The following is a 115,343-nucleotide window of genomic DNA, read 5'->3' on the forward strand; positions in this document are numbered from 1 at the left end:
AACACCGTCACAGACACGAGTTTCGACCTCTACAATCAGTCTTTTTCCCTCTTTGGCTTCGCCAAGCTGGCAGCGGATCTTCCCGCCTGTAAAACCAGCGCAAGCGAACACGCCGACAAGCTGCTGGACCATCTGATGACGGCCTATCGTCATCCGGAAGCAGGATTTCAAGAAGCCTCTCCCGCGAAGAAACCGCTTTGCTCCAATCCGCACATGCACATGTTCGAAGCGTGCCTCGCATGGGAAAAAGTCTCTTCGGATACGGCCTGGGCAGACCTTGCTGATGAAATCGCCGAACTTGCCCTGACGCGTTTCATCGACCCGGTTTCAGGCGGGCTTCGAGAATTCTTCAACAGCGACTGGACCCCGTTTGACGGTGACAAGGGCCGTGTCATGGAGCCCGGTCACCAGTTCGAATGGGCCTGGCTCCTGACAAGATGGGGGCAATCGAGAATGGATGCGGGCGCCCTGATTGCAGCGCGGCGCCTCTATGACATTGCATGGACCTACGGCATAGATGAAAGCCGCGGTGTCGCCTTCATGGCCTTGAACGACGATTTTTCCGTCCGTGACCCCATGGCACGCCTGTGGGGACAGACGGAATGGATCAAGGCCGCCGTCGCTCTGGCAGAAGTTTCAACCGGCGCGGAAAGGGATGCCTACCTGTCGGATATTCCGGAAGCCGTCCAGGCACTGAAGGTCTATTTTGCAGATGTCCCCGCCGGCTTGTGGCGAGACAAGCTTTCTCCCAACGGAACCTTTGTCGATGAACCCGCACCGGCAAGTTCGCTCTATCACATCGTTTGCGCCATCTCGGAACTTCACGATTTCGCAGAATCACTTTGACCGGGCAGTCCGCGTCAAAAAGGCGTGCATGGCGAAACCAGAGCAGTAAAAGACGCATTCGGCCTTTTTCATTTCGATACAGAGCTCTATAGCTTGTCGCCGGTTAAAGAAGACGTGCGACCAATGAGGAGGCCGAATGCCCAAGGCTCAGATCATCGATGGCAAGGCTATCGCGGAAAGTGTCAGGCAAGAAATCACCAACCGGGCAGCCAAGCTGCTGGAAACCAGCGGCAAACGCCCCGGTCTGGCGGTCGTCCTGGTGGGTGAGGATCCTGCCAGCCAGGTCTACGTACGCAACAAGGACAAGGCCGCCGAAGCTTGCGGTTTTCACTCCGTGAAACACACGCTCGCTGCCGACACCAGCGAGGACGCTGTGCTGGCACTTGTCGACCAGCTCAACAACGACCCTGATATTCACGGAATTCTGGTGCAGCTGCCTTTGCCGGGACATATCGACGAGAGCAAGGTGCTGCGCCTCATCCGTCCGGAAAAGGATGTCGACGGTTTCCATCCTGTCAATGTTGGACTGCTGACTGCCGGAGAACGGGACAGTGCGCTGGTGCCCTGCACACCTGCCGGTAGTCTGGTGCTGTTGAAGCGCACACTCGGCGACACGCTCTCGGGTCTCAACGCAGTCGTGGTGGGCCGATCCAACATCGTCGGCAAACCCATGGCGAGCCTTCTGCTTCAGGAAAGCTGCACTGTCACGATCGCTCACAGCCGCACCAGAGACCTGCCGGACGTCGTGCGTTCCGCAGACATCGTCGTCGCGGCGGTCGGTCGGCCGCAGATGATCAAGGGCGATTGGATCAAACCGGGCGCGACCGTTATCGATGTCGGCATCAACCGAATCCCGGCTCCGGACCTGGGTGAAGGCAAGGCTCGCCTGGTTGGCGATGTGAACTTTGCAGAAGCAGCAGAGGTTGCAGGTGCCATAACACCGGTTCCCGGCGGCGTTGGTCCAATGACGATTGCCATGCTGATGGTCAACACCTTGACGGCTGCTCGCCGTCTGCTTGACCTTCCGGAGGAAGAAGCGCTTTTTTGAGTAATAACCGGCCGGCACGAAAGCGCGCGCAAGAATATTTTCGCGCGTTCTTGCGGCACATTCACTAAAGTCTTGTGCCACCTTCTCTCTTGAACTCGTTCCGGCGCCATGGTCTATCGTGTTTGTATTCGCTTAACCATGGCCCTTTAAGGTGCGTAACGTAGGGGCTGCAAACGCAGATGGTTGAATTGCGCTGTTATCAGATGCAATTCGGCTGACCAATTAAACAGGCGGCAGTGAGTGAAGGGTCTACCGTCTTGCAAGTCCGGCAGGTTCGCCGGCAAGCGTTTCAACGCATTTTCCTCATTGGCAGCCTGGTTGGCTGGCGGTGTTTCTTTTGTTGCCTTGCGCCCGGCTGGTGCTGGGTTGGCCTGTGCCCTTCTTCTTGCTGCTCCCCTTCCCGCAAATTCCTTTGAAATATTCGGCTGGAAGTTTTTCGAATCGGCGGAAGACGAAGCCAACGCTGTTCCCGATCCCCTGCCCTACGAGGCAGACCTGACAATCTCCAATGGTGCGGATGATCTCACCAAGGAATTGAAAGACGCCTCGCTGCTGGTACAGCAACAGGAAAAGCCTCCCTCCGGCGAGGCAGGCCTGCTCGCACGCTCTCTTTCTGATCGTGAACGGCTGATCGCCCAGCTTTATGCCGATGGCCGCTACGGTGGAACTGTCGATATCACGCTTGCGGGCATTCCGCTTGAAACCGCTCTTGAACAAAGTGATTTGCCTGACGCTCGGCCGGTGAAGGTTGAGATTCTGGTCAATCCGGGGCCGGTCTTCACCTTCAGCAATATCGACGTTTCGTCCCAGGACGGCGATCTGTCCACCGACCCGTCCTTCTGGGGCCTCGCGAAAGGCGAGGTCGCTGCTTCCGGCAAGATCCTGACGGCGGAAAAGCGCATGATCGCGGTTCTGCGCGATCGCGGGTATCCGAAGGCGCGGATTGCTGAACGCCGGATAACGGCGGACCATAGCACCAACACCCTCGCCGTGGCGCTGATCGCCGATGCGGGCCATCAGGCACGTTTCGGCCCGGTCTCGGTCAAAGGTACGGAAGTCACTGACCCGGATTTCGTCGTCCAGCAGGCAATGCTTCCGGTCGGAGGCGTCTATTCGCCTGAAGACCTGGCCCGTGCACGCAAACGGCTCAACGAACTCGGCATCTTCTCGTCCATCCGGCTCGTGGAAGGGGAAATCGAAGGCCCAGACGGCACCATGCCGGTCACCATCGAGGTGAGCGAGCGCAAGCGCCACGTGATCGGTGCCGGTGCTTCCTGGTCCAGTACCGAGGGCTTTGGTGTCGAATCCTATTGGCGCAGAAGAAATCTCTTCGGCCGGGGCGAATTGCTCTCTGTTGAAGGGTCCGTTGGCAGGATCGGCAACGAGAGCGTCCTCGACATGGAGTACTCGGCGCGGATTGCCTTTGAAAAGCCAGGCGTTTTCGGCCCGCTTACCAGCTTTTCGACCAGCCTGCAGGCACGCCAGGAACATCCCGACGCCTACAAGAGCCGGTCGATTACCTATGACGCCTATCTCAACAGGGAATTTTCCGAGCAGCTGAAAGGCCGCGCGGGCGCCGAGGTCTTTTACGCCAATGAAGAAGACGCCTTCGGCGATGGCGACTATCTGCTGGTTGGACTGCCGGCGGACCTGACCTTCGACAACCGTGATGACAAGCTCAATCCGTCCAAGGGGATTTTCGCAGCCCTGTTTGCGGAGCCCGCTTACGATACCCTGAACAGCAACGCGATGGGTTTCATCAAAGGCACTGTTTCCAGTTACTATGCGCTCGATCAGGCCAAGCGTTTCATTCTTGCGGGCCGCGTCTCCACAGGGTCGATCCTGGCGCCGTCCGTGGAATCGGTTCCCGCCAGCCGGCGGTTCATCGCCGGTGGTGGCGGGTCCATCCGTGGCTACGCCTATCGCAACGTCGGTCCACGCAAGGATGGTGAAGTTACCGGTGGACGCTCAATTATCGAGCTTTCCGGTGAAGTTCGCGTCATGGTAACCGAAACCATTGGAATCGTTGGATTTGTTGATGCAGGTAATGCATACGAAGACAGCATTCCCGATTTTTCCGAGAGCCTGAAGGTGGGCGTTGGCGCTGGTCTGCGCTACTTTACTCCAATAGGCCCGCTGCGAGTCGATGCTGCGGTGCCGCTGGATCCGGGACAGGATGACCCGGACTTCGCCCTTTATGTAGGTTTGAGCCAGGCGTTCTAACGCAGATGCGTTTTCTGAAACTTTCCTTGCGAATCTTCGGATTCCTGATCGCGGTTGCGATTGCTATTCCCGTCCTCGCGCTTTGTGCCCTGCAAGTGCCGGCGGGCCGCACCTTTGTGTCCAGCGTCGTCAGCACGCTTGCCTCGTCCGACAATCAGACCATCACGATTGAAGAATTGTACATCAGCTTTGGGCTGAAGGCTGAAGTCGGCAAGGTCTCCCTGGCCGACAAGGAAGGAACCTGGCTGAACGTCGAGAACGTTGCCGCCGACTGGCATCCCATGCGGCTCCTTGCCGGCAATCTCGATATTTCTTCTCTCACCGCATCCCGGATAGATCTGGAAAGAACACCTGTCCAGCCACCGGCTGAAGAGGTGGCAGTGACCGAGGAGAGCAACTCATCGGGCGGTGTATCGCTGCCATTTAACGTCACTCTCGAACGTCTGGGCTTTGACGAAATCAACCTCGGTGCTCCCCTGCTGGGAGTACCTGTCTCCCTGACGGCCGCAGGATCAGGCTCTTTCGCGCTCGACCCGGCACTTGTCACTGCCGATCTCGACCTGCACCGGATCGACGGCATAGAAGCCGGTCTTGTGGCCAAGGCACAGTTTGAACCCGCCGCCGAAACGCTTGCCTTCGATATTGAAGTGTCCGAACCGCGCGGGGGCCTTGCCGCACGGCTTCTTGAAGTTCCCGACCTGCCCGCGCTGGATCTGTCCCTCAAAGGTGATGGTCCCCTGACCGACTGGGCAGCCAACCTAAGTGTGGCTCTCGATGGCAGGACCACCGTCACCGGTTCGGCAAAAATCGAGGAAAATGCATCCGAACGACATCTGGCCTTCGATCTGGACGGTGATCTCGCGCCGCTTGCACCTCCCGCGGCACAAGCCTTTCTGCTCGGAACGACAAATGCCAAAGGAGCTGCCAGGTTCTCTACGGAGTTCGCCCCTCTTTCGGCCAACCTGACTTTGAAAACACAAACACTTTCCCTGGAAGCAAAGGCCGATCTTGAGAACGATGCCGTCAACGCCGCGGCGGATCTTGCCGTAAGTGCCGGGAATGACGCGCTGATTGCGCTCGACCTTGGCGAGAGGCGCATTGCCTTCGGTCCGCTGACCGGAACGGTACGTGTTTTCGGTCAACGCTCCGCGGTCGACTGGCAAACCAAGATTGACCTGAAGTCACTGCAGACAACGGAAGCCAGGACTGGAGCCATCACGCTGTCGTCCTTCGGAAATGGAGCAGATCTCTCCGAAGGAACGCTGACGTCACCCTTCTCGCTGTCGCTCGCCATTGACAGGCTGGAAGGCATTACGCCGCAAACAGAGCCTTTGACCGGTTCACTTGAATTGAAGGCCACGGGCGCCGTGAACGGCTCAACCCAATCGGCCGAGATCAAGGATCTGACCCTTTCAACCGCTGTCGCCTCGCTTGCTCTGTCGGACACGAACCTGTCAGCCGACGCTGTCAACGGATCGGGCAGGCTTTCGCTCGCCGACCTTTCCCGTCTGTCGGGCCTGGCAGGCCGCGATCTGGCCGGTGCTTTGAACGGAACATTTTCGCTGGATCTTGATCCAAGCCAACTGTCGGGCACGATCACCAGCGCTCTCGTCACCAGGGATGTCGGGACGGCAGTTCCTCAGGCCGACGCGCTTCTTGAAGGTGAAACACGCATCGACGTGTCTGTCGATCTTCAAGGAGTGGACGATATTTCCGTCACCAGTCTCGCGGTTACGAACAAGGCGCTGGATGCGAAAGGGAATGCCCGTTACCGGCAGAACGAACTCAGTTCCAGCCTGACGACCAGCCTTACCGATCTCGCAAAGGTCGATCCGCAACTTGCCGGCTCGCTGGAACTCGAAGCGAGCACGGAAGGTCCGATCGACGCGCTTGAAGTGCAGGCGGTTGCCTCTTCAAAGCAGATCATGCTTGCAGGCACACCACTGGATGACTTGAAACTTTCTGCAGAGGCAACGGCCAATCCCGCCGCGCCTACAGCCAAGATTACCAGCAGCGCCAGCCTGAACGGCCAACCCATTGCCGTTGATGTCGAGCTTACCAGCAAGGACGGTGGGGCAAGTGTCAGCCCGCTTTCCGTCAAACTGGCGGGCAACACCGTGACCGGTGAACTTTCTCTGACAGATCTCGACAAGCCTGTTGAAACGCTCAAGGGCACGTTGAACATCGATGCTCCGGACCTTGCCTCGCTCTCTCCTCTCCTTCTGACGGAAATCGCCGGACGTATTCAAGGCACCGTGACAGCCAATCCGGAAACGCGGCAACTCGCACTTGACGTTACCGGAAGCGATATCAGCGTGCCCGCAGTCAGTCTCGGCAGCGTGAAGCTTAAGGCCAATCTTACTGCCCCATACGAGCCAGAGACCGTTACTGCGGACATTCAGCTTTCAGACATCCTGACAGATGCGACCCCGGTTCATGCGGTGAGCCTTCAGGCCCAGCCTCAAAATGGCGGCACCGCAATCACGGCGGACGTCAAGCTGGACAAGAACGGCAAGGATGGCGTGACGCTTGCAGCGCAGGTGAACGAACCGGAAGCTGGCTCCTACGTCGTCGCCCTGTCCGAGCTTGCCATGCGATATCAGGGTATCGCCAGCCAGTTGAAGCAGCCGACAACCATTTCCTATGCGGCCGGTGAAGCGACGATCGAACCACTGGAGCTTCAGCTTGGCAATGGCTCGCTTGCGGTGTCCGGCAAGGCCGGCGAGACGCTTGACCTGAACGCCAACCTGACATCCATTCCGCTCAATCTTGCCAACGCCTTTGTCCCCTCGCTTGGTCTCGGTGGTGCTCTTTCCGGGAAAGTGTCTGCCACAGGTAGCTCATCGGCTCCCGAAGCGACCTGGTCGATCTCCGGAACAGGTCTGACGGCTAACGAATTGCGAAACAACGGTCTGGCCGCGCTCAGTCTGTCGACCTCAGGTACATTGAAGGACAACCGGATCGACCAGACGACCAAGGTCAGCGATCCGAATGGACTGAACCTCACGGCTGCGGGAACGGTCGGGCTGCAGAAACCCAATCCGATTGCTCTAACCCTGAATGGCAACGTGCCGACGGCAGCTCTCAGACGCCCCATGATCGAGGCAGGTTTGCGCGGTGAAGGCACAATCGCCCTGAGCGGCAATGTCGGCGGTTCGGCGGCAGCCCCCACTTACCAGATCACAGCCACGCCCAACGGTTTGAAGATCACCAGCCTGTCGACAGGTATCACTGTTCAGAACATTCGCGGCACGGCTTCGGTCAGCCAGAACGAAGCGTCGCTGAACGGCATTGCCGGTGACCTTGCGACGGGCGGCTCCATGTCTGCGTCAGGCACTGTTGGTATGAAGGACGGATTTCCGGCGGATCTCAGCCTGAAACTGGACAATGGGCGCTACGTCGATCCTGGCCTGGTGACTGCGGAAGTGGATGCGGATCTCAAGGTTTCCGGTCCGCTTGCTTCTACCAGCGCATCTGCCCTTATCAGCGGTCAGGTATCGATCAACAAGGCGGACGTCTCAATTCCCGAGTATCTGCCCGGTGCGATACCTCCCGTTGATGTTCGGCATATCAATGCTTCCAAGGCGATTCAGCAGCAGGTTGCAGAACTTGGTGGCGAAGTCTCCCAAACACAGACCCAGCAAAAGACCTTCCCGCCGCGTCTGGACATCGTCCTGTCCGCACCGGGACGGATCTTCATTCGCGGTCGTGGTCTTGATGCGGAACTACAGGGCAATCTCAAGATCGTCGGCACAACGGCCTCGCCGCAGGCAATCGGTGCTTTCGGACTGAAGCGTGGCCAGCTCGACATTCTCACACGCCGCCTGATCTTCTCTCGCGGCAACGCCACTTTCGAGGGCTCACTGACGCCTGTCCTCGACTTTGCGGCGACGACAGTCGTGAGCGACACCACCATCACCGTTACCGTGAGCGGCGAGGCAGACGATCCCCAGATCGCGTTCTCCTCGTCCCCCGAACTTCCGCAAGATGAAGTTCTGGCACTGCTTCTGTTCGGCAAGAGCGTCGGCAACCTGTCGCCCACACAGGTGGCACGGCTTGCGGCGGCCATAGCCACCCTCACCGGGGGCAGCGACAACGGACCGCTTGCCACGATCCGGAAGTCTCTGGGCCTGGATGCCATCGACATCAACACGGACGGGGACAACGGCCCTTCTGTCGCTGTCGGCAAATACATCAATGACAACATCTACGTCGGCGTTGAACAAGGCACGGGTACCGGTTCCAGCCGGGTGAAGGTCGACATTGACCTGGACCGCGGCCTGAAGGTCCGTGGTGAAGTCGGTGCGGACGGATCTTCTAAGGCCGGTATCTTTTTTGAACGCGAGTATTGAGCCCACTCCCGTTCCCGGCAAATCTGACAGGGGCGAAGCGTGTAGCCGCCGCTGGAAACCGCGATTGCGACAAATTGCCCGCCAACGGTTGCAGTGCACTTGTGTCTCGTGCGAGTGTGCCCGCCATGACCAAACAATTTATGAGAAATACTCCGTCCCATCCGGAGGAAACCGTTTTTTCGGTGACGGAGACAGCCGTGAATGACGGGGGTGCAATCATGTCGGTGAACAGCAGTGACTACACTCTGGGTGAACGGATCTGCAAGGCGCGCGATGCCTCCAATCTTTCGACCGCCCAGCTTGCACGTCGGCTGGGCATCAAGACATCCACCCTGCAGAGCTGGGAAAGTGACCGGTCCGAGCCGCGTTCCAACAAACTCGTTTTGCTTGCCGGTATCTTGAATGTAAGCCCGACGTGGCTGCTGGTTGGCCGGGGTACACCGCCGGTTTCGGAAAGCAGCACGACCTCCGATCTCGACAGCATGCGTGTTGCCCTCGACAGGGTTCAACGCCAGGCTCAGGCACTTGCCGACGAGATTGCCACGCTACAGGATCGTCTTGAAGGCTGATCCATTTCGCTGACTGACCAATCTTCTTGTGACGGCCGCCAATAAAAAAGTGGCCGTTTTCAAGCGCTTGATTTGCTTGGCTCAAAATTCTGCAAAGCAAGGGGACTGGCGTCCTTCGGCGCAGGCGTTAAGTGGATTATCCGCATCCCCGCCCCTCTTGGGTCGCCAGACCGTGGCCTGACTGCTTGTTTGTCTGCCTACTATTTTCCGGCACAGTACGCTTGGCCGGGAAAAGCGCTTGCCAGACCTCGCGCCTCCCCCCTATCTCTAGGTCAACGATTTCCTGGCCGGAATCGAGCGAAGGCCCGAAAGCTGGACCCTCCAGCCTTTCTGGCTCCGCTCCTCGCGTTCAACAGAATGCACTCTCTGCCGGGCGATCCGTCAGACCACCAGCGTCTGCCCCTCTCACGGTTCAGGAAACTACCCATGTCATTGAATGCTGCACTCTTGAAGGAAAAAGTGTTTATCGGCGGAGCATGGAGCGACGCGGACAGCGGACAGACCGTCGCCGTAACCAACCCTGCGACCGGAGAGACGATCGGAACCGTTCCCTTCTGCGGGCGTCCTGAAACCGCAAGGGCGATTGCGGCTGCCGAGGCCGCGCTTCCCGCCTGGAAAGCGTTGACGGCAGAGGCGCGGGCCAACCACATGCACGCTCTCTGCGATGCCATCATGGCCGACCTTGACGACCTGGCCGCCCTCCTGACCACGGAAATGGGCAAGCCGCTTGCAGAAGCCAAAGGCGAGATCGCGCTTGGAGTGAAATATATCCGTTTCTTTGCCGAGGAAGGCAAACGGGTTTATGGCGACACCATCCCCTCGCCGTGGGCAGACCGCCGCATTCTGGTGACCAAAGAACCTGTCGGGGTCGTCGGCTCGATCACTCCCTGGAATTTTCCGAATTCGATGATTGCCCGCAAGCTCGGCGCAGCCCTGGCCTCTGGTTGCACGATGGTGATGAAGCCTGCAGAATTCACCCCTTATTCAGCGCTGGTCTACGGCGTGATGGCGGAAAAGGCCGGTCTTCCCAAGGGCGTGATCAACATCATCACAGGTGACGCTCCGGCGATTGGCGAGGAGATGTGCGAGAACCCCGTCCTGCGGAAACTGACGTTCACCGGTTCAACCCGAGTCGGCAAGCTGCTGGCCGGGAATGCTGGCCGCAACATGAAGAAGATCTCCATGGAGCTCGGCGGCAACGCACCCTTTATCGTTTTCGACGATGCCGACCTCGACAAGGCCGTCGAAGGGGCAATCGCCAGCAAGTTCCGCAACTCCGGACAGACCTGTGTCTGTGCCAACAGGCTCTATGTGCAGGCAGGCGTCTACGACGCTTTTGCCCAGAAGCTTAAGGACGCGATGGCAGCGCAGCTGAAGGTCGGCAACGGTCTTGAAGCCGGAACGACCCAAGGCCCGCTGATCAACGAAGCTGCTGTCGAAAAGGTCGCCGATCACGTGCAGGATGCGCTGTCCAAGGGTGGTGAATTGATTGCAGGCGGACACCGCCCCAACGGCCCGGGAACGTTTTTCGAGCCGACACTGATCACCAAGGCGACGTCCGAGATGAAAGTGGCACGCGAAGAAACCTTTGGCCCGCTTGCCGTTCTGTTCAAGTTCGACACCGAAGAAGAAGCGGTGCGACTTGCCAATGACACCGAATTCGGCCTCGCCTGTTACTTCTATACCAAGGATCTTGGTCGCACCTTCCGCGTCATGGAACAGCTTCAGTATGGTCTTGTCGGGGTCAACGAAGGTGTCATCACGACAGAGGTTGCCCCCTTTGGCGGCATCAAGGACAGCGGCATGGGCAACGAAGGCTCGAAGTACGGTCTGGATGATTATCTGAACGTGAAATATAGCTGCATCGGCGGCCTCGGCATGTAATTGCCTTGCGTCCCGGCCCGACGCCGGGACGCATTACGCTGCGTTGAGCAGTGTCGACTGGAGATTGGCGGAACTCATGGGGCGCCCGAAAAGGTAGCCCTGACCGCACTTGCAGCCCAGTTCGCGAAGCCGCTCAGCCTGTTCAACGGTTTCGATACCCTCGACGATGACGGACATTCCATAGCCCTTCGCCATATGCAGAACTGCCTCGATTACGGAGATGTCCTGTTTGCTGGCGATCGACTGGCGAACAAATGTCTTGTCGAGCTTGATCTTCGAGAACGGATATTTGGGCAGGTAGCCGAGTGAAGAATAGCCGGTCCCGAAGTCGTCCAGTGAGAAGCTGCAGCCGAACGCCCGCATTTCTTCCATGGCAAACTTCAGGTCGAGCGTTTCATCGATGAACAGGGATTCCGTGATCTCGAGATCCAGGCGGTCCGAAGGGAAGCCGGTTCGTTGCAGCGCCTCGCCGACAGTGGCAACAAGATTGCCGCGGCTGAACTGTATGGCTGACACATTGATGGACAGACGAAGGTGGCTCGACCAGGTCAGCGCTTCCTTCATTCCCCTGTTCAATGCCCAGGCCCCCAATTCAACGATATAACCGTTCTCCTCGGCAATCGGGACAAACTCGGCGGGCGAGATCGGCCCCAGTTCCCGATGGTCCCATCGCAGCAACGCTTCAACGCCGAAGATCGACCGGTCGGCCAGATTGGTGAGTGGCTGATAGACCATGTGCAGCTCGTCACGGACGATTGCCTTGAAGAGTTCCGTCTCCAGTTGGCGCCGGCGCTGTAGCGCTGCGTCCATCTCCGGCAGAAAACGCAGGACCGGCGACCGGTTGTTTCGCCGGACCTTGGCAAGGGCATTGCCGGATTTCTTCAAAAGATGCTCGGGTGTCATGTCTCCGCTGGTAACGATGTACCCGAACTTGAGCTGCACCGAGATTCTGGCGCCTTCGATCTTGTAGTCCTCGCCGATCACTTCCTGGAGCGACTCGATCAGCGCCAGATCCTGATCCGGCTCACAGCGAAATACGCCTGCAAAAACATCTGCTGTAATGGCTGCCCATGTCGTGCGAGCGGAAAGATGGCTTTTCAGACGCATCGCGACCGTTTCACGAAGCTGGTCACCGTAGGAAAATCCGAGCGAAGCAACGATCTGATCGAAATTGGCAATCGCGAATTGAACCAGGCATACTTCCTGGCCCGTGCCGCGAGCCAGCTTAAGCGTTGCGGCAACTTCTTCTTCAAAACCGTTCCGGTTGAAAAGCCCGGTGCTTGGATCGAACCGTGCGAGATAAGCAAGGCGTTCCGCGGATTCCTTTTCTTCCGTCACATCCCGACATGTCAGACAGGCGACCGCTTCGGTTTCCATATCGCGCAGTTTCTTCGATTTCGCGATCGTGCGTTCAGAGCGCGTGACAACATATTCGATAAACCGGCGTCTTCCGTCATCCAGGCGCATGTCCAGAATCTTGGCCACCGGCTGACGGTTTCCAGGGTCTGCAAGAACTGACAAAGCTTCTTCAACCAGCTCCAGCGGCAGTACATTCCTGGCAGGCTTACCGACAAGAGCATCGCTTTGGAACAATGAGCGGGCCATTTGGCTTGCAGCGGAGACACGACCGTCATTCTGAACGACAACGATTGCATCAAAGCTGTCGTCGAAGACAAGTCCGAGCATACGCTCGCTGTTGCGGCGTCTGACGTTGGCGATGTGTGAGAGAAGCTTGTGAAAGCCCAGTTCCCGCAAGACGATACTTGCGGCTGCCAACAGCAGAATGAGATGCGAGCTTGCGGTCGGCACAAGGACGGGAGCCGACTTCTGGATGGCAATGGCACCAATTTCAAACATGATCGCGCAGAGCGCAAGAATGCTGATCTTGAGGGCCCAGCCTTCAATTTTCGTCAAAAGCAGAGCGAAGAAGACGAGAAGTGCCCACAGGACCGCAATCCCCTCACCCCTGACTTCCATGGCCCTGTTCTGCAACAGCGTTTCGGCCCCGAGTGCCTGAATTATACTTCCCGGCAAGACATCGTAGACGGGAACAGGAAACAGGTCTCGAAGCTCCTGCGCACTTGCACCGACGATCACCTTCTTGTCCAGAAACAGACCTGGGGCCGCTGACTTGTTCAGGACATCAACAAGCGATACCCGCTCCATCTGTTCCAGTGAGATGCTGTAATCAATGCCGAAACTTCCGGCTGCGTCTCCGGTGTACTCGCCCAGGAGAGCCGCGGCAGAGATCTCCGAATTCCCATTGATCTCGAAACCGTACAGATTTCGCCAGATGCGGCTGTCGGTTTCCATCGGAACCATGACGACGACCGGCCAGGCTACATTCAGAAACTGTTCGATCGGCTGGTTGACGACTTGCCCGGCATCCTGTTCAGCCGAAGCAGCTTGCAGGAACGTGGCAAGGCTGACGTTCCCGGCGCGCTCGATCGCGGCTGCAAACAGCGTGTCATCTTCAGGATTGGAAGTTGAGCTGAAATCGATGTCGAATACGATGTCGCGGGCGCCCGCTTCAGCCAGATGATCTGTCAGGTCGGCATAAAGACGGCGCGGCAATGGCCATACGCCAAGTTCATTCAGGCTTCTGGCATCGATATCCACGACCACGATGTCGCCGGAGACCGGTCTTTCGATCGTATGGAAACGAAACTCCCAGAGAAACCGATCGAACGCCGTGGTCAGGGCAACCGTGCGCAGAACAGCCACGGCGGCGATCACGCCGACCACGATCAAGACCGCGCTCGCTATCCGTTTCCGCTGTTCAGAGCTTCCGATCAGCACACCCACCGCCCACTTTCTCAGTCCGCACTTCAGGTGTCAGAGGCAAAGCCTTGCACCTGCGGTATCCTGATTACCGTCAGTTCTTGTTTTTTCCGTTTCCGTTTCCGGAATTGCCTTTGCCGTTTCCGCCGGCATTGTTGTTGCCGCTCCCGGAATTGCCATTGCCTGAGTTTCCGTTGCCGGAATTCCCGTTACCATTGCCACCGGAATTGCCGTTACCGTTGCCGCCGGAATTGTTGTTACCGCTTCCGGAATTACCATTTCCGTTGCCACCGGAATTCCCGTTGCCGTTACCACCGGAATTGCCGTTACCGTTACCACCGGAATTCCCGTTGCCATTGCCTCCGGAATTGCCGTTGCCATTGCCGCCGGAATTGTTGTTGCCTTTGCCGGCATTCCCGTTCGAGTTCGCCGATTTCGCTTCTGCTGCATTTGATGGCACGTTTTTCACGGCCGGTGTTTCAAATGCAGGCGCGCGCTTGGCTCCAGGTTTTACGGTCGGTTTGGTACGACCGCTCACAGACAAGCCAACCCGGTTTGACGGTGCACTGGCTGCAGCCTGACCGGCTGTCAGGTCCACCCTGTCGCCGGAGGCGAAATCTTCCACAGCGACAACGCCTCGTTCGACGGAAACGCGAGCCTGCTTGCCCTGGACATTGACCTCAAATCGCGTACCTTTCACCACAGCGGCAAAAAACGGGGTTTCGACGGTGAAATGCGGCTGCTGCCGTTTTTCAACATCGACCTCGATCGTCCCCTTTCTCTGCAGCAGTGTGGTCTTTGCTCCATTGCTGCGAAATGCCGACATGGCAAAGGTGGTGTTCGGCCCAACGGCGATGGTTTCGCTGCCTCTGCCTATGAGAGCGCGGGCACCTGCCCTGGTTCCGATGGTGTAGCCTTTTTCAAACACCATGCCCTTTTTGACACGGAAAGCTTCCACGCCAGGCGCAACGAAATAAACGATGCCGGACACACGTTTGACAACCCAGTCCGAAGCATTCGCAGTAGCAGGAAGCAGAACCAGAGCTGCAAGCAAGAGGACCCGCAGAAGTGATCCTGCTTTCCGCTCGACTGAATACATAGCGTCTTTTTTCATCTTGCTCTTCAACACGTTACGACTGACTGTCAATGCCGTGCGCAGAACCCACGGACAGGTTTATTGAGTTCTACACATCCTGTGTAGCATTTCAGCGTTTAACCCAACGTGAAGACAGGCGGAAAATATTGCCTATGCTCGTCACTAGTTGCGATAAACGACTACTTCAAAACAGAAAGGAGCTAGGTAATCTTCCGTAAAATACGGAGTTACCCAGCCCGACCTCCACGACTTGTATCCGCCAATACGGATTGCTTGTCGTCATATTCCTGGAACGTCTTCAGCAGCAGCGAGACTTAATATCCCGAGCGATACCTTTTCGCAGACGGAGTGGCGTTACCGACCCTTGCCATTTCCGTTGCCACCGGAATTGCCATTGCCGTTGCCACCGGAATTGCCATTGCCGTTGCCGCCGGAATTGCCGTTGCCGTTGCCACCGGAATTGCCGTTGCCATTGCCGCCGGAATTGCCGTTTCCGTTGCCACCGGAATTACCGTTTCCGTTGCCGCCGGAATTACCGTTTCCGTTGCCACCGGAGTTGCCATTCCCGTTGCCACCGGAGTTGCCGTTGCCATTGCCACCGGAGTTGCCATTGCCGTTGTTCCCCGAGCGGGAATCTCCAGCATTGCCCCGGTTGCCGCCATTGGCAGCTCTTGCTTCAGCTTTGGTAGCTGGCACGTTCTTCACGACGCGTGTTTCGAATGAAGGAGCCCGTTTGGGGCCAGAACGCACCGCAGGCTTGTTCTTTCCGCTGACGGATAAACCGACGCGGCGCGAAGGGTTGGTGGCGGCCGCCTGACCGGCGCCTACGTCGGCACGATCTCCGGATGCAAAGTCATGAACACCGACAACGCCCCGCCCCACATTGACCGACGCAGTCCTGTTGCCGACCTTGACCCTGAACTGAGTTCCTTTGACAACAGCGGCAAGGAAAGGGGTTTCCACTTTGAAATGCCGATACCACCGGCGCTTTACGTCCACATCTACCTGACCAAGGTCCTGGTAGACGACCATTCGCTTGATCAGCACGCCCTTCGGCTCAAGCGTCACAACAGAATTTGGAGAAACAACGAATGTTTCTTCACCCCGATTGATGACTACACGCCCACCGCCGGTCTTGATCTTCCATCCCTTGCGCACCGTCATGCCACGCTTGACGGCAAAGGTCTCGCCGGCACGGGTTTGCACCATGACCCGGCCGCTGACGCGTTCGACCGACCAGTGCCACGGCGTGCCACCTGTCTCCGCGTCTTGCGACAATGCCTCTTGAGAAAACCAGAAGGCCATAAGGGCAGCCAGCAGAAGCGACGCTGCCAACCGCATCCGGAGATCCCAGAACTGTCCAACGTCATCAGCTTTTGCTGCCATGCAACTGGCCTGACCTGAGCAATTGACGTTTATTTTGTTGGACATGGGAGCCCTCTCTTGGCCCAGCTTCGGAAGCTCGGCAAGCTATTCCGCCCCCGTTAACAAGACTTGAATTATAATGGGAAACCTTTTTATTTCATTCTTTTAGTAAAAATTGTTCTATCATCTAACGTTTCCAACTTTTTCCCATATTAGATAAAATTTTAATATTAAAACTATTTAAGATTGTGTTTTTGGATAACTAGAGAAAAATCACAATCATAGATACCTGCGATGCCTGATCGAAATGGCGTATGACGCTCAAAATATTTTTTCTATCATTCCAAAACAAAACGGCCAGGAACCCGTAGGTTCCCGGCCACGCCAGTCAATGATTTCCGTCTGAATGCGAGTTGCATCACGCCGAAGCGTCAGACGGTTGCCAAAAGCTCTTTTTCCACGGACTTGAAAATTTCGACCTGGTCGATGTTCATTTGTTCGACGCCGCAGCGCACGGCTTTCTCGAAAACGGCTCGTTCAGACCCGGCGTAGAACATCTGCGTAATCAATCCGGCCTGCTTTGCCTCGTTTATGAGTTTCTCTTCCAGGTCATCCTCATGGAATTCCAGTATATGCGCACCTTGGGCAACGGCGCGCTCGACCGAACCAACGTGAGCGTAAAGAACCATGCGCCGCAGGTCCGGTACCTTTGCACGGGCTTCAGCGCGGATTGCCTGATCGAACGAAAACGTCCAGGCGTCACTCAGCATGCCGCGGACTGCCAGCATGTCGCGAATTTCCGCAGGGTCGCCTTCCTTGATCTCAACATAGGTGCCAATACGGCCCTTGCAGGTATCCAGAAACGTGTCCAGCCTTGGAACACGTTCGCCCTTGAAGGTCTCCTTGAACCAGTTCCCTGCATCAAGAAGGTCAATTTCGTCGGAAGTCATATCCGAAATTCGGCCACTTCCATCCGTCGTCCGGTCAACAGTTGCATCGTGCATCACGTAGAGGATGCCATCCCTGGACGGCCGAACATCCAACTCGACAACTTCGGCGCCAAGCGCAATTGCTCCCTCGAGCGAGGCAATCGTGTTTTCCGGAGCCTGAAGGCTGGCTCCGCGGTGGCACACAACGACGGCTTGTTTCACGGTTAGGTCTCCTGTGTCTCCAGAGTGATATCCGGAGCTTGGATAGGGCTGGCAAACGGCCACTCTAGAGGGAAGTCGATGAAACAGGTGCCTGAAATTCTTGATGAAATGATGACACTGCAACTTCCCTCGAAATTTCAGTTGCTTACCGGTCGCGACAACTCTTAATTGAATGACTGAACAATTCACTTCAGTCTCGGAACTCTATCGCGATTCTTCCCCAATACCGCAGGGTCGACTTTCTATCCCCCTGACGCTTGAAAATCTTTCCAAAGCCACACAGTTAACGGTGAAGAAATCAACTGAATTATTGTTCAGCATTTACGAACAGTCAGTCAAATTGCACCGCACAATTTTCTTCCTATGTTCCAGTCTGCAGCGTTCATGAGCGAACGCTTCTGGTAACATCTATGAGGTTTGATCATGATCCGTCTCGCAGCTTCTGCGCTTGCCCTTTCCCTCGTCGCAGGCACCGCCCTTGCCGAACCGGTGGCCTACGACTTCGACAAGTCCCACGCCAACCTGGCTTTCTCCTATAACCACCTTGGCTACTCCACGACCGAAGGCCGTTTCGGCGAATGGGAAGGCACGTTGCTGATCGACAAGGACACGCCTGCCAATTCCTCCATCGAATTCACGATCGACGTCGGCAGCCTCGACACGTTCTGGGCAGAGCGCAACGCGCACTTCCTGAGCGCGGACTTCTTTGACGCTGAAAAATTCCCGAAGGCGACCTTCAAGAGCACCAAGGTCGAAAAGACCGGCGACAACCAGCTGGAAGTGACCGGTGACCTGACCATCAAGGACATCACCAAGCCGGTGACCCTGACCGTTGATGTCACAGCACTTGGTGAGCACCCGATGGCGAAGAAGGAAGCTGCCGGTTTTGCCGTTTCCACAGTTCTGAAGCGTTCCGACTATGGAATGGACATGTATGTTCCCTATGTAGGTGACGACATTACCGTGACCTTCCATTCCGAAGCGCTCAAGTCCGACGCGACCAACTAAGCGAACACCCTCGGAGGCCGGACAGACCGGCCTCCGTTTTCCAGGAGCCGCCATGCTGCGCAACACTTCAACCGGGTATGGAAGAATCGCCATTGCGTTCCATTGGACGATGGCAGTCTTGATCATCGGCATGCTTGGCCTCGGCCTCTACATGCACCAGCTTCCCCCGACCGAACAGGCAACCTTTGAGCTCTATCAGTTGCACAAGTCGATCGGCTTTGTGGTTCTAACGCTTGCCGTGCTCCGTCTTGTCTGGCGCCTTCTCAACCCTTCGCCGAAACTGCCTGACAACATGCACCCGCTGGAAAAGGTCGGGGCGCATCTGGGGCATGTCGGCCTGTACGCGCTTCTGTTTGCTCTGCCACTGACCGGCTGGTTCATGGTGTCGGCTTCGCCGTGGGGCATTCCGACCATCCTGTTCAACACCTGGCCAGTGCCGCATCTGCCGGTTCCAGGTGTGCTTGGTTCGCAGGAACAGGCGGAAACCTTCTTCAAGCTGCTGCATGAATACGGCGCCTACCTGCTGATCGCGCTGATTGCCGTCCATGTCGCAGCAGCGCTGAAACACCACTTCATCGCCCGCGACGCCACGTTGAAACGCATGATTTCAACCGCACCCGCCAAGGCCGATAGCTGACAACACGAACTGGAAATCCGCAGATGACATTGAAGCATTTTACATATGCCGTTGCAGTCCTGTCGGCGACGACCTTCACCGCACCGGCGTTTGCCGACACCTGGAAAGTCGATCCGGACAAGAGCAAGCTCGGCTTTGAAGTCAAACAGGGCGGCGGCACGCTGACTGGCGTCTTCGCGTCCTGGGAAGCAGACATCGATTTTGATCCTGCGGCCCCTGAAACCGCCAAGATCAGCGCTGAAATCAAACCCATGAGCGCCACCACCGGCAACGCCCAGTTCGACGGCACCCTGCCTGGCAAGGACTGGTTCAACGCCGGGGACTTCCCGACGGCCGAATTCACGTCCGACACTGTCGAGCTTGTCGAAGGCAACAGCTACCGGGCACAGGGCACGCTCTCCATCAAGGGAATTTCCCAGCCGGTCGAGATGGATTTCACCCTGGACATCGCGGGCGACACCGCCACAGCTAAGGGGACGGCCATAGTCAACAGGCTCGACTATCAGCTTGGCAGCGGCGTCGGCACCGATACGGTCGGAGATATCGTCACCGTTACCCTGGATCTTACGGCGATCCGCTGACATCGCGTTCGGCAAACAAGACTTCCGGCTCCGACCATTTGATCAGGCTGCGGCACTTGGCGTCCGCAGCCTTTTTGCCGTATGAGAACAGCACTCAACGTTCCAGCGCTTCCCGATGTGACGGGAAGCAGCCAGATCAGGAAAGCCTCCTATGAACGCTCCGCTCACACCTCCAGCTTATCAGCACAGCGCCCTTTTCCCTCAGGGAGAAGACAAGACCCCGTATCGGAAATTGACGTCGGACCACGTCAAGACAGCCGAGTTCAACGGCGAAGAGGTACTGGTTGTCGAAGCTGAAGGTCTACGCCTTCTTGCCGAAGAGGCCTTCAAGGACATCAACCATTTCCTGCGTCCAGGCCACCTGGAACAGCTGAAGAAGATCCTGGAAGATCCGGAAGCGACCGAGAACGACAAATTCGTTGCGTTTGACCTCCTGAAAAACGCGAATATCGCCTCCCACGGTGTTCTGCCGATGTGCCAGGACACGGGCACCGCAATCATCATGGGCAAGAAGGGCCGCCGGGTCTGGACCGACGGGTCGGACGAAGCCGCACTCGGCGAAGGTTCCCGGGACGCCTATTTCAAAAAGAACCTGCGGTATTCCCAGCTTGCGCCGATTTCCATGTTCGAGGAAAAAAACACGAGCAACAACATGCCGGCACAGATCGAGCTCTATGCCGAAGGTGAAGATGCCTACAAGTTCCTGTTCATGGCCAAGGGTGGCGGTTCGGCCAACAAGACCTTCCTGTTCCAGGGCACGCCATCCCTGCTGACTCATGACCGGCTGGTGGAATTCCTCAAGGAAAAGATCCTCACGCTCGGCACCGCGGCCTGCCCGCCCTATCACCTTGCGATCGTCATCGGCGGCACGTCTGCGGAAATGAACCTCAAGACAGCAAAACTGGCTTCGGCCCGCTATCTTGACGGCCTGCCGACGCAAGGGTCGGAACTCGGACATGCCTTCCGTGACCTTGAGCTGGAAGCCGAGATTCACAAACTGACCCAGGCAACCGGCGTCGGTGCCCAGTTCGGCGGCAAGTATTTCTGCCACGATGTGCGTGTCATCCGCCTGCCGCGTCACGGCGCGTCCTTGCCAATCGGACTCGCCGTGTCCTGCTCTGCAGACCGGCAGGCCGTCGGCAAGATCACGAAAGACGGGATTTTCCTGGAACAGCTCGAGATGCACCCGGAAAAATACCTGCCGGAGGTCACCGACGACCACCTTTCCGACAATGTGGTCAAGGTCGACCTGACCCGGCCGATGTCCGAAATCCTGGGCGAACTTTCCAAACACCCGATCAAGACCCGGTTGTCGCTTTCCGGACCGCTGATCGTTGCCCGCGACCTTGCCCATTCCAAGCTGCGTGACCGGCTGGAAAGCGGCGAGCCCCTGCCCGACTATTTCAAGAACCATCCGATCTATTACGCTGGCCCGGCCAAGACACCGGAGGGAATGCCTTCAGGTTCGTTCGGTCCGACAACCGCAGGACGCATGGACGCTTATGTCGATCAGTTCCAGGCAGCCGGCGGTTCCATGGTCATGCTGGCCAAAGGCAACCGTTCCGCCCAGGTGCGCCGCGCCTGCCAGGCTCATGGCGGGTTTTATCTCGGCTCCATCGGCGGTCCGGCCGCTCGCCTTGCGCAGGATTGTATCAAGAAGGTGGAAGTGGTCGAGTTCGAGGAACTGGGCATGGAAGCCGTCTGGAGAATCGAAGTCGAGGATTTCCCGGCCTTTATCGTCATTGATGACAAGGGCAACGACTTCTTCAAGGAATTGAACCTCGGCTGAACGCGGCTTCAGCTGAAATCACCAGACCCGCGGCTTTTGCCGCGGGTTCTTTTTTGTCTGTCGACACACCAACAACAGTAACCACGCGCCGTTTTGGCGCGATTTGGATCGCGGTCAAACGATTCGGCATCAGGCGCGGAATCGCCCAATTCGGATCAAAGATAGCTGACGATTTATGCCAAGGCGGGCAAAATCCACAATCTCAGCGAGCGAATGCGTCTTCATCGCGTTTTTCACGAAAAATCCGTTGCAATTTCAGCACAGACGCAGGACATGGTCGGTGGTCACATCAACGTGAGATTTTCCCGAACGCCGTTTTGCGACATAATAATTAAGAGTGCGGCAAGGACATTTTCGTAACGTCACTTTGATTGAGAATCGCATCGTTGAGGCACGAGCCCGATGCTGATGGGGGATCGGAATGAAGAAACTTTTATTTGTAATGGTTGCGGTTCTGGCAGGCGCTTTTGCGCTGACCGCTCAGGCAGCTCCGCGATATGGCTACTTTGACCACAGCACGAACACCTGGGTCACTCCGAAATATCACCCGGGCGGCCCGTCCCCGGTCAAACGCAAGCGCGTGAAATATGATGGCCCGTACCCTGCAGGCACGATCGTCATCGATACCTCCGAGCGCCGTCTTTATCATGTCCTGCCTGGTGGCAAGGCCATGAAGTACGGCGTCGGCGTTGGCAAGGATGGCTTTCAGTGGGCCGGCACGCACCGCATCACCCGCAAGGCTGAATGGCCGAGCTGGACCCCGCCTGCACAGATGCGTGCTCGTGAACGTGCGAAAGGCCGTATCCTTCCGGCTTACATGCCGGGTGGACCGAACAACCCGATGGGTGCTCGCGCAATGTACATCGGCTCGACCCTCTACCGCATTCACGGCACGACTGAGCCGTGGACCATCGGTTCGGCTGTCTCTTCCGGCTGTATCCGTCTGGCAAATGAAGACGTGATCCACCTCTACAACAGCGTGACTGTTGGTTCGAAGGTCATCGTGAAGCGCTAAACTGCGGCACCAATTATCAAGAAATAAAGCCGGGCCCTGCCCGGCTTTTTTATTTGATGCTCACTTCTAAATCCCAGCTTGATCAATTTTCCAGGATGTGGGCATCGATCAGTACCGCTGCCGCGTTCTTTGCCGCACCTGACGGATCCGGGTCGAACCCCATCTGAGCGGCAACGATTGCCCCCTCCTTGAGAAGGAGGATCTGACGTGCCAGCAGATCCGGCTCGCGAGCCCCCGCCTTTTCCGCAAGGCTCCTGAGTGCCGACAGAAGCAGACGCTTGTGTTCGGTGGACTGGGCATATGCAGGGTGTACGGGGTCCTGAAACTCAGCCGATGCCTTGATGAACATACATCCCTTGAAACCGGGTTCTTCGAACCACTCTTTCAGAATATCAAAAACTGCGAGCAGCTTTTGCCTTGGCGAAAGATCGCATTCATCCAGCCTGCGCAGGAACCAGTTCCGGAAAGTCTCGTCCCGGTATCTCAACACCGCCAGGATCAGATCATCCTTGGTTCTGAAATGCTTGAACATCGTCGTCTTGGAGATGCCTGTTTCAGCAACAAGCGTATCCATGCCGGTCGCATGGAAACCGTCTCTGTAAAAGACAGCCAGAGACTTGCGTACCAGTTCATCGCGTTTGCTTGGTCGCATGAGCTTCCTTTCTGTACTGACTTGTAAATAGTCAAACGTCAGCAATCGTTCAAGATCTCCAAAATAGATGCTGCCCAAACAGCCAAAACACGACACCCTCACGTTTTAATGATCTCAGGCTCGAAGTTAGCGCCTTGCCATCATGTACAGATCGGTACATATATGACTCGTAACTGAACAGATCGGTACACTTTTATCTGTTTAACACTGCGAGGCAAACCCATGTTCTCACCAAGACCTGCATATCCGCGCGGCTTCTATCTCTTCGGCGCACTTGTTGCCGGGGTACTTGTGATCAAATCAGCCTTGACCCCGGCCCCCCAGCCGCTGGACGCCCGCCTACATGCGGGGTTGGCCTCGTCTCCTCAAATTCAGACTCTGGAGCTAGCGCGATGACAGAACAGCGCCCCCCGCTGCCGCCTTTTACCCTTGAGACCGCCCGCCAGAAGGTGCGTGCTGCGGAAGACGGCTGGAACAGCCGGAACCCGGAGAAGGTCTCGCTAGCCTATACACCGGACACCATTTGGCGGAACCGGTCGGACTTTCCGGTTGGGCGGGAGCAAGTGGTGGAATTCCTCACCAGCAAATGGCAGAGGGAACAGGAGTACCGCCTGATCAAGGAACTGTGGACCTTTGCCGGCAACCGGATTGCGGTTCGCTTTGCCTACGAATGGCACGATGCGGCCGGACAATGGTACCGCTCCTACGGCAACGAGAATTGGGAGTTCGCACCCAATGGCCTGATGCATCGCCGATTTGCCAGCATCAATGATCTCGCCATTTCCGCGAATGATCGCAAGATGCACTGGCCTCAGGGCCCGCGCCCGGCAGACCATCCTGGCCTGAGTGAACTCGGACTTTAAACATCCACAACCCAAAAGCCCGCGAAAGCCCGGAACGTTTCAAGACGTTCAAGCAACCGGTGCCCTGCCTCAGCAGGACACCGGCCGGTGATCCAAAAGACCGGAAGGGCAACTCAATGTCCGGACAGCATCATCTCGCCGTCGTGCAGGAAACAGCCCTTGTCGAAGTGCGATAGATCGACAGGATTGGTTGTGCGGATATCGGAGAACCCTGGCAGTGACCGGATCTCGGGATCAAAGCTTCTGTGGACCTGCGACAGGAAGACGAGCGTGATACGCTGCTTGTTTGCAAATTGTCTCAGCTCCTCGATCTGCGCACCGAGCGGTGGCTGCGAGCGATGCTGGTCCATGACCTGAAGATAATCGATGACGGCTATGGAGCCCGGCACAGCATCAGCCAGCGTCTCTTTAATCTTCTCGGCGCAGACGTTGTCGGAAAGCCTAATCCGGAACGTTCCCGATTTTTCCGGATCGCGGTATCCGCTGGCGGATAGCTTCATACGAACATCGCGATAAGAACATTCTGACGAAAAGAACACGGACGTTCGACCGGCCTTGGCCGCTTCTGCAAGCAACTCGAGCCCCAGCACTGTTTTGCCGTGCCCCGGCCGTGCACCAAGGATGACCATATCGCCGGGTTCAAGCGCTGACAAAAGCCTGACCGAAGGGCCTTGGTCGCGTACCGCAGACGCGAGATGGCTCCAGCTTCTGAAACCTTCGCGCACAGCAATTGCGTCCAATGCGCGGCTCAACGCGATGGATTTGCTGCGGGCGAGTGTTCGGGCTTCACGCTTCAGGCGGAAAACGGGTGCAGTGAGTTTCATGGTGCGACCTCCAGATCGCGTGCATCAGCCGCAGTCCCTCCATATGCGAACGCACGATCGTCTGGTTGCCAGTATGAAACGACCCTGCAGTTCGGCTGCTGCTCCTGATGGAGGGGGATGGCTTGGGTCGAGCCACGCCCTTCATAGCTGATTCCAGCTGGCTTCAGCCAGCCCTGCCTGCTCTCAGTCAACGATCCCGTGTCAGGCCCTTGTCCGCCAGTTCCTGCAGGTAGACACCCCAGTGTGCTTCCGGATCTCTGCCTAGCTCGAGGAAATACGTCCAGGTAAAAATCCCGGAGTTATGCATGTCGTCAAAATGGATACGGACTGCATAGTTGCCGACAGGTTCGATCTTCATGATCTCGACGTTGCGTTTGCCGGGCACGGTCTGCTTCTGGGATGGATTGTGGCCCTTCACTTCCGCCGAAGGTGAACACACCCGGAGATATTCAGCAGACAATTCGTGCCGTTCACCCGTGTTGAAAGCAACAGTCAGGCTCTTCTTGTCTTTCGATACGCGTAGTTCCGTCGGCCAGGGAGCAGTCGGGTCGGTCATCTCCGGGTCCTTTGATTCCACCCGGCACATGTCGCCGGGACTTGCGCGCGGACGATACCGGTAGCACCGGCACCGTCAAGCGGCGTCTTGTCCCGCCTGCTTCACCGCTTCATAGCCGTCAAGCGCTGCCTTGCGTGCCTTGGCATGGTCGACCAGCGGTTTCGGATAGGTCTCGCCAAGCGCGATACCGGCCTTTTTCAGGGTTTCGGCCGGGGCATCAAACGGCGCAAAGAGATAGTGCGTGTCCAGATCGCGCAGCTCTGGAACCCATTTGCGGATGTACACACCGTCCGGATCGAATTTTTCTCCCTGTGTGATCGGGTTGAAGACCCGAAAGTAGGGAGCAGCATCAGCGCCTGATCCTGCGACCCACTGCCAGCTTGCGGAATTGTTGGCAAGGTCCGCATCCACCAACGTGTCCCGAAACCAGGCCTCGCCATGGTGCCAATGAATACGCAGATGCTTGATCAGGAAACTCGCCACGATCATGCGCACCCGGTTGTGCATGTATCCGGTTTGCCAGAGTTCGCGCATGCCGGCGTCGACAATCGGATATCCCGTTTGTCCTTTCTGCCACTTCTCCAACGCGTCGCCCGGCTCCTGCCAGGGATAGGCATCAAAGGTTGAACGCCAGTTATCCGACGGCAATTTCGGGAAATGGTAGAGCAAGTGGTACGCAAATTCCCGCCAGGCAATCTCGGACAGGAATTTCATACCGTCACCGGCAACCGACGATTTCCGGTCCATTACCTTCTGCGTTGCATGCCAGATCTGTCGGGGTGAGATTTCGCCGAAGTGGAGATGCGGCGACAAGCGCGACACATTCGGAAGATCAGGGCGATTGCGCAATGTGCCATAGCCCTTCAAGCCTTCCTCGAAGAAGCCTTCCAGCCGCTCCGCAGCACCGGCTTCACCGGGCTGCCAGCAATCCTCCCATCCCTTTGCCCAGTTAGGCTTCGTGGGCAAGAGGTCAAAGCTCTCAAGCGTTTCACCGCCATCGTAGTCCGCAAATTCCAGCTTCTCCGGTGCTGGCAAGGCGTCATCGATGGTCTTTTGCTGAGCAGCCTTCCAGAACGGTGAATACACCTTGAAGGGGCCGCCGGATTTTGTCTCCAGTTCCCAGGGTTCGAACAAGAGGGACGCCTTGAAGCTTTTGACTTCAAACCCGTCTTCTTTCAGCACCTTCTTGAGATCGGTGTCCCGCTCGATTGCATGTGGTTCGTAGCATCGATTCCAGAATACGGCCTCGGCCTCGACTTCCTTTGCAAGCTGTGGGATCAGATGTCTCGCGCTCCCCCGCAGGAAGATCAGACCCGGCAGATCCGCCTTCAAGGACGCCAGGCTGTGATGCAGCCACCAGAGGCTTGCCCCGCCAAGCGGGTGCGTTTCACCGGCCTGCTCTGATGGTTCAAGGATGAAGACCGGAAGGACACGTCCCTTGCGGGCCGCCTCGAACAGGGCCGGATTGTCCTTGATGCGCAAATCCTGTCGAAACCAAACAAGTGTTGTCATGCTGCTCCTGCCGCTTGCTACAGCTCAGATACGCCGCAAAACACAATCGGATCAATGGTGTGCCGGATTTTTTGGCTCCAATTCCGGGAGAGCGGCAAGTAAAGTGGAGCTCCTAGGATTGTGACCGGACCAAGCACTCGTCAGTGGGCGCTTCGATGCGGGTTCCTGGTCGCGCAGGTGAGCGAATTCCGGCATCTTTCCAATTGATTTGACAAGAGTACACTCACGAGTTTACCTGATGCCGTAAACCGGACATTTGCAGTCCGGTTTCAATTGATCTTGCCCGCATCGACGCCATATGATCTGGATAAGATAAAAATCGAGGGAGAGCGAAACGTGACAGACGGCAAGATTGTGGTCCCGGCACAAGCGGCAATCGGAACAGCGGAATCACATGGTCCGATGATTGACCCGTTCGGCCGCGCCGTCACCTACCTTCGCGTGTCCGTGACCGATCGTTGCGATTTCCGTTGCGTGTATTGCATGGCGGAAGACATGACCTTCCTGCCCAAACGCGAAGTGCTCAGCCTTGAAGAGCTCGACCGCCTGTGCACTGCCTTCATCGAAAAAGGCGTCCGTAAACTGCGCCTGACCGGCGGTGAGCCGCTGGTCCGCAAGAATATCATGAGCCTTATCCGCAGCCTTGGCCGGCATCTGGACAGTGGCGCTCTGGAAGAGTTGACCCTGACCACCAACGGCTCGCAGCTCGCCCGCTACGCGCAGGAACTCTACGATTGCGGCGTGCGCCGGATCAATGTGTCGATCGATACGCTCGATCCGCAGAAATTCAAGGCAGTCACCCGCTGGGGCGACCTTGGCAAGGTCATGGACGGGATCCGCGCAGCGACTGCCGCAGGCCTCCAGATCAAGATCAATATGGTTGCTCTCAAAGACGTCAACGAGCATGAGATCGTGACGATGCTTGAGTGGTGTCATGAGCATGGTCACGACCTGACCCTGATCGAGACCATGCCACTTGGCGAGATCGACGGCGACCGCACGGACCAGTATCTGCCACTTTCGACCGTGCGTGCGCGCCTGGGCGAGCAATTCACATTGACGGACATCCCCTACAAGACCGGCGGACCCGCCCGGTATGTGACTATCGAGGAAACCGGTGGTCGTCTCGGCTTCATCACGCCGATGACGCATAACTTCTGTGAAAGCTGCAACCGGGTGCGCGTCACCTGCACCGGCCAGCTATACATGTGCCTTGGTCAGGAAGACATGTCGGATCTTCGCGCGCCTCTGCGCGCTTCGGAAGGCAACGACCTTCTGAACGATGCGATTGACGAGGCCATCGGACGGAAGCCAAAAGGGCATGATTTCGTGATTGACCGGAACCGCAACCAGCCTGCAGTTTCCCGGCACATGAGCGTCACCGGCGGTTAAACAGCCAAAACTTCAGTTACCCAGGCAACAGCAAGTTCAGCGACCTTGAAAGCCGGCAAAACTATTCTGCCGGAACGAGGTCGGCGCGCGTGGTGTAGAACCTGATGCAGACGGTCGCGATCAGGCTGCACCCGATGCCCAGTCCCATCATCAGGATCATGCCCCAGGGCGAGGAGGCCAGCAGGCCATCGGCATACAGCGAGGCGACAATGGATCCGGCCAGCGCGCCCATGGCGACCTGAAGTGACGCCGTCAGGCCGGAAGCAGCTCCCGTCAACTCAGGCCGTACACTGACAGCACCGGACAATGCACTTGGCAGGCAAACCCCATTGCCGAGACCAAGAAGGAACATCGGCAGGAAGAGGCTGGGTGCGCTCAACGCTCCGAAATAGGCAAACCCGGAGATTATCGCCACGCAGACAACGCCGATGAGAGTGCCGGACAGTATCATCCGAAACAGGCCAACTCGTTCGGCAAACCGGCCGGAGATGAAGTTTCCAGCGATATAACCGAGCGCCACGAACATGAAGTAGAACCCCATTTCCTGCGCACTCAGGGACAGGAGATCGGCGGCGATAAACGGCGCTCCGCCCAGATATGCGAAGTAGGCAAGCGCGTTGGACGCCGCTGTCAGACTGTAGCTCCAGTAGAGCGGCTCACGGCAGAGGGTCGCGTAGGATTTCAGGATCTGCCGCCCACCGGCCGCTTTTCGGTTCAGGTGCGTTTCAGGCAGAAGCGCAATGCTTGCCCACAGAACCGCCACTCCGAACATGAGCAGCAGCACAAACCCGCCCTGCCATCCGTAATATTGATCCAGAATTCCGCCGATTGCTGGTGCCACTGTCGGCATCACCGCCATGCCCATGGTGACATAGCCGATCATGCTGGCCGCCTGCTTAGGGCTGTAGAGATCACGCAGGATCGCACGGCCAAGGACCATTCCCGTACAGCCACCGGCTGCCTGAAGAACCCGGGCGGCGATCAAGGCTTCGATTGTTTGTGCAAACAGACAGAACACGCTGCCGATTACGAACAAAGCCATGCCGAGAATGATTACCGGCCGGCGGCCGAACTGATCCGACAAGGGCCCCCAGAACAACTGGGAAACCGCAACCGCGATGAAATAAGCGGACATCGACAGCTGGATCTCGCCCGCAGTTGCGGAAAAGACCACCATCATTCCTGCCAGGGACGGCAGGTATATCTGCATGGCAAGCGGGCTGACCGATGAAATCGCTACAAGCACCGCCAGGGATGGTTTGGCATCGGTGCTGGAAGTCTGAGTTCGGCTAGTGAGCATGCCCGGGAAGGAACCTTTTGGTTTTCACCCTCGCGGGCGATATATTCATGTTCGAATATATATTGGCCGCGTGATCCGGACGTGAAAACCTGAATTGCTACAGGCCCAACATCGAAAGACGGCAGAAACCGCTAATGTTTCTCCTCATTGGCTTTGAAATTGTTTCAACTTTGCAAGCTTGACCCGAGCCTTCGCAACGGGTGGAAACTGCTGCATTTCACGGATAAATCTGCGATCAACACCGCCAGTCCTGCAGCCAGCTAAACCCGGATGAAAAAAGGCCACAGCTCTCGCCGTGGCCAAAACTTGTCTCGTCGCCTAATCAGGAATTACCCAGGGATCGACCCTGCCCTGTATCAATCGAAGACGATGTTGGGGGCCGCTCGTGTGGGTTCCGCGCTCTCCCGATCAATGCTGTCGAGTACCTTGGCGGCAATGTCCTTGTAGATGCCTGCGACCGAGCCTTCAGGATCGGACACCACCACCGGTGTTCCGGCATCGGAGGTTTCACGGATCTTCATCGTCAAGGGAACTTCGCCCAGGAACGGAACGTTCAGCCGGTCCGCTTCCGCACGCGCTCCGCCATGGCCGAAGATATCATGGCGACCACCGCAATCGGGGCACAGGAAGTAGCTCATGTTCTCGACAATCCCCAGCACGGGAACATCGACACGCTTGAACATGTTGAGGCCCTTGCGGGCATCGATCAGGGCAAGGTCCTGCGGTGTCGACACGATCACGGCTCCGGCCAGCGGCACTTGCTGGGCCATGGTGAGCTGGGCGTCGCCGGTTCCCGGAGGCATGTCGACCACAAGGACGTCAAGTTCGCCCCAGGCCACTTCGCGCAGCATCTGGGTAAGCGCGGAAATCACCATCGGCCCACGCCAGATCATTGGCGTTTCCTCTTCCACCATGAAGCCCATGGACATCACCTTGATGCCATAGCCTTCCATTGGCTTGAGCATTCTGCCCGACAAAGCTTCCGGCCTGCCGGAAACATTGAACAGCCGTGGCACCGAGGGCCCATAGATATCGGCATCCAGGACGCCGACCTTCTTGCCGAGAGAGGCCATCGCCAAGGCAAGGTTCGCCGTGGTGGTGGATTTGCCAACACCGCCCTTGCCGGACGCAACCGCAACAATGTGCTTGATGCCCGGCACGCCCGGTTTTGCAGGCGCCTGCTCTTCCGCAGGTCGCCGAGGCTGTTGAGGGGCTGGTTTGGGAGCTGATTGTGGTGCCGCATTGCGAGCGCCACCCGCCGCGCGTTCGGCAGTTAGCGCGACCATCACGGTTTCGACGCCATCCACTTCCTTGACCACCTTTTCAGCGGCCTGGCGCAGAGGCTCAAGCTCCTTTGCGCGTTCTGCGGGAACTGTGATGGAAAAAACAACACGGCCATCGGACACAAACACGTCCGAGACAAGGCCCAACGAGACGATATCGCCTTCAAGGTCTGGTCCCTTGATCTGCCTCAGTCGTTCCATGACTGCGCTTTTTATGGTGTCGGTCATCTTTCGGTCCTGTTTCGTACACCGGCCACTGTGTTCAACCGGCTATTTCCGGTGCGAACTCTAGTTCGCCGCTCCATTCAGGCAACCTGCCAAAATGAAGCACGGCGCGTTCCGGTTTCAGACCGCGAGTCATAGAAGGGGTGAAAATCCGACACAAGCCCTGCGCAGTTGAAAGCCGCAAGCTTCAGAAGCTTTCATAACCATGGCATTGGCCATGGTTGCTGCTGGATCTCGCAATTGTTACCTCTCCTAAAAGGGAGACAATGTTTTCGTTGAACAGCCAGACGGCTCGGTTAATTTGTTACGGCCCTACACAGCGTCCTTCCCAAAACATTCCAGCTTCAGGAATTTGACATGCCAACCTGCCTCATCACCGCAGCCAATCGCGGGATCGGTTATGAACTTGCCCGCGCCGCACTGGACAGTGGTTGGACCGTTTACGGCTCCGTCCGCACGCAGCAGTCGGCTGACGAGACAGCGGAACGGCTCGGCAAAGATTTTCATCCGCTGGTTTTCGATGTGAGAGACCATGCCGTCGTTCGCGCGGTCGCCGGCGACCTCGCTACCCCGCTGAACCTTTTGATCAACAACGCGGGCATCATCACTCCGGAACGTCAAAGCGCACTCGATATGGATTTCGAGGGTTTTGCCGAAACCCTGGCCGTCAACACCCTTGCACCTTTGGCGGTCTCACAAGCTTTCCTACCTCATTTGCGCCGGTCGGGATCCGGTCGAATCCTGACCATCTCCAGCCAGATGGCCTGGATGGGATACCGGAAGTCGGACACCCTCGCCTACCGAGCCTCCAAGGCGGCAGTGAACAAGGTCATGCAGGGGCTGGCGACCGATCTGGAATCCGAAGGCATTCCGGTCGCGCTGATAGATCCGGGCTGGGTGCGTACAGACATGGGCGGCCAGTTGGCAGACAATGACCCGGTGGATGTGGCGCGGGGCGTTCTGAAGATTGCCGGTTCCCTGTCTGTTACCGATACCGGAAAGTTCTTCAAATGGAGCGGTGAAGAGCGCCCGTTCTGACCTGCCAATTCGACTGGAGACACATGATGGCCTGGCCTCTCCCCGTAACCCTGAAGGGCAGTACCGGCACACTTGCGCCCTTGAGCCTATCCCACGCCGCCGATCTGTCTGAAGCTGCCGCCGACGGCGAACTGTGGAAGCTTTGGTATACCAGCGTCCCGAAGCCGGATGCCGTTCGGGCGGAAATTGAAAGACGGCTGTCGCTTCAGGAAGCCGGCTCGATGCTTCCGTTCGCCGTGTTGACGCCAACCGGCAAGGCCGTCGGCATGACCACCTATATGAACATCGATGCGGCCAACAAGCGCTTCGAAATCGGTTCGACCTGGTATCGCAAGGCCGTGCAGCGCACTCGCCTCAACACGGAATGCAAACGCATGCTGCTGGCACATGCGTTTGAGGAACTGGACTGCATCGCGGTCGAATTCCGAACGCACTTCATGAATCGCCAAAGTCGCGCCGCCATCGAAAGGTTAGGTGCCAAACTGGATGGTGTTCTGCGATCCCACCAGCGCTCGCCCAACGGAGCGCTCAGGGATACGGCAGTTTATTCGATTCTTCCTCACGAGTGGCCTGCCGTAAGAGCCGGTCTGGATTTCAAGCTCGAAGCTGGTGCCTGACCTCCTTATCCACACAAAGATGTGCGCACGTTGTTTTGCACAGTTTTCTTGTTCTGTTCACCGGACCGCAAAGCACACTTTTGCGGAGGACTTGGCAACGCTTCGGTAACACGAAAAGCTCTTCTTCGTATTTGATTCAAATTTTAAGCAAATGTGAGGAATTGAAGCGCAGGCTGGTTTCATCGGCAAAAGGATGGATACGCCATGGAACTTTACCGCGCCTGCTACCGAAGCAAGATCAACTGGGGCAACATGCGTCTGCCCCTGCCCGACGAAATCGACAAGACGTTGCTGCGTATTCGGCGGATCAACAGAAAGGCCGGCGTAACCGGTGCGCTTCTGCTGGTCGATCAGCACATCATCCAGGTTCTGGAAGGCCTGACCGGCCCGGTGCTTGATACCGTCTATTGCGTGATGAACGATCCGCGTCTTGAAGCCATCGAGGGCATCATTCACGAACCGGCGGATTTCCGGCTGTTCCCGAATTCACTGATGTTCTTTCGGGATCTGACCGATGGCCTGGCCGCTTCCAAGCACGACGTGCTGCGCCCTCTGCTTGACCACCCTGCCGACGTAACGCGGGAAGAAGCCTACCGGGCGTTCGGACATTTCGCGCAGGAACTTCAGGAAGGCCGCCTGACCAACGACATGTTGATGATCTGAGCCGCTCCGGGTTTTCTGCCGCGGAGCCCCAGCTCATCACATGTTTCGCAAAATTATCCGGTTCGTGGCCGTAGGGTCCTAGTCCGATTGCCAGGCATGCCGATATTGTGCGCCCTTGTTAACTGGGGGATTGCATCATGTCAGGCAGGTTCGCCGGCCTTCAGCCGGTATCAGCCGGCTTTCTTGCCGCCATTGTCGGCTTTGCAAGTTCATTCGCTATCGTCATTCAAGGACTGACAGCAGCCGGCGCTTCCCCAGCCGAAGCAACCAGCGGCCTGATGGCGCTATCCATTTCCATGGGCCTTTGCGCGATCGTTGCCTCCGTCGCCACGAAGATCCCCGTCAGCATCGCGTGGTCGACACCCGGTGCCGCGCTCCTTGCGACAGCCGGCCCGCTCGAAGGAGGCTTTTCGGCAGCCGTTGGTGCTTTTCTGGTTTGTGGCGCGCTTATCGTACTCGCGGGCCTGATCAAGCCTTTCGGGCGGGCGGTCGCAGCCATTCCGGCACCACTTGCCAACGCGATGCTGGCAGGGGTCCTGTTCGGACTTTGCCTTGCGCCGGTAAGAGCCGTCGCAGAACTGCCTTACAGCGCACTAGCCATCATTGCCGTCTGGGCGATTGCCCTGGGCTTTTTCAGGCTCTTCGCGGTTCCCCTTGCCATGGTCATGACATTCGCGATCGGCCTTTGGAGCAGCGGCCCGATCGACCTGAGCAACGTCCAGCCGATCACCGAACCAGTCTGGATCGCACCCTCGTTTTCTCTGGAAGCATTGATCAGTATCGCGCTGCCGCTCTTCATCGTAACGATGGCGTCCCAGAACATCCCGGGTGTCGCTGTGCTGTCCGCCTATGGCTACCACCCCAAAAGCGGTCCGCTTTTCACTCTCTCCGGCGTCTTCAGTGTGTTGTCCGCCCCATTCGGCGGACATGCGGTCAACCTTGCTGCCATCACGGCAGCAATGTGCGCGGGTGAAGATGCGCACAAGGATCCGGCAAAGCGTTACTGGGCAGCCGTGACCGCAGGTGCGGTCTACATCCTGTTCGGCCTATTCGCAGGGCTGGTGATGGCCTTTGTTGCGGCCACGCCGACTATCCTGATCGAAGCCGTTGCGGGATTGGCCCTGCTGGGTGCTTTTACCTTTTCCATCAGCGAAGCCACAAAGGCTCCCGCGGACAGGGACAGTGCCATCATTACCTTCATGGTGACGGCTTCCGGGGTTAGTTTCCTCGGTGTTTCGGGTGCATTCTGGGGACTGCTGGCCGGCGGTGCCTTCATGGCACTTTCGCGAACCAAAACGGCAAAGTAACACCTTGCCCCGCGGCAATCGCGTCCCATAGTGTTGAGACAATCGAAGCAAATGGAGTCGTTTGCCTGTGTCAGGCTCATATGTGCTGCAACCCGACCCGGAAGATTCGCGTCTTTCGACGTCCGTAACCGGTATCGATCAGAACGGACAGCCGGTCGAAACGCGTGTCGTGACGGAAAAACCCCTGACCCTCTACCTGAATTCTCAGGAAGTGGTCACCATGATGACCATTGGCGATCATCCGGACCTTCTCGCCGTCGGTTATCTGAAAAACCAGAACATGCTGGCCGAAGACGATGTCATCACCGGCATCGACCATGACGACGATCTGGATGTTGTGGTGGTTCGCACCGAGCGCGAAACCAATTTCGAGGAAAAGCTGAAGAAGAAGGTTCGCACCTCCGGCTGCGCCCAGGGCACGGTCTTCGGCGATGTCATGGACGGCTTCGATACCGTTCAACTCGACGAGGACGCCCGTCTAAACACTTCCTGGCTCTATGCGCTGACCAAAACCATCAACACAACACCTTCCCTCTATCTCGAGGCGGGGGCGATCCATGGCTGTGTTCTGTGCCAGGAAGACCGTGCGCTGGTCTACATGGAAGATGTCGGCCGCCACAATGCGGTCGACAAGATCGCAGGCTGGATGGTCCTGAACGACATCCCCGCGCACGACAAGATCTTCTATACCACTGGCAGACTGACCTCCGAAATGGTCATCAAGACCGTGATGATGGGCATTCCGATCCTCGTGTCACGCTCGGGGTTTACCGCCTGGGGCGTCGAACTCGCACGCAAGGCCGGCCTTACGCTGATCGGCCGCGCACGCGGCAAGCGGTTCGTTGCCTTGTCCGGTCACGACAGGATCGTGTTCGACATGTCCGCAAGCGACGTGGAAGACGAGCCGGATACGGCCCGCCGAAAAGGGAGCGTCCCGGCAGAATGACCAGACACAAGAAGACCCTTGAGAGCAGCAAGGTGCTTGGTTGCGTACTTGCCGGCGGCCAATCCCGCAGAATGGGCGGCGGCGACAAGAGCCTGATGGATCTTGGCGGCAAGACGATGCTTGATATGATCCTCGCCCGTCTGAAACCGCAGCTGCACGATATAATCCTGAACGCCAATGGTGACCCTGACCGGTTTGCGCGCTTTCAGCTGCCTGTTGCCGCTGATCCGGTAGGCGATTTCGCAGGACCGCTGGCAGGTGTCCTGGCCGGCATGACTTATGCTCACAACGAACGACCGGATATCACCCATGTGATTTCGGTAGCCGGTGACACGCCGTTTTTCCCTACCAGCCTTGTCAGCCGGTTCTGTGCTGCAGTCCCCGGTGACAGACCGGTCATTGCCCTCGCCTCCTCTGCGGACAAGCTCCACCCTGTCTTCGGCCTCTGGCCTGTCAGCCTGAAAGCGGATCTCGAGGATTGGCTGCAATCCGGCAAGACAGGCAAGGTGCTTGCCTTTGTCGACTGTTACGACAGTGTCGAAGTCGCCTTCGATGCGGATCCCGACAGCGGGTTGGACCCCTTCTTCAATGCCAACAAACCTGATGACCTTTCGACTGTCAGAGACGCGCTGAGCTTACATTCCAGATGACCACCACCCCTGTATTCGGCATCACCGGCTGGAAGAATTCCGGCAAGACACAACTCGTGGCGAGCCTCGTGGCCGAGTTCTCCGCGCGGGGCCTGAAGGTTTCGACCGTAAAGCATGCTCATCACGGCTTCGATATCGACAAGCCGGGCACGGACAGTTTCCGACACCGCGAAGCAGGTGCAGTGGAAGTTGCACTGGTGTCCGGACGCCGCTGGGCCCTGATGCATGAACTGAAAGAGGAAGACGAGCCGCCGTTGGAAGACGTCCTTGAGCGGCTTGCTCCCTGCGACCTGATCCTGATCGAAGGCTACAAGAGCGAACCCCATCCGAAGATCGAGGCACGCAGAACCGAGGCAAGCGAACGCGGCCCTCTTGCCGTTTCCGATCCGAATATTCTGGCCATCGCAACCGATCACGATTTACCGGACGAGGTGTTGCCGGTGTTTCATCTGGACGACATTGCCGCCATGGCGAATTTCATCGAGACCCATCTCGGGCTGAAAAGGTCGACAACATGACCGGCAAACAGCTTCTGGATGACTGCTTCCTGCACGACAAGGACCGCCTGCGCCACCACGAGGCGCTGGAGATCCTGAAACAGCGGCTGCATTGCATTGCCGAGACCGAAACCGTGCCCCTGCAGGATGCCGCCGAACGCATCCTTGCAAGTATGGTAACCGCTCCCCGCAACGTGCCACTGGCCGACAATTCGGCCGTTGACGGTTACGCCTTCCGCATCGCCGATTTCGAGGAAGCCGGAGGTTTCTTCCGTCTGGAACAGAGGATAGCTGCAGGGCACGCGAGCAACGCCGACCTTGGCCCATGGGCTGCAGCCCGGATCTTTACTGGAGCGGTGATGCCACCCGGTGCGGATACGGTCGCCATGCAGGAAGATTGTGAAACGCACCAGCAGGATGGGCAGGACTTCGTGATCGTGCCGCAAGGCCTGAAAACGGGTGCCAACCGCCGCAAGGCGGGAGAAGACGTGGCGGAGGGAACGACGCTGCTGAGCCCCGGTCAGCGCTTGCGCCCGCAAGATATCGCGGCAATCGCGTCCACCGGACAGGCAGACGTTTCCGTTTACCGGAAACTGAAGGTGGCCCTTGTGTCGACAGGCGACGAGCTACGCCGGCCCGGCGACCTTATCACGCTCGGAGACGTTTACGATTCCAACCACTTTCTGCTGCGCAGCCTGTGCGCAACGCTTCCTGTCGAGATCGACGATCTGGGCATTCTGAAAGATGACGCCGACGCCCTTGAAGAGGTGCTTTCGACGGCAGCAGCCAGCCATGACGTGATCCTGACCACCGGCGGAGCAAGCCGCGGCGAGGAAGATCACATGCTCAAGGTTCTGGACAAGATCGGAAAACGCCACATGTGGCAGCTTGCTATCAAGCCTGGCCGCCCGATGATGTTCGGAAATATCGGATCCTGCGTTGTCCTCGGACTGCCGGGAAACCCGGTTGCCGCGATGGTCTGTTTTCTGCTCTATGCACGGCCGGTCTTCAGCGTTCTTGGCGGAGGTGCCTTTCTGGAGCCGCAGGCCTTTCAGGTTCCGGCAGCCTTCGAAGTTCCCAAGAAAAAGCCGGACCGCCGAGAGTTCTACCGTGCCTATCTGAAGCCTCGTCCAGACGGATCACTTGCAGCGCATAAATTCCAGCGCGACGGCTCCGGCCTGATCACTGGCCTGCGCGAGGCCGACGGTCTTATCGAAATACCTGAAGACGTGACCTCGATCCGCAAGGGTGAGCTGGTGTCCTTCCTGCCCTTCTCCGGGTTCGGACTGCGCTGACCCGGCAGCGTTGCCGGGCCAGCGAGAGGTTCTTCGTTAGTAGGCGTAGGGCCAGTTGGCCGGGACGAAGCGATAACCCTCGCCGTCCTTTGCAACGCGGCCCATACCGGGGAACGGAATATGCGCGCCTGCAAAGAACAACTTGTCGGCGGCGGCCTGGTCCAGGAATGTCTTGCGTGTCGACACTGCCTGCCCTGGATCAATGTCGAACCCGATACCCCAGTCCGGCCGGTTGAACTGATAGACGGCCATATGAACGATATCGCCCGCAATCACGAGGGTTTCGCCGTTGCTGTCGAACAGATAGCCGGTATGCCCCGGCGTGTGCCCCGGGAGAGCCATCGGCCGGATGCCGGACAGGATTTCCTTGTCGCCGGAAATCAGGGTCTGGCTGTCCTTGTAGGCATCGGCAGCCTTGCGAGCACCGAGGAAGAACGGTTTGAACTGCTCGGGAGCGCCGTTCATTGCCGCATCATCGTACCAGAAGGCCTTGTCCACCTCCGGGAGGATCAGTTCCGCATTCTTGAACACCTTGTTGCCGTCACCATCGATCACGCCGAAGAGGTGGTCCGGATGCATGTGGGTGATCAACAGCGCGTCCACCTGATCGGGTGATACACCTGCGGCTGCCAAGGCATCCGGCAGACGCCCCATGGTCGGGCCCAGAGCATCCGAAGTGCCGGCATCGACAAGGATCAGCCGATCACCGGTGTTGACGAGGTAGGCATTGACGGGAATACGCAATGCCTCACCTTCAACCATGGCTGCATCTCTCAGGCGCTGCCCTTCTGATGCGTCGTAGCCGATCACCAGTTCCGGCGTGACATCGAGATAGCCGTCGAGCAAGGCGGTGATTTCAAGATCGCCGACCTTGTAGCGGAGTGCACCTGCCATCGGCTTTCCGACCTGATCGACAGCGGCCTCTGCGGGTGCGGAAAGAAAAGTGACACCACCGGCAGCGGCGAGCGCCCCTGCCCCGGCAGCCGCACCAAGCAGCGAACGTCTGGAAACGGAAATCTGTGAAGTGGTCATAATTGGCCTCCCGGCTCGACCTGATGGAAAACTTTGACGCTCGAACCGTTGGATCGGTCCGGCAGTCCTAAAAGTGTTTCATTGGCTTTGTTTTTAAAGCAGCCAATATCTTATATTACTCATAACCCGTGCTTATGTATGAGGTCGCTCTTCACTCGCTCTCCAACTGGGGCCGCCATGGACAAGCTTTCCTCCCTTTCCGGCTTTGTGCAGGCTGTCAATCTCGGCAGCTTCTCGGCAGCTGCAAAGCTTCTCGGCATCTCGCAACCTGCCGTCAGCCAGCAGGTTCGGGCGCTTGAAGACGATCTGGGCATCAGACTGCTGAACCGGACCACACGTCAACTCAGCCTGACGGAAGCCGGGGAACGCTATTATGCCTATGCAAGGGATATTCTGGAGCGCCTCGATGAGGCCGACCGCTCGGTTCAGAGCGAGGAGGCCCAGATGTCCGGCCCGCTATCGGTGGGGCTGCCTCTTGGCTTTGCGGAAACAATCCTTTCGGACTTCCTGATCCGCTTCAAGAAGGATCATCCCGGCATCCTGCTGGATGTGTCGTTGTCCGACCAGTTTGTCGATGTCATCCAGCAACGGCTCGATGTGGCAATCCGCATGGGTGAGATCGAGGATGACCGGCTGATTGTTCGAAGGCTCGGGCTTGCTCAGCGCTGCCTGGTGGCATCACCAGACTATCTGGATAAACGTGGACGCCCTGTCCATCCCGACGAGCTGCCCGATCACGATTACTTGCTTTACAAGAACATTGCGACCGGGAACCGGGTTCCGTTCATCAGTCCGATCGGTGAAAAGTTGTCTATCAAGATCACGCCGACAATGCTGGTCAACAACTCTTCGACCCTGCGCCGTGCGGCACTCGCCGGTCTCGGAATTGCGCTCTCCAATCGCTGGCTTATCGAGCCGTACCTGCGAACGGGAGACCTGGAAGTGGTGCTGCCACAATGGCAATACCCGCCGCATCCGGTCCATGCGGTCTATCCGTCCAATCGGTTCATTCCGCTGAAAGTGCGCCGGTTTGTCGACAGCCTTTATAGCTTTTTCGAAGACGAAGGCGCATTCCAGTACGCCGGCTAGCCTGCTTCAGGCACTAGTGATTTTCAGCAACATGAGGATACTGCCTTGGCCAGCGACGCGGTTACGGCCTGATGGCCGCCCGGCGGCTGGCGCCGGGCTGGCAGGAATCTCACTCGGTATCGACGACCCAGGTTTCCTTGAGTGCAGCCACTTCCCAGACTTTCCAGGCCTCGGTTGCCTTCATGGCTTCGCTGTATTTGCTCACCACAGGGTCGTTGGATAGCTGGTAGGTCTCGAAACGGCTGACGACGGGTGCATACATGGCGTCGGCAATCGTGAAATCGCCAAACAGAAAAGGACCTCCTGACGCTTCCAGGCATTCTTTCCAGACGGTCACGATGCGGTTGACCTCACCCTTAACCGCGTCGCTGACGGCTTTTGCCGCTACGGGGCGCTGCATGTTCATGGAACATTCGCTGCGAAGAGCGGTAAAACCGGAATGCATCTCCGCCGAGATGGACCGTGCCCAGGCGCGTTTGGCCTTGTCCGTTGGCCACAGGCCTTTGTCCGGAAAGCAGTCGGCGACATATTCCAGGATCGCCAGGCTGTCCCACACCGTCAGGGTGCCATCCTTGAGCACCGGTACTTTTCTGCTTGGTGAAAATGCCGCGAATTCCGGATTTCCATTCTCGAAATCGAAAGGAACCAGGGTCTCCCGGAAGGGAATATCCTTGTGCCTGAGAGCGATCCACGGCCTGAAAGACCAGGAGGAGTAGTTCTTGTTTCCGATGAAAAGTTCGTAGTCCGACATTGCTGGGCCCTTTTCCGAAACCCGGCAGAAATAACCATGTGTCACCGGGTAGTCTTTTCCTAGGAAGTTCGGCTTCCAGCTTCAAATTCAATAAGTTCATGAGATTCATCAGGGTTTTTAATATCCCCTCTCGGCACAATTTTTGCTTGCATATTTGACAATGCTTGCAGCCAGAAAGAGGATCCGATGACATCTGCTCTGCCGCCCACGCCTTCCGTGTCGCCGCAATCCGCCAAGGCGCCCCAAAAGCAGCCAAGCGAAACCGAAAGCCGGTTTCTGCAATTCCGCAGCATTCTTGCGGAACAATATGCAGAGTGGCGTGAACTGCCTGAAGAAGAGCGAATTCGGCACAAATATCTTGAAGATCACGGGCTGACCGAACTCGGTCTGGACAACCTTTCCCCCAGAAACAGGGCTGTTCACGAAGAAAAGATCGCCGAATTGACCAAGCAGCCGGTTGTCTCGCCGACACCCTATCGTGGGGCAGATGCAGGGGATGCGCTTTCCCGCCCGGTGATTACCCTGCAATCCGTTCTCGACGTTCACGACGCTTCCCGGGAAGCTGAAGCAGCAGAGGCAACAGCCGACTCAAAGGCCTGATTTCTGCCCTTCGGCCGACATTTGGTTCAGGGTGGCATGTTTCTACAGCACGAAGAAAAGGCCTCAGGGAACAGTCAGGTTTCCACAATGACTTGACGCTTCCCCAACGACATGCCGGAAAAATTGAAAATTCGGCGAAATCACGCTGTGTTTTTTTCGTAGGCATGCTTGAAATTTGAACCGAAGTGTATGGAATAGAGCGCTCGGGCAAGAAGGCGGGACGAACCCGCTTGCGCCGCGAAGAAGATATTAGGGGAACAAAATATGCGTGTATTGCGTATGGCTGCGGCCGCAGTAGCAGTACTGGCTGCCGTGAGTGGCGCTGAGGCGAAAGACTGGTCAAAGGTGCGTATCGGCACCGAAGGCGCTTATCCTCCGTTCAACTCCCTGACCGCAGACGGCCAGCTGATAGGTTTCGACATCGATATTGCCAAGGCACTCTGCGAAGAAATGAAAGTCGAGTGCGAATTCGTTACCCAGGACTGGGACGGCATGATCCCCGCCCTGCAGGCCGGCAAGTTCGACGCCGTGATCGCTTCCATGTCGATCACCGAAGAGCGCAAGGAAAAGGTCGACTTCACCAACAAGTACTACAACACCCCGCCGGCCATTGCCGTGCCGAAGGATTCCGCTCTGACCGGTACGTCGGATGAAGACCTCAAGGGTGTCGCACTTGGTGCACAGTCCTCCACCACCCACTCCAACTATGCTGAAGAAAAGCTGCCGTCCGCAGACCTGAAGCTTTATCCGACGCCGGATGAATACAAGCTCGACGTTGCCAGCGGCCGTGTCGATGCCGTCATTGACGACGTTGTGGTTCTGTCCGATTGGCTGGCGACCGATGACGGTGCCTGCTGCAAGCTGCTGGGCACCCTGACGCCGGACCCGGTGATCAACGGTGAAGGCGCCGGCATTGCCATCCGCAAGGACGACGGCGAGTTGAAGGAAATGTTCAACAAGGCCATCGAAGGCATCCTGGCGAACGGCAAGTACAAGGAAATCAACGACAAGTACTTCACGTTCGACGTTTACGGCGGCTGATTAGCCTCCAGTTGATCGCATTCCGGTGCAGCGCGCCCTGTGCGCTGCACCACCTGCAGGGAAAAATCCCGCAGTACGGCCGGAGGGGCGGCCGGAATAACAACGACAAACAGAAAGAAGCGCCGGCTTATGAATGAAGCTTTGACGCTACTCTCCTTCGGACCAGAGGGTTGGGGAGACGAAATTGCCTGGGGCGTGGTTGTAACCGTCTGCCTGGCAATAGTGACTTTGCCGTTCGGATTGTTTCTGGGATTTCTGATTGCGCTTGCGAAAAAGTCATCGGAACCCAGCTTGCGCCTGGCGGCCAATATCTACACCACTCTTTTCCGGGGCCTGCCGGAACTGCTGACCTTGTTCCTGGTCTACTTCGGCCTACAGATCGCGATACAGGTCTTGCTGAAGATGGCCGGCTTCGACTTCTATTTTGAAGTCAATTCGTTTGTCGCCGGTGTCATCGCACTGTCCTTCGTCTTTTCTTCCTATGCTTCCGAAGCGTTTCTTTCCGCCTTTCGCGGGATCCCGCAGGGACAATACGAAGGCGGATATGCGCTTGGACTGTCGAAAGGCAAAACCCTTCGACTGGTTGTACTGCCGCAATTGATCCGGCTCGCACTGCCCGCACTTGGAAACAGCTGGCTCGTCCTTCTCAAGGACACTTCGCTCGTTTCGGTGGTCGGCTTGTCTGACGTCATGCGCCAGTCCGGGATCGCCGCAAGGGTGACCAAGGAACCCTTCATGTTCTTTGGCATTGCCTGCCTGATCTACCTTGTCCTGGCAATGATATCGTCCACCGGTCTCGTGCGTATTGAGCGCTGGAGCAAACGCGGAGATACGGCACGATGATCTCCGCTAACCCCGCCACAGGCCTGAAACGGCCGCCCGCACCGCCCCGGGGCTGGACCAAGACGCGAATTCTCGGCCATGTCCTCATGGCGCTCTGGATCGTCTCCGGTGCCTGGCTGCTCTACTATCTGGCGATAAACGTCGCCAGTCCGTTCGTGCTGAAGTATTGGCCCGAGTACCTCAGTGGTTTTCTGGTCACCCTTCAGATCGTCGGCCTGTCGTTGCTGATAGGTGCGGTGCTGAGCGTGCCCATCGCAGCTGCACGAGCGTCGAAATGGTGGCTTTTATCGAAGCCTGCCTATTGCTTCGTCTATTTCTTCCGCGGCACACCGCTGCTGGCACAGACCTTCCTCGTCTACTATGGCGCAGGCACCTTCCAGGCACAGCTGGAGGCAGTTGGCCTGTGGGGTCTTTTTCGGGAAGCCTGGTTCTGCGTGATCTTCGCGTTTTCACTGAACACCTCCGCGTATCAGGCCGAGATCCTGCGCGGTGCCATTCAAAACGTGCCCAGAGGTCAGTGGGAAGGGGCTGCTGCTCTCGGCCTCAACAAGCAGATTACCTTCTTCAAGATCATCCTGCCGCAGGCACTGATCGTTGCCCTGCGGCCCTATGGCAACGAGATCATTCTCATGCTCAAGGGTTCCGCTATTGCGGCAATCGTGACGGTGTTCGATCTGTTTGGAGAAACCAGACGGGCCTACTCGAGATCGTATGATTTCCAGGCCTACATCTGGGCAGCGGTGATCTATCTGTTCCTGGTAGAGATGCTGCGCCGCCTGTGGGACAAAATCGAGGCACGCCTGACGCGGCACCTGATACGCTGAGCAGACTTTCAGCGTTCGAAATAATTGGGCCGGGCTTTTCAAGTTCCGGCCCGTTTTTCTGTTACCTGTCCCGCGTTCGTCTTCTCGATATTCCTTTGGAGGCAAGTCGGCGCCGCTCTCCCAAATGGATTGTTTTCATTTGATTATCGAAGCGGACGGCGATAACCCGAAGGGACACCCATTCACGGAGCTCTCCCATGCCGAAAACGCCCTCCATTGCCCATGGCCTTCACCTCGACAGCCTGCTGGCCCATGGCGGCGGCGGTTTTGATGCAGCAACAGGCGCTGTCGTGCCGCCGATACAGACTGCTACCACATTCGTGCGTGACGAAACCTATGAGCTGGTCAACCCGGGTCATATCTACAGCCGTGACGACAATGCGCTTTTCAAGAAGACCGAAAAACTGATCGCCGCTCTTGAAGGGGGAGAAGACAGCCGGCTGTTTGCATCCGGCATGGCTGCAGTCGCGGCCGTCGCCCGCATCGTCAAGCCAGGCGGCACATTGCTTGCCCAGTCCGGCATTTACTGGGGGACCACGTTGTTCCTGCGCAAGATGTGTGCACGCAACAACATTGCCCTCGTAGAAGCTGATGCAAGCGACCTTCAGTCCTTCCAGGACGAGATAGCCGTCACCCGCCCGGATCTTGTCTGGCTCGAAGTGCCCAGCAACCCGTTCTTGAAGGTCGCCGACATCAAGAACATCGCCAACCAGTGCAAACAGGCGGACGCCCTGCTTGCCGTCGATGCGACCGCCGCAACACCGCTGATCCTCAAGCCTTTGTCGCTTGGAGCGGACCTGGTGATGCATTCGGCGACCAAGGCCCTCAACGGTCATTCAGACCTTCTGGGTGGCGTCGTCACGACCGACAATGCCGGCAGCGAAGCCTGGGCGTTTCTGACCGAGGAACGCAAGTTGGCCGGCGCCGTGCTCGGCTCATTCGAAACCTGGCTTTTGCTCCGGGGCCTCAGGACACTTGCCTTGCGTGTGGAGCGCATGAATAGATCGGCACAGGTATTCGCGGAACACTTCGAAAAACATCCGAAAGTGGAAGCCGTGCTTTATCCCGGCGTCAAGAGCCACCCTCATCACGAACTTGCAAAAAGCCAGATGACCGGCGGTTTTGGCTCGCTCATGTCCATTCAGGTCAAGGGCGACAAAACGGCCGCCTTGAATGTCACCGGTGCGCTTGACCTGTTCCAGCGAGCAACCTCCCTCGGCGGCACCGAGAGTCTTGTCGAGCATCGTTTCACCATCGAGGGCGAAGGCTCCGGCATTCCGGAGAACCTGTTGCGGCTGTCCATCGGCATCGAGCATTGCGACGACCTGATTGCGGACATGGAGCAGGCCCTCACTGCAATCTGACGTCTGCCCAGGCTAATCGGCGAGCTGTTCGGCGCGCATGGCCCTGAGCCAGCTCATGAAGGCCTTGAGCGGTGGACGGTTGACACCGGGGCGGGTCACCAGATGGTACCCCGTCCCCGGATAAACGCCGTCTTCAAATAGGACCCTGAGGTTACCCGCCTCGATTTCAGGTTCGACAAAGGTCTTGGCGGTGGCTGAAATACCATCGCCCCGTCGCAACCCTTCCAGCACCATATAGCCTGGCAAATGGGTGATGTTGAGCTTGCCCTTTGGCACGACGCCCTGGCGCTCCAGCCAGATGGTCAATTCGTTGGTGCCGTATTCCTGCAACCAGGGAAACTCAAGAAGATCTTCAGGGCTTTCGATCTTCTTGTCTCCGATCAGGCAATTGGCACCGATCACCGCAAAATTCGTCGGGATGAACAGTTCCGATTCAAGCCCTGTCCAATTGCCCTTGCCGAAACGGATCGCCAGGTCGACGCCGCCAGGTTTGAGCTCAACCACTTCGGCCGTCGGATTGAGCATCAGTTCGATGTCGGGATGCTTGTGCCGGAAATCGCTGATCCGCGGCATCAGCCAACTTATGGCAAAGGACGGCGTCATGGTGATGTTGAGCGGACGGACCAGATCTTCCCGCGTCAATTCATCGACTGTCTCCCTGATGATTTCAAAGCCTTCGCTCAGACCTTCAAAGAGCTGCTTGCCTTCAGGGGTCAATGCAATGCCCCTGCCCTCACGGACAATCAGTTTCAACCCCAGAAACTGCTCCAGTGCCTTGACCTGTTGACTGACAGCCGCGTGTGTGACGTTCAATTCTCTTCCCGCGGCCGAGAGACTGCAGGTCTCGGCAACGGCAGTAAAGGTTCTCAGACTGTTCAGGGATGGGAGAGATCGCCAATCCATATGTAATTTCACCTTACATTTTGAAAATCTTCCTGACTGGCATTAGCAGCCGTAAACAGCCACATTACTCTCACACAACGCAGCGAGAGGATGTAAGCATATGTTTGATATTTACGCACGTAGCTTCCTGGAAGCAACCCGGTTCTCCAGCAACACTCGTCCGGATCCGCGCACCCAGCGGCACCTGGACGCACAGTCGGCGAAGCGGGAACGTCATTTGCGGCTCTGGCAGCGCGGGCCCTATTGGATCTAAGCTGACAGCACGAGGCAAATGGCCTAAAACCATGATGAACCAGTTCAATTAAAGGCCCGGCTCGTACCGGGCCTTCGCATGCGAAGGGAGCGTCGTCATGGCAAAGGTTGCATTTATCGGTCTGGGCGTCATGGGATATCCGATGGCCGGATACCTGAAAACCAAGGGTGGGCACGACGTCACGGTCTATAACCGCACGACTGCGAAGGCCGAGAAATGGGCTGCCGAATATGGCGGCAACTTCGCCAAGACCCCGAAGGAAGCAGCTGAAGGTTGCGACTTCGTCTTTTCCTGCGTCGGAAACGACGACGATCTGCGCTCCGTCACGACCGGCGAAGATGGTGCCTTTCATGGATTGAAGGAAGGCGCGATTTTTGTCGACAACACCACCGCATCTGCCGAAGTTGCCCGTGAACTTTATGCGGCGGCCAAGGACAAGGGCTGCGGCTTCATCGATGCTCCGGTTTCCGGTGGCCAGGCAGGTGCCGAAAACGGTGTCCTGACAGTGATGTGCGGCGGAGATCAGGATGCTTTCGACAAGGCCAAGCCGGTCATCGAATGCTTCGCAAAATTCGTCGGCCTGATGGGAGAAAGCGGCGCAGGGCAATTGACCAAGATGGTCAACCAGATCTGCATTGCCGGCCTGGTGCAGGGTCTCTCCGAAGCCATCCACTTTGCCAAGAAAGCGGATCTCGACGTCGCCAAGGTCATCTCCGCAATTAAAGGCGGGGCTGCCCAATCCTGGCAGATGGAAAACCGGTGGGAGACCATGAATGCCGGCAAGTTCGACTATGGCTTTGCGGTCGACTGGATGCGCAAGGATCTCGGCATCTGCCTGAAGACCGCAAATGATACCGGTGCCCGCCTGCCTGTTACGGCGCTGGTCGATCAGTTCTATGCCGAAGTTCAGGCCATGGGCGGCAAACGTTGGGATACGTCCAGCCTGATTGCCCGCCTGGAAAATGCCGACAAGTCATAAACGGGCACCCATATGCCCCAAGTCCCGGACACGACCTTCACGCTTGAAAACGTATTGAACGATCTGCGTGAAGCGGGAACGGAGCCGAACCGTGCTGGAATGGCGCGGTTCGGCATCGAAACAGATCGGGCCTTCGGCGTTCCGCTCTCTGTACTGCGTCCGTTGGCCAGATCCATAGGCCCGTCCCCGGACCTTGCACGGGAACTCTGGGCCAGCGGCTTTCACGAAGCGCGGCTCTTGGCAATCCTTCTGACCCCACCCAGGCACCTGGCACCCGAGCTTGCCCTTCAATGGCTGAACGACATCAATTCCTGGGATCTGTGCGATCAGCTCATGAATGTTCTGGCCCGTCGTGCCGGTTCAAATGAACTGGTTCCGGCACTTGCCGCAGACGAACGCGAATTCGTCCGGCGGGCCGCCTTTGCACTGATCGCCTGGCGCGCCGTCCACGCCAAGACAGCGCCCGAATCCGAGTTTCTGGACGACTTTCCCTTGATCCGCGCAGCTGCCACGGACGAGCGAAACTTTGTCTGGAAAGCGGTGCACTGGGCCCTCCGCCAGATCGGCAAACGCTCCTTGCCTCTGCATGGCGCCGCTCTCGCGATTGCCGAAGACCTGGCAACATCCGAAAACCGGACAGCCCGCAAGGTCGGCAATGCGGCTGCCCGGGAGCTTTCGTCCGAGAAGGTTCTGGACCGCCTCAACAAGGCTGCAGACATCTAGTCAAATGTTGCTGTCGATCAGTTGCGGACGACCGCTTACTGACCTGCCGCTTCCTTGGCAATAGCATCCAGCAAGGCATTCACTTCGCCGATAGCCGCCTTGGATTCCTCAGAGCCTGTTTCGCCGAGGTGACGATATCCGACTGTTACGGTGCCAGGCTGGTCCGGCGTTTCGTAGACGAATACCGAATAGGGGCAATAGGCGATGTTCGCAGCGTCAGCCTCCATCACCTTGCGCGAGAGATTGGCCGAGCAGAACAACATGGCCTGCGCCTTGACGAAGATCTGCTTCTGACCACCGACATCTTGTGATGTGCGATCCAGCATGTCGCCTATGTGTGAGACGTAATCGATGACCAGGCCACGATTGACGATGGCATTTTCAAGATCGAAACGCACATCATCAAAGGCCGCTGAAACCTGGTAGACGGTAACGCCTTCCGGAATTGACTGGGCGCTGGCGGCTCCGGTGCCGCAAACTGCGAGGCCCACAAAAGCAATTGCGATCCGAAACGGCTTCCTGAAACTTTCAAACATGCGACGTCCTCCCGAGCATGAAGACCAGAATACTCCGCTCTTCATGCCCACGCCATTGATACATCGCAAATTTTGAATATTTCCTCGACTATCTCTGGCTCAGATATCGACCTCGACTGTACCGATCGGATTCGAGCAACAGGCCAGAATGAAACCGGCCTCGATATCTTCATCGCTGATGCCGCCAGAGTGGACCATGTGAACTTCACCGGAAAGTTTCTTCACCTTGCAGGTGCCACACACACCGAACGTACAGCCCGACGGGATATTGAGCCCTGCATCCTTTGCAACTGCCAGAACCGTGTCGGTTTCCGAACACCAGGAAGACACCTTGGAGTTGGCAAAGACGATCTGGGCCTGCACGTCGTCCTGAGGTACGACGTCATCGAACTCTGTCAGTTCAGCCTTGGTTTCAGCCGGCGCCTGGAAGCTTTCCTGGAAATAGTTTTCCATGTTGAAACCGAGCGAGTTCAGAATCTCGCGCACGGATTCCATGAAGCCTTCGGGGCCGCAGCAATAGACTTCGCGCTCCAGATAGTCGTTGCACATCAGGCCCAGCATGAGCTGGTTGAAGTGCCCGCGATAACCGGTCCAGACCTCGTAAGGATCGCTCTTAGTGACGACGAAGTGCAGTTGCAAACCGTTGACGCGGCTCGCCATGTACTCAAGCCGCTTGCGGAAGATCAGATCAACAGGCCGCGTTGCGCACTGGATGAAACAAATGTCCGGATCCTCACCGCGCTCGAAGAGCGTCGTCGCCATCGACATCATGGGCGTAACGCCGGAACCGGCTGAAATGAACAGGTACTTGTTGTCCGGATTGCGCGGCAGATGGAACAGCCCAGCCGGTCCATAAGCCTTGATCTGCATGCCGGGAACAAGGTTCTCCAGCATCCATTTCGTACCGACGCTGTCCTGCTGGACCTTTACCGTTACGGAGATATAGGCATTGGTCACCGGCGAAGAGGAAATCGTATAGGTGCGTTGAACGTTTCCGCCAGGCACCGGGAGATCGAGCGTGATGAACTGGCCGGCCCGATAGACGAAAGTCGCGCCTGATGGCGGACGGAAGGTGAAGGTTTTCACCCCCGGCGCCTCGGGCAGAACACTCACGCATTCCAGAACTTCACTGTCGGACCAGACCGGCGTATCGCGTCCGGGCATCGGGATCATCGTACTACTCCGCCGCGACACGGAAACGGCCCATCAGACCGTTTTCCAGGGTTCGGGCGTACCAGTCGACGAACTGGATGACGCCGCTTTCCTGAGCCGGAGAATACGGCCCCGGTTCATAGGCCGGCGACTTGATGCCGATCTGGTTTTCCTCGACGATCTGACGGTCCTCATCGTTGGTGTGGACCCAGACTTCCGTCAGCCGCTTGAGGTCGTAGTCAACCCCTTCCTGAGCGTCCTTGTGCACCAGCCAGGTGGTTGTCACCTCGGTTTCCATGGGACTGATCGGCAGAACACGGAAGGTCAGCACCTGGTCGGACAGGAAGTGGTTCCAGGTGTTCGGATAATGGAAGAACAGACAAGACCCCGCGTTGTCGAAGGGCACGGACCCGATACGCTTGGAAACGGCCGCCTTGCCATCCATGGTGTAGCTGACCGCATCTCCCAGGAACGGAATGCGCACGAAACGCCATTGCTCGGACGGCGAAATCAGGAACCTGGACGGAAGCCCTGCGCCTTCGCAGCGTTCCACATGCGCCTTGCCGACGTTGGAAGAGGTTGAATCGTCACCACCCACGAGGTTGGGATCGTCCGGGAACGTCCGGCATAGCGACGGATGCGACCCGGAGCAGTGATAGCACTCGCGGTTGTTTTCCAGAACAAGCTTCCAGTTTCCCTGCTCGACGATGGTCGACTGGTGGGCAACCTTGAGGTTGGAAAGGTCGTGCGGACCGAGATAGCGTTCAGCCTGCTTTTCCAGTTCCGTGGTGTCGGGAGCAACGGCAGCAAGGCAGATGAACACCATGCCTGAAACGGTCACGCAGTGCACGGTCTTCAGTCCATGGTTTTCCGGCTTGAACTCCGGCCCCATTTCGCGCGCCCACAGAAGCTTGCCGTCGAGTTCGTAGGTCCACTGGTGGTACGGACAGACGAGCTTGGGCGCCGAACCTTTGGATGCTGCACAAATGCGGCTGCCGCGGTGACGGCAGGAATTGTGGAATGAGCGAATGACACCGTCGGCTCCACGCACGATGATGATGTTGTAATCACCGATCTGAAGCGTGACGTAATTTCCCGACTTCGGCAGCTCGGCAGACGGAATGGCGAAAATCCATTCCTTCTGCCAGATGTTCTTCAGGTCCGCCTGGTAGACGTCGGCATCGGTGTAGAAGGCCTGGGGCAAAGAATACCCGGCTCGTCGGCCCATCAGAAGTGATAGAATTTCCGCATCGCTGAACATGGTGACACATCCTCTTTGGCCGAGTCTCCCGGCCTGTCCTTGCCGGGAACGTTAGGCCCACCCGACCCCACCGCCGTAGCGCAAAAGCGTCATTTGCTTATCCATGTAAGACGCTGCCCAAATTTTCCGTGTGCGGTGCAGCATCACGTCAAATGTCCTTGACCAAACGTAATGCATCATAGATTGCCGCATGGGTGTTGCGAGCCGCAACCGCATCGCCGATGCGGAAAAGCGCGAATGTGCCATCCGGGTTGGCCTCGAGAGGCTGCGGGCGGCCAAAAATCAACGCTTCTTGCTGAACTGCACCAAGGTTTTTCGACATCGGCTTCAGCTCGAAATAGAGTTCGTCCATCGGTATTGTACCGTGATTGACGACGATTTGGTCAAACTCCCGCTCTTCCGTGTGGCTGGAATAGTCTGTTCCGACGACAGCGGTGATCAAGTTCCCGGAACGCTTTGCAGCTTTCAGGCGGTAGGTGACCGTGAAACGAACGTCCTTGTCCTGCAGCGACCGCATGTAAGGCACCAGGTTCATTGCCATGACATCCGGGGCGAAGGACCTGTCCGGCGTCATGATCTCCACATGAGCGCCTGATTTTGCGATCATCTCGGCCGCCTGAAGTGCGGGATGATCACCGGCATCATCGTAGACGAGTACACGCTTGCCCGGTTTGACGTCGCCAGCAATGATATCCCAGGCAGAGACAACAAGATCATTGCCTTCGCTCAGGACTTCCGTATGCGGCAAGCCTCCTGTTGCGACGATAACCACATCCGGGTTTTCTCCCGCGATATCTTCTGCTTCTGCAAAAGTGTTGAAACGGAACTTCACGTCTTTCGCAAGGCACTGGTCCATTCGCCAGTCGATTATGGAGATCATTTCACGCCTGCGCTCGGATAGCGCTGTCAGCCGGATCTGACCACCGGCATGTGGCGCTGCCTCGAACACGATCACATCGTGCCCCCGTTCGCCTGCAACGCGCGCCGCTTCCATGCCGGCGGGCCCTGCTCCAACGACGACCACCTTCTTTTTCGTGTCCGCGACCGGGATCTCGTGGGGCATGGTCAATTCCCGACCGGTTGCCGGGTTGTGGATGCAAAGTGCATCGCCAGCCTGATAGATGCGGTCGAGGCAATAGGTTGCTCCCACGCAGGGGCGGATATCCCCTTCCCGCTTTTCGGCAATTTTCCTGACCACCATCGGGTCGGCCATATGCGCGCGCGTCATGCCGACCATGTCCAGAAGCCCTTCGACGATCGCATGGCGCGCTGTTGCGACATCTGGGATCTTGGCTGCATGGAAGGTCGGCATGCCGACTTCCTTCTTGATGCGGCCGGCAAAATCCAGATGCGGGGCGTTGCGCATGCCCTGAACGGGGATCACGTCGGTGAGCCCCGGATCAGTGTCGATGTGGCCCCGAATGACATTGAGGAAGTCGACCTGTCCCGTAGCCTTCAGGCGACGGGCAATTTCAAGACCTTCAACTTCCGTGATGCCTCCGTCCAGATCCTCGTCCGCGGTAAAACGGATGCCCAGAATGAAGTCGTCACCAACCCTCTGCCGAACTGCCTCGATGACTTCGAGCGAAAAGCGCATCCGGTTTTCCAGTGAACCGCCGTACGGTCCATCCAGCGTGTTGGTGACCGGAGACCAGAACTGGTCCATCAGATGACCGTAGGCCTGTAGCTCTATGCCATCCATCCCGCCGGCCTTCATGCGTTCCGCCGCGTCGGCATAGTCGGCGATGATGCGGGCGATGTCCCACTCTTCGACCTGCTTGGGAAAGGCCCGGTGCGCCGCTTCACGTTCATGGCTGGACGAAACCGCGGGTAACCAGTCACCCTTGTTCCAGTGTGTTCGGCGACCAAGATGGGTCAGCTGGATCATCACCGCACAATCGTGTTCGTGGCAGGCATCCGTGAGCCGCTTGATCCACGGCACGACTTCGTCCTTGTAGGCAAGGATATTGTTGAAGACGGGTGGCGAGTTGCGTGAGACGGCCGCGGAGCCGGCGGTCATGGTCAGTGCGACACCGGCCTTTGCCCGGACCTCGTGATAGGCGCGATACCGGTCCTTTGGCATGCCATCCTCAGGATACGCAGGCTCGTGCGACGTGATCATGATCCGGTTTTTCAGCGTCAAATGTTTCAGCTGATAGGGCTGCAACAACGGATCTTTCGACATCTCTTTCCTCTCCGGGCATTCCACCGCGTCACGGATTTCCTCAGGTTTGCAAAGATTAATTCCCACCGATCATCTTTGAAAAGTCTGAAAAGCGACATATGTGTCGCTTTTGTCGACATTGGTGTCAATTTTGATTGTCGGCTGGCCGGAGCTTTGTTATCGCAAGCACATGAGCGACCTATTGATCGAAAAAACGTCCGGTTGGCGCGGCACGCGTGAAATCTGGATCGAAGCTGCCTACCAGGCGCTGATTGAACATGGCATTGATGCCGTCAAGGTGATGCCCCTGGCCGACAGGCTCGGTCTGTCGCGGACCAGTTTCTACGGCCATTTCTCAGACCGGAACGACCTGCTCGACGCCTTGATCACCCAGTGGCAAACGAAAAACACCGGCAATCTGGTCAAACGGACCGAGGATTACGCGGAGACAATCACCGAGGCGATCCTGAACCTTTTCGATTTGTGGCTGCTGCCGGAGCTGTTCGATTCCCGGCTGGAATTTGCGATGCGCAACTGGGCACATGCGGATCCGGACCTGACACCCATGCTGGAAGAAGCCGACCGTGTACGCATCGAGGCTTTTACAGCGATGTTCGAACGTTTTGGCTATGAACACGCCTCGGCCGACGTGAGAGCCAACACCATGTATCTGACGCAGATCGGCTATATCTCCATCGTCAAGGATCGGCCGAGCGAGCCGCTTGGCCCCAGGCTTCAGCGCATGCCCCACTACATCGAGATCTTTACCGGGAAAACCGTATCCGATGCCGAATTCGCCAGATTTCGCGCGCGTCATCCGCTGGGTCCCGGTAAGACTGAATGATTATGGGTGACCACGACCCGAGTTGATCCTATCCTGCCCCGACAAGGAAGGATCATGACCACCTCGCAAAATGCCTCACCGCCCTCCTCCTCAGTTCCCCCCGGCATTGATGCCGGTTTCTGGCGCCGGACAGCACCGCCGGACTTGCGCAGCCTTTTCACCGACATCATCGGCTACGAAGAGCGAAATCCGCAGACGAACAGGCAGGTTGAAACCGCCTCACTGACCATTCCGCTCATCCTGAGTTTCGGCGATCCGTTTGAAATCGCGCTCGGTCAGCATCCAACCGCTGAAAATGAGCGTCCCACCTTTCTGGCCGGGCTTAGCAGTTCTCCGGTTTTCATTCAGTCAAATGGCCGTGCCAAATGCCTGCAGATCAACTTTACTCCCATCGGTGCCCGTCATTTTTTCCGGTTCCCAATGGACCTGCTGACAGACCAGATGTTGCCGTTTGCCGATGTCGCGGAACCGGAACTGGCTGAATTTGTCCGCCGGATCGAGGATCTGACAAGCTGGAATGCGCGGCTTGATCATGCCCTTGCCTACGTCATCAAACGCCTACGGCAAGACACCGTCCAACGAACACCGGCGGATCATGTGTTGCGACGGCTACTTGAAACCGGAGGCCAGGTCTCAGTCACATCGTTGGCTAAGGAGATTGGCTGGAGCCGAAAGCACCTGGCACAAAAATTTCGGAAGGATATCGGCCTTCGGCCCAAGACGGTTGCCCGGGTGATCCGCTTCGGCAAGGTGCTCAAACATGCACAGAACCGCTGCAACATCGATTGGGCCGGCTTGGCGGTTGATTGCGGTTACGCCGATCAGGCCCATCTCATTCGGGACTTTTCCGAGTTTTCCGGTCACTCACCGGAAGCCTGGCGCGCACGGCTGCTGAATGGCACTGCCAGCACCTGGTAGGTAACAAAACTTCAATCCCGCAAAATCGCGAAGAGCTATCATCTCCTTCATCAAAGGAGGTACGACATGTCTCATGAAGCAAGCAGGATTTATCCCGTTTTCCGGTTCGGCAATGCCAATGCCATGATCAAGTGGCTCGCAGATTCATTCGGGTTTGTCGAACACGAAGTGCACAGGGACGACCACGGCACTGTGGTGCATGCAGAGCTGGCTTTCGGATCAGCCATGATCATGGTCGGTCAGGCCCGCGACGACGCTTTTGCAAAGATCATCGGGCATCCGGACGGCCCTTGCGGCAAGGCAATTTACCTGGCGGTGGAGAATGCCGACAAACTGTTCGACCGCGCCACTGCAGCTGGGGCGACAATCCTGGAGGGGTTGACGAACCGGGACTACGGCAGCCGGGAATTCATTTGCCAGGATCCTGAAGGAAACATCTGGAGCATCGGCACCTATTGGCCCAAAACGTCCAAGTGAACCAACCAGAAGACCGAATGAACCTCAGGGGTTCGCTGGCCGGAGCAGATCGTGTTGCCGGCCAGTTCACTTGTCCCGGTCGGGTTTAGGCTTTTCAGGTGCCACATAGCTGAGCGGCAAGGCCGTGGTGTTCTTGATCTGCTCCATGGCGAAGGTGGTCGAGACATCCGAAATGTCGATCCGGGAAATCAGCTTCTTGTAAAAGGCGTCATAGGCCTCGATGTCCGGCACGGCGACACGCAACAGATAGTCGACCTGACCTGCCATCCTGTAGAATTCGACCACTTCGGGAAACTCCCGGATGACATCGGCGAATTTCTTCAGCCAGTCTTCGGAGTGCTGGCTCGTGGTAATGGCGACGAAGGCCGTTACCTTCGCATTGACCTTTGCCGGGTCCAGCAAGGCGACGCGGCCGGTGATGACCCCGTCTTCTTCCATTTTCTGGATGCGCCGCCAGCACGGCGTGGTCGACAGCCCCACCCTGCGGCCGATTTCAGCCACCGGAACGGTACAATCTTCCTGGAGAATGGACAGGATGCGACGGTCGATACGATCAATCATGAATTCAAGATCCGGCCAGGAGCAACAGAGATTCCCGACCGCGCAGTCCGCAACATGTTGGGAAATCATTTTCATTGAAGATAAAAACTCGTAACGGAGTTTCAATGAAAATGTCAATTCTCACCGAAATGAGAATTATTTTCGAATTTCAGCAATTAGGGCACCATTGTAAGGCGCTGAACCTCGCCTCTAAGAACTGGCAGCAGCTCGGTTTCAAACCACGGGTTCTTTCTCAGCCACGCATTGTTGCGCCAGGAAGGATGCGGCAACGGCAGGACCGCCGGTTTGCCGTCCATCTGCCGAGCAAAATGCTGACGCCAGTTCGACACTGTCTCGGTAAGGGATTTCTGCCGGTTTGACCCGAGATGATAGGCTTGGGCGTATTGGCCGATAACCAGCACCAGTTCGATCTGCGGCATGGCGGCAAACAAGCGGTCATGCCAGGCCTTGCGGCATTCGGTGCGCGGTGGCAGATCGCCCCCTTTTGCGTCCAGTCCGGGAAAACAAAACCCCATCGGCACGATAGCCAGTTTACCGGCGTCGTAGAAAATATCCTCGTCGATGCCCATCCAGTTTCTCAACCGGTCACCTGAGGGATCGGTGAACGGTCTGCCGCTCTGGTGAACGCGTGTGCCTGGCGCTTGTCCGCAGACACAAAGCCTTGCTGTTCCAGACACTTGCAGAACTGGTCTGGGCTCATGCGGCAATGCCGACTTTTCAGGTTTCTCGACGCAGATCCGGCACGACCGCACGTCAGCTGCAAGTCTGTCGAGTGTTTTCGAATTCGTCTTTTCTGACAATGAGTTGCACCTTGGCACAGCCTGTTAACACTTCCCTTACCACGATCTTGAGGACGATCTTAAGAAATGGTGAGTCAGGTTGAATAAACACGCGGCAGCGCGATAACAAAATCAAAACTTTGGGCAGCAAATGGCATCGGTTGCGTCAGAAACCGGCGACGACAAAGTCACCATCAACGAACAGCGCGCCAAGCGCCGTCGTGAGATGGCGCGCTCGGCCAACGATGTGCGCAGTCGCCTTGGTACGCCTGAAAACTGGTACACGTCTTTCGATCTGGAACGGCAGCATCTGTTTGCCGACACCCGCATCAACGCTGCCTACGCGGTACCACTTCTCGCCCTGATCGTTGCCGCGATCTCCGTTCTGTGGATCAACCCTCTCTTCATCGGCGCCTGGTTTACGGCGACGCTTTGCACCCACTTCATGATGGTGATCACCAGCCATTCCTACGAGAAGGCTCCGTCCGACCAGAAAGCCCGCATCTACTGGCGGCGCAGGTTCGCCTTTGGTGACTTCGTCTACGGCTGCAGCTGGGCCAGCTTCTTTCTGCTGCCCCAGACCAGCGAATCCGGCGACGGATTTGTCATCTTTCATTTCGCGACGCTGCTGATCGTGGTTGCCATGAACACGATGCAGTCGGCCACCCTGCCGAAATGCCTGCTTGCCAGCACCTTGCCCATGACACTGATCGTCACCGTCAGCTTCCTGCAGCAGGTGAACCCGATCCACTATACGCTCGCCGCCATGGCGATCGGCGCGCAGGGTTTCTTCCTGATCCTGGGCAACCAGCTTCTGAAGAACGCCAACACGATGCTGGAATACCGGGCAGACAAGGATCACCTGATCGCCGAGCTGGAAACTGCGAACGCGATGTCGGACGAAGCGCGCCGCCGCGCAGAAGCTGCCAACCTTGCCAAGTCCCGCTTCCTGGCCACGATGAGCCATGAACTGCGGACACCGCTCAACGCCATCCTCGGATTTTCCGAAATCATGAAGGATGAAGTACTCGGCAAGATGCACAACAAGAACTACCAGTCCTATGCCGAAGACATACACGGCTCGGGACAACACCTGCTCAACCTGATCAACGAAATTCTCGACCTGTCCCGCATCGAGGCCGGTCGGCACGAATTGCATGAGGAGCCGATCTTCCTGGACGATATCGTCGAAGAATGCGGGACCATGATGAAGGTTCGGGCGAAGGCCAAGACGATTTCGCTTCACCACACCCACGAGCCTGACCTGCCGCGCGTTTGGGCGGACGAGCGAGCCCTGCGTCAGGTGGTGCTCAACCTCCTGTCCAACGCCGTGAAGTTCACACCGGTGAACGGCGAAGTCTGGATCAAGGTTGGACCGACGTCAGATGGCGGACAATACGTCTCGATAAAGGATACGGGCCCCGGCATTCCGGAAGACGAAATTCCGACGGTGCTGGAAGCTTTCGGTCAGGGGTCTCATGCCATCAAGACGGCAGAACCGGGGACCGGTCTTGGCCTGTCCATCGTCCAGGCGCTGATCAACATGCACGACGGCAAGTTTTCGCTGAAGTCCAGACCCGGCGAAGGCACTGAGGTGATCGTCACCCTGCCGAGAGCCAGGATCATGAACTATTCGCCGGATGTCATCTGGGTGGACCCGAACGACAAGGACAGCGGCGTACCGTCCGGCAAGGCAAGATCGGCCTGATCCGCATCAGCGGTTTCAGGCCGCTTCAATTCCTGAAAGAGCTTCAGTCGTCTTTTTCGGACACACCGGCGTCCGCAAAGGTGGCCATGCCGGAGTGCATTTCGGCGGCTGCCTTGGCAATACCTGCAGCGAGCGCAGCACCGGAGCCTTCACCCAGACGCATGCCAAAATCGAGCAGCGCATCCTTGCCCATGTGCTCGAGCACCTTCGCATGGGCCTGCTCTGCCGAAACATGGGCGAAGAGGCAGTGGTCGAGACCGGCCGGGTCCATCGCATAAACAACAGCGGCAGCAGCCGTCGTGACAAAGCCATCGACAATCACCGGAACGCGCTGCAGGCGTGCGGCAATGATGAGGCCGGTCATGGCTGCAATCTCGCGGCCACCAATGCGACGCAGGATCTCCAGCGGATCACGTTCGCCGTTCAGTCGAGCAACTGCTTTTTCGACAGCTTCGCGCTTGCGGGCAAGGCCCTCGTCGTCAACGCCGGTGCCGCGCCCGATCCAGTCTTCAGCCTTGCCGCCGAACAGCGCGTTGATAACCGCAGCAGCGACTGTGGTGTTGCCGATCCCCATTTCACCAAGACAGATCAGGTCAATCCCGCCGGCAAGCGCTTCCATGCCGTATGCCATGGTCGCAGCGCAATTGGCTTCGTCCATTGCGTCTTCCCGCGTGATGCTGGGGGTCGGCATGTCGACCGCCAGGTCGAACACCTTCAGGCCGATGTCGTAAGCCCGGCAGATCTGGTTGATTGCAGCACCGCCAGCCGCGAAGTTCTCGACCATCTGCCGGTTGACCGCACTTGGAAACGCGGACACGCCTTCATCCGCAACCCCATGGGCGGTCGCGAAGATGCCGACCATCGGCCGCGTGATCTTCGGCGGTGCCTTGCCGGACCAGGCAGCCAGCCATTCGGCAATTTCCTCAAGCCTTCCGAGCGAACCAGCAGGTTTGGTCAACTCCGCATCCCGGGCCTTCACCCTCGCGAGCGCATCCTCGTCCGGCCCCGGCATGGATTTCACCAGATTGCGGATATCGTCAAAGGGCAGCGCGGTCTCGGAGAGGGACATGTTCTTTTGGTTCCGGTTGTTCGAGGCCGTCGAGTGGCCACTTGGTCTCGCTTAGCCGCTGTTCTATAACTTCGCCCTGTAAAAACTCAAGCACGGGACCGGCCTGATGAGCTCTGAAACCGACCAAGAGCCTGATTCACAGGTTGAAACGCGGTCCAGGAAAACCCGGGATCAACACCAGGTCTGGCTGCACGGGGGCAAGGCACTCGCCGCGGACACTGCAGCTTGCGTACGATTCTTCTCCCGGCTGCCGCTGCCTGCAGTCAACACCGAAGACGACCCGATGTCCCCTCCGGACTTTGTTCGGATCGCCCGTGCAGCGCCTCTGGCAGGTGCAATCATTGCCCTGCCCGCGGCCGGCGTCGGTGTTGCGCTCGGCTTCTCTCAACTGCCGCTTCTGGCCGTTGCGGTTCTCCTGACAGCAGTTCTTGCGGCAACAACCGGAGCGCTTCACGAAGATGGTTTGAGCGACGTAGCCGACGGCTTCTTCGGCGGTGCAACCCGCGAAAGACGCCTCGACATCATGAAGGACAGCCGCATCGGAGCCTTTGGTGCTCTCGCCCTGATGATCTCGGTACTCCTGCGCGCCGTCCTGCTTGCAGCGCTTTGGCAAAAATTCGGACCGGCTGATGCGGCGCTGCTTTTTCTGGCGGGAGAAGCCCTCAGCCGGATGCTGCTTGTCTGGCAGTGGCAATGCCTGCCATCTGCAAGACCTGAAGGGCTCGGAGCTTGCTTTGGAAAGCCCTCCCGGTCAACCGTGCAACAAGCTTTTCTTGTGACGTTGCCTGTGATGCTGCCTGCGTTCTTCCTGCTCTCCCTGCCGGCCTTGCTGCTGGCTCTTGTCATCGCCATTGCCGCGGCACATGCGACCGGTCGGCTTGCCGTGGCCAAGATTGGCGGAGCCACTGGCGATGTTTTAGGCGCAGTTCAACAACTCACTGGTCTTGGCTTTCTTGCAGGGATGCTTATGGTGCCGTGAGTAGCGGATAGAGGCCTTGGTGGCGGGAATAGCTCACATGTCAGTATCGGGCAATTCAGTTAGACGAGAAGCAACAGGTTTGCGCGCAGCAACCCTGTTGATCGTTTTTGCCATCTTGTCCGCCTGTTCCGGAAGGCCGGAAGTCGGAGCGCTCGCGCTCAACGAAGACCCGGTCGTTGGTGCCAGGATAAATGATATCCTGATCGTCACCACCCGCCAGCGGGACGACCGCCCCGACACCTATTTCAGCGGTGAGCGTTCAGCCGCGGTCAATTACGCTGAAGCCTCGATTTCGGTACCGCCATCTCACAAACCGGGCCAGATCGAGTGGCCCGAAAGTCTGCCGGGTAACCCCAAGACCGACTTTGTTGCTCGCAAGGCCGACTACATTGCCGACAAGGCCGCCTTCCGGCGTTCCGTCAACGCCAGGCTTGCCAGTTTGCCACGTGGCGAACGCGACATAATGCTGTTCATTCACGGCTACAACACGCGCTTTCCGGAAGGGCTTTACCGGTTCGCGCAGATTGTCAACGACAGTCAGTTCCAGGGCGTCCCGGTTCTGTTTACCTGGGCCTCGCGCGGCAAGCTTCAGGATTACGTCTACGACCTCAACAGCGCCGCGATTGCTCGCGGAGCCCTTGAAGAAACGCTTGTGGAACTTGCCAAGACCAATGCCGACAACATCACCATTCTTGCCCACTCAATGGGCAATTGGCTGTTGATGGAAACCGCGGTACAGGCACGACCGGAAAACCGCCGGCTTGTCGCAAAGCATGTCAACGACATCGTTCTGGCGGCGCCCGACATCGATATCGACCTCTTCAAGACCCAGCTCAAGCGAATTGGCCCGATGCCTCGGCCCTTTACCGTTATCGTTTCGCGTGACGACAAGGCCCTGCGCATCTCGCGCACCATTGCAGGTGGCAAGGAACGTGTCGGGGCTTTTTCCAACGATCAGGAACTGGCGGAACTCGGTGCTGTCGTTATCGACGTGACCGAGCTTGAATCGCTGGACAGCACGAACCATTCGAAATTTGCACAGCTTGCACAGCTGCAGCCTGACTTGCGCAAGGCACTCGGCAGCTCCGCACTCGGGTCCAGTGCCGACCACAACCGTGGCGCCAATCTTGGTGACGACCTGGGGTCCTTTGTGGGCACGACGGCACAGGCAGCAGTTACCTTGCCGATCAAGGTCATCACCGCGCCGTTCACCTATGCGTCAGGCGGCTATTGATCCGGTCATTTTTCGCTGTTTTCCGCCCAATACAGTCTTGGCAACGCCACAATCTGCGGCCATATGCGCTTCATGAAGTCACCTTGTATCAACATCTGCCAGATCGACGCCAAATCAGGCCTTTGCACAGGCTGCATGCGCACTCTTGACGAAATCGCGTCCTGGGCGAGTTACAGTGAGGCCAAACGCAACCAGATCCTCGCAGAATTGGCGAACCGGCCTCAGCCGACCACTGAGCCCGGAGTGCGCGGATGAACAATCCCAGAAACTACCGCGGCCTGATGGTTGTCATTCTGGTGCTGGTCATGGCCGTTGTCGCTTTCTATGCGTTTTTTGGTGACCCGACCGACCCGGCGAATGTCAACTTCGATGACACTGGCCCCCGGGTTGTTGCCCTTTCCGCACTCGCCTTCGTTTTTCTGGCCAGTTTCCTGTTCGGCCAGCCGAAAGCCCGCGAAATCCTGCACGGCACGGTTTTCTGGGGTGGCTTCTGTGCCCTGCTCGTTGTCGGCTATGTCTACAAGGCGGAACTGGTCCAGGCGGGATACCGCGTTCTTGGCGCACTGGCGCCCGGACTTGCCGTGACCCAGCCCGACGGCACCATTCTGATTGTCCGCGATGCTGGCGGGCATTTTGTGTTGGATGGACGCATCAACGGTGCCCGTGCGGAGTTTCTGCTTGATACTGGCGCCAGTGCCGTTGTCCTGACCTATGAAGACGCGCTGCGTGCCGGCTATCGCCCACAAGACCTGACATTTTCGGTACCGGTTTCCACCGCTAACGGCCGTGCACTGGTCGCGCCGGTGAAGATCGACACGATCACCATCGGCGATCACACGCTGCGCAACATCCGCGGTTTCGTCGGGCGCCAGGGGACGCTCGATTCCAGCCTTTTCGGCATGACCGCACTTGATCATCTGCGCAGTTGGCGCATCGAAGGCGACAAGTTGATCATGACGCCTTGAGCGGATCGGGAACCGCGCGATAGTCCTATTCGGCTGCCGCCAGTTCGGCTCCTGCAGGACTGACCGCTGCAAGCGCCTTTTCGACCACTTCCAGACCAGCACCGGGCTTGATCGCCTCAACTGTCAGAATGCGCCGCCAGGACCTCGCCCCCGGACGCCCGTGGAACAGGCCCAGCATGTGCCGCGTCATATGTGCCAGCTTTACGCCCTTGCCCAATTGTTCTTCCAGATAAGCCATATGCGCCTTCACCGCATCCCAGGGCGAGACGTCCGGCCCGCTGGCGCCATAGAGCCGCCGGTCGACCTCTCCCATGATCTGCGGAGTGTGATAGGCAGCGCGGCCAAACATCAGGCCATCCAGGGTCTCCAGGAATGGTTCCGCCTGGTCCAGCGTCTGCAAGCCACCGTTGAGGCCGATGAACCTGTCCGGCAGACGCTGCTTCAGGCGCAGAACCCGCTCATAGTCGAGCGGCGGAATGTCCCGGTTTTCCTTTGGGCTGAGTCCCTTGAGCCAGGCCTTGCGCGCGTGCACCCACAAGGCATCTGCGCCCGCAGCAAAAACGGCATCCGCCATGGCGTCAAGCGCCGCTTCAGGGTCCTGTTCGTCGACACCGATCCGGCATTTCACGGTTACGGGAATATCGACGGCGACCTTCATGGCCTCGACACATGCCGCCACCAAGGTGGGCTCTTCCATCAGGCACGCGCCGAAGCGGCCGGATTGAACCCGGTCGGACGGGCAACCAACGTTGATATTGACCTCGTCATAGCCAAAATCAGCAACGATCCGCGCGGCTTCCGCCATGTCCTTCGGATCAGATCCGCCCAACTGACAGGCAACCGGGTGCTCAATATCGGAAAAGCCTAGCAGATGCTGCCGGTCGCCATGGATCACCGCTCCAGTCGTCACCATCTCCGTATAGAGCAGCGCATGCCGCGTCAGTTGCCGGTGAAACGCGCGGCAATGGCGATCCGTCCACTCCATCATGGGGGCGATGGAAAACTTATGCTCTTGATACTGTTGCATTTTTCTTCAACTGCAAGGAACTGGCTCCGGACGTCCACCGTCCAGGCTGGACACGCAGTGAGGTGCGTTATCCAAGTTTGTTCTCATGTCGACCGACTTTAGTAGACGCGAAATAACAAATTTCGGAGCTTTTCAAAAGCTCCGCTTTTCACAAAGGATGATTTCAACGTCCCTAGCGTCTATTCCGCCAAAGACCGCCAGCGCGACACGCCAGTGCCCTGGACGCCGGCTGATCTGGAAGGAACTGGCCGGACGGCGGAGGTCGGGCGGCGCAGAAATAGCGATGTCCCGATCGTCAGCCAAGGTAAAGCTGACGGTGGTCAGATCGGCTGTAATGCCCAGGCCAACAGCTTTCAGATACGCCTCTTTCAGCGTCCAGAAATCCAGAAATCTGGAGGTCTTGTGAGCTCCTTCAACCTTCGCCAGCTCTTGTCTTTCTCCGGGTGAACAAACGTCGCGCATCAACATGTCTACTTCGACCGCACGCTGATCCGTTTCCGCATCAATGCCGATCACGCTCTTCCTCGTCACGGCGCAGGCAACCAGGCCACGTGTATGCGTCAGGCTGAAGTCGAGGTCTGACCGTCCGGCGACTGCCGGCTTTCCCGCAGCCATTGGCACGAACTGCCAGTCGCGCGGTGCCGTACCGGGTTCCAGATCACTCAGGGTTTTCCGCAGCAACGCATGTGCAAGCGCGTAGTCCTTCCGGTCCTGATCGAAATGAAACGCATGAAACCGCTGTAGTTCATCCTCCGAGAGAATTTCCAGCGCAGATTCGAGATCCTCGGAGCTGCAGCCGGTCGTCTCCAGAATGATCGCCTTGGTGCCTGGCAAGTTAACTCCCGGAACTCTGGAGATGGTAATCGGAGGGCAGACTGTTTCACCCTGTTGAGAAGTGACCTGGACACTGGCCAGGCCCTACCGTCAAGACCTCAGCCGAAGGTTTCAGACCGTGGCATCAGCCGGACTGGACACCTTGCTGATCCTGCCTTCTTCCATCCAGACGATCTTGTCTGCAACATCGAAATACCGGTCGTCATGCGTGATCGCGATGACTGTGCGGCCCTCTTTCTTCAGTTTCATTAGGAAATCTGTATAGAACCAGCGCCGATACTCCGGATCCTGATCGGCGGCCCATTCGTCAAAGAGGTAGACATCCCTGTCTTCCAGCAGGGCAACGACCATGGCGAGCCGCTTTCTCTGGCCGGTGGATAGGTTCGTCGTGCTGAACCTGTTGTTCCGGTAGTGAACCTTCTCGTCCAGTTTCATGTCTTCCAGCAGGTCGTAAAGCTTCTGCTCGTCCGTCAGATCCACACCATAAAGCCGGTCGAAGAGGTGGAAATCGGAGAAGATGACCGAAAACAGGCTGCGATACCGGTCGATGTTTTCAGGTTTGACGACCTTGTCGTCCCAAGACAGATGACCGCCATCCGGCTCATAGAGACCGGTCAGGATCTTCGCGAGAGTCGACTTGCCGCTGCCGTTGCCCCCCACGATGAAGACCATTTCGCCCGATGCAATTTCCAGGTCACAAGGCCCGATCGAAAACGGGCGGTCGCCATCTTCGCTATGATAGGTGTAGGCAATCTTCTTCAGGGATATACCTTTGGAAAGCCTTGCCTGCCGCACTTCGCTGCGCTCATTCATGGCTTCGCTGTGTTTTTCCAGAAGCTCTCTCAATTCCTCGATATTGGACACCGCCAGATTGGCACGCGAAACCACCGGCAACATGCGGATGATCGAGGTGATTGCGCCGCTGGCAAAGACGATCACCGTGACAATCTTGCCTGGGATCGAGAGGTCCGACACATAAAACGGTATCGCAAAGACCAGCGTTCCCATGAGCGTATAGAAGAAGACATCACTGACAGACTGGCCATAGTTGAAGGAGCGGCCGGATTCCACACGTAGATCCTCGACCTGCTCTGATCGCGGAATGATGTAGTTGTGGAAGAGATCGTCGCTGCGCTGCGCGTTCAGTTTCACTTCCTTGAAGCCGCTGAGAATATTCTCGAAGCTGTTGTGAAAGGCCTGTTCGCTCAGGCTTGCCTGGCGCATCAGTTCCTCCGCATCGCGGTAGCTCTTGCGATAGAAGAAGATGGCGCCGGCCAGAAACGCCAGGGTGACGACAAAGGCAAGCGGCGAGAGATAGCAGATGTAGAGCGCCGACATGACCAACTGCATGACGAAATAGATCAGACCGACAAGCGCAGGCGCTGTTTCCTCGATTGTCTGATGGTCACGACCAACTGCTGCCCTGATACGCGTCAGGCCGATTTCTTCTACGGTTGCGAGGTTCAGACTGCGGACTTGCGCGGTCACCCGGATCCGCAAGCGACACAGATAATCGGCGATGATTGCGGTTGCCATGTTGAGGGCGCGATTCATCGTGAAGAGAACGGTCGCGCAGCCAAGCACGAAGAGACCGAGATACTGCCACTGCAGACCGGTGTTCTGCTGATAGTTCGTCACCGCGTTGATGACGGCGATGATCAGCCCCATGACCAGCCCGGGCACCAGGGAAAGCAGCAGGAAGGTGCGTTTGCTGTCGCCCGCTTCACGATACAAGAGACGAAAGAAATTCATCGAAGACCAGGCGCTCCAGGTGGATCATCACCGTTTGAGAAATATGTCAGTTCAGGGCAGCATCCCGAAGGCTTTTCGGGCGGATGTCGGTCCAGTTGGCGTTGACGTAGTCCACGCAGTCCTGCCGCTTGCCGGGGCCGAAGACCGACCGCCAGCCATCGGGAATCGGCACGAATTCGGGCCAGAGAGAATGCTGTTCCTCGTCATTCACCAGCACATGGAAAATGCCGTCCGGATCGTCGAATGGATTTGTCATCGCCGTCTCTCCCAACCTTGCGCGTCAGTCTTTCCACGCCGTGTTGCACCAGCCGAATTCATCATAATCATCAAGGCACTGGTCAACAAGCGACAGCATCTGGTCCATTGAACCGTCGCGCCGTGCGATTGCAGGAAGCTGCAGTTTCACCTCTTCATGATTGCCGGCATAATTGCGCTCGTAAAGCTCGTGACGCCCTGCAAATTCCGAGCCCGTGGCGTCCCACAGCAGCTTCATCAGCTTGATACGGTCCTTGTAGCCAACGCCGTTGGAGCCGCGCACGTACCGTTCCAGATAACCGTCGATTTCAGGGTTCTGGAAATCCTTTGCGGAAGACGGCAGATAGATCAGCGCGGACGCGACGATCTTTTGGACAATCTCCTTCACACGACCGTAGGCATCGGGCGCAAGCGCGCGATAGGCCTGCGCGGCCGATAGTCCAGGCAGGAAAGCGCCGTCTGCAAAGGCTTCCGGTGTCCGGGCCATTGCATCCGACAACGACCAGAACAGGTGACGCAGGGCGATCACCTCCCCTTGCAGAACCTGATTTCCGCGAAACTCGTCACCACTGGTGATGTGCAACGCCCTGGTCAGCAGACCGGCGAGAAAGTCCAGCTTCACCGCAAACCGGGTGCATCCGTGGAAACAGGTGCCTTGCAGGTAGCCCGTGTCCATCAGGAAGTCGATCGGCTTGTGTGCAGGCCCATAGACCAGCACGTTCTCCCAGGGCACGAAAACGTTGTCGAGAACGAGAATGGCGTCGTTTTCGTCGAAGCGGGAAGACAGCGGACTGTCGAACGGCGTCGAGGATTGGCTCGCCGCATATTCGTAGGAGTTCCGGCAGATCAGCTTGATGCCCGGCGTCGACATGTCGAGAAAGAACATGAAAGCCGTAGGCGGTTCGTTGGTTTCCGAGACCGCGTGGTGGCTGAGAAAGTTGTAGTGGGTCAGTGCTGCCGAAGTCGCGACAACCTTTGCACCTGAAAGATAAAGCCCCGCGTCTGTTTCCTTGACAACGTGAACCAGGATGTCTTTTGCATCGCTGAAAGGCTTCGCCCGGTCAATCGGCGGATTGGCCACAGCATGGTTCATGAAATAGGTGCGCTGCTGAGCCAGATGATACCAGCAACGCGCGTTGTCTGCGAAAGGCCCATAATAGGCCGCGTTGGCTTCCAGCGTGTTGACGATCGCTGCCTTGTAGTCCGGTGAGCGCCCCATCCAGCCGTAGCTCATCTTTGCCCATTCCGCGATCGCCTTCTGTTGACCGAGCAGGTCCTCTGCCGATCTGGCCACCTTGAAATATCGGTGTGTGTAACCGGTTGGATCGGCATCGGCAGGTGCGGTCAGGACATTGGTGCCGCTATCGTGATCCTGATGCAGGGCATCGTAAAGCCGTGCCAGGGAACGTACCGAGTTGCGAAAGGCAGGATGACCCGTCAGGTCGGTCACCCGCTCTCCATTGAAATAGACACAGCGCTGGTCCTGGAGACTGTCGATGAACTCCGCGCCGGTCATGGGTATCGCGCGCTGTACAGCGTGTTCAGGTTCCACGGGATTGAGGATATCAACCGACATTCTTTAGTCTCCCTTCCGCAACGGCCTGCCTGAACGGCTGATCGCCAAGGTTCATCAAAGCATTCAGCCCCTCGCCGATTTCGCAAAGGGCCTGCTGCGATGTCATTTCATGGTGTGTACAGTCGAGTCCGTGCGCCTCGAATTGTCCGTTTGTCCGGTTTTCCCAGGGATCGGCCTCAACACCCAGCATACGCTTCGTATTGTTCGAAGCGTAATGCACCAGGGGACAGTTTAACGTCTTGGGCCGATAGCCATGTGCGAGCAGCGCGTTGTTTCGGGCGATCCGCAGCATGTTGTTGAAGTCGACTGGGCTGAGGTCTGCCAGAGGATGGGCACTGTCTTCCAGAAATCTCCGGACATCCTCAAAGGAAACGTCTTCGGGTACGCGTACATGCGGATCGAAGCCGATCATTTCAAGGAACGCACCGCGCGCTCCACTATCTGAAAGATCCGGCAACGGGTCTTCTTCGTGCATCGGATAACTGTCCAGAAGAATCAGGAACTCGACGTCTCTGCCGCTTTCTTCCAAAAGACGTGCCATTTCGAAGGCAGCCAGCCCTCCGAACGACCAACCAAGCAACCGAACCGGGCCCGTGCTGGCCACCTTGTTGACACTTGCGACGTAATCGGCCGCCATTTGGTTCAGCGTTGAAGGCAAAACGGCCTCGCCGATGTAGCCGCGCGCCTGAAGGGCGATGATCGGGACATCGGCTGGCAGGACGGAAGCAAGACCGGCATACGTCCAACCAAGACCGAAGCCCGGATGAACGCAGAATAGTGGCGCCTGACATCCTGCCCGCCGGATCTGCAGCACCGGCTCCAGCAAACCGGTCTTGCGACCTTGCCCGAGCGACAGCAAACCGCGCACCGTCGGTGTTGCGAAAATATCTCGAAGGCTGACGTCCAGCCCCATGCGTTCCTTCATCAGTGCCTTCAGGCGTGCGGCGAGCAGCGAATGCCCCCCCATATCAAAGAAACTGTCTTCCGGTCCCGGCACTACGCCGGGCAGCAGTTCAGCGAAGAGATTGCACAACAACGTTTCCTGGAGTGTTGCCGGACTTGTTTCTCCCTGTTTCCAGACAGGATCCGGCAGCGCCAGACGGCTCAACTTTCCATTTGGTGTCAACGGCAATTCCGGGAGTACGATAAAAGCGCCAGGCACCATGTAGTCAGGCAGGTTTCGCTGGAGCACGGAACGAAGCTCAGCAGTTTTGAGTTCAGCCCCTTCTTCCGGAACAACATAGGCAACGAGCGAAGAACCTCGCGCTCCATCCGGCCGGTCCAAGACCACCGCCTTCGCAATGTTTGTCATCGATGCGATAGTCGCCTCGATCTCGCCAAGCTCGATACGATGGCCTCGGATCTTGACCTGGCTGTCTCCGCGTCCCAGGAACACAAGCTCACCGTTGCTTCTGCGATAGACCGTGTCCCCGGTCCGGTACATGCGCGCTCCATGGCCTGCAAACGGATCGGCAACAAAGCGTTCGCTCGTCAGGTCCGAACGCCCGTGATAGCCACGTGCGAGCCCAAGCCCGCCGATGTAGAGTTCGCCGGAAATACCTTCGGCGACAGGCTGAAGGGTCTCATCAAGTACGTAGACCTGCGAGTTCCACAAAGGTTGCCCGATAGACGGAATGCCTGAACTTTCGGTGCGAACAGATGCGCTCACAGACCAGATCGTTGTCTCGGTCGGGCCATAGACATTCGTCACCGGCCCTGCGGCTTGCAGCTGCGACGCTAGTCCGCCGTCCAGAGCCTCACCGCCCACAAGAACCTGCAAACGCGGCAGTGGCCCAACCTCCAGAAGCGACCGCCAGAGCGATGGCGTTGCCTGCATGACCGTTGGTTTTTCCTGGCCGATCCAGTCATGGAGGCGATCCGCTTCGCGCTGATTGCCTTCAAACAGCACTACGCCTGCACCAATCAGCAGCGGGCCGTAGAGCTCAAGCCCGGCAATGTCGAACCCGATCGTGGTCGCGCTGAGCACCTTGTCCTGCGGCAGAAAGCGAAGCTCGGTACTCAGGCAACACAGAAGGTTCTTGAGCCCCTCGCGTGTAACGACGACACCTTTCGGCTTACCGGTCGAGCCGGACGTGTAGATGACGTAGGCCGGGTGCTCGGGATCAATCGGCTGTTTCCGGTCGGCATCGGTCGGGGCCGAAGCGGACATTGCAGCCAGCTCAACACCGGTCACCTCGGCATCCAGCAGCAGAAGCGCCGATGTCGGCGCACCGTCCGTCAAGGCGGCTGCCGTTGCCGTCTCGGAGATCACAAGACGCGGCGCGGCATCGTCCAGCATCATCGCAATGCGGGCTGCCGGATAGTCCGGATCCAGCGGCAGATAGGCGGCGCCCGTTTTCAGCACCGCCAGCAGCGCCACGATCATGTCCGGGTTTCTCGGTAAGGCAATCGCGACCCGGTCCTCAGCACCAATGCCGCGCCGGATCAGAAGATGCGCCAGCCGGTTTGCCCGTGCCTCAAGCTCGGCATAGGTCAGCCGCTCCGTGCTGCCGATAACCGCTTCCCGCGTTCCAAACCGGGAAGCCGTTGCGGAGATCAGCTCCGTCAGATCCCCTTCCGGCAAGGCGTGCCGTGTTGCGTTCCACCGGTCTTGCACAGCCTTTCTTTCAGAAGCCGGCAGCATCTCGAGAGATCCGAGCGGCGCTTCCGGGCGGGAGGCCATCTGCGCCAGTACATTGCACAACTGCCCAAGAAGACTGCGGCCAAGGTCTCCGCCGATCCTTTCTTCCCGGCAATCCAGCCGCAGCAGCAGCCGTTTGCCCGGAACAACCATCAGGCTCAAAGGATAATGGGTCTGGTCATGCACCTCGACACCGCTGATCCGCAGGCCATCCGGCGAAGCCTCATGGGTCTCGTCGCTGAAGGGATAGTTCTCGAACACCACCAGCGTGTCGAACAGGTCTCCAAGTCCCGCTTCTGCCTGGATCTCCGGCAGCCCCAGATGCTGGTGCGGCAGAAGTGCGGCCTGACGGGACTGCAGCTCCTTCAGGAAGGCGGTGACGGGTGTTGCCGGAACAGGCTTTGCCCTTACCGGCACGGTGTTGATGAAGAGACCCGCCATGGTTTCGACGCCGGTGATCTCGGCAGGTCGGCCGGAGACCGTCGTGCCGAAGACCAGATCATCCCGCCCGCAGATGCGGCCAAGCACGACCGACCAGGCACCCTGGAGCACCGTGTTCAAGGTGATGTCCAGCGTGCGGGCCAGGCCTTCCAAGGACCGGGTTGCGTCCTCGCTCAGGAGATCGTCAAAGCGCAGCACCGCACTGCCTTCACCTGACGAGGAGCCGGTGGACGTGTTTGCAGACTGGCCACAGACAGAGGCCGCCAGCCGGGTCGGTTCTTCCAGACCGGACAGAGCTTCTTGCCAAGCCGCTTTCGCAGCCTTCTTGTCCTGCTGCTGCAGCCAGCCGAGATACCGGTCAAACGGCGTTACAGGCGGCAGCCCCCCTGCCCCGCCGGCTTCATAAATCTCCTTCAGCTCCCGCATCAGCACCGGCAGCGACCAGCCGTCGAGAAGAATGTGGTGATTGCTCAACACCAGCCACGCACCGCCGTCCGGACGTTTTACGAGGCAGACACGCAGCAATGGACCTTGAGCAAGGTCGAAACGGGTCTTCCTGTCTTCCCGAAGCAAGAGATCCAGCTCCGCTTCCGGATCTGCGTCCTCGGACAAGTCCACCTGCTCAAACGGCAGCTCGACTTTCGACAGGACCACCTGAACGGGATCGCTCAGGCCTTCGTGGCAGAAGACGGCCCGCAGAGGTGCGTGCCAGGCAACGAGAGCCTGAAGGCTCGCCTCAAGACGCTGCGCATCCACCGGGCCATCCAGGCTGACCACCGTCTGCACCTTGTAGGCATCCTCACCCGTCTCAGCGTCCATCAAGGCGTGAAACAGCAAACCCGACTGAAGGCCCGTCAACGGCCACACCGTCGATAGCAAACCGCCGTAGCGTTGAACAAGCAGGTCGACATCGGCCCGGGAAACAGCAACCAGCGGGAAGTCCGAAGGTGACTGACCACCGGCTTTAGACCAGTTGCCGTGTGCTGCCAGCCGGATCAGAGCTTCTTCCCAGAGAGCCCTGAATTCAGCAATCTCTTTTTCCGAAAGATGTCTGCTGGCAAACCCGAACTCGGTGTGGAGGCAAAAGCCCTTTTCCTCTTCGATCGCCTGACAATCGATGGAAAGCATGTGAGCAAGCGGTGTTGCCGGATCGAATCCGCCGCGCATTCCACCAAAGAACGGCGCCGCGCTCCAAGCACCACCAGCGCCCGCCGGAAAACGACCGAGATAGTTGAAGGCGATCTGCGCCTTGTTTTCGCTCGCAAGTTTGGCGGAGGACTCCTTGTTGAGATACCGCAGCATTCCATAACCAAGGCCATGATCGGGACGTGCGGAGGCTTGCTCCTTGATCTCAATGATGAGCTGCTTGAGGTCCGCGTCGGACATACCGGAAATTCCATTTCCCGCCGTCGTGACCTCCAGTCGTGCCGGAAAGACGCTAGTGAACCAGCCGACAGTTCGGCTGAGGTCCGCGTCTCCAATCGCTTCGCGTCCATGCCCTTCGACATCGCACAGGATCGCCCCCCCCGGTTTTCCAAACCTGGAAGTTTTGAAAGCTCCAACGGCAAGGCCAAGTGCCGCCAGAAGCACATCCTGCGGTCCGCAGCTGTAAAGAGCAGGCAGTCGGGTCAGGATCTGCTCGGTTTCCTCAGCGCTCAGAAGGCTAGCAAGGGACTTCAACGTCTGAACCGTATCCTGCTTGCCGTCCAGATCACCTGCCAGAAAGCGCTCAGTGCCGGATGATAGAAGCGCGCTCCAGTAACCCTCTTCAGATACGCGCGCATCGGAGGCCGCATCGGCTTGCAGCAGCCTGCTCCATCCTGGGAAAGAATTGCTTTCAGGTTCCAGGCTGATCGGGCGGTCGGCCGACCAATCGTCCCAAGCTGTCCGAAGATCCTCGCTCAGGATGCGCCAGGAGACACCATCGATCACCAGGTGGTGCGCCACAAGCAGAAGCAGACCCGGCTCCATGTGGCCACGGTCAAACCAGATGGCACTGAACACCTTGCCTCGGGAAAGAGACAAGGCCTCAACTGCGGCGGCATGCTGTTCTTCCAGGAGATCTTTCAGCCCGTTTTCGTTTTCGACCTCACTCAGGCTGATGTGCTTTATAGGGAAAACGTCAGTGAACTCGGCAACCGGACCAATCTTCATCGCCGGGGTAGTCTTGTTCGCTCGAGCCCGCAGCATCCCGTGCCGCTGAACGATTGCCCCCAGAGCTGTTTGCAGGAATTCGGCATTTACCCCTTTGGGAAGCATCAGACAGGTCGACTGGAAAAAGCCGTCGGCGGGACCACCCAGTTCTGCAAACCAGCGCAGGATTGGCGTCGGCAAAACGGTATCTGGCTCGAACTCCTTCAGTTCATTGACTTCCGGTCCTTCAAGCGTCCTTGCCACGCTCGCAAGCTTTGAAACCGTCTTGTGATCGAAAACGTCTTTCGGTGTTGCCTTGAGACCCTTTCGACGCAACAGTCCAACAAGCCGGATTGCCGATATGCTGTCGCCGCCGAGACCGAAGAAGCTGTCGTCGAGCGTGGGAGGTGTAATGCCGAGCGTTTCGGCAAAAGCGGCGGCTACCGCCTGCTCTGCCGGAGACTGCCGTCTTGTTTCTTCAGCTCTTTGCGGGCGGCTGGGTGCCGGCAGGGCCTTCCTGTCGATCTTGCCGTTCGGAAGCCTTGGCAAGTAGGGCAAGAGGTCTATCTGTGCCGGAACCATATAATCCGGCAGACGGTCGGCGCAGTAGCGCTGCAGCTCTTCTGCACTTGGATCCGATCGTTCCTGCCCGATCACATAGGCAACAAGCCTCGAAGCGCCCTTCCGGTCGCTGTAGACGCTCACGAGACATTGGGCGACATCGCTGCGTTCCAGAAGCACGCGTTCGATCTCGCCCGGCTCGATACGTCGCCCCCGGACCTTGACCTGCGCATCACTGCGGCCCAGGAAAAAGAGATTGCCGTCTTCCGCCCGATAGACGAGATCCCCTGTTCGGTACATTCGCCGTCCGGCACCGGCGAACGGGTCGGCGACAAATCTGGAAGAGGTCAGATCCGCAAGGTTCTGATAGCCCCGCGCAAGGCCGGCACCGCCGATGTAAAGTTCTCCAGCCACACCGTTCGGGACGGGCTGAAGCGTTTGATCAAGAACGTAGAGGCTGGAATTCCAGATCGGCAACCCGATGGGCGCGATATCGCCTTCCTGAACAGGTGTCAGCGGCAAGCTCATGGAACCGCACACAGTCACTTCTGTAGGGCCGTAAGCATTGACGAGGCAACAACGGTCAGACCATCTGCGAACTTCCGGCACGCTGATGGCTTCACCGGCCGTTACCAGCACACAACCTTCGGGAAGGTCTGTCGTCGACATCACGCTCAAGAGGCTCGGCGACAACGTGATATGCGTTACCCTTTGCGCGTACATGAATGTCTTCAGGGCTGCGGGATCTGTGAATGCCTGTCTTGGCCAGATCACAAGAGTCGCACCGGAGACCAGTGCCGTGGCGATTTCCGAAAAGGCGGCGTCGAAACTGAAGGATGCGAACTGCGCGACCCGAGACTGTTCCGAAATCGCAAACCGTTCGATCTGGGCATAGGCGAGATTTGAAAGCCCCTCGCGTGTAACGACGACACCTTTCGGCTTACCGGTCGAGCCGGACGTATAGATGACGTAGGCCGGGTGCGCGGGGTTAATCGGCTGTTTCCGGTCGGCATCGGTCGGGGCCGAAGCGGACATCTTGGCCAACTCGGACCCGGTCGCGTCGGCATCCAACAGCAGAAGCGCCGATATCGGCGCACCATCCGTCAAGGCGGCTGCTGTTGCCGTCTCGGAGATCACAAGACGCGGCGCGGCATCGTCCAGCATCATCGCAATGCGGGCTGCCGGATAGTCCGGATCCAGCGGCAGATAGGCGGCGCCCGTTTTCAGCACCGCCAGCAGCGCCACGATCATGTCCGGGTTTCTCGGTAAGGCAATCGCGACCCGGTCCTCAGCACCAATGCCGCGCCGGATCAGAAGATGCGCCAGCCGGTTTGCCCGTGCCTCAAGCTCGGCATAGGTCAGCCGCTCCGTGCTGCCGATAACCGCTTCCCGCGTTCCAAACCGGGAAGCCGTTGCGGAGATCAGCTCCGTCAGATCCCCTTCCGGCAAGGCGTGCCGTGTTGCGTTCCACCGGTCTTGCACAGCCTTTCTTTCAGAAGCCGGCAGCATCTCGAGAGATCCGAGCGGCGCTTCCGGGCGGGAGGCCATCTGCGCCAGTACATTGCACAACTGCCCAAGAAGACTGCGGCCAAGGTCTCCGCCGATCCTTTCTTCCCGGCAATCCAGCCGCAGCAGCAGCCGTTTGCCCGGAACAACCATCAGGCTCAAAGGATAATGGGTCTGGTCATGCACCTCGACACCGCTGATCCGCAGGCCATCCGGCGAAGCCTCATGGGTCTCGTCGCTGAAGGGATAGTTCTCGAACACCACCAGCGTGTCGAACAGGTCTCCAAGTCCCGCTTCTGCCTGGATCTCCGGCAGCCCCAGATGCTGGTGCGGCAGAAGTGCGGCCTGACGGGACTGCAGCTCCTTCAGGAAGGCGGTGACGGGTGTTGCCGGAACAGGCTTTGCCCTTACCGGCACGGTGTTGATGAAGAGACCCGCCATGGTTTCGACGCCGGTGATCTCGGCGGGTCGGCCGGAGACCGTCGTGCCGAAGACCAGATCATCCCGCCCGCAGATGCGGCCAAGCACGACCGACCAGGCACCCTGGAGCACCGTGTTCAAGGTGATGTCCAGCGTGCGGGCCAGGCCTTCCAAGGACCGGGTTGCGTCCTCGCTCAGGAGATCGTCAAAGCGCAGCACCGCACTGCCTTCACCTGACGAGGAGCCGGTGGACGTGTTTGCAGACTGGCCACAGACAGAGGCCGCCAGCCGGGTCGGTTCTTCCAGACCGGACAGAGCTTCTTGCCAAGCCGCTTTCGCAGCCTTCTTGTCCTGCTGCTGCAGCCAGCCGAGATACCGGTCAAACGGCGTTACAGGCGGCAGCCCCCCTGCCCCGCCGGCTTCATAAATCTCCTTCAGCTCCCGCATCAGCACCGGCAGCGACCAGCCGTCGAGAAGAATGTGGTGATTGCTCAACACCAGCCACGCACCGCCGTCCGGACGTTTTACGAGGCAGACACGCAGCAATGGACCTTGAGCAAGGTCGAAACGGGTCTTCCTGTCTTCCCGAAGCAAGAGATCCAGCTCCGCTTCCGGATCTGCGTCCTCGGACAAGTCCACCTGCTCAAACGGCAGCTCGACTTTCGACAGGACCACCTGAACGGGATCGCTCAGGCCTTCGTGGCAGAAGACGGCCCGCAGAGGTGCGTGCCAGGCAACGAGAGCCTGAAGGCTCGCCTCAAGACGCTGCGCATCCACCGGGCCATCCAGGCTGACCACCGTCTGCACCTTGTAGGCATCCTCACCCGTCTCAGCGTCCATCAAGGCGTGAAACAGCAAACCCGACTGAAGGCCCGTCAACGGCCACACCGTCGATAGCAAACTGCCGTAGCGGCTGCTGACAATGCTCAGATCTTCCTCGCTGATCCATCCTGACTTGAGATCAGTTCCGATCTCCGGCAATTGCTGCCTTTGCGCAACCGTTGCCAGCTCTGCAGGGGTCTTGTTGCTGAAGACATCTCTTGCCGAAAACACCAGCCCTGCTCGCCGTGCTCGGCTGACCAGTTGAATGGAGAGAATACTGTCGCCGCCAAGTGCGAAGAAGTTGTCGGCAGGCCCTACGGTTTCCAGACCCAGAACATCAGCAAACAACGCGCAGATATCGGTCTCGGTTTGCCCCGCGGGTACCTTCGCTCCATCGCCGTGAATTTCAGGCGCAGGCAGGCGCTTGATGTCCAACTTGCCATTGGTCGTGAAAGGAAGTTGTTCCAGAAGAACAAAATGGGCTGGCACCATGAATGCAGGGAGTGTCTCGGCAAGCCTTTTTCGCAAGCCTGCAAGATCTGGTTCTCCTGTCCCCGTACCAACCACATAGGCAACGAGTTTCTTTTCCCCGGGCCTGTCTTCACGCACGATCACCGTGCACTGGCCTATGTCCGACTGCCTACCGATAGCGTTTTCGATTTCCTGCGGTTCGATACGGAAGCCATTGATCTTGACCTGGTGATCGGCACGTCCGACGAAGGTCAGCAAGCCGTCACTGCGCCAGCGCACCAGATCCCCGGTGCGATACATTCTGCTGCCTGCGGGCCCCGCGGGATCGGCAACGAAGCGCTCGGCCGTCAGACCGGTCCGGTCGAGATAGCCAAGCGTCAGGCAGTCACCGGCCAGGTAAAGCTCGCCCACCATGCCGATACCGACAGGTTGCAGGCGGTCATCCAGAATTCGGACGCTACAATTGTCACGTGGCAACCCGATGGGAACCTTGTGCGCGGATTTCTCCAGCGTGTGCATTGCATGCCAGGTCACAAAGGTCGTGCCCTCTGCCGGGCCATAGCCATTGACGAACCGCGTCCCTGGCGAAGCTGCCGTTGCACGGCGCAAGGCTTCTGCGGAAGCCGCCTCACCACCTATCAGCACTGAACTCAAAGGCTTGAATGCTTCGGGTTTTTCACCTGCAATGATGTTGAAAAGACGTGTCGTGATGCAGGCTGCAGATACCTTGTGCTCTTCGACCAGCCGCGCAATCGTTTCAGCATCGAGAATGCCAGGCGGCGCGACGAAAAGCTCCTGCCCCAACATGAGCGGTGTCCAGATTTCATAGGTCGAAGCGTCAAATGCATAGGGCGAATGCAGCAAGACCCGCTCATGAGAGCCTTCCGGCCAGCATCCGTCGAGCGCGAGGGCCTGAATATTGCGGTGGCTGATCGCGATCCCCTTCGGCCTGCCTGTGGAGCCGGAGGTGAAGAGAACGCAGGCGATCTGTCCATTGGTGATATTCGGTAAGGTCTCCTTTCCCGCCGCCACTTGCAGGTGGCTGAAAGGAACGCAGGGTGCATCATTGAAACTGACTGATATCGCGTCTTCACTGTCAGTCAGCACGAGGTGGGCCCGGGTGTCGGCAACGAGCTGTTGAAGCCTGTTGGCAGGATCGTTCCTGTTCAAGGGAACATATGCCCCGCCTGCCTTCACGATCGCGAGCGTTGCGACGACAAGATCAATGGAACGGTCCATCAGGACCGCGACCCGTGCCCCAGGTGCAACACCCCGGCGGAGGAGGTTTTGCGCAACGCGGTCCGACAATGCATCGAGCTCGGCGTAGGAAAGCGTGCGGATCTGGCTGGAGAGAGCGACCTTCTCGCCCTTTTCCCTGGCCAACAGACGAAACCGCTCGGGCAAAGACATTTCGATCGCAGCTTTTTCGACCTGCTCGCCTTCGCACAAGGCGGCAAGACGTGACGCTTCGTCGGGATCGACAATCATGAGGTGGTCGATCCGTTTGTCCGGATTTTCCACGGCTGCGCGAAGTAGATCGATGAAACGCCGGGAAATATTGCCTGCAACCTCCCGATCCAGGAGATCTGTCCGGAATTCGATCCGCCCGTCGATACCGCCTGCGCCTCCGACCTCGTCGCGATGAGCAGTCAGGTCGAAGGAAAGATCGAACTTTGAGGCTTCGACAGGCACGTCTTCAACTTCGCAGCCCAACCCCGGCAAGGTAACAACAGTCGCTCCTGCCATATCGAGCGCCAGAACAGTTTGGAACACCGGATGAAAGGACAGGTCCCTGCGTGGAGCGACCTTGTCGACCACGAGTTCGAATGGCACGTCCCGGCGGGAATAGGCGGCAAGGTTCCGCTGACGCGTATCGGCTAATAACTCGCGAAAGGTCGGTCTGCCGGAAAGATCGCTCCGGAGCGCCAGCATGTTGACGAAGAGGCCTATGGTTTCTTCGAAAGAGCTGTCCGGGCGGCCATCGACAGGCGTTCCGATGACGATGTCTTCCCCTGCGCCGAGCCGCGACAAGGTCGCAGCCATCGCAGCCTGCAGTACCATGAACAGGCTGGTCCGAGTTTCGGTTGCCAGTCGCTCAAGCTTGCAATGAAGCTCTGGCGGGATCGCGACGGCTACTCCGTCGCCTTGCCAATAGGTATTCTTTCGTTGCCCTTCGGCACAAGGCAGATCAACGCAATCCGGAGCGCCTGCGAGGTCTTCGCTTGCTTCAGCAAGACGAGCGGCAAGTTCCTGTTCTGCTGCCCCGGACAGCCGGGTATGCTGCCAACTTGCGAAGTCGGCATATTGGACTGTCGGCTTTTGCCAGACAGGTTCCTTGCCGCTCATTCTCGCCGCAAAGGCCGTCTCGAAGTCGGCAAGCAATGGGCGCAGGGCGCCACCGTCAATCGCGATATGATGCACGACAATCTGCATCATGCATTGCGGTTCAGGACCGAAATTTTCGTCCGTAACGATCGACACTCTCACCGGCAGGTCCTTGCGCAGATCGAACGGCCTGGAAGACTGACGGGAGAGCTCTGACCGGCCTTCAGCTGCCGGTACTGAAACAATCCGGATGACATCTTCCGAAACGAAACCCGTACGGATGTCCTGATACGGCGCTCCGGCCCCGTCTTGCGGATAAACGGTCCGCAAGACTTCGTGCCTCTCGATAACGTCTGACCAGGCTTGCCCAAGAACGGACGGATCGACAGCACCGGAAAGCCGGAAGCGGTAGACCAGATTGTAGGAAGTATCTTCCGGGTGAAGTCGCTGCAGGAACCAGAGACGCTTTTGAGCAGAAGACAGCGGAACCTTGTCGGGTCGCGCAACGGATTTCTGTTTCAGGGAACATGGTTTCGCTGCCCCTATCAGACGGGCAAGCGCAGCCGGTGTCGGCGCGTCGAAAATCTCGCCTGGAGCGATCTGCACGCCAAATCGGTCTCTCAGTCGATAAGCAAGACGAGCGGCCAGCAGTGAATGCCCACCCAGGAGAAAGAAATTATCCTGTACTGAAACCGAGTGGGCGCCGAGCAGCTCTGTAAATGCCTCACAGATTGCGGTTTCAAGGTCGCTCTGCGTTCCGCTTGCGCTCCGCCCAGCCGTCGGCACCGGATCCGGCAACGCTGCCCTGTCCAACTTTCCATTGGGTGTGAGCGGAAGTGCATCGAGAGCCATGATCGCCGACGGCAGAAAGGCTGGAGGGAGAGCTTCTGCCAAGGCAGCCATAAGCCTTGCGATATCCTTGTCGGCTCCCACTTCCCAGACAACATAGGCAGCAAGATAGACGTCCGTGTCGTCACGTCGCTTCGCAACGACAGCCGAGCGGGCAACCTCCGGCAATCTGTCCAGGGCTGCTGCGACCTCTCCCGGTTCGACACGAACGCCGCGTATCTTCACCTGATGGTCGGAACGCCCCAGATATTCGTAACCACCGTCAGGCATTCGCCGCGCAACGTCGCCTGTTCTGTAAAGCAAGGCACCAGCGGGCCCAAAGGGCGAAGCTACGAACCTTTCTGCGGTCTTGTCCGGTTGGCGATGATATCCAAGCGCAAGACCTGTGCCGGTTATGTAGAGTTCACCGGTCTCTCCGTCGGAGACAGGCTGAAGCAGATCGTCGAGCAGGTAGACGACTGTTTCCCGTATAGGGTTGCCGATGGCAATTTTCCTGTCTGCATCACATCGCGCCCAGAGGCTGTCCCCCGCAGCTTCTGACGCACCGTAGAAGTTGAACAAGCGGGCGTCTGGCAGTTTTTCGCAGAATTTTTGCAGAAGACTTGATGGTAGAGGCTCGCCACTCGTGACCCAGGTCCGGCAGACCTTCAAGTCTGGCAAACAGTCGTCCTCGAGAAGACTTGCCAGCAGGCTCGGCACAACGGTCAACCGCGTGACGGCAAACGTCGCCACCGTCTCTGCCAGTCGCCTCGGGTCAGCGGAAACATTGCCGGTTGCAAGGACGACCGCACAGCCATTGCACAAGGCGCCCAACAGCTCCGTCGACCCGTCAATGAAGTTCAAGGAGGTCTTGAACAGCGTTCGCTCACCTGGCGCGAAGGGCAAGGCTTCCGATATCCAGGCCAGCCTGTTGGCAAGAGCGGCCTGCCGCCCGAGAACGCCCTTGGGCCGCCCGGTGGAACCGGACGTATAGACCAGATAGGCAGGATCATCGCCAGTCAGCCGGCGAACAAGATCACCACCCACAGGTGCGGTATCAGGCTGTCCGGCGATGTCCCGGCTCAGCGAACCGTTTCTGAGAAAGACCGCCCGCGCTGTCTGACCAGCCGCCTCAACGACGCCGGCGACCGGTTGTTCCGCAAGGATCAGATCCGGTTCTGCGTCTTGAAGCATGTCAATCAGACGCTGTCGAGGATAGGTCGGATCGAGCGGCATGTAGCACGCTCCGGTCTTGATCACGCCCAGCAGGCTTACGACGAGGTCCGGCCCGGTAGCACAGCCGAGTGCCACGATCTTGCCAGGCCCGATACCCCGGCCGATGAGGTACCACGCGACACGGTTCGCCTTCCGGTCCAGTTCCTCGAAGGTCAGAACCTTATCCGGCAGTATCAGTGCCGTGTCACCAGGTCTCGACTTCACCTGCCTGGCAAAAAGTGCGCGAACAGAATCAGTCTCATTGTCCGATGTTGCTTCCAACGGCAAATGGCTGGCATCCGGACGCGCAATGCTGCCTGAGGCAGCCTTTGCCCTTGCTGTCTGGAAACCACTTTCGCGGGATGTCATTGAGATCAACTCCGTCGAAGAATTGCCGTTTCTGTTTTGCTTGTCCGGCCGAAACCGAATTGAAATATCGTCAGCCTTGCAGCCCGAGGCGCTGCCTGAGTGTCAAAGGGTCGTGCCCCGCCGGCCGTACGTGCCCTCGCTGGCGGAGAATTGGCACGACGGAGCGGGAAAACTCGTCAAAGCTTCCGGGAAAGTGGGTCGGGGTAATCACGAAGCCGTCGCAAGCGCCGCTTGTAAAATAGCTCTCAAGCTGATCGGCCACCTGTTCCGGCGTTCCGACAAGACGCGGCGTCGACGTGCTCCGCGCCATCCGAATGGCAATGTCGCGAAGCGTCCAGAGCCTTCCCCTGTCCTCTTCCCGGATCCTCTCCAACCAGGGAAATGCGGCTCCGCCATCGACAGCCGCCTTGTTTGGCGACTTGCCAGAACTCTCCAACACCTTGTCGATTGGCGTATCAGGATCGAAACCTGTCGCGTCGACGCCGATCATGCCCGACAGAAAGGCGATGGCGACATCCGGATGGATCAGCTCGTCCAGATATTCGGCCCGCGCTTTTGCAATGGCTTCGGTTTCACCGATCACAGGCTGCACCGCCGTCAGCAGGAATATCTTCTCCGGGTCGCGCCCCATCTCTGCAGCCCGGCGGCGAACATCGGCACGCAGTTCCGACATGCCCTCGGCATCTGCCTGAATGGCGAAAACGACATCAACCCATTTGGCGGAAAAATCACGACCCCGCGGAGAAACGCCGACACTCATCAGGATCGGTTCACCGTCCGGTCCGGCGGGAAGTGACAAGGGACCTCGAAGTTTGAAGCGTTCGCCTTCGTGATCAATGGGATGGATCTTGCCGGTGTCCGCGTAAAGCCCGGACGCCTTGTCGCTTACCAGCGCGTCCGGTTCCCAGGACTTCCAGAGCTTGCGGCAGATCTCCAGGATCTCTTCCGCCCTGTCATAGGCTTCGGGAGAAATGAGCTTTGGGAAATGACCGAAATTGTGCCCGTTGCTCGGACCAGCGGAGGTTACGACATTCCACGAGATCCGGCCCCTGCTGAAATGGTCCAGCGTACTGAGCGTACGGGCCAGATGATAAGGTTCCATGTAGGTGGTCGATAGCGTGACGGTAAAACCGAGCGACTTCGTTACCGAGGCCATGAGGGAAACCAGCAGGTTCGGGTCATGGCGAATGGCACCAACCGCACCGTGTTTCAAAAAGGTTTCGTAGTTGTCGTTCAGTCCGGTTGTCACGCTGAGCGATTCTGGAATGAATGCGAGGTCGAACCCGCCCCGTTCCAATGTGACCGCCGTATCCTTGAAGAGATCGGGATCACAGAAATCCGTTTCGCTGTACGGGTGGCGCCACATGCCGGCGAAATGGCTTCCAGGCACCAGAATATACCCGGCCAGAAACATATGACGATTTGCAACACCAGAACTCAAATCACCCCCCAAGACCGGCTTTAAGCAAAGTAATCGATCGTTTAAATTCGCTACCTACTCACTTTTCATTCTCATGATCTAACGGCAGTAAAAAACAATTCACGAATTTTTCGCAGAAGATAAGTTAATTTTTATTCACATTCGTCGTTCAACATATCTCTTTTCGACGTTTACTAAATTTTTCGAAAAACCCTCAGGGTGTTGCCGTAAAAGACCCTTGGTATTTCGAGACTCTCGACCAGTTCAAAGCCCGCAGCCCTTACCTGCTTCTCAACTTCTGCGGTTTTCACCTGCTTCACCCATTCACCGGAAAAAATCAGGTCATCGATATTGTGGGCCAGGCGGCGCCAGAAAGGTGCTTCGACCATATCCTTGAAAAGAAACACTCCTGCGGGACCGACCCGTTTGATCGCCTCTTCAACAGCCGTCATCCGTTCAGGTTCGGCAACATGGTGCAGCACGTCGACCATGGTCACCACATCGAAGCAGTCGTCCGGCAGCTCCGCGAAGCTGCCAATTCGCAGGAAGGATACTTCCGCTGAGTGCCCCGTTCTCCCCGCTGCCTTGCGGGCCGAGGCAAGAGCGCCTTCGTGGACATCGCAGCCGGTTGCTTCGCTTATCCTTCCGGATGCCAGCAGAATCGCCAGCAACGCGCCATTGCCGCAGCCTACATCCAGAACCTTTGCATTTGCTGGAACATGCCGCTCCATCTCTTCGAATGGGCAAACGTAGGGCCTGGCGGAGATCAGCTTGCGCAAGAGCCTTGGCTCATAATCGTAAAGGTCGAAAAGGAACCGGCTAAGGTCCTTGCGATCGAAACTGAATGACTCTGTGCTGGCTGACACTCACCACTCCCATAGTCTGTTTCGATCTTGGTTTCACAAACCGTGAAATTAACCATACGTTGTAGTGACGCAACGCTACACAACACAACTTAAGCAAATTCTTTGGCTCTTGCCTAGCTCAAGAAACACGCTTGCCACAGAGTTGTTTTCTTGCAACTGTGCTGCAATTGACGCAGACAAGACTGCTCGGAAAGCATTGAGAGTTCTTGTTTTTATGCGTTTCTTGGCCGCTAGGTCACTTTAACGAGCTGCGGAGCCGTTTCAATTCCTGGGAGCGCTGAATGAGCGTTGCGGAAGACGACGTCGAAGTTGGTAAGCCGAAAAAGAAGCCGCGCAAGATCCACAGGATGAGCCGGACCGACAAGGCCATCGCCTATCTGCTGCTGCTTGGTTTCGTCTCGATTGTCTTGTGGCCTCTGACGTTCTTTGTCATCGGGCCGGGTGAAGTCGGCGTCCTGTTCAGAACCCTCACCGTCGGCACCGAAACCAGGTTTGTTTATCCCGAAGGCATCAACATCAAATGGCCGTGGAACCGCATCTACCGGTACGAAGTCCGCATCCAGAAACAGGATGAAACGGTCCACGGCCTGGCAGCGGACGGCTTGCGCATCACATCCGATATTTCGGTTCTGTATTACCCGAAGGCGGATAATGCCGGCAAACTGCATCGGGCGATCGGGCCGGAATACGCCGACCGTTTCGTCCGCCCGACCGCCGTGGAAGCGGTTCGCTCGGTGATAGGCAAATACGACCCTCATGAGCTTTATCAGGTCGACATGACGCGCCTCGAAAAGGAAGTCATGGAGACCATTGAAGCCAACAATCAGGATCTCATCGTCTTCGACCAGGTTATCATCCGGCGGATCGAGCTGCCGAAGGAAATCAATCAGGCGATTTCACGTAAGCTGACCGAGGAACAGAACGCCCTCGCCTATGAATACGTGCTGGAACAGGCCCGCAAGGAAGCGGAGCGCAAGCGGATCGACGCCATCGGCTACCAGACATTCTACTCGATTGTTGCAGATGCCCTGACGCCGCAACTGCTGACCTGGCGCGGAATTGAAGCGACCGTCGAACTGTCCAAGTCCAACAACAGCAAGATCGTGATCGTCGGTGGCGGGAAAGATCAGCTTCCGCTCATCCTGGGCAGCGACATTGCAAACCAGCCGAATTTACCAGCGCCCGCTCCGGTTAATCCGCAGCGCTACCGATTGCCTGATTTCGATAACCTGCCACAGCTTTTCCCGAACGCTCCTACAGCAGAGGCAGATACATCTCAGGATCAGGAGACACAGCTGAGGCCTGACGAAAATTCGACCGGCGACAGTACATCAAGCGAAAGCACGACGTCAGGTGAGACCGCGCCTGCTTCGAATGATCAAAACACGGAAAAGCCGCAAACTGACAATTGATACCGCGCTGATTGTAAGATTGAAATCGGACCACACTCAAGCTACGCTCACGTAGAGTAAGCAGCGGGGAGCTGCGACGCTGAAGGAAGGAAACTGTGAAATGACAACGAAGTCCACTCGCACAAGTTCCGCAAAATCAGAAGCTGAGGACACTGTTGATGCAGCTGAAAAGCTGGCAGATGGCAAGGCTCAGACCGAAAGTGCTCCGCTGACCCCGGAAGAACGCACGCTGGCAGCCGAAAAGATCATTCGGGACCATGTTATCGTCGGCACAGGTACCGGCCTCATTCCAGTTCCGATCTTCGATCTCGTCGCCGCAATCGGAACGCAGCTCAACCTCATCCGCAAGCTGGCAGCCGTTTATGACGTGCCATTCTCGGAAAATCGCGCAAGAACCGCAGTAACCACGCTTCTGGGAAGTCTCGGCGGTGTCGGTGCGGGAACCTTTATTGCCACCAGCTTCATGAAGACCATTCCCGTGCTCGGCACTGCGCTCGGTATCGTTGGATCAGGCGCTACGCTTGGTGCCTTCACCTTTGCCGTCGGCAAGGTATTCCAGCAGCATTTTGAAACCGGTGGAGATTTCCTGAGTTTCGACGCGGCTGCCTACAAGGAGCATTTCAAGAAGATGGTGAAGAAGGGCGAAGACATCGCGGAAGAGAAGTCGGAAGCCGCCTGATGTTTGTCGCACCACTGGTCATCTATCTGCTCTTGTGTGTCCTGGTCGGTTACCGCGGTCGGGACACACGGCTTGGTTCCTTCGGCTGCTTCCTGGCAGGCGTGGTGCTGACACCCGTTCTGGTGTTCGTCATCCTGTTGCTGACAGAACCTGCCGGTTTTCAGTCGCAGAAGTAAACTGACCGAAAAGCATCGAACCGGAGAGCACTGCTCCCTGTTTCCCTTCGGTTGGCCTCCAAAGCCACATCAGCTTGCGAGGAGTACAATGCTGTTGTGGCACTCCAAACAATAGCTTAGCAAACTTCCCTGACCTGCCCGAACTCCGAGAGGTCTGGGTACGCGCCCATATGCGTTTACAGCTAATCCTGGACAGTCACGTCGCTCACTTCCAGGGATGACCCATTGTCAGGCCGGCAGGCGGATCACAAAAAGCTTGCGAGTGGTTTCAAGGACTTCCCAGGTTCCGGAGAAACCGGGCTGAAGGACAAAGCTGTCTCCGGGGCCAACTTCCCGGGTGATGCCGTCCTTGTCGGTCAGCACCGACCTGCCGGAAAGGATCGAACAGAACTCCCACTCGTCATAAGAGATTTTCCAGGCCCCCGGTGTTGCTTCCCATACGCCCGAGAACAGGGTCTCGTTGTCCGTCGTCTCAACCAACCAGGTGGTAAACTTAGGATCACCCGCAATGACCTTTTCCGGAGCTGGCGCATCTTGTTCGGGAGCGATGTCGTCTAGATTGAACGGCAGGAAGGCGTGCATGCGGGTCTCTCTGTCAAAGATGGATCAGTTTGAACTGCCGGATGCTAGCCTCCGCTAACGATGCTGACCAGATGGCCATGGTCTGCAATTTACCGGCGTCACGCCCGCAACAGCCGAATGTTGCGCCGCATCTGCTCAATCTGTTCGACACTCAGCACAAAGGGCGTGGTCCGGGGCAGTGTCGCCAGGATGTTCTGCTTGTGCGCCACATGCTCGCTCACACCCCGTGGACTGTCGATCAGATTATGGGCGACCTCATGGGCAAGTGTGCTGGCATCCGCGTTCTTCTTGATTCGGGTAACAGCACCCGTGTGGTTGGCCTTGGACAGGGCCAGATCCGTGTCGGGATTGAAGCGACGGATATAGAACACCATGATTTCATTCGGACGAATCCTGACGGACGTATGCGCCTCGGCAAGTTCCTTCATCCGTGCAAACAAGAGGCCATGCTGCGAAAACTCCGTCTCCTCGGCAGCGGTCAATGCCAGCGACTGGATGGAAGCAACCTCGAAGTCGATACCGTAATGTCCGTAAAGCTCCTTCGCAGTCGTTTCCGCGGTTGCCACCGGAGCATCCGGCGTCACCACGACAAAGATGTGCACCCGAACCTTGTGAGTGAAGGACGCGAGCGCCCGGTCCAGCTTGGCCATGGTATTTCGTCCGACGGCGCCGTCGTCCTTGATCGGGGCTCCGCCATGCGTAGAACGCTGGAACTCCTTGACCTTTTGCACGGTTTCACTGCCGTAGACCCCATCCGGACTGAGCCCCGTTCCACCAACGGATTTTGGCATGGGAAACCCCAGGTCAATCAACCCGAACTGAACCAGATGCACTCCATGACCGCTTGACCCGCTGCCGAGCCAAGGGCTGTTGGTGGACGCTGCAGTGAGCTGCGGCACGTTGCGGAAATAGGGAGACGTCAATGCCATGGGACGGGGCTTCCGGACAGTGGACCTGGGAACGTCGAAAACAATCGATGATTGCACCTTACCGCAAAACACTATCGCCTCGAAACGAATTACGTAGCGGCATCAGCAATTTCCGTATTCCAGTTTCTCCTGGTGTCCGGACAGGCCTGATTTCGTGAAATCGTGCCTTGCCGCCCTGCCTGCCCCGATGCTTCACTGCGCCAAAACCAGGGAGATATGGGAATGGAAACGGCCATGGCCGGCGGCCGCAATCAGGTGACCACCGGAATCGGAATGATGTGTGCAGGTGTCGTGTGCCTATGCCTCAACGACGCCATTGCCAAAACACTGACGGCTGATTACAGCCCCATCCAGATCCTGTTTCTGCGCAATTTGATCGCGCTTCCGATTGCGGTTCTGATCGCACTGAAAATGGGTGGAAGATCTGCCTTGATTTCGCACCGCCCGGCAGCCCATCTTCTGCGCGGAGTGTTGTGGCTCTGCGCCGCCACGCTGTTTTTCACCGGGCTGAGCCTTCTTGGCCTCGCCGAAGCAACAGCGCTGATTTTTGTCATGCCTGTTTTTGTGACAGCGCTTTCCGCCCTGGTCTTGCGAGAGCAAGTGGGCTGGCGTCGATGGACGGCAGTGCTCGTGGGATTTCTGGGCGTTCTGGTGGTTGTCCGTCCGGGTTCAGGCGCTTTCCAAGCAGCATCGCTCCTCCCAATCGCAACGGCTTTCTTCTATGCCGCGCTCATGCTCAGCGCCCGCCTTGTCGACCCGCGCGAGAGTGTCTGGACCCTGATGCTTTACCTGGTGGGGGCCGGCGCAATCATGAGTGCCTTTGCGATGCCCTTCGTCTGGGTGCAGCCACGCGCGGAGGACATCTGGCTGTTTCTTGGCATCGCACTATTCGGCACGGCCGGCATCACCTTGATGACACAGGCCTTCCGCTTTGCCCCGGCAGCCGTTGTCGCGCCATTCGATTATACCGCGCTCTTGTGGGCGACCCTGCTCGGCTGGCTCTTGTGGGGGGAAATTCCCGACATAGCAACCTATGTCGGTGCCGCGATCATCATCGCGAGCGGCATCGCCATCGTCCTGCGCGAACGGCAGCTGGAAACCTGAAGCCCTGCCGGTGGCCAATGCCACCGGCAGGATTAACTCTGCTTACATGCGCTGGGTGAAAGTGGTTGCCTTCACCAGTGCCGCGTAGTCCTTGGCAAGCTCGAGGAACGCGTCATAGCTTTTCTGCACTTCGGCAAACTTCGGATTGGCGGCAGCGTTTTCCGCCATCACTTCCGCAACCGCCGTCTTCAGCGCAGCCAGGACATCATCCGGGAAGTTGGCAAAGGTAACGCCGTCTTCCTTCAGTTTCTTCATGGCAACCGCGTTGTAATAATCGAACTGTGCGGTGGTCTCGACGGAAGCCGCTTCCGCAGCATAGGCGATGATTGCCTGAAGGTTCGCCGGCAAGCTGTCGTAGGCTTCCTTGTTGACGACGATTTCCAGCGCGGCTGACGGCTCGTGGAAGGCTGGAACATAGCAGTAGCTGGCGACCTTCTGCAGGCCGAATGCCTGGTCCAGCATGGGTCCAACCCACTCGGCCGCATCAATGGCACCGGACTGGAAGGCCGGGAAGATTTCCGGAGGCGGCAGCAGGACTGCGTTGACGCCGAGCTTGCGCATGGCTTCGCCGCCCAGACCGGCAATGCGCATGTTGAGGCCGGCAAGATCGTTGAGGCTTTCCACCGGGTTCTTGAACCAGCCGGCCGCCTGTACGCCCGAACTGCCGGAATAAAACGGCTTGAGGCCGCGTTCTTCATAAAGGCTGTCCCACAGGTCCTGTCCGCCGCCATAGCGAAGCCAGGCGGTTGTTTCGACCGCGGTCATGCCGAAAGGAACGGCAGAGAAGAAGTGCATGGCGGTGTTCTTGGACGCGGCATAGTAAGGCGTCGAATGACCGATCTCGGCAGTGCCCTGCTCCACGGCATCTTCAACACCGAACGGCGGTACGAGCTCACCACTGGAATAGACTTTGAAAGTCAGCTGGCCATCGGACATTGCAGCCACGCGGTCGGCAAAGGCGGTCACGTTGGTACCGACACCCGGCGCCTTCGCCGGAAAGGAGGTCGGCAACTTCCATTCGATCTTGCCTTGCGCAATTGCCGGCGCTGCCAGCAAGCTGGCAGGTGCGGCAACGGCACCAGCCTTCAGAAAATCACGTCTTTTCATGCTTGTGTCTCCCTCGATTTTCAAAACAGGACGTCCGGCAGCAGGGTTGCCAGTGCCGGAAAGGCGGCGACCAGACCGAGCGCCAGAAGCTGGATGGCGACAAACGGGATCACCGAAACATAAATGTCAGAGGTGCGGATATCCGCCGGTGCAACCGATCGAAAATAGAAAAGCGCAAACCCGAATGGCGGCGTCAAGAACGAAGTTTGCAGGTTAAGCGCAATCAGGACCGCAAACCAGACCGGGCTTATGTCGCTTTGCAGGATAATCGGCCCGACAATCGGAACAACAATGAAAATGATCTCCACGAATTCCAGAATGAATCCGAGCAGGAAGATCACCAGCATTGTCAGCAACAACATGCCATAAGCGCCGCCCGGCAAGGCGTGCAGCAACTCGGCCACATGTTCATCACCGTTGAACCCCCGAAACACGAGCGACAGGATGCTGGCAGCAATCACGATGCCGAAGATCATACCGGTGATGGTGACGGTTTCCCGCAGCGCGGGCACAAGAACCCCTCCCCGGATCAGAGAAGCTGCTGCGATGGCCAGCATGACAAGGGCAGCGGCCGTCATGGCGACGGAGACAATCGTCAGTGTCGTCCAGCTGATCCGGCCTCCTTCAAACTCCAGACCGAACAGACCGAGCCTGCGCAGGATCAACAGCACAATAGCAAAGGCAGCGCAGACCATGGCAACACGCGCCACCTTGCCGTCGCTTCCTGCAGCCGCGATCAGGACAGCCCCCGCGACACCGACACTTGCGGCTTCCGTTGGCGTTGCAATGCCGATCAGGATGCTGCCGAGCACGGCGATGATCAACCCGAGCGTGGGCGCGATATCCCGGAATAATTCCCGGCCTGACACGCGAGGCTTTGGTGTCGGGGACTTAGCTTCCTGTCCCTTCGGAGAGGCCCGGCGCAGTCGCAGCAGGACGTATGCCGCATATAGCGCGACCAGGAGCAGCCCCGGGATCAGCGCACCGGCAAAGAGATCCCCCACCGTGACCGGGTCTGGCGCGAAGTTGCCGGCTTCCTGCTGCGCTTCGAAGTAGGCATTGGACACCTGATCTCCCAGGAGGATCAGAACGATCGACGGCGGAATGATCTGACCGAGTGTGCCGCTGGCGCAAATGAGGCCACTGCTCATGTGCTTGTTCACACCCGCGGCCAACAGAGCCGGGAGTGTGATCGTGCCCAGCATGACGATGGTTGCCCCGATGATACCGGTCGAGGCGGCAATGAGTGCGCTTACCAGAACCACAGAAAGCGCCAAAGCGGACTGCTGCCCGCCCATCGCGGCCGTCAGGCTCTGCAGCATCCGCTCTGCCTGGCGCGACTTTTCCAGAAGCAACCCCATCAGCACGAACAACGGCACCGCCAACAGGAGCGGATTTGTCATCACGCCATAAACGCGCTGGGGAACAGCCTGAAAGAACACTAGGTCAAAATGCCCGGTGGCGGCGGCGACCAGCGCGACAATCGTCGGTGCACCGGCGATTGCAAGCAGGACCGGCACGCCGGAAAGAATACAGGCAAATACGGAAAGGGCCAGAATGATGAGCCAGATGATATCGGCAGTCATGAAAATTTCCGTCGCATCGCGCCGAACAGCTTTTGAAGAATGTAGATCACCACAAGCGCAGGCAGGATCACCAGACAGGTCTTGACCAGAAACAGGCCGGGCAGACCGCCGGTTTCCGGAGAGCCTTCCAATATCGCCCAGGAGCTTTTGACGAGCGGGAATGCCGTCCAGAGCATGATTGCAAAGACCGGCAGCGCGAGCAGGAGGTCTCCAAGCCAGTCGATACGCCGGTTTGTCCGCTCGCTCCAGTTCTGGCGAAATACATCGACCCGCACGTGCTTGTCTGCATCGAAGGAAACGGCGACAGAAAGGGCCACGAGGGCTGCAAAAGCGTAGTTGACCGCGTCCTGGATTTCCAGAAGACCGAAGCCAAGCAGATAGCGCATGAGCACCATGGCCAGCTGGCCGAAAAAGACGATCGCGGCAAACCCCATGCAAAGCATGTGTACCGCCCGAAAGACCCTACGCATTCATCACTCTTGCTGCTGGAAGTCGCATTTCGCTCTGGTCACGGCGTCAAGACCCGACCTTCTGGAGCCCCCTCCTCAGCCCCGCATTGCGCCACAGGCGAACCACACGGGACGTGGTCAGCTTAATGATCGAAATTGAGCGTGTATACAATGATTTGAGTGCTTTTTCCGGAAAAGGCGGACCACCCACAGAAGTCCGCCAACCGTGCCCCTGGAAATGCCGACCAGCGGCATATCGCCTCGATTGAGTGCTTCGCACAGGCTTCTACTCTATTGCGGAGCAAAATGGATTGCGGCATTGCAGCAAATGGGCTAGGCCGAACTTCTCCTCCACTTTCAGGGCGCTTGTGCCCTGCCCGGTTCTCCTCCCGCGGGCAAGGCACGATTTCGGCACCCTGGACAGTTTGCAACCGTTCAATTTCTGGAGTTTGCGATGCTCAGCAAAAAAGTTCCGTTCGTTACCTTCCGCACCCGCGTCCGTGATGAATCCATTGAAGGTCCGAACCCGTTCCGCTGGGAAGACAAGACCAGCGACGACTACTTCAAGGGCAAGAAGGTCGTTCTGTTTTCGCTTCCAGGCGCATTCACTCCGACCTGCTCCACCTATCAGCTTCCGGATTTCGAAAAGCTGTTTGAAGAGTTCAAGGCTGAAGGCGTTGATGAAATCTACTGCATCTCCGTCAACGACGCTTTTGTGATGAATGCCTGGGCAAAGGCTCAGGGCGTCGAGAACGTCAAGGTTATTCCGGATGGATCCGGCGAGTTCACCCGCAAGATGGGCATGCTGGTTGCCAAGGACAATCTCGGGTTCGGCATGCGTTCCTGGCGCTATGGTGCGGTCATCAATGACGGCATCGTCGAGCAGTGGTTCGAAGAAGAAGGCTTCTCCGACAACTGCGAAAGCGATCCTTACGGCGTTTCCTCGCCGCAGAACATCCTGGAAAAGCTGCGCGCTGCAAAAGTGCAAGCCGCCTGATCCACCAGGACCTGGTCTAGCAAAAAGCCCCGGAGCAATCCGGGGCTTTTTCATTTTCCAACACGATTTCCAGAAAAGCCGGAACTACTTGCGGCCTTCCAGACGGCGGCGTTCGTCCTCCGACCTCAGCTCCAGCCACATCGCGTTCAGGATCGCCATGGCGCAGGCCAAAGGCATTCCGAGGACCCAGGCAAAATACCACATGTTGCAGTCTCCTCAGTAAGCGCTGTGGTTGTCACGTTCGATGGTTTCTTCATCCACCTTGCCCCACAGGACCTTGTACACCCAAGCGGTGTAGACAAGGATGATCGGCAGGAAGATGAGCGTCGCCACCAGCATATTGAACAAGGTCCGGTGGCTGGAAGATGCGTCCCAAACCGTCAAGCTGGCTTCGGGCTGTATCGATGATGGCAAGATGAACGGGAACATCGAGACACCGACTGTCGAGATGATCCCGAAAATCGCCAGCTTCGAGAAGAGGAAGATCGGCATTTCGAAACGTGTCTGCAAAAGCACGAGCGTTCCGAACAGGCCAAGGAACCCGAGACCGGGGGCCAGCCAGAGGATGGGGTGGACTGTGTAGTTGTACATCCACGCCCCACCTTCGGTGATCGCCTGCTTCGCCAGTGGATTGGCCGCCATGTTCGGATCGATTTCGGATGTAATGCGGAAACCTTCCACATAGCCGCTGGCAACGAGATACCCGCCGAGAGCGAACAGAGCGATGCTGAGGCCTGCCGTTACCGTGCCGAACCGCCGCGCGCGCGCAGCAATATCACCTGACGCCCGCATCACCAGCCAGACAGACCCATGCGTGACGAGCATCGTCACCGACAACAGCCCGCACAGCAGCGAGAACGGCGAAAACAGAGCGAAGAACGACCCTTCGTATGTCATGCGCAGATCGTTATCGAGCGAGAACGGGACCCCGAGCAACACATTGCCGACGGCAACACCGAAGACAAGCGCCGGCACGAAAGACCCCGTGAACAGTGCCCAGTCCCAGGCGTTGCGCCAGGAGGGATCCGGCCGCTTGGACCGATACTTGAAGGCCACCGGCCGCAGGATCATCGCGGCCAATACCACGAACATCGCCAGATAGAACCCCGAGAAGCTGATGGCATAGAGCGGCGGCCAGGCAGCAAAGATCGCCCCGCCCCCCAGGATGAACCAAACCTGGTTTCCTTCCCAGGTTGGGCCGATGGTGTTGATGACGACACGCCGTTCGATATCTGTCTCGGCAACGAAGGGCAGCATCGCGCCAACGCCCATGTCGAAACCGTCCATCACGGCAAATCCGATCAGAAGGACGCCGAGCAGCAGCCACCAGATCATCTTCAGGATGGAGTAGTCGATCATTTCATAGAGGATCATTTTCGATTACTCCGCTGGTACAGAGGCTGCGGCCGGGACCGGCTGCTTTGGCGCGGCCGGAACTGCGTCCGGGTTTTCGCCGTCTTCAGGGCCGATCTTGATGTATTTGATCATCAGCGTGATCTCGATCACCAGAAGCGTGCTGTAGAGCGCAACAAAACCGGCAAGCGTCAGCAGGACCTCGGTCACGCTAAGGCTCGAGACACCGGCAGAGGTCGGCAGCATACTTTCGATGATCCAGGGCTGACGGCCATACTCGGCGACGAACCAGCCCATTTCGCAGGCGATCCACGGCAACGGGATCGACCAGACTGCGACATGCAGCAGCCAACGACGCTTTTCTCTCAGAACGTCCAGCCGTCCGGACGACGAATAGTAGAAGAACACCGTGGTCATCAGGATGAAGAAGAAGCCGCACGCCACCATGATCCGGAAGGAATAGAACATCGGCATGACTTCCGGCACGGTGGACCAGGCGGCCGCGTCCACCTGAGCGGTGGTCGCTTCCATCGGATTGTCCGTGAACGGCAGCAGCAGATAGGCGTACCCAAGCGAGTTCTCGTTCTGCAGGAAGGTTTCGCGGACATCCGCGCTTGCATTTGCCGGATCTTGCCGGATTTTCTGCAGCGCATCCCAGGCTATGGCACCCTGCCGGATGCGGTCCTTTGTCCGCTCAACCAGATCCTTGATGCCGGGAATGATCGTGTCGAGGGAACGCGTTGCGATCAGGCCCATGACATAGGGAACTTCGATGGCAAAGACGTTCTCCCGCTTCTCCATATCCGCCCAGGCAATCACGTTGAACGAGGCCGGAGCCGGCTCGGTCTCCCACATGGCTTCGATCGTCGCCAGTTTCATCTTCTGGTTCAGGTTGGCCTCGTAGCCGCTTTCATCCCCGAGAACGACAACCGAAAGTGCAGATGCAAAGCCGAAGGCGGACGCGATGGCCATGGATCGTTTGGCGATCGGAATATGTCGGCCTTTCAACATGTACCAGGCAGAGATACCCAGAACGAACATGGATGCGGTGACATAACCTGCAGAAACGGTGTGCACAAACTTCGCCTGCGCCACCGGATTGAACAGCACTTCATAGAAACTGGTGACTTCCATGCGCATGGTGTCGGGGTTGAATGCGGACCCGACAGGGTGTTGCATCCAGCCGTTGGCGATCAGGATCCAGAGTGCCGACAGGTTTGTTCCAATCGCGACAGCCCACGTGGCAGCCAGATGCTGGCGCTTGGAGAGCCTGTCCCAGCCGAAGAAGAACAGACCAACGAATGTGGCTTCCAGAAAGAAAGCCATCAGGCCCTCGATCGCCAGAGGCGCACCAAAGACATCGCCGACATATTGACTGAAGTAGGCCCAGTTCATGCCGAACTGGAACTCCATCGTCAGACCGGTAGCGACCCCCAGGACGAAGTTGATCCCGAACAAGGTGCCCCAGAACTTGACCATGCGCTTCCAGACCTCTCGGCCGGTCATCACATAGACTGTTTCCATGGTGGCCAGCAGGATTGACAGGCCGATGGTCAAAGGCACAAACAGGAAGTGGTAGAGCGCTGTCATGGCAAATTGCAGCCGGGACAGGTCAACGACGTTCAGTTCCATCGTATTCCCCCTTTACGGACCGGAGAGGCCCGAGCATTTCGGCAGTCGTGTCCAACGTTCTATCGAACGCCAACAGGCACGTCTGCACATCAGGACGATCGACGGGTAAACGCCCTGTCGGAGGAGACCGGGCCTGTGTCGATCTTGATTGAAAACCCGGTTTTCGTCCCGATCCGGCAACGGCAATCAACTTCACAGTGAATGCGGATTGCGGCCGCCAATCCCGTCAATGAACCGGCTTGGAAAACGAGTCTTCCTATTGGCTGATCGTGGCCCACCGCCCCCCCAAGGTCAATGCGACAGTTAGGTCGCGACAACCTCAAGATGCGGAAAACTGCGGGAGAACTCATTGAAATTCGGAAAGAATTATTTCCGGCGACCGAATGCCGCTGCTGCATGGCGCCGTCAGATCCAGCACGCGGTCTGCCCGCTCCAACTCCTGCCGACGGTGTGCAATCATCAGGACGGCCGCATCGCCGCGATAGGACAAAAACCGGTCCAGAACATCCGCAGCGGTTGCGGCGTCCAGTCCCTCGGTCATCTCGTCCAGAACAAACAGGGCCGGCCGCGTCAGAAAGGCACGCGCCAGGGCAAGACGCCTCTGCTCTCCACCGGACAATCCGAGCCCCCCCTCACCGAGAATGGTCTGCAGGCCTTTCGGATTTTCAGAAATGCGTTCAGCAAGCGCCGCCTGTTCAAGCGCACGCCAAAGTTCCGTGTCGCCAGCATCCGGGTTTGCAACACGCAGGTTCTCGGCAACGGTCTCGTTGAAGAGATAGGCTTTTTGCCCAATGACGGTAACCTTGCGGCGTAGCTCTTTCTCGGAGATACGGTCGATTTCCAGCCCACCCAGAAGTATCTTCCCCTGCCCTGGCTTTCGTAACCGCGCAGCCAAAGCCCCAATCGTCGACTTGCCGCAACCGCTGCGCCCTGCCAATGCGAGAATTTCGCCCTGATCGAGGTGAAAGGAGAGCCCCTCCAGAACGCTTCTGTCAGCACCGGGATAGCCAAAACTGACGTCCTCGAAAGCGAGCGCAGGCACGGCGCCTTGGCGTCCAGTCTCTGGTACGGAAAGGCTCTGCGAAGGCTCGACGTCTTCGGGGCGACGCATCAAGTGCATGATCCGACCAGCTGCCAACGCGACGCGAGGCAATCTGGAAAGGCCAGGCAAGCTCATCGAAAAAATTTCCGGAAGCCCCATCACCACCAGTATCAGACCGACGCTGAAAGCCGCCGTCAGCGCGCCATTCCCGACTTCGTGCAGACAGACAAGAAGCATGACGGCAAGAAACAACTGTCCAAGGAGTGTGGAACCCGCTGTCAGCTTGCTGGTACGGCGATCCTCAACCTCCTGGGCTTCCGCCAAGCGCGTGTCGGCGACAAGGACCGAGTCGGCCGCCGCTTCCAGACCGCCGTAAATCGCAAGATCCCGCCGGCCTGCTGCCAGATCCGCAGCTCGAAGCCGCATGGCATCCAGCGCCGCGTCAGAGCGGCGGGCGGTTTTGGTGTCGGACCGTGCAAAGGTCCAGACCGCGAGCCCGAGCCAGGCCAAAACGAAGACTGCTCCGGTAAGCAACAAAAGCGGCGATACGCTGCTCCAGACCAGAAGCAACGAGACCGCAACAACCAGCGACAGCACCAGAGGAACCACCAGACGCAAATAAACCGTATCGAGGACGGCAACGTCGAGTGTCAGACGATTGAGCAGCAATCCGGATCGCTGACCGTCGTTTGTCTTTAGTGCCATCGCCGCAAACAGCCGGTTTCTAAACCCGGTCAGAAACCGGAACGTGGCGTCATGTGTCAGGACCCTTTCACCGTAACGGCCGGCGGTACGGACAATCGCAAAAGCGCGAATGAGCGCGCTTGGCGCAAAGATGTTCAAGAACGCACCACTCAAACCCGCAATAGCCGCGGCGGTGATGAACCAGCCGGAAACGCCAAGCAGAAGAAGCCCGGCAGCCGCAGGCAGCAATGCCACAAGAATGCCAAGCCAGAAATGAAAGCTGTCGTACCGGTGCTGGGTGCGAATGATATGCCAGACAGACCTCACGCGAACACCTCCCCTTCGGCGAGGACGCCGAGCGCCTTCAGGTCAATCCGCCGCGAGGCGATTTTCCGAAGGGCCGGGTCGTGTGTGGCGATCACGGCGGTCCGGCCATCGCAAAGTTTCCGCAATCCCTCGATGACATCTGCTGCCGTTTCTTCATCCAGCGAGGCTGTTGGTTCGTCCGCCAACAGCAGGACAGCATCCTTGCGCATTGCCGCCCTCGCGAGAGCCACCCGGCGGATCTCCCCAACCGAGAGGCCGAAACCGTCTTCTCCCAAAGGTGTTTCCAGACCACGAGGCAGGCGCTGGACGAGCGCTTCGGCCCCGGCAAGGCGAAGGGCTTGCCAGAGATCGTCCTCCGTAACCGCTGCAGATGTATCAACAGCTCTCAGGAGGTTGGCCTTGAGACTGCCATGGAACAGCCTGGGCGACTGGCCGAGCCATATAACCTTTCGACGCAGCAATGATGCAATCGCGGTTGCAGTAAGGTCGTTCACCTGAATTTTGCCGGAATCAGGCTCCTGGAAGCCCAGTATTCCGTCAATCAGTGTGGTCTTGCCGCTGCCGCTCGGCCCTTCGACCAAAAGCGTTTCATCCGGTTCAATCGTCAGATTGAACTCCTTTAAGACACAGCGCTCATCGTGGGAAATGCCGACAGACCTGAACTGAATGGCGGGCGGGCCTGAAAGTGAAATGGTACCGACTGGCTCGTCTGATCGTTCAGCGCGCTTAGGGTTTCCAGGGGTTTCCTGCGACGGAAAAAGTGTCGCCAGCTTCTTCCGCGCGGCAAGTCCGCCTGCCCTGTCATGATAGGCTGCCGCGTAGGCACGCAAGGGGGCAAAGAACTCCGGTGCGAGCAGCAGAATGAAAAGGCCCTGCGCAAAGGTCAGGGGCCCGCCCCAGGTTCCAGCCTGGATTTCACCCAATAGCGAGAACCCCACATAGACCGCGCAGAAGGCTATTCCGAGTGCGGAAAAGAGTTCCAGGACGGTTGAGGAGAGGAATGCGATCTTCAGGACACGCATGGTGCCGGTTCTGAACCGTTCGCCCGCGTCAGCGATTTGCCGCTGGGTACGCTCGATTGCGCCAAACAGGGTCAGTGTTTCCAGGCCCCTGATCCTGTCCAGCAAACTGCCGCTCAGCCGCACCAGTTCTTCCTGTTGCGTCTCGCTCGCAGCCTTGGCACGCATACCAATCAGCGCCATGAAAACAGGAATGAGCGGCCCGCAGACAACCAGGATCAGCGCACCGACCCAACTGAACACGGCAGTGGCGGCAACGATCCCGAGGGGTACAAGACGAAGCCGAACCTTCTGAGGTTCGAAATTCCGATAGTAAGGTCCGAGCAGGTCGACCTGTTCGGTAACATGGGCGGCAAAGGCTCCGGAAGATGGGAATTCTGCAGACGGCGACGTTCTGGCGGCAACGGAAAGCAGCTCTGCACGTGCCCTGCTCTGGATTGCACGGGCAGTTTGCCGGGCAACCGTTTCGGCTCGGTTTTGCAGCAACACTCTCAAAACAGCAACCAGTGCGATGCCGGCGGCAGCCTGGAAGGCCAAGCCTGTCAGATCGCCTTCGATAACCTGGCCGTCATCCGCGGTGGAAAACATCATGGGGAGCGATCCGAGCGCCCAGGAAATCAATCCGGCCTGTGCAATCCACAGCAGATCAGATACGGCCAGAAGCCGACCAGCCCGTTTCAAGCTACGGCTTTCTCCTTTGTCCGGCCAGCCGAAAGCAGCTGCTGCTCCGCTGTCCTGCCCCTCACCCTCAAGCACCGTCCCGATCTTTTCCCTTTTTATTGTCATCAGCCGTTTAGTGTCGCCCCGTCCGCCCAAATTCAAGAGGCAGATTGCCACGGTGGCAATGGGAATGCCATGCAAGGGCGACCGGTATCGGCGCAGTACTGCGCCAGCAGATGCCTATTTTCTTTCACCGGATGCACAATCCTGACAAGAGGTTTTCAGGACGCTTGTGAAATCTTCGTTCATGAAATTATCTCCTGAATCTCCAGAAGACGGCTTTGTGCAGGCCTTGTTTCCAACAAACGCCCGAAAAAGGCAGCTGCTGCGTCTAACAGCCAGTGCCTTTAGCGGAGGTTCGCGGTGACAGCTATCGCACGAGACGATGCTCCAATTCGGAAAGCACCGCGGCGAGAACCGCTTCGGCGCGTTCTTCCGTGCACCTTGGCCTAAGGCGGGCAATCAGAAACGGGTCCCTGAACAGTTGCGTTGCGTCTTCAACCAATTCGCACGCCCTTTTCAGTTCGCGTCCTTCAAATACGGCGCCAAGAATCCCTTCCAGCATTTTCCGTAATCTGCTCACATGGATGGTGACAGGTTCGGGATGCTCTCCAGCCAGAGTAAGATAGGCCCGGAACAGGTCCGGATCGTCGTCAAACCTTTCTGACTTGATTACGAGCTGCACCCTGACAAAAGCTGCCAGTTTCGATTGCCAGCTTTCCGCAGCTGAAATTTCCACCTGAAGCGCAACTTCCACGTCTTCGAACCAGCGTTCCGCCAAGCCGGCCATGAGAGCCGCCTTGTTGGGAAAAAACCGGTAGACATTCGATTGCGACATCCGACAATCGGCCGCCAGATCAGTCACGGAAAAGCGCGGCGAACTTTGCCGCCGCAAGCGGTGTTCCGCAGCCTGCAGCAGGCTCTCCCGGATTTCGGCGTTTTCAACCTTCGGTCTTGCCATTTCTAAAGCCAACGCCTCACATTTTTTCTGTAGTCCAGGTAAGGCTGGCCAAACGTCTTCTCGGCGTTCCGCTCCTCAATCGGGATGTACCAAAACTGCGCGGCCAGAAAAAAGACGATTGCGAAAAGGACGTTCAATGCTTCGTTGGTGCAGACAGCAACCCCGAGCAGCACCCACAAAAACCCAAGATACATCGGATTGCGCGAAAGCGCGTAGATGCCGGAGGTGACCAAGCGGGTTGGCTGCCGGAACGTATGGATTTCCGTTTCTTGCGAAAGGAACGTGCCATGCCCCTTTTTGAGGAAAAACAACCCCAGGGCGACGACTGCCAAACCAGCCCACTGGAACGGTGCAGGAAGCATGGGCGAACCGGGACACAATATCGTAACCGGGACCATCAACAACAGGAACAGGCCGAAGAGCACAGGCGGAATTATCTGAGGCATGAGAGGTCTCCACACGCATTTAATAATAAATAATAAAATTCATTTTTTATCATTTTACAAGACAAAAAAGAGGCGCTCCAGGCGAAACCGGGAGCGCCAGACCGGACTTGCTCCGGGAGGAATTACTTCATCGTCGGGATCACGAACTCGGCCCCGTCCTTCAGACCTGACGGCCAGCGGGAGGTCACGGTCTTGGTGCGGGTGTAGAACTTGAACCCGTCCGGACCATGCTGGTTGAGATCGCCAAAGCCGGACTTCTTCCAGCCGCCGAAGGTGTGGTAGGCGAGCGGCACCGGGATCGGCACGTTGATGCCAACCATGCCGATGTTGATGCGGGACGCGAAGTCGCGGGCGGTGTCGCCGTCACGGGTGAAGATCGCAGTGCCGTTGCCGTATTCGTGGCTGAGCGGCAGATCGAGAGCTTCTTCGTAGGTCTCTGCGCGAACTACGGACAGGACCGGACCGAAGATTTCGGTCTTGTAGATGTCCATGTCCTTGGTGACGTTGTCGAACAGGCAGCCGCCCATGAAGAAGCCGTTCTCATAGCCCTGCATGGAGAAATCGCGGCCATCGACAACCAGCTTCGCACCTTCCTTGATGCCCTGGTCGACGAGACCCTTTACGCGGGCAAGCGCTTCCTTGGTCACCAGCGGACCGAAGTCGACGTCATTGCCAGCCGTGTACGGCCCGATCTTCAGTGCTTCCACCTTCGGCGCAAGCTTCTCGATCAGTGCATTTGCAGTGCTTTCGCCAACCGGCACGGCAACAGAAACAGCCATGCAACGCTCGCCGGCCGCGCCGTAACCGGCACCGATCAGAGCATCGGCTGCCTGATCAAGGTCCGCATCCGGCATGATGATCATGTGGTTCTTTGCGCCACCGAAGCACTGGGCGCGTTTGCCGGATGCAGTTGCACGGGCATAAACATACTGGGCAATCGGTGTGGAACCGACGAAGCCGACAGCCTGGATGGTTTCATCGTCCAGGATCGCATCGACCGCGCTCTTGTCGCCGTTGACGACGTTCAGAACACCTTCCGGCAGACCGGCTTCGATCATCAGTTCAGCAAGCATGATCGGCACGGACGGATCGCGTTCGGACGGCTTCAAGATGAAGGCGTTGCCACAAGCGATCGCCGGGCAGAATTTCCACATCGGGATCATGGCCGGGAAGTTGAACGGCGTGATGCCGGCAACGACGCCAAGCGGCTGGCGCATGGAGTACATGTCGATGCCAGGACCGGCGCCTTCGGTGAATTCACCCTTCAGGAGATGCGGCGCACCAATGCAGAACTCGGCGACTTCCAGACCGCGGATAACGTCGCCCTTGGCGTCCGGAATCGTTTTGCCGTGCTCGCGGGAAAGAGCTTCAGCCAGCTTGTCCATGTCGCGGTTGAGAAGATCTACGAACTTCATCATCACGCGAGCGCGACGCTGCGGGTTGGTGGCCGCCCAGGCAGGCTGTGCGGCGGCAGCATTGGCGATTGCCGCGTCCATCTCGGCCTGGCTGGCCAGGGCGACCTGCGCCTCGACTTCACCGGTTGCCGGGTTGTAGACGTCTGCAAAGCGGCCGGAGTTTCCCTCCACGTGCTTGCCGCCGATAAAATGACCGATCTTCCGCATGTCGCGTTTCTCCCAATATGTCCTGACACCAGCCAAAAGGATTTTGGGCGAGCGTCCGAGATGACGTCTTTTTTGACTTTTATTTTTGCTACAAACAAGAACCAGATTTCCGGACCCGTTGTGCGTTTTTTGAAGTTATGCAATAAAACGCCCCGAAGCGTCTGAGACAAACGATAGGTCCAATCCCCCTCGGTTGTCATCCCGGCTGAAACTTTACCAAAAGCCGGTGTGCAGCAAGGCGTGAACTCACCACCATGAACGCGGCGGCCATCGTGCCTGGTATCTGACATCAGCTGAAAAAACAAAACGGAGTGGCTGGTCATCGCGGAAAGCAAATCGACATGAACTGGGACGACATCCGCATCTTTCTCGCGATCGCTCGAACAGGACAAATCCTGGCGGCAGCGCGCCGTCTGGGCCTCAACCACGCCACGGTGGCGCGCAGGCTGACGAGCCTCGAAGACAGCATCGGCACACGCCTCTTCGACAGATCAACATCCGGCTGCCTTCTGACGGAAGCCGGCAGCCGGTTCTTTGACCGGGCAGAACGGATCGAAGCCGAGGCGGTGGCAGCGGAAGCCGACCTGACAAACAACACGCCGGAAATTTCCGGAACCGTTCGCATCGGCGCGCCCGATGGTTTCGGAGTCGCGTATCTTGCGCCCCGGCTTGGCAAGCTCACGGAAAAACATCCCGGACTGACGGTGCAGCTCGTTCCCGTACCCCGCTCCTTCTCGCTCTCCCGCCGTGAAGCTGATATCGCCGTGACAATAGACAGGCCGGAAACAGGCAGGTTGGTTGCCGGCAAGCTCGTCGACTATTCGCTCGGTCTTTATGCGTCAAAAACCTATCTGGAAAGCCGGGGAACACCTGCCTCCGCAAGCAATCTGATCGACCACGATCTTATTGGCTACGTGGAAGACCTGCTCTATTCGCCATCGCTGAACTATGGCACCGAGATCCTGAAAGACTGGACCGCGCGATTTGAAATCGCCTCCGCACTCGGCCAGACCGAAGCAGTCAGGTCCGGCGCCGGTATCGGCATCCTTCACGACTTTATCGCGCGCGATAATGCCGACCTGATCGCCGTTCTCCCGGAGATAAAGCTTCACCGGGCCTACTGGATGGTGACACATGAAAGTTCGCGCCCTCTCCGCCATGTTGCCGCGGCACAGGACTTTCTGCGCGATCAAGTCGCGCGCGATAAAGCGATTTTCGTTTAACCAGGCCGAAGGCGAAACGAGTTCCACCTACCGCCAGGGATCTGTCGCCATTATCCATTCCCTGGTGCGCGCTTCCGGGTCGGCATTCCGGGTGATGTCGGTGACAACGGCTGCGATATCTGCGCCGTTCTCGAACACACCCGGCAGACGTTCCGGATTGAGGCCGCCAATAGCAACAAGCGGCAATTCGCCGATCTGCCGCTTCCACCGCCCGACCTTTTCAACGCCTTGGGGCGCCCATTTCATTTCTTTCAGGATCGTTGGATAGACAGGCCCCAGCGCGACATAATCGGGCTCGACAGAAAGAGCGGTTTCCAGTTCCTCACCGTCGTGGGTCGAAACGCCAAGTTTCAGACCCGCCTTGCGAATGGCCGCGACATCGGCGTCAGCAAGGTCTTCCTGACCAAGGTGGACAAAGTCGCAGTCCAGTTCAATCGCGAGCTGCCAATAGTCGTTCACGACAAGTTGGCAGCCGTGCTTTTCGCAAGCGCTCTTGGATGCTGCGATTTCCTTACGCAGGACTTCGTCGCTCGCGTCCTTGATGCGCAGTTGAACCAGTTTGACGCCAAGCGGAACCAGCCGCTCGATCCAGTCGGAACTGTCGACGATGAGGTAAAAGGGATCGAGCTTCATTCAAACACCGCCATTCCGAGAACCGGGGTAGAAGGAACCGCCATGTCGCGAGGTTCCAGGGGTTGGGCTTCATAGGCCAGGCGACCGGCCTCAATTGCAACTGCAAAGGCCTTGGCCATTGCGACAGGGTCTCCGGCCTTTGCGACAGCCGTATTCAGCAGTACCGCATCGAAACCGAGTTCCAGAACAGCGGCCGCATGGGACGGTCTGCCAAGACCGGCATCCACAACAAGTGGGATGCCTTTGAAGTGACTGCGATAGGCACGAAGGGCATCCGGATTGACCGGCCCCTTCGCCGAACCGATTGGCGCACACCAGGGCATCAGCACCTGGCACCCCGCGTCAAGCAACCGTTCGCCGACGACAATATCGTCCGTCGTATAGGGAAACACTTTGAAGCCGTCATCGCTCAGGATACGTGCGGCTTCCACGAGGCCAAAGACATCCGGCTGCAGGCTGTCGTGATGACCGATCACTTCCAGCTTGATCCAGTCGGTTCCAAAAAGGTCGCGCGCCATTTTTGCGGTGGTGACGGCTTCCTTCACCGAATGACATCCGGCAGTGTTGGGCAGCACCTTGACGTTCAGTTCCCGGATCAGGTCCCAGAACCGGCCGCCTCCGCCACTTCCTGCCGTTTCGCGCCGAAGGGACACCGTCAGAATTTCAGCCCCAGATACCTTCACCGCGTCCGACAGAATTTGGGGTGATGGGTACTGGGCAGTTCCAAGCAGGAAACGCGACGCAACGCTTTCGCCATAAACTTCAAACATGAGCGTCATCCCCCTTGCATCGGCGACAGGATCTCGATACGGTCGCCAGCTTGAAGGACGCAATCGCTTCGTTCTTCAGCACAAACCAGATCGCCGTTGCGTGCCGTTGCAAGAAACTCATGGTCATAGGCCAGTTCGTCCAGAAGCGCAGCCAGCGTTGCGCTGACAACTTCCTGAGGTTCGCCGTTAATGGTTAGCTTCACGGGACTTCTCCTGAAGGTTTTGCACGATCCTGTCTGCCGCCTCCATGGCAAAATGCGGAGCAAGCAGGAAGCCGTGCCGGTAGAATCCGTTCATTGACAACGTGTTGCCGGTAAACGTGAGACGAGGAAGATTGTTTGGATATGCCGGGCGGAGGCCCACCCCGGTTTCGATGATCTTTGCCTCGGCAAATCCCGGATGCAGGCTGTAGGCGGCATTCAGAAGTTCCATTGTGGAACGAACACTGACGGCCCCCTGGTCGCCGCTTTCGATCATGGTTGCCCCGACCATGAAGACACCGTTGTCACGAGGCACGACATAGACCGGGATGCGCGGGTGCAGAAAACGCACCGGCCGCGAGAGGGAGACATCCGGCGCGTGGAGGATCAGCATTTCACCGCGTACGGGACGCAAATGCGAATCCGGCGAGGCCATGCCGGTACAATCGGCGACAAGATCGGTCGACAAGGTGAAGTCCTGCGCCTCGAACCTGACGTGAGCACCACTTTCAGACACCTTTGCCTGCAACGTGGTGAGAGCCAGGCGCGGATCGAGATGGGCTTCCCCGACAAAATGGAGCCCCTTTGCAAAACGGCCTGCGAGGTCCGGCTCGAGTGCGCCCAGCGCTGCGCTGTCGAGCCATTCAAAACCGTTGGTCCGAGAAGCGAACCGGCTCAGTTCCCCAGTATCGCGCGGCGCGGCAACAACCAGCGTGCCATTTTGCTGAAACTGCCCTGGCAGGACCTTGCGCCACCAGCCAATGGACGCTTGCCCGAGCCGCAGAACATCTTCCTCGGCACTTTCCCGCTCACACCATGGCGCCAACATGCCGCCTGCGAGCCAGGAGGCACTGGCGGTGAGATCCTTGTGTTTTTCCAGCAGCTCCACCCGCACACCGCGCGAGACAAGCTCATGTGCCAGTGCCAGACCGGCGACACCCGCCCCTTTGATACCGACCTTCATTCCGCCTCTCCTGCCAGGGTGGACGTCAGTCGTTCGACATCACGGAATGTCTGGTAGCCCGCTAGCATTCAACGGATCTCCGCAAGGACCGGAAAAGGTCCCGCACTTCGGACATTCGGCTTGGAAAGGTGGCCGGGTTGGTGCATTGCCGTGGCGAACGCAGTTGGCCGAGAACACCTTCCCTTCGCCAGCATGACCTGGATCAGGTTCGTCGGGTCCCTGCACTGCGCAAGTGCGCCAGCAGTATCTCAGCCTCTTCTGGAGGCACCCCGGGTGAGCCCCTGTTGTGCCGCCCGTCAGGCGCACCTGTCAAGAGACAGGATGAGCCTTCATCCTTGTTGCCAGGGTCGCGCCAGAAAGTCGTCGATTTCGGCAAGGGCGCTGAACCGATAGACTTTCAGATGGTCCGGAGGTTCGCGGTAGATGTGCTCCAGCTTGGCTCTGGCGGAGTGTCTCGTGCGCCAGATGAACCTCAGGAATTCAACAGTTTGCCAGTTGAACTGCTCCGGGCAGCCCTCGGCCAGATCCGGACGGCTTTGCCCATTGTATTTCACCGACCGTTTCAGCACTCGAAATATGCGGCGCGTTACAGGGACGTCGAGCCAGATGAAAGTGTCGGCACGTTCGACTCGCTCCGCATAGGTGCTTGAATGACCGCCCTCGAAGATCCAGACATCCTTCAGATGGACCTCATGTGTCAGCCGGTCTTTCTCTTCCCGGGACCGTTCATTCCAGCCGGAGCGGTAGTGGATCTTGTCCATGTGGTACACCGGCAGTCCAGTTTTCCGCCCAAGGGCAACGGCAAGCGTGCTTTTGCCCGAGCCCGGGCCGCCAACGATCATCACGCGTTTCATGTCGCACCAAACAAAAGCAAGGAAGGGCCGGTCGTTATACAGATTGTGCAGGGGATGAAAACCCGAAACAGACTGTTCAATGGACACTTCGGCTTCGCTGGCCCTATCTAGTTTGCAAGACAGAATGTTCTTTGATGGAGAGGCAGATGAGCTGGTTGAATTGCCCTGATCCCGTACCGGGAAATGCTGCAAGCTGTGACCCGATTGAAACGATCATCGTACCGCGGACATCCGACCTCGGCGGATTTTCGGTAAGACGTGCCTTGCCCTCCGCCAGGCGGCGGATGGTTGGCCCGTTTATCTTCTTCGACCAGATGGGCCCGGCAGAACTTTTGGTCGGCGGCGGTATCGACGTGCGCCCGCATCCTCACATCGGGTTGGCGACGGTGACCTATCTCTTCGAAGGAGAGATGTATCACCGTGACAGCCTTGGAACGGAGATTGCGATTGCCCCCGGTGCTCTGAACTGGATGAGCGCCGGCAAGGGCATCGTGCATTCCGAACGTGAGAGGCCGGAACGCCTGCAGGAAAAACGTCCCCTGTTCGGCCTGCAGAGCTGGGTGGCCCTGCCCAAACACCTGGAAGAGACCGACCCGACCTTCCAGCACCACGGCACAGAAGAACAGCCGGAATTTGCCGACAAGGGCGCTTCAGTCAAACTTATCGCGGGCGAGCTTTATGGCCACAAGGCACCGGTAAAGACAGCGTCCGACATGTTCTATGCCGATATCACGCTGGAACCGGGAGCGAAGATCCCGCTGGATGCCGGGTGGGAAGAGCGCGGTCTTTATACGGTCTCGGGCCAGATCACCATCGCCGGCCAGAATTTCGATCCGGCCCAGCTGCTGGTGTTCAAACCGGGTGATCATCTGGTGATCGAAAACACGTCTCCCGTGCCGGCCCGTTTCGTAGTGCTTGGCGGCGAACCGATGGACGGCCGGCGTTATATCTGGTGGAACTTCGTGTCTTCATCGAAAGAGCGCATCGAGCAGGCCAAGGAAGATTGGCGTCTTGGCCGTTTCGATACGGTACCCGGTGATGCGGAAGAGTTCATTCCCTTGCCTGACCGTCCGGGGCCCTGACACTCCAGCCGCTTTCCAGTGGCGGTGCTTTTTCAAACCTGTCGGCGGGCCGGATAAGGTCCGGCTCGCCAAAGTCCAGAATGATGTTGAGCCGTTGGCTTGCCAGCGGGTCCCCCGTCAGATTTGGATCTTCCGGCGAAACCGACAGCCGCACGCCCCGGTGTGTCGTCTCCAGTTGCCTGAACCCGGAAACCGCCTCACGAAACACTTCCGGAACCGTCCAGCCATACCGAAGCGAGAGGGCGTCGATCACCAGCCAGACCGCATCAAGGCCGATCTGCATCTGGCGCGGATCTTCCACCACCAGCTTCAGCCGCAAATAATCGATGCTTTTTTCCGATGGGCCGCGCAGCAGAAAGAAAAGGGTTGTCGAACCGTAGTCGACGCTGGGTGTGGTCAAGGGCACCAGGTCGGATGCACATTGCCAGCGGCCTTCACTGAAAGGTGCCCGGCTCCAGCCAGGATTTCCGAGCCCCAGAGACCGTAATTCGTCGCATAGCTGATCCGGCTGGCCCAGGAAGCTGCGTTTCAGTTCCGCGGAAAGTTCCGGTTCCGGAGCCAGCAGCACCTGCTTGGCCGGAGACTGCAGGGAAGAAAGCGGATCAGGCATCAAGGGGGCGGTTGCAACGCTTTCCTCACTCCCTTGCCCGGCAAGGTGCAGGAACAGGCCGCCAACGGCGAAACCGGCAGCCAGCAACGCCAGGGTTCCCCAGATGTAGTACGGCGTCACTTGAGCACGTTTACGAGATCTGGACGCGCGGGTTGGCAGGCCGGGCTTCCTGGGCTCGCCTCCTTCAGACAGAGTTTCCATGTCCGGCTCGGCCCAGCGCGGGCCCTTGGAACGGTGCCCCGGCCTCGACCTGGATTGCGCTCCCCTACCCGTCCGGTCTGCCGACATTGCAGCCGATCCAAGCAAATGCCTGAGCTTGTCTGCGAAACCTGTCATTCAGTCCCTTAACACCGCGATCCTCAACCGAGTGGTCAAGGGCACGGGATTTATCAAACCAATACCTTGAAAAGGCAACCGGATACCTGTCATGTAAGCGCCGCTTCCACGGTCGCGCAGCCAAACGTAACGCTCGCACCCGAACCAGAACCAAAGAGGCCCCGAATGCCCACTTTTCCAGGTGACACACCTGACCTGCGCCGTGCGATCATCGAGACAGCCCGTGCCTTGCCTCGTCTCGGACTGACCAAAGGCACCTCAGGAAATGTCAGTGCACGCACCGAATCCGGTTTTTTGGTGACGCCGTCGGGAACGCCTTACGAAAATCTGACTGAAGACAAGATCGTCGCGCTGGACTGGGAGGGCTGCTACCGCGGCGAGACACTACCGTCTTCCGAATGGCGGATGCATCTTGACTTCTATCTGGCGAAGCCGGATTGCGGCGCGGTGGTGCATTGCCATAGTCCTCGCGCGACCGCCCTGTCCTGCCACCGGCGCGGTATTCCTGCATTTCACTATATGGTGGCGCTTGCCGGTGGCGACCGTATCGAATGCGCCCATTACGCCACCTTCGGCACCCGCGGATTGTCCGAGGCAATGATTTCAGCACTTGGCGACAGAAACGCCTGCCTGCTTGCAAATCATGGACAGATCGCCGGTGGAGCAACCTTGCAGAAGGCGCTTTCGACCGCGGAAGGCGTGGAAGATCTGGCAGACCAGTATCTATCAGCCCTGATCCTGGGTGAACCTGTGATACTGGATGCGGAAGAAATGACCGTAATCTTGAAAAAATTCAAAACCTACGGAAAACAAACAAGCGAACTTGAAGACGGCCAGACAGCTGCCTTCGAACTGCCAAGACGGATGGACTGAAAATGCGGCTGGGAATTGACTGGGGTGGAACCAAGATCGAAATCATCGCTCTTTCCAACGAGGGCGAGGAACTGTTCCGGCAACGGGTCGACACACCCAGGGACGACTATGAAGGTTGTCTGGAAGCAGTCCGTTTTCTGGTCGAGGCGGCCGAAAAGGCAACCGGACAGACGGGAACGCTCGGTCTTGGAATTCCCGGTTCGCTTTCCCCCAAGACAGGTCTGGTCAAGAACGCCAATTCCACCTGGATGAACGGCAAGCCCCTGGACCAGGACCTGCAGAGGGTCCTTGGCCGCCCGGTTCGTATCCAGAATGACGCAAACTGTCTGGCTGTTTCCGAAGCGACCGATGGCGCAGGTGCTGGAGCGCATATCGTTCACGCTATCATCATCGGTACAGGCAGCGGCTCGGGCATTGCCATCGACGCGAAGGCCCATCTTGGTGCCAACGGCATCGGTGGCGAATGGGGAGCGATCACCGTGCCCTGGCTAAAGCCGGAGGAGTATCCGGGTCCCGACAGCTGGATCGGCCACAAGGGCGCCATCGATCGCTGGTGTTCGGGAACGGGTTTTCAGCTTGACTACAAGGACAGGACCGGAACGCTGCTGAAAGGCCATGAGATCATGGCGCTGAAACGTTCCGGCGACGTGGTGGCAACTGCCGTCTACGAGGCTTATGTCAGCCGTCTTGCCCGTGCGCTTGCAATGTCGGCTAATCTGCTCGATCCGGATGTATTCGTCCTGGGTGGTGGCATGTCGAATATCGACGAGCTTTATGCCGACCTTCCGCCCGCGATGACGCCTTACATTTTCTCCGATACCTTCGAGACACCGATCCGCAAGGCTATGCACGGCGACAGCTCTGGTGTGCGGGGAGCTGCCTGGCTCTGGGGGTGAGAAATCACCTGGAACCCAAAGACGACAAACCGATCCCGCGAGTTGCGGGATCGGTTGTTAGAGGTATGGCAAGACTAGCCTGACTTTTTCGCTCCAGCGCCGCGCCCTTTGCTGACGAGCACAATCCCTGCCCCGACAGCTGCGACGGCCGCCAGTTTCGCCATGTTTGGCACTTCACCAAAGGCGAGATATCCAAGGCCAAGACCAATCACCGCGGCGACGGAGCCTATCTGGCTGAGATAGACAGGCCCGGCTGTATGCTGCAGGCGAAAATACAGCCCGTACTGAAAAGCGAATATCGTTATTTGGGCTGCCAGCAGGCCAGTGGCCTCCAGTGACCAGGTGCCGGGCACAACGGGGATACCGGCCATGGCAGTAAATAATCCGAGTGCCGCAAACCCGACCAGCATCATGCCGAGAGCAAGATTGACCGGTCGCGCGCCTGCTGGCCACTTCACCGTGCGAAAAATGTTTCCGGAAGCCAGGAATACAGGGATCGACAGAGCAAACATCGCCCACCAGGAGGCATCCACGGAAAGCTGACGTCCAGACGCTGCCAGCAAGATGCCACCAGCCAGACCGAACAGAACGCCGACCCCACGCAGAACCTGAAACTTCTCCAGGCGCAACAGAACAGCAAATCCATAAGTCAGAACCAGCGGAAAAGCGTAGCTCAGGGAGACAAACCCCGCCCCGACCTTTGGCGCAGCAACCACTGCGATCATGTTCGGGGCAATGAACAGGAGACCGCTGACCAGCAAGTAGAAGGCAAACTGGCCCCGGCTGACACCTGTGTCCCCTTTAGCGGCCATACTTCCTCCGGACGCAATCCTGCTAATAACGAACAAACCCCCAGCACCGCCAAGGATGGACCATTGCAACAAGGCCAAAGGATGCCACCCGGTCATGGGGGCGGCCTTGGCAATCACCGTGGATACGGCGAGAAAACCACCGACGATCAACAACAGCACCAACGGCTGATCCAAAGGACTTTCACGCCTTTCGCCGGAAAGAGATGCTTGTTGCTGCAGGGAAGCCGCACTTGCGGATGTTCCTAATCTGGTCGTGTCCACCATGGGACTGTCCTTCCTCACAATTTGGCGCTGGCTTGATGCTGCACCGTTGCCAGAACAGATAACGCATTTTATCTTGATTTCAAGATACTTAATTTCAAGATTCTTGACATCAGTTGACAGGACCACCCGGAACAGCGAGTATCGGAACAACAAAAACAGTCGATATGTCAGCTAGTTACGCAACCTCTTGTTCCCTTGTAAAAAAGTGCGTCATCTGACTGGAAATGATCTGGAGTTTCCGACCATGACCACCCGGTCAAGCGACACCAAGAAGCCATCGGATCACCTGTTCGGAGATCCGGAAGACCTGCTAATCGACCGTGCGGAGCGCGCGCGCAGGCAATGGCAAAGGGAAATACCCGAGATCGCGGAGCAGTTGTCGCCAATGGTTCTGCTTGGTCGATTGAACGAAGCGTCTCAGGTGATGGGTCGCGACTATCTTGCCCCTGCCTACGCGGACATCGGACTGAAGACGGGTGAATTCGATGTTCTGGCGACCCTCGTGCGGTCCGGACCACCCTACAAGCTGACACCGACTGAATTGTACCGGACCACGATGATGAGCTCGGGCGGCATGACGGCCCGGGTCGATAAGCTGGAGAAAGCAGGTCTGGTTGAACGCTGCCCGCATCCAGATGACAGGCGGGCGCTCACCGTTTGCCTGACCCCAAAGGGACTGGACCTGATAAAGGGGCAAATGCCCGACTACATTGCAAAACAGCAGCAGGCGGTGAGCGGGTTAAGCGAAAAAGAACAACAGCAATTGTCAGACCTTCTGGAAAAGCTCATTCGCTCCGTCAACGATCCTCTTGGCAAGACCTGACTGGCGCATACGCTAGCCAGGCGCCTCTGGTCTGGAAACCACAAGCCACCCCGGCCTTGTGACTTACCGTCACTGTGATGGAAACCCGGATTGTTTTCCTGTTCCAGATGACCAATTCTTGTCCGTAACAACACACCGGGACCACACATCATGCTCAAATGGGTTACGCGCATTCTCGCCATCATGCTTTTCGTCCTGCCGGCACAGGCACAGGAAGAGCTGCAGATCCGGGATATTGAAAAAGGTACCGGCGAAGAAGCAAACGTCGGTGAAACGGTGGTGGTGCACTACACCGGCTGGCTGATGGACGGAACGAAGTTCGACTCCAGCGTCGACCGAGGCACGCCATTTTCGTTCACGCTGGGAGAGCGGCGCGTTATTCCCGGTTGGGAAAAAGGCGTCGAGGGCATGCAGGTCGGCGGCAAGCGCGAGCTGATCATTCCGCCGGACATGGCTTATGGGTCGCAAGGCGCAGGTGGGATCATTCCGCCGGATGCAACATTGAAATTCGAAATCGAACTGCTTGAGGTCAAGGCGAAGAAATTCTCCGATATCGACAACGGCACCCTGAAGGCCAAGCTCGCCTCAGGCACCACGGTCATTGATATCCGGCGTCCTGACGAGTGGAAGCAAACCGGCGTCATTCCGGGCAGCCATCTGGTTACGTTCTTCAATGACAGTGGCCAGGTGAACCCTGCCTTCGGCAGCGAACTTCAGAAGTTGATTTCCGGCCCCTCGGACGAAGTGGTGTTAATCTGCCAGACGGGGCAACGAAGCCAGGCTCTGTCAGAATATCTCGCCGGACAGGCCGGCTTCACCAACGTGGTCAACGTCGAAAAGGGAATTGCACACTGGATCGAAGATGGCGGCGAAGTCACTCAGGCAGCCTTGCCGGAGAATTGCTGGCTCTGCTGAGTTCGGATCGTCCGCCTTATTCCAGTTGATCTGGAAGAGCTCGTCAGACAAGGCCGCCACCGCTGGTTCAGTGATCCAGTGGCGGCATACGGTTCCAGGCATCGAGCGCGGCGATCTTGTAGGCCTCGGCCAGCGTCGGGTAATTGAAGGTGTTTTCGACGAAATACTCCAGCGTACCACGCAGATTGAGAACGGCCTGACCGATGTGAACCAGTTCGGTCGCCCCCTCGCCCACAATATGACATCCCAGAAGCCGGCGGGTCTTGAGCGAGAAGATCATCTTCAGCATGCCGGTATCGAGGCCCATGATGTGGCCGCGTGACGTTTCGCGGAAACGGGCAACGCCGCACTCGTAGGGAATGCCGCGTTCCTTGATCTCCTCCTCGGTCATGCCGACGGTTGAAATTTCCGGAACCGCATAGATACCGTAGGGAAAATACTCTGGCGGATCGTAGGCCTTTTCTCCCAAAGCCTGACAGGCTGCAATGCGCCCCTGCTCCATGGATGTCGAGGCAAGGCTCGGAAAACCGATGACATCTCCAGCCGCATAGATATGCGGTACGTCGGTCTGAAAAGTCATCGGATCGACCTTCAGACGACCACGGTGGTCCACTTCCAGGCCGCAGCTTTGCAGGTTCAGGTTCGGGGTCGCGCCCATGCGCCCTGCCGCAAACAGGATGACGTTGGACCGGACACTACGGCCGCCTTCCAGCGTGATTTCACATTCTGCGGGACCGTGTTTTTCGATCTTCTGGACTTTTGCCCCGAAGCGCAGCGCAATTCCG

General features: G+C 58.0%; 98 protein-coding genes and 1 riboswitch (2 of these 99 cut by a window edge). Of the genes, 49 read left to right on the forward strand and 49 right to left on the reverse strand.

Going from position 1 to position 115,343, the window contains the following annotated elements; translation table 11 throughout:
• From HEP89_RS23670 to HEP89_RS23695, 6 genes are all read left to right on the forward strand, one after another.
• A protein-coding gene (locus tag HEP89_RS23670; RefSeq protein ID WP_228148043.1) for an AGE family epimerase/isomerase crosses the window boundary here: on the forward strand, positions 1 to 846 show its 3' portion. Its footprint begins 255 nt before the window's first position; 846 of the gene's 1,101 nt are visible here — the last part of the coding sequence; its start codon lies off the left edge, out of view; its stop codon occupies positions 844 to 846.
• A gap of 136 nt (positions 847 to 982) precedes the next feature.
• Positions 983 to 1,894, forward strand: coding sequence for a bifunctional methylenetetrahydrofolate dehydrogenase/methenyltetrahydrofolate cyclohydrolase FolD (gene folD, locus HEP89_RS23675; RefSeq protein WP_077293026.1), 912 nt, complete (start codon positions 983 to 985; stop codon positions 1,892 to 1,894).
• Positions 1,895 to 2,134: 240 nt separating this feature from the next.
• On the forward strand, positions 2,135 to 4,117 hold the full coding sequence (locus HEP89_RS23680; RefSeq protein WP_022999443.1) for an autotransporter assembly complex family protein: 1,983 nt from the start codon (positions 2,135 to 2,137) through the stop codon (positions 4,115 to 4,117).
• Positions 4,118 to 4,122: 5 nt separating this feature from the next.
• Positions 4,123 to 8,469 (forward strand): translocation/assembly module TamB domain-containing protein, encoded by a 4,347-nt coding sequence (locus HEP89_RS23685; RefSeq protein WP_168693198.1) that lies wholly within the window; start codon positions 4,123 to 4,125, stop codon positions 8,467 to 8,469.
• Positions 8,470 to 8,666: 197 nt separating this feature from the next.
• A complete protein-coding gene (locus tag HEP89_RS23690; RefSeq protein ID WP_228148044.1) occupies positions 8,667 to 9,038 on the forward strand; it encodes a helix-turn-helix domain-containing protein in 372 nt (123 codons plus the stop codon).
• A gap of 426 nt (positions 9,039 to 9,464) precedes the next feature.
• Positions 9,465 to 10,922: an NAD-dependent succinate-semialdehyde dehydrogenase gene (locus tag HEP89_RS23695; RefSeq protein WP_168693199.1), complete on the forward strand. Its 1,458-nt coding sequence runs from the start codon at positions 9,465 to 9,467 to the stop codon at positions 10,920 to 10,922.
• Positions 10,923 to 10,955: 33 nt separating this feature from the next.
• On the opposite strand, the gene HEP89_RS23700 is transcribed toward HEP89_RS23695, so the two are convergent.
• From HEP89_RS23700 to HEP89_RS23715, 4 genes are all read right to left on the reverse strand, one after another.
• A complete protein-coding gene (locus HEP89_RS23700; protein WP_209014805.1) occupies positions 10,956 to 13,721 on the reverse strand; it encodes an EAL domain-containing protein in 2,766 nt (921 codons plus the stop codon).
• A gap of 76 nt (positions 13,722 to 13,797) precedes the next feature.
• On the reverse strand, positions 13,798 to 14,817 hold the full coding sequence (locus HEP89_RS23705; RefSeq protein WP_209014806.1) for a FecR family protein: 1,020 nt from the start codon (positions 14,815 to 14,817) through the stop codon (positions 13,798 to 13,800).
• Between the two features lie 336 nt (positions 14,818 to 15,153).
• Entirely contained in the window at positions 15,154 to 16,185 is a 1,032-nt protein-coding gene (locus HEP89_RS23710) for a FecR domain-containing protein (protein WP_209014807.1), read from the reverse strand.
• A 410-nt stretch (positions 16,186 to 16,595) separates the two neighbouring features.
• Positions 16,596 to 17,315 (reverse strand): glycerophosphodiester phosphodiesterase family protein, encoded by a 720-nt coding sequence (locus HEP89_RS23715; protein ID WP_168693200.1) that lies wholly within the window; start codon positions 17,313 to 17,315, stop codon positions 16,596 to 16,598.
• A gap of 423 nt (positions 17,316 to 17,738) precedes the next feature.
• Here HEP89_RS23715 and HEP89_RS23720 point away from each other — a divergent pair, with 423 nt between their 5' ends.
• From HEP89_RS23720 to HEP89_RS23740, 5 genes are all read left to right on the forward strand, one after another.
• Positions 17,739 to 18,323, forward strand: coding sequence for a YceI family protein (locus HEP89_RS23720; protein WP_022999451.1), 585 nt, complete (start codon positions 17,739 to 17,741; stop codon positions 18,321 to 18,323).
• Positions 18,324 to 18,375: 52 nt separating this feature from the next.
• Entirely contained in the window at positions 18,376 to 18,960 is a 585-nt protein-coding gene (locus HEP89_RS23725; protein ID WP_168693201.1) for a cytochrome b, read from the forward strand.
• 23 nt (positions 18,961 to 18,983) lie between these two features.
• Entirely contained in the window at positions 18,984 to 19,541 is a 558-nt protein-coding gene (locus HEP89_RS23730; protein WP_022999453.1) for a YceI family protein, read from the forward strand.
• A gap of 151 nt (positions 19,542 to 19,692) precedes the next feature.
• Entirely contained in the window at positions 19,693 to 21,330 is a 1,638-nt protein-coding gene (locus HEP89_RS23735; RefSeq protein ID WP_075283804.1) for a fumarate hydratase, read from the forward strand.
• Positions 21,331 to 21,751: 421 nt separating this feature from the next.
• Positions 21,752 to 22,345, forward strand: coding sequence for a L,D-transpeptidase (locus HEP89_RS23740; RefSeq protein WP_031268808.1), 594 nt, complete (start codon positions 21,752 to 21,754; stop codon positions 22,343 to 22,345).
• Positions 22,346 to 22,427: 82 nt separating this feature from the next.
• Here the strand turns inward: HEP89_RS23740 and HEP89_RS23745 are convergent, their stop codons facing one another.
• A complete protein-coding gene (locus HEP89_RS23745; protein ID WP_168693202.1) occupies positions 22,428 to 22,997 on the reverse strand; it encodes a TetR family transcriptional regulator in 570 nt (189 codons plus the stop codon).
• Between the two features lie 392 nt (positions 22,998 to 23,389).
• Here HEP89_RS23745 and HEP89_RS23750 point away from each other — a divergent pair, with 392 nt between their 5' ends.
• Complete coding sequence (locus tag HEP89_RS23750) at positions 23,390 to 23,860, forward strand: nuclear transport factor 2 family protein (protein ID WP_022999458.1); 471 nt, start codon at positions 23,390 to 23,392, stop codon at positions 23,858 to 23,860.
• Between the two features lie 113 nt (positions 23,861 to 23,973).
• On the opposite strand, the gene HEP89_RS23755 is transcribed toward HEP89_RS23750, so the two are convergent.
• From HEP89_RS23755 to HEP89_RS23765, 3 genes are all read right to left on the reverse strand, one after another.
• Complete coding sequence (locus HEP89_RS23755; RefSeq protein WP_168693203.1) at positions 23,974 to 24,684, reverse strand: DNA helicase; 711 nt, start codon at positions 24,682 to 24,684, stop codon at positions 23,974 to 23,976.
• 187 nt (positions 24,685 to 24,871) lie between these two features.
• Positions 24,872 to 25,240, reverse strand: a complete 369-nt coding sequence (locus HEP89_RS23760; RefSeq protein ID WP_055656473.1) for a DUF971 domain-containing protein — start codon at positions 25,238 to 25,240, stop codon at positions 24,872 to 24,874.
• Between the two features lie 75 nt (positions 25,241 to 25,315).
• Positions 25,316 to 26,752, reverse strand: a complete 1,437-nt coding sequence (locus HEP89_RS23765) for a deoxyribodipyrimidine photo-lyase (protein WP_077293036.1) — start codon at positions 26,750 to 26,752, stop codon at positions 25,316 to 25,318.
• Positions 26,753 to 27,154: 402 nt separating this feature from the next.
• Here HEP89_RS23765 and moaA point away from each other — a divergent pair, with 402 nt between their 5' ends.
• Positions 27,155 to 28,144 (forward strand): GTP 3',8-cyclase MoaA, encoded by a 990-nt coding sequence (moaA, locus tag HEP89_RS23770; RefSeq protein WP_031268810.1) that lies wholly within the window; start codon positions 27,155 to 27,157, stop codon positions 28,142 to 28,144.
• Positions 28,145 to 28,205: 61 nt separating this feature from the next.
• Here moaA and HEP89_RS23775 read toward each other — a convergent pair whose 3' ends face one another.
• Together HEP89_RS23775 and HEP89_RS23780 are read right to left on the reverse strand one after the other, a co-directional pair.
• Positions 28,206 to 29,444 carry a multidrug effflux MFS transporter gene (locus tag HEP89_RS23775; protein ID WP_022999463.1) on the reverse strand — a complete coding sequence of 413 codons (1,239 nt, stop codon included), beginning with the start codon at positions 29,442 to 29,444 and terminating at the stop codon, positions 28,206 to 28,208.
• A 356-nt stretch (positions 29,445 to 29,800) separates the two neighbouring features.
• On the reverse strand, positions 29,801 to 30,955 hold the full coding sequence (locus HEP89_RS23780) for an Mrp/NBP35 family ATP-binding protein (protein ID WP_077293038.1): 1,155 nt from the start codon (positions 30,953 to 30,955) through the stop codon (positions 29,801 to 29,803).
• A gap of 354 nt (positions 30,956 to 31,309) precedes the next feature.
• Here HEP89_RS23780 and HEP89_RS23785 point away from each other — a divergent pair, with 354 nt between their 5' ends.
• From HEP89_RS23785 to glp, 8 genes are all read left to right on the forward strand, one after another.
• Positions 31,310 to 31,990: an SDR family oxidoreductase gene (locus tag HEP89_RS23785; RefSeq protein ID WP_168693204.1), complete on the forward strand. Its 681-nt coding sequence runs from the start codon at positions 31,310 to 31,312 to the stop codon at positions 31,988 to 31,990.
• A gap of 26 nt (positions 31,991 to 32,016) precedes the next feature.
• Entirely contained in the window at positions 32,017 to 32,607 is a 591-nt protein-coding gene (locus HEP89_RS23790) for a GNAT family protein (RefSeq protein ID WP_208997927.1), read from the forward strand.
• A gap of 204 nt (positions 32,608 to 32,811) precedes the next feature.
• Complete coding sequence (locus HEP89_RS23795; RefSeq protein WP_055653875.1) at positions 32,812 to 33,270, forward strand: BLUF domain-containing protein; 459 nt, start codon at positions 32,812 to 32,814, stop codon at positions 33,268 to 33,270.
• Positions 33,271 to 33,407: 137 nt separating this feature from the next.
• Positions 33,408 to 34,577: a benzoate/H(+) symporter BenE family transporter gene (locus tag HEP89_RS23800; RefSeq protein ID WP_077293041.1), complete on the forward strand. Its 1,170-nt coding sequence runs from the start codon at positions 33,408 to 33,410 to the stop codon at positions 34,575 to 34,577.
• A gap of 67 nt (positions 34,578 to 34,644) precedes the next feature.
• Positions 34,645 to 35,523, forward strand: a complete 879-nt coding sequence (fdhD, locus tag HEP89_RS23805) for a formate dehydrogenase accessory sulfurtransferase FdhD (protein WP_077293042.1) — start codon at positions 34,645 to 34,647, stop codon at positions 35,521 to 35,523.
• Complete coding sequence (gene mobA / locus HEP89_RS23810; RefSeq protein ID WP_077293043.1) at positions 35,520 to 36,173, forward strand: molybdenum cofactor guanylyltransferase MobA; 654 nt, start codon at positions 35,520 to 35,522, stop codon at positions 36,171 to 36,173. The genes fdhD and mobA overlap by 4 nt, the downstream gene beginning before the upstream one ends.
• Complete coding sequence (gene mobB / locus HEP89_RS23815) at positions 36,170 to 36,691, forward strand: molybdopterin-guanine dinucleotide biosynthesis protein B (protein ID WP_077293044.1); 522 nt, start codon at positions 36,170 to 36,172, stop codon at positions 36,689 to 36,691. Before mobA ends, mobB begins: the two co-directional genes overlap by 4 nt.
• Positions 36,688 to 37,965, forward strand: coding sequence for a gephyrin-like molybdotransferase Glp (gene glp, locus HEP89_RS23820; protein ID WP_077293045.1), 1,278 nt, complete (start codon positions 36,688 to 36,690; stop codon positions 37,963 to 37,965). The genes mobB and glp overlap by 4 nt, the downstream gene beginning before the upstream one ends.
• 36 nt (positions 37,966 to 38,001) lie before the next feature.
• Here glp and HEP89_RS23825 read toward each other — a convergent pair whose 3' ends face one another.
• Positions 38,002 to 38,997: an MBL fold metallo-hydrolase gene (locus HEP89_RS23825; protein ID WP_077293046.1), complete on the reverse strand. Its 996-nt coding sequence runs from the start codon at positions 38,995 to 38,997 to the stop codon at positions 38,002 to 38,004.
• Between the two features lie 177 nt (positions 38,998 to 39,174).
• Here HEP89_RS23825 and HEP89_RS23830 point away from each other — a divergent pair, with 177 nt between their 5' ends.
• A complete protein-coding gene (locus HEP89_RS23830) occupies positions 39,175 to 40,086 on the forward strand; it encodes a LysR family transcriptional regulator (RefSeq protein WP_077293047.1) in 912 nt (303 codons plus the stop codon).
• Positions 40,087 to 40,195: 109 nt separating this feature from the next.
• Here the strand turns inward: HEP89_RS23830 and HEP89_RS23835 are convergent, their stop codons facing one another.
• Positions 40,196 to 40,837, reverse strand: coding sequence for a glutathione S-transferase family protein (locus tag HEP89_RS23835; protein WP_077293764.1), 642 nt, complete (start codon positions 40,835 to 40,837; stop codon positions 40,196 to 40,198).
• Between the two features lie 186 nt (positions 40,838 to 41,023).
• Here HEP89_RS23835 and HEP89_RS23840 point away from each other — a divergent pair, with 186 nt between their 5' ends.
• The 5 genes from HEP89_RS23840 to HEP89_RS23860 all read left to right on the forward strand — a co-directional run bounded on the left by HEP89_RS23840 (position 41,024) and on the right by HEP89_RS23860 (position 45,509).
• On the forward strand, positions 41,024 to 41,437 hold the full coding sequence (locus HEP89_RS23840) for a hypothetical protein (protein ID WP_055653860.1): 414 nt from the start codon (positions 41,024 to 41,026) through the stop codon (positions 41,435 to 41,437).
• A 264-nt stretch (positions 41,438 to 41,701) separates the two neighbouring features.
• On the forward strand, positions 41,702 to 42,478 hold the full coding sequence (locus tag HEP89_RS23845) for an ABC transporter substrate-binding protein (protein WP_031268815.1): 777 nt from the start codon (positions 41,702 to 41,704) through the stop codon (positions 42,476 to 42,478).
• 129 nt (positions 42,479 to 42,607) lie between these two features.
• Positions 42,608 to 43,321: an ABC transporter permease gene (locus tag HEP89_RS23850; protein WP_031268816.1), complete on the forward strand. Its 714-nt coding sequence runs from the start codon at positions 42,608 to 42,610 to the stop codon at positions 43,319 to 43,321.
• Positions 43,318 to 44,145, forward strand: a complete 828-nt coding sequence (locus HEP89_RS23855) for an ABC transporter permease (RefSeq protein ID WP_022999479.1) — start codon at positions 43,318 to 43,320, stop codon at positions 44,143 to 44,145. Before HEP89_RS23850 ends, HEP89_RS23855 begins: the two co-directional genes overlap by 4 nt.
• Positions 44,146 to 44,342: 197 nt before the next feature.
• Positions 44,343 to 45,509 carry a PLP-dependent aspartate aminotransferase family protein gene (locus HEP89_RS23860; RefSeq protein WP_062488952.1) on the forward strand — a complete coding sequence of 389 codons (1,167 nt, stop codon included), beginning with the start codon at positions 44,343 to 44,345 and terminating at the stop codon, positions 45,507 to 45,509.
• A gap of 12 nt (positions 45,510 to 45,521) precedes the next feature.
• Here HEP89_RS23860 and HEP89_RS23865 read toward each other — a convergent pair whose 3' ends face one another.
• Positions 45,522 to 46,412: a LysR substrate-binding domain-containing protein gene (locus tag HEP89_RS23865; RefSeq protein ID WP_168693205.1), complete on the reverse strand. Its 891-nt coding sequence runs from the start codon at positions 46,410 to 46,412 to the stop codon at positions 45,522 to 45,524.
• Positions 46,413 to 46,512: 100 nt separating this feature from the next.
• Between HEP89_RS23865 and HEP89_RS23870 the strand changes: the two genes are divergently transcribed.
• From HEP89_RS23870 to HEP89_RS23880, 3 genes are all read left to right on the forward strand, one after another.
• Positions 46,513 to 46,665, forward strand: a complete 153-nt coding sequence (locus tag HEP89_RS23870; RefSeq protein ID WP_022999482.1) for a hypothetical protein — start codon at positions 46,513 to 46,515, stop codon at positions 46,663 to 46,665.
• 97 nt (positions 46,666 to 46,762) lie between these two features.
• Positions 46,763 to 47,644 (forward strand): NAD(P)-dependent oxidoreductase, encoded by an 882-nt coding sequence (locus HEP89_RS23875; RefSeq protein WP_022999483.1) that lies wholly within the window; start codon positions 46,763 to 46,765, stop codon positions 47,642 to 47,644.
• Between the two features lie 12 nt (positions 47,645 to 47,656).
• Positions 47,657 to 48,367: a DNA alkylation repair protein gene (locus tag HEP89_RS23880; RefSeq protein ID WP_168693206.1), complete on the forward strand. Its 711-nt coding sequence runs from the start codon at positions 47,657 to 47,659 to the stop codon at positions 48,365 to 48,367.
• Between the two features lie 35 nt (positions 48,368 to 48,402).
• On the opposite strand, the gene HEP89_RS23885 is transcribed toward HEP89_RS23880, so the two are convergent.
• The 4 genes from HEP89_RS23885 to HEP89_RS23900 all read right to left on the reverse strand — a co-directional run bounded on the left by HEP89_RS23885 (position 48,403) and on the right by HEP89_RS23900 (position 53,501).
• Positions 48,403 to 48,903 carry a DUF302 domain-containing protein gene (locus HEP89_RS23885; protein ID WP_168693207.1) on the reverse strand — a complete coding sequence of 167 codons (501 nt, stop codon included), beginning with the start codon at positions 48,901 to 48,903 and terminating at the stop codon, positions 48,403 to 48,405.
• A gap of 99 nt (positions 48,904 to 49,002) precedes the next feature.
• The gene (locus HEP89_RS23890) at positions 49,003 to 50,076 is read right to left on the reverse strand and encodes a hybrid-cluster NAD(P)-dependent oxidoreductase (RefSeq protein WP_022999486.1); all 1,074 of its coding nucleotides are present in this window, start codon (positions 50,074 to 50,076) and stop codon (positions 49,003 to 49,005) included.
• A gap of 4 nt (positions 50,077 to 50,080) precedes the next feature.
• Entirely contained in the window at positions 50,081 to 51,316 is a 1,236-nt protein-coding gene (locus HEP89_RS23895; protein WP_031268817.1) for an aromatic ring-hydroxylating dioxygenase subunit alpha, read from the reverse strand.
• A 148-nt stretch (positions 51,317 to 51,464) separates the two neighbouring features.
• Positions 51,465 to 53,501, reverse strand: coding sequence for an NADH:flavin oxidoreductase (locus HEP89_RS23900; protein WP_168693208.1), 2,037 nt, complete (start codon positions 53,499 to 53,501; stop codon positions 51,465 to 51,467).
• 169 nt (positions 53,502 to 53,670) lie between these two features.
• Between HEP89_RS23900 and HEP89_RS23905 the strand changes: the two genes are divergently transcribed.
• From HEP89_RS23905 to HEP89_RS23915, 3 genes are all read left to right on the forward strand, one after another.
• Entirely contained in the window at positions 53,671 to 54,324 is a 654-nt protein-coding gene (locus tag HEP89_RS23905) for a TetR/AcrR family transcriptional regulator (RefSeq protein WP_022999489.1), read from the forward strand.
• Between the two features lie 54 nt (positions 54,325 to 54,378).
• Positions 54,379 to 55,242: a helix-turn-helix domain-containing protein gene (locus HEP89_RS23910; protein WP_168693209.1), complete on the forward strand. Its 864-nt coding sequence runs from the start codon at positions 54,379 to 54,381 to the stop codon at positions 55,240 to 55,242.
• A 66-nt stretch (positions 55,243 to 55,308) separates the two neighbouring features.
• On the forward strand, positions 55,309 to 55,719 hold the full coding sequence (locus HEP89_RS23915; RefSeq protein WP_168693210.1) for a VOC family protein: 411 nt from the start codon (positions 55,309 to 55,311) through the stop codon (positions 55,717 to 55,719).
• 66 nt (positions 55,720 to 55,785) lie between these two features.
• Here HEP89_RS23915 and HEP89_RS23920 read toward each other — a convergent pair whose 3' ends face one another.
• Both HEP89_RS23920 and HEP89_RS23925 read right to left on the reverse strand, forming a co-directional pair.
• On the reverse strand, positions 55,786 to 56,277 hold the full coding sequence (locus HEP89_RS23920; RefSeq protein ID WP_031268819.1) for an Lrp/AsnC family transcriptional regulator: 492 nt from the start codon (positions 56,275 to 56,277) through the stop codon (positions 55,786 to 55,788).
• 158 nt (positions 56,278 to 56,435) lie between these two features.
• Positions 56,436 to 57,080 (reverse strand): uracil-DNA glycosylase family protein, encoded by a 645-nt coding sequence (locus HEP89_RS23925; protein WP_055653842.1) that lies wholly within the window; start codon positions 57,078 to 57,080, stop codon positions 56,436 to 56,438.
• A 130-nt stretch (positions 57,081 to 57,210) separates the two neighbouring features.
• On the opposite strand from HEP89_RS23925, the gene HEP89_RS23930 reads away from it, so the two are divergent.
• Positions 57,211 to 58,767 carry a HAMP domain-containing sensor histidine kinase gene (locus HEP89_RS23930; RefSeq protein WP_022999494.1) on the forward strand — a complete coding sequence of 519 codons (1,557 nt, stop codon included), beginning with the start codon at positions 57,211 to 57,213 and terminating at the stop codon, positions 58,765 to 58,767.
• 43 nt (positions 58,768 to 58,810) lie between these two features.
• Here HEP89_RS23930 and cobT read toward each other — a convergent pair whose 3' ends face one another.
• Positions 58,811 to 59,836: a nicotinate-nucleotide--dimethylbenzimidazole phosphoribosyltransferase gene (cobT, locus tag HEP89_RS23935; protein ID WP_168693211.1), complete on the reverse strand. Its 1,026-nt coding sequence runs from the start codon at positions 59,834 to 59,836 to the stop codon at positions 58,811 to 58,813.
• A 106-nt stretch (positions 59,837 to 59,942) separates the two neighbouring features.
• Between cobT and cobS the strand changes: the two genes are divergently transcribed.
• The 4 genes from cobS (at position 59,943) to HEP89_RS23955 (ending at position 63,014) form a co-directional block, all read left to right on the forward strand.
• Positions 59,943 to 60,815, forward strand: a complete 873-nt coding sequence (gene cobS, locus HEP89_RS23940) for an adenosylcobinamide-GDP ribazoletransferase (RefSeq protein ID WP_168693212.1) — start codon at positions 59,943 to 59,945, stop codon at positions 60,813 to 60,815.
• A gap of 79 nt (positions 60,816 to 60,894) precedes the next feature.
• Positions 60,895 to 62,049 (forward strand): alpha/beta hydrolase, encoded by a 1,155-nt coding sequence (locus tag HEP89_RS23945; RefSeq protein WP_209014808.1) that lies wholly within the window; start codon positions 60,895 to 60,897, stop codon positions 62,047 to 62,049.
• A gap of 72 nt (positions 62,050 to 62,121) precedes the next feature.
• Entirely contained in the window at positions 62,122 to 62,304 is a 183-nt protein-coding gene (locus tag HEP89_RS23950) for a DUF1289 domain-containing protein (protein WP_286201073.1), read from the forward strand.
• A complete protein-coding gene (locus HEP89_RS23955; protein ID WP_168693215.1) occupies positions 62,301 to 63,014 on the forward strand; it encodes a TIGR02281 family clan AA aspartic protease in 714 nt (237 codons plus the stop codon). Before HEP89_RS23950 ends, HEP89_RS23955 begins: the two co-directional genes overlap by 4 nt.
• Before the next feature lie 25 nt (positions 63,015 to 63,039).
• On the opposite strand, the gene dusA is transcribed toward HEP89_RS23955, so the two are convergent.
• From dusA to HEP89_RS23995, 8 genes are all read right to left on the reverse strand, one after another.
• A complete protein-coding gene (dusA, locus tag HEP89_RS23960) occupies positions 63,040 to 64,041 on the reverse strand; it encodes a tRNA dihydrouridine(20/20a) synthase DusA (protein WP_168693216.1) in 1,002 nt (333 codons plus the stop codon).
• A 132-nt stretch (positions 64,042 to 64,173) separates the two neighbouring features.
• A complete protein-coding gene (locus HEP89_RS23965; protein ID WP_077293062.1) occupies positions 64,174 to 64,875 on the reverse strand; it encodes a 4'-phosphopantetheinyl transferase superfamily protein in 702 nt (233 codons plus the stop codon).
• A gap of 111 nt (positions 64,876 to 64,986) precedes the next feature.
• Positions 64,987 to 66,627 (reverse strand): cyclic peptide export ABC transporter, encoded by a 1,641-nt coding sequence (locus HEP89_RS23970; protein WP_077293063.1) that lies wholly within the window; start codon positions 66,625 to 66,627, stop codon positions 64,987 to 64,989.
• 46 nt (positions 66,628 to 66,673) lie between these two features.
• The gene (locus HEP89_RS23975; RefSeq protein ID WP_022999502.1) at positions 66,674 to 66,883 is read right to left on the reverse strand and encodes an MbtH family protein; all 210 of its coding nucleotides are present in this window, start codon (positions 66,881 to 66,883) and stop codon (positions 66,674 to 66,676) included.
• A gap of 24 nt (positions 66,884 to 66,907) precedes the next feature.
• Positions 66,908 to 68,458, reverse strand: a complete 1,551-nt coding sequence (locus HEP89_RS23980; protein ID WP_077293064.1) for a 4-hydroxyphenylacetate 3-hydroxylase N-terminal domain-containing protein — start codon at positions 68,456 to 68,458, stop codon at positions 66,908 to 66,910.
• On the reverse strand, positions 68,448 to 82,190 hold the full coding sequence (locus HEP89_RS23985; RefSeq protein WP_168693217.1) for a non-ribosomal peptide synthetase: 13,743 nt from the start codon (positions 82,188 to 82,190) through the stop codon (positions 68,448 to 68,450). Before HEP89_RS23985 ends, HEP89_RS23980 begins: the two co-directional genes overlap by 11 nt.
• 70 nt (positions 82,191 to 82,260) lie before the next feature.
• Positions 82,261 to 83,631, reverse strand: a complete 1,371-nt coding sequence (locus tag HEP89_RS23990) for an NtaA/DmoA family FMN-dependent monooxygenase (RefSeq protein WP_228148046.1) — start codon at positions 83,629 to 83,631, stop codon at positions 82,261 to 82,263.
• A gap of 173 nt (positions 83,632 to 83,804) precedes the next feature.
• Entirely contained in the window at positions 83,805 to 84,476 is a 672-nt protein-coding gene (locus HEP89_RS23995; RefSeq protein ID WP_077293067.1) for a class I SAM-dependent methyltransferase, read from the reverse strand.
• A 281-nt stretch (positions 84,477 to 84,757) separates the two neighbouring features.
• On the opposite strand from HEP89_RS23995, the gene HEP89_RS24000 reads away from it, so the two are divergent.
• From HEP89_RS24000 to HEP89_RS24010, 3 genes are all read left to right on the forward strand, one after another.
• On the forward strand, positions 84,758 to 85,888 hold the full coding sequence (locus HEP89_RS24000) for a prohibitin family protein (RefSeq protein WP_023004115.1): 1,131 nt from the start codon (positions 84,758 to 84,760) through the stop codon (positions 85,886 to 85,888).
• Between the two features lie 100 nt (positions 85,889 to 85,988).
• Positions 85,989 to 86,567: a DUF697 domain-containing protein gene (locus tag HEP89_RS24005; protein WP_023004114.1), complete on the forward strand. Its 579-nt coding sequence runs from the start codon at positions 85,989 to 85,991 to the stop codon at positions 86,565 to 86,567.
• Positions 86,567 to 86,743, forward strand: a complete 177-nt coding sequence (locus tag HEP89_RS24010) for a hypothetical protein (protein WP_168693218.1) — start codon at positions 86,567 to 86,569, stop codon at positions 86,741 to 86,743. The genes HEP89_RS24005 and HEP89_RS24010 overlap by 1 nt, the downstream gene beginning before the upstream one ends.
• A gap of 228 nt (positions 86,744 to 86,971) precedes the next feature.
• Here HEP89_RS24010 and HEP89_RS24015 read toward each other — a convergent pair whose 3' ends face one another.
• Both HEP89_RS24015 and HEP89_RS24020 read right to left on the reverse strand, forming a co-directional pair.
• Positions 86,972 to 87,325, reverse strand: coding sequence for a cupin domain-containing protein (locus tag HEP89_RS24015; protein WP_168693219.1), 354 nt, complete (start codon positions 87,323 to 87,325; stop codon positions 86,972 to 86,974).
• Positions 87,326 to 87,423: 98 nt separating this feature from the next.
• Entirely contained in the window at positions 87,424 to 88,254 is an 831-nt protein-coding gene (locus tag HEP89_RS24020) for a peptidoglycan-binding protein (RefSeq protein ID WP_168693220.1), read from the reverse strand.
• A gap of 222 nt (positions 88,255 to 88,476) precedes the next feature.
• Between HEP89_RS24020 and HEP89_RS24025 the strand changes: the two genes are divergently transcribed.
• Positions 88,477 to 89,358 (forward strand): DMT family transporter, encoded by an 882-nt coding sequence (locus HEP89_RS24025; RefSeq protein ID WP_168693221.1) that lies wholly within the window; start codon positions 88,477 to 88,479, stop codon positions 89,356 to 89,358.
• Positions 89,359 to 89,400: 42 nt separating this feature from the next.
• On the opposite strand, the gene HEP89_RS24030 is transcribed toward HEP89_RS24025, so the two are convergent.
• The 3 genes from HEP89_RS24030 to HEP89_RS24040 are packed head-to-tail and all read right to left on the reverse strand — an operon-like array spanning position 89,401 to position 92,521.
• Positions 89,401 to 90,465: a TRAP transporter substrate-binding protein gene (locus HEP89_RS24030; RefSeq protein WP_023004109.1), complete on the reverse strand. Its 1,065-nt coding sequence runs from the start codon at positions 90,463 to 90,465 to the stop codon at positions 89,401 to 89,403.
• Positions 90,466 to 90,485: 20 nt separating this feature from the next.
• Positions 90,486 to 92,051 carry a TRAP transporter large permease subunit gene (locus HEP89_RS24035; RefSeq protein ID WP_168693222.1) on the reverse strand — a complete coding sequence of 522 codons (1,566 nt, stop codon included), beginning with the start codon at positions 92,049 to 92,051 and terminating at the stop codon, positions 90,486 to 90,488.
• Positions 92,048 to 92,521 (reverse strand): TRAP transporter small permease subunit, encoded by a 474-nt coding sequence (locus tag HEP89_RS24040; RefSeq protein ID WP_208984142.1) that lies wholly within the window; start codon positions 92,519 to 92,521, stop codon positions 92,048 to 92,050. Before HEP89_RS24040 ends, HEP89_RS24035 begins: the two co-directional genes overlap by 4 nt.
• A 433-nt stretch (positions 92,522 to 92,954) precedes the next feature.
• Between HEP89_RS24040 and HEP89_RS24045 the strand changes: the two genes are divergently transcribed.
• Positions 92,955 to 93,497 carry a peroxiredoxin gene (locus HEP89_RS24045; RefSeq protein ID WP_055653804.1) on the forward strand — a complete coding sequence of 181 codons (543 nt, stop codon included), beginning with the start codon at positions 92,955 to 92,957 and terminating at the stop codon, positions 93,495 to 93,497.
• Positions 93,498 to 93,581: 84 nt separating this feature from the next.
• Here HEP89_RS24045 and cydX read toward each other — a convergent pair whose 3' ends face one another.
• The 8 genes from cydX to HEP89_RS24085 form a co-directional block, all read right to left on the reverse strand.
• Positions 93,582 to 93,701 (reverse strand): cytochrome bd-I oxidase subunit CydX, encoded by a 120-nt coding sequence (cydX, locus tag HEP89_RS24050; protein ID WP_031270783.1) that lies wholly within the window; start codon positions 93,699 to 93,701, stop codon positions 93,582 to 93,584.
• Positions 93,702 to 93,713: 12 nt separating this feature from the next.
• A complete protein-coding gene (cydB, locus tag HEP89_RS24055) occupies positions 93,714 to 94,871 on the reverse strand; it encodes a cytochrome d ubiquinol oxidase subunit II (protein ID WP_077293074.1) in 1,158 nt (385 codons plus the stop codon).
• Between the two features lie 6 nt (positions 94,872 to 94,877).
• Positions 94,878 to 96,482, reverse strand: a complete 1,605-nt coding sequence (locus HEP89_RS24060) for a cytochrome ubiquinol oxidase subunit I (RefSeq protein WP_055653799.1) — start codon at positions 96,480 to 96,482, stop codon at positions 94,878 to 94,880.
• A gap of 346 nt (positions 96,483 to 96,828) precedes the next feature.
• A complete protein-coding gene (gene cydC / locus HEP89_RS24065) occupies positions 96,829 to 98,535 on the reverse strand; it encodes a thiol reductant ABC exporter subunit CydC (RefSeq protein WP_168693223.1) in 1,707 nt (568 codons plus the stop codon).
• The gene (gene cydD / locus HEP89_RS24070) at positions 98,532 to 100,340 is read right to left on the reverse strand and encodes a thiol reductant ABC exporter subunit CydD (protein WP_168693224.1); all 1,809 of its coding nucleotides are present in this window, start codon (positions 100,338 to 100,340) and stop codon (positions 98,532 to 98,534) included. The genes cydC and cydD overlap by 4 nt, the downstream gene beginning before the upstream one ends.
• Positions 100,341 to 100,644: 304 nt before the next feature.
• Positions 100,645 to 101,235, reverse strand: a complete 591-nt coding sequence (locus HEP89_RS24075) for a TetR family transcriptional regulator (RefSeq protein ID WP_168693225.1) — start codon at positions 101,233 to 101,235, stop codon at positions 100,645 to 100,647.
• A 2-nt stretch (positions 101,236 to 101,237) separates the two neighbouring features.
• A complete protein-coding gene (locus HEP89_RS24080; RefSeq protein ID WP_168693226.1) occupies positions 101,238 to 101,681 on the reverse strand; it encodes an isoprenylcysteine carboxylmethyltransferase family protein in 444 nt (147 codons plus the stop codon).
• 122 nt (positions 101,682 to 101,803) lie between these two features.
• Positions 101,804 to 103,303: a CoA-acylating methylmalonate-semialdehyde dehydrogenase gene (locus HEP89_RS24085; RefSeq protein WP_168693227.1), complete on the reverse strand. Its 1,500-nt coding sequence runs from the start codon at positions 103,301 to 103,303 to the stop codon at positions 101,804 to 101,806.
• Between the two features lie 341 nt (positions 103,304 to 103,644).
• Here HEP89_RS24085 and HEP89_RS24090 point away from each other — a divergent pair, with 341 nt between their 5' ends.
• Positions 103,645 to 104,526: a LysR family transcriptional regulator gene (locus HEP89_RS24090; RefSeq protein ID WP_062488980.1), complete on the forward strand. Its 882-nt coding sequence runs from the start codon at positions 103,645 to 103,647 to the stop codon at positions 104,524 to 104,526.
• Between the two features lie 27 nt (positions 104,527 to 104,553).
• Here HEP89_RS24090 and HEP89_RS24095 read toward each other — a convergent pair whose 3' ends face one another.
• From HEP89_RS24095 to HEP89_RS24115, 5 genes are all read right to left on the reverse strand, one after another.
• A complete protein-coding gene (locus HEP89_RS24095; protein WP_075281625.1) occupies positions 104,554 to 105,159 on the reverse strand; it encodes a thiamine phosphate synthase in 606 nt (201 codons plus the stop codon).
• On the reverse strand, positions 105,156 to 105,929 hold the full coding sequence (locus tag HEP89_RS24100) for a thiazole synthase (RefSeq protein WP_077290044.1): 774 nt from the start codon (positions 105,927 to 105,929) through the stop codon (positions 105,156 to 105,158). Before HEP89_RS24100 ends, HEP89_RS24095 begins: the two co-directional genes overlap by 4 nt.
• A gap of 5 nt (positions 105,930 to 105,934) precedes the next feature.
• Entirely contained in the window at positions 105,935 to 106,132 is a 198-nt protein-coding gene (thiS, locus tag HEP89_RS24105) for a sulfur carrier protein ThiS (protein WP_077290045.1), read from the reverse strand.
• Entirely contained in the window at positions 106,116 to 107,093 is a 978-nt protein-coding gene (gene thiO / locus HEP89_RS24110; protein WP_168693228.1) for a glycine oxidase ThiO, read from the reverse strand. Before thiO ends, thiS begins: the two co-directional genes overlap by 17 nt.
• 161 nt (positions 107,094 to 107,254) lie before the next feature.
• A riboswitch (TPP riboswitch) is annotated at positions 107,255 to 107,375 on the reverse strand.
• Between the two features lie 47 nt (positions 107,376 to 107,422).
• Positions 107,423 to 107,947, reverse strand: a complete 525-nt coding sequence (locus HEP89_RS24115; RefSeq protein WP_209014809.1) for a DNA topology modulation protein FlaR — start codon at positions 107,945 to 107,947, stop codon at positions 107,423 to 107,425.
• Between the two features lie 146 nt (positions 107,948 to 108,093).
• Between HEP89_RS24115 and HEP89_RS24120 the strand changes: the two genes are divergently transcribed.
• Positions 108,094 to 109,029, forward strand: coding sequence for a pirin family protein (locus HEP89_RS24120; protein ID WP_031270780.1), 936 nt, complete (start codon positions 108,094 to 108,096; stop codon positions 109,027 to 109,029).
• On the opposite strand, the gene HEP89_RS24125 is transcribed toward HEP89_RS24120, so the two are convergent.
• The gene (locus HEP89_RS24125) at positions 108,998 to 109,840 is read right to left on the reverse strand and encodes a DUF6030 family protein (protein ID WP_168693230.1); all 843 of its coding nucleotides are present in this window, start codon (positions 109,838 to 109,840) and stop codon (positions 108,998 to 109,000) included. The two genes, HEP89_RS24120 and HEP89_RS24125, sit on opposite strands and share 32 nt — an antisense overlap.
• Positions 109,841 to 110,140: 300 nt before the next feature.
• On the opposite strand from HEP89_RS24125, the gene HEP89_RS24130 reads away from it, so the two are divergent.
• Positions 110,141 to 110,848: a class II aldolase/adducin family protein gene (locus HEP89_RS24130; RefSeq protein ID WP_023004089.1), complete on the forward strand. Its 708-nt coding sequence runs from the start codon at positions 110,141 to 110,143 to the stop codon at positions 110,846 to 110,848.
• Between the two features lie 2 nt (positions 110,849 to 110,850).
• Positions 110,851 to 111,744: an ROK family protein gene (locus HEP89_RS24135; RefSeq protein WP_023004088.1), complete on the forward strand. Its 894-nt coding sequence runs from the start codon at positions 110,851 to 110,853 to the stop codon at positions 111,742 to 111,744.
• 74 nt (positions 111,745 to 111,818) lie between these two features.
• Here the strand turns inward: HEP89_RS24135 and HEP89_RS24140 are convergent, their stop codons facing one another.
• On the reverse strand, positions 111,819 to 112,970 hold the full coding sequence (locus HEP89_RS24140) for a DMT family transporter (RefSeq protein WP_209014810.1): 1,152 nt from the start codon (positions 112,968 to 112,970) through the stop codon (positions 111,819 to 111,821).
• Between the two features lie 94 nt (positions 112,971 to 113,064).
• Here HEP89_RS24140 and HEP89_RS24145 point away from each other — a divergent pair, with 94 nt between their 5' ends.
• Both HEP89_RS24145 and HEP89_RS24150 read left to right on the forward strand, forming a co-directional pair.
• Positions 113,065 to 113,643 carry a MarR family winged helix-turn-helix transcriptional regulator gene (locus tag HEP89_RS24145; RefSeq protein ID WP_023014493.1) on the forward strand — a complete coding sequence of 193 codons (579 nt, stop codon included), beginning with the start codon at positions 113,065 to 113,067 and terminating at the stop codon, positions 113,641 to 113,643.
• A 150-nt stretch (positions 113,644 to 113,793) separates the two neighbouring features.
• The gene (locus HEP89_RS24150) at positions 113,794 to 114,558 is read left to right on the forward strand and encodes an FKBP-type peptidyl-prolyl cis-trans isomerase (protein WP_062488988.1); all 765 of its coding nucleotides are present in this window, start codon (positions 113,794 to 113,796) and stop codon (positions 114,556 to 114,558) included.
• 67 nt (positions 114,559 to 114,625) lie between these two features.
• Here the strand turns inward: HEP89_RS24150 and sthA are convergent, their stop codons facing one another.
• Positions 114,626 to 115,343, reverse strand: partial view of a Si-specific NAD(P)(+) transhydrogenase gene (gene sthA, locus HEP89_RS24155; protein ID WP_023004084.1) — the 3' portion only. The gene runs 683 nt beyond the window's last position; 718 of the gene's 1,401 nt are visible here — the last part of the coding sequence; the start codon falls outside the window, past its right edge; its stop codon occupies positions 114,626 to 114,628.

The sequence above is a fragment of the Labrenzia sp. 5N genome (assembly GCF_012395805.1).
Classification (GTDB): Bacteria; Pseudomonadota; Alphaproteobacteria; order Rhizobiales; family Stappiaceae; genus Roseibium; species Roseibium algicola.

What these genes read in the sequence shown, in the direction of transcription:
- HEP89_RS23865 (WP_168693205.1), bottom strand. Translation starts at nt 46,412, where the DNA reads ATGGATTGGCGATCTCTCCCATCCCTGAACAGTCTGAGAACCTTTACT.
- HEP89_RS24035 (WP_168693222.1), bottom strand. Translation starts at nt 92,051, where the DNA reads ATGACTGCCGATATCATCTGGCTCATCATTCTGGCCCTTTCCGTATTT.
- HEP89_RS23880 (WP_168693206.1), top strand. Translation starts at nt 47,657, where the DNA reads ATGCCCCAAGTCCCGGACACGACCTTCACGCTTGAAAACGTATTGAAC.
- HEP89_RS23950 (WP_286201073.1), top strand. Translation starts at nt 62,122, where the DNA reads ATGAAGTCACCTTGTATCAACATCTGCCAGATCGACGCCAAATCAGGC.
- HEP89_RS23730 (WP_022999453.1), top strand. Translation starts at nt 18,984, where the DNA reads ATGACATTGAAGCATTTTACATATGCCGTTGCAGTCCTGTCGGCGACG.
- HEP89_RS23860 (WP_062488952.1), top strand. Translation starts at nt 44,343, where the DNA reads ATGCCGAAAACGCCCTCCATTGCCCATGGCCTTCACCTCGACAGCCTG.
- HEP89_RS23775 (WP_022999463.1), bottom strand. Translation starts at nt 29,444, where the DNA reads ATGCTCACTAGCCGAACTCAGACTTCCAGCACCGATGCCAAACCATCC.
- HEP89_RS24020 (WP_168693220.1), bottom strand. Translation starts at nt 88,254, where the DNA reads ATGGCATTGACGTCTCCCTATTTCCGCAACGTGCCGCAGCTCACTGCA.
- HEP89_RS23840 (WP_055653860.1), top strand. Translation starts at nt 41,024, where the DNA reads ATGACATCTGCTCTGCCGCCCACGCCTTCCGTGTCGCCGCAATCCGCC.
- HEP89_RS24080 (WP_168693226.1), bottom strand. Translation starts at nt 101,681, where the DNA reads ATGCCTCAGATAATTCCGCCTGTGCTCTTCGGCCTGTTCCTGTTGTTG.
- HEP89_RS23785 (WP_168693204.1), top strand. Translation starts at nt 31,310, where the DNA reads ATGCCAACCTGCCTCATCACCGCAGCCAATCGCGGGATCGGTTATGAA.
- HEP89_RS23895 (WP_031268817.1), bottom strand. Translation starts at nt 51,316, where the DNA reads ATGTTCAGCGATGCGGAAATTCTATCACTTCTGATGGGCCGACGAGCC.
- HEP89_RS23985 (WP_168693217.1), bottom strand. Translation starts at nt 82,190, where the DNA reads ATGACATCCCGCGAAAGTGGTTTCCAGACAGCAAGGGCAAAGGCTGCC.
- HEP89_RS24120 (WP_031270780.1), top strand. Translation starts at nt 108,094, where the DNA reads ATGAGCTGGTTGAATTGCCCTGATCCCGTACCGGGAAATGCTGCAAGC.
- glp (WP_077293045.1), top strand. Translation starts at nt 36,688, where the DNA reads ATGACCGGCAAACAGCTTCTGGATGACTGCTTCCTGCACGACAAGGAC.
- cydX (WP_031270783.1), bottom strand. Translation starts at nt 93,701, where the DNA reads ATGTGGTATTTTGCCTGGGTCCTCGGAATGCCTTTGGCCTGCGCCATG.
- HEP89_RS23795 (WP_055653875.1), top strand. Translation starts at nt 32,812, where the DNA reads ATGGAACTTTACCGCGCCTGCTACCGAAGCAAGATCAACTGGGGCAAC.
- HEP89_RS24150 (WP_062488988.1), top strand. Translation starts at nt 113,794, where the DNA reads ATGCTCAAATGGGTTACGCGCATTCTCGCCATCATGCTTTTCGTCCTG.
- HEP89_RS23845 (WP_031268815.1), top strand. Translation starts at nt 41,702, where the DNA reads ATGCGTGTATTGCGTATGGCTGCGGCCGCAGTAGCAGTACTGGCTGCC.
- mobB (WP_077293044.1), top strand. Translation starts at nt 36,170, where the DNA reads ATGACCACCACCCCTGTATTCGGCATCACCGGCTGGAAGAATTCCGGC.
- HEP89_RS24115 (WP_209014809.1), bottom strand. Translation starts at nt 107,947, where the DNA reads ATGAAACGCGTGATGATCGTTGGCGGCCCGGGCTCGGGCAAAAGCACG.
- HEP89_RS23910 (WP_168693209.1), top strand. Translation starts at nt 54,379, where the DNA reads ATGACCACCTCGCAAAATGCCTCACCGCCCTCCTCCTCAGTTCCCCCC.
- HEP89_RS24045 (WP_055653804.1), top strand. Translation starts at nt 92,955, where the DNA reads ATGCTCAGCAAAAAAGTTCCGTTCGTTACCTTCCGCACCCGCGTCCGT.
- mobA (WP_077293043.1), top strand. Translation starts at nt 35,520, where the DNA reads ATGACCAGACACAAGAAGACCCTTGAGAGCAGCAAGGTGCTTGGTTGC.
- HEP89_RS24075 (WP_168693225.1), bottom strand. Translation starts at nt 101,235, where the DNA reads ATGGCAAGACCGAAGGTTGAAAACGCCGAAATCCGGGAGAGCCTGCTG.
- HEP89_RS23875 (WP_022999483.1), top strand. Translation starts at nt 46,763, where the DNA reads ATGGCAAAGGTTGCATTTATCGGTCTGGGCGTCATGGGATATCCGATG.
- HEP89_RS23900 (WP_168693208.1), bottom strand. Translation starts at nt 53,501, where the DNA reads ATGTCGAAAGATCCGTTGTTGCAGCCCTATCAGCTGAAACATTTGACG.
- HEP89_RS23835 (WP_077293764.1), bottom strand. Translation starts at nt 40,837, where the DNA reads ATGTCGGACTACGAACTTTTCATCGGAAACAAGAACTACTCCTCCTGG.
- HEP89_RS23885 (WP_168693207.1), bottom strand. Translation starts at nt 48,903, where the DNA reads ATGTTTGAAAGTTTCAGGAAGCCGTTTCGGATCGCAATTGCTTTTGTG.
- HEP89_RS24025 (WP_168693221.1), top strand. Translation starts at nt 88,477, where the DNA reads ATGGAAACGGCCATGGCCGGCGGCCGCAATCAGGTGACCACCGGAATC.
- HEP89_RS23765 (WP_077293036.1), bottom strand. Translation starts at nt 26,752, where the DNA reads ATGACAACACTTGTTTGGTTTCGACAGGATTTGCGCATCAAGGACAAT.
- cydD (WP_168693224.1), bottom strand. Translation starts at nt 100,340, where the DNA reads ATGACAATAAAAAGGGAAAAGATCGGGACGGTGCTTGAGGGTGAGGGG.
- HEP89_RS24005 (WP_023004114.1), top strand. Translation starts at nt 85,989, where the DNA reads ATGACAACGAAGTCCACTCGCACAAGTTCCGCAAAATCAGAAGCTGAG.
- cobS (WP_168693212.1), top strand. Translation starts at nt 59,943, where the DNA reads ATGAGCTCTGAAACCGACCAAGAGCCTGATTCACAGGTTGAAACGCGG.
- HEP89_RS23855 (WP_022999479.1), top strand. Translation starts at nt 43,318, where the DNA reads ATGATCTCCGCTAACCCCGCCACAGGCCTGAAACGGCCGCCCGCACCG.
- folD (WP_077293026.1), top strand. Translation starts at nt 983, where the DNA reads ATGCCCAAGGCTCAGATCATCGATGGCAAGGCTATCGCGGAAAGTGTC.
- HEP89_RS24085 (WP_168693227.1), bottom strand. Translation starts at nt 103,303, where the DNA reads ATGCGGAAGATCGGTCATTTTATCGGCGGCAAGCACGTGGAGGGAAAC.
- HEP89_RS23755 (WP_168693203.1), bottom strand. Translation starts at nt 24,684, where the DNA reads ATGAAACTCACTGCACCCGTTTTCCGCCTGAAGCGTGAAGCCCGAACA.
- HEP89_RS23685 (WP_168693198.1), top strand. Translation starts at nt 4,123, where the DNA reads ATGCGTTTTCTGAAACTTTCCTTGCGAATCTTCGGATTCCTGATCGCG.
- HEP89_RS23790 (WP_208997927.1), top strand. Translation starts at nt 32,017, where the DNA reads ATGGCCTGGCCTCTCCCCGTAACCCTGAAGGGCAGTACCGGCACACTT.
- moaA (WP_031268810.1), top strand. Translation starts at nt 27,155, where the DNA reads ATGATTGACCCGTTCGGCCGCGCCGTCACCTACCTTCGCGTGTCCGTG.
- HEP89_RS23870 (WP_022999482.1), top strand. Translation starts at nt 46,513, where the DNA reads ATGTTTGATATTTACGCACGTAGCTTCCTGGAAGCAACCCGGTTCTCC.
- HEP89_RS24000 (WP_023004115.1), top strand. Translation starts at nt 84,758, where the DNA reads ATGAGCGTTGCGGAAGACGACGTCGAAGTTGGTAAGCCGAAAAAGAAG.
- HEP89_RS23720 (WP_022999451.1), top strand. Translation starts at nt 17,739, where the DNA reads ATGATCCGTCTCGCAGCTTCTGCGCTTGCCCTTTCCCTCGTCGCAGGC.
- HEP89_RS23830 (WP_077293047.1), top strand. Translation starts at nt 39,175, where the DNA reads ATGGACAAGCTTTCCTCCCTTTCCGGCTTTGTGCAGGCTGTCAATCTC.
- HEP89_RS23975 (WP_022999502.1), bottom strand. Translation starts at nt 66,883, where the DNA reads ATGACAAATCCATTCGACGATCCGGACGGCATTTTCCATGTGCTGGTG.
- HEP89_RS24095 (WP_075281625.1), bottom strand. Translation starts at nt 105,159, where the DNA reads ATGAAGCTCGATCCCTTTTACCTCATCGTCGACAGTTCCGACTGGATC.
- HEP89_RS24060 (WP_055653799.1), bottom strand. Translation starts at nt 96,482, where the DNA reads ATGGAACTGAACGTCGTTGACCTGTCCCGGCTGCAATTTGCCATGACA.
- HEP89_RS24135 (WP_023004088.1), top strand. Translation starts at nt 110,851, where the DNA reads ATGCGGCTGGGAATTGACTGGGGTGGAACCAAGATCGAAATCATCGCT.
- HEP89_RS23740 (WP_031268808.1), top strand. Translation starts at nt 21,752, where the DNA reads ATGAAGAAACTTTTATTTGTAATGGTTGCGGTTCTGGCAGGCGCTTTT.
- HEP89_RS24030 (WP_023004109.1), bottom strand. Translation starts at nt 90,465, where the DNA reads ATGAAAAGACGTGATTTTCTGAAGGCTGGTGCCGTTGCCGCACCTGCC.
- HEP89_RS24145 (WP_023014493.1), top strand. Translation starts at nt 113,065, where the DNA reads ATGACCACCCGGTCAAGCGACACCAAGAAGCCATCGGATCACCTGTTC.
- HEP89_RS23800 (WP_077293041.1), top strand. Translation starts at nt 33,408, where the DNA reads ATGTCAGGCAGGTTCGCCGGCCTTCAGCCGGTATCAGCCGGCTTTCTT.
- thiO (WP_168693228.1), bottom strand. Translation starts at nt 107,093, where the DNA reads ATGAAGGTCGGTATCAAAGGGGCGGGTGTCGCCGGTCTGGCACTGGCA.
- HEP89_RS23780 (WP_077293038.1), bottom strand. Translation starts at nt 30,955, where the DNA reads ATGACCGACACCATAAAAAGCGCAGTCATGGAACGACTGAGGCAGATC.
- HEP89_RS24130 (WP_023004089.1), top strand. Translation starts at nt 110,141, where the DNA reads ATGCCCACTTTTCCAGGTGACACACCTGACCTGCGCCGTGCGATCATC.
- HEP89_RS24090 (WP_062488980.1), top strand. Translation starts at nt 103,645, where the DNA reads ATGAACTGGGACGACATCCGCATCTTTCTCGCGATCGCTCGAACAGGA.
- HEP89_RS24040 (WP_208984142.1), bottom strand. Translation starts at nt 92,521, where the DNA reads ATGCGTAGGGTCTTTCGGGCGGTACACATGCTTTGCATGGGGTTTGCC.
- HEP89_RS23750 (WP_022999458.1), top strand. Translation starts at nt 23,390, where the DNA reads ATGACAGAACAGCGCCCCCCGCTGCCGCCTTTTACCCTTGAGACCGCC.
- HEP89_RS23930 (WP_022999494.1), top strand. Translation starts at nt 57,211, where the DNA reads ATGGCATCGGTTGCGTCAGAAACCGGCGACGACAAAGTCACCATCAAC.
- HEP89_RS24015 (WP_168693219.1), bottom strand. Translation starts at nt 87,325, where the DNA reads ATGCACGCCTTCCTGCCGTTCAATCTAGACGACATCGCTCCCGAACAA.
- HEP89_RS23695 (WP_168693199.1), top strand. Translation starts at nt 9,465, where the DNA reads ATGTCATTGAATGCTGCACTCTTGAAGGAAAAAGTGTTTATCGGCGGA.
- HEP89_RS23725 (WP_168693201.1), top strand. Translation starts at nt 18,376, where the DNA reads ATGCTGCGCAACACTTCAACCGGGTATGGAAGAATCGCCATTGCGTTC.
- HEP89_RS23760 (WP_055656473.1), bottom strand. Translation starts at nt 25,240, where the DNA reads ATGACCGACCCGACTGCTCCCTGGCCGACGGAACTACGCGTATCGAAA.
- HEP89_RS23825 (WP_077293046.1), bottom strand. Translation starts at nt 38,997, where the DNA reads ATGACCACTTCACAGATTTCCGTTTCCAGACGTTCGCTGCTTGGTGCG.
- dusA (WP_168693216.1), bottom strand. Translation starts at nt 64,041, where the DNA reads ATGCAACAGTATCAAGAGCATAAGTTTTCCATCGCCCCCATGATGGAG.
- HEP89_RS23850 (WP_031268816.1), top strand. Translation starts at nt 42,608, where the DNA reads ATGAATGAAGCTTTGACGCTACTCTCCTTCGGACCAGAGGGTTGGGGA.
- cydB (WP_077293074.1), bottom strand. Translation starts at nt 94,871, where the DNA reads ATGATCCTCTATGAAATGATCGACTACTCCATCCTGAAGATGATCTGG.
- HEP89_RS23980 (WP_077293064.1), bottom strand. Translation starts at nt 68,458, where the DNA reads ATGTCGGTTGATATCCTCAATCCCGTGGAACCTGAACACGCTGTACAG.
- HEP89_RS23915 (WP_168693210.1), top strand. Translation starts at nt 55,309, where the DNA reads ATGTCTCATGAAGCAAGCAGGATTTATCCCGTTTTCCGGTTCGGCAAT.
- HEP89_RS23970 (WP_077293063.1), bottom strand. Translation starts at nt 66,627, where the DNA reads ATGAATTTCTTTCGTCTCTTGTATCGTGAAGCGGGCGACAGCAAACGC.
- HEP89_RS23745 (WP_168693202.1), bottom strand. Translation starts at nt 22,997, where the DNA reads ATGCGACCAAGCAAACGCGATGAACTGGTACGCAAGTCTCTGGCTGTC.
- HEP89_RS23710 (WP_209014807.1), bottom strand. Translation starts at nt 16,185, where the DNA reads ATGGCAGCAAAAGCTGATGACGTTGGACAGTTCTGGGATCTCCGGATG.
- HEP89_RS23905 (WP_022999489.1), top strand. Translation starts at nt 53,671, where the DNA reads ATGAGCGACCTATTGATCGAAAAAACGTCCGGTTGGCGCGGCACGCGT.
- HEP89_RS23955 (WP_168693215.1), top strand. Translation starts at nt 62,301, where the DNA reads ATGAACAATCCCAGAAACTACCGCGGCCTGATGGTTGTCATTCTGGTG.
- cobT (WP_168693211.1), bottom strand. Translation starts at nt 59,836, where the DNA reads ATGTCCCTCTCCGAGACCGCGCTGCCCTTTGACGATATCCGCAATCTG.
- HEP89_RS24010 (WP_168693218.1), top strand. Translation starts at nt 86,567, where the DNA reads ATGTTTGTCGCACCACTGGTCATCTATCTGCTCTTGTGTGTCCTGGTC.
- HEP89_RS24100 (WP_077290044.1), bottom strand. Translation starts at nt 105,929, where the DNA reads ATGTTTGAAGTTTATGGCGAAAGCGTTGCGTCGCGTTTCCTGCTTGGA.
- HEP89_RS23705 (WP_209014806.1), bottom strand. Translation starts at nt 14,817, where the DNA reads ATGAAAAAAGACGCTATGTATTCAGTCGAGCGGAAAGCAGGATCACTT.
- HEP89_RS23735 (WP_075283804.1), top strand. Translation starts at nt 19,693, where the DNA reads ATGAACGCTCCGCTCACACCTCCAGCTTATCAGCACAGCGCCCTTTTC.
- HEP89_RS24125 (WP_168693230.1), bottom strand. Translation starts at nt 109,840, where the DNA reads ATGGAAACTCTGTCTGAAGGAGGCGAGCCCAGGAAGCCCGGCCTGCCA.
- HEP89_RS23890 (WP_022999486.1), bottom strand. Translation starts at nt 50,076, where the DNA reads ATGATCCCGATGCCCGGACGCGATACGCCGGTCTGGTCCGACAGTGAA.